This window comes from Lysinibacillus sp. FSL K6-0102, from assembly GCF_038003545.1.
GTDB classification, from domain to species: Bacteria; Bacillota; Bacilli; order Bacillales_A; family Planococcaceae; genus Lysinibacillus; species Lysinibacillus capsici.
Window position 1 is genome coordinate 2,880,702 of record NZ_JBBOPH010000001.1, and the last position, 115,343, is coordinate 2,996,044.

At 38.4% G+C, this 115,343-nt stretch carries 114 protein-coding genes, 1 pseudogene and 1 riboswitch (2 of these 116 cut by a window edge); of the genes and pseudogenes, 33 read left to right on the forward strand and 82 right to left on the reverse strand.

What is annotated here, in order from left to right; translation table 11 throughout:
* From NYE73_RS14715 to NYE73_RS14735, 5 genes are all read right to left on the reverse strand, one after another.
* A protein-coding gene (locus NYE73_RS14715) for a cation-translocating P-type ATPase (RefSeq protein ID WP_048392479.1) crosses the window boundary here: on the reverse strand, positions 1-2,355 show its 5' portion. It extends 252 nt beyond the left edge of the window; only the first 2,355 of its 2,607 coding nucleotides appear in the window; its start codon is at positions 2,353-2,355; its stop codon lies off the left edge, out of view.
* Between the two features lie 253 nt (positions 2,356-2,608).
* Complete coding sequence (locus tag NYE73_RS14720) at positions 2,609-3,799, reverse strand: MFS transporter (protein ID WP_009370354.1); 1,191 nt, start codon at positions 3,797-3,799, stop codon at positions 2,609-2,611.
* Between the two features lie 74 nt (positions 3,800-3,873).
* Positions 3,874-3,973: riboswitch (purine riboswitch) on the reverse strand.
* Positions 3,974-4,372: 399 nt separating this feature from the next.
* Positions 4,373-4,933, reverse strand: coding sequence for a signal peptidase I (gene lepB, locus NYE73_RS14725; protein ID WP_048392477.1), 561 nt, complete (start codon positions 4,931-4,933; stop codon positions 4,373-4,375).
* A 149-nt stretch (positions 4,934-5,082) separates the two neighbouring features.
* The gene (locus NYE73_RS14730) at positions 5,083-5,193 is read right to left on the reverse strand and encodes a hypothetical protein (protein ID WP_004230560.1); all 111 of its coding nucleotides are present in this window, start codon (positions 5,191-5,193) and stop codon (positions 5,083-5,085) included.
* 351 nt (positions 5,194-5,544) lie between these two features.
* A complete protein-coding gene (locus NYE73_RS14735) occupies positions 5,545-6,480 on the reverse strand; it encodes an LCP family glycopolymer transferase (RefSeq protein ID WP_054550408.1) in 936 nt (311 codons plus the stop codon).
* A 292-nt stretch (positions 6,481-6,772) separates the two neighbouring features.
* Between NYE73_RS14735 and NYE73_RS14740 the strand changes: the two genes are divergently transcribed.
* Both NYE73_RS14740 and NYE73_RS14745 read left to right on the forward strand, forming a co-directional pair.
* On the forward strand, positions 6,773-7,861 hold the full coding sequence (locus NYE73_RS14740; RefSeq protein WP_066037243.1) for a M24 family metallopeptidase: 1,089 nt from the start codon (positions 6,773-6,775) through the stop codon (positions 7,859-7,861).
* 14 nt (positions 7,862-7,875) lie between these two features.
* Positions 7,876-9,075, forward strand: coding sequence for an aminotransferase class V-fold PLP-dependent enzyme (locus NYE73_RS14745; protein ID WP_115673304.1), 1,200 nt, complete (start codon positions 7,876-7,878; stop codon positions 9,073-9,075).
* 27 nt (positions 9,076-9,102) lie between these two features.
* On the opposite strand, the gene NYE73_RS14750 is transcribed toward NYE73_RS14745, so the two are convergent.
* The 5 genes from NYE73_RS14750 to NYE73_RS14770 all read right to left on the reverse strand — a co-directional run bounded on the left by NYE73_RS14750 (position 9,103) and on the right by NYE73_RS14770 (position 13,257).
* Positions 9,103-9,876, reverse strand: coding sequence for an IclR family transcriptional regulator (locus tag NYE73_RS14750; RefSeq protein ID WP_036077236.1), 774 nt, complete (start codon positions 9,874-9,876; stop codon positions 9,103-9,105).
* A gap of 499 nt (positions 9,877-10,375) precedes the next feature.
* Positions 10,376-10,804: a MarR family winged helix-turn-helix transcriptional regulator gene (locus NYE73_RS14755; protein ID WP_004230567.1), complete on the reverse strand. Its 429-nt coding sequence runs from the start codon at positions 10,802-10,804 to the stop codon at positions 10,376-10,378.
* Positions 10,805-10,829: 25 nt separating this feature from the next.
* Entirely contained in the window at positions 10,830-11,585 is a 756-nt protein-coding gene (locus NYE73_RS14760) for an SDR family NAD(P)-dependent oxidoreductase (protein ID WP_036077242.1), read from the reverse strand.
* A 174-nt stretch (positions 11,586-11,759) separates the two neighbouring features.
* A complete protein-coding gene (locus NYE73_RS14765; protein WP_259951141.1) occupies positions 11,760-12,761 on the reverse strand; it encodes an anti-sigma factor in 1,002 nt (333 codons plus the stop codon).
* Entirely contained in the window at positions 12,754-13,257 is a 504-nt protein-coding gene (locus NYE73_RS14770) for an RNA polymerase sigma factor (protein ID WP_115673306.1), read from the reverse strand. Before NYE73_RS14770 ends, NYE73_RS14765 begins: the two co-directional genes overlap by 8 nt.
* A 195-nt stretch (positions 13,258-13,452) precedes the next feature.
* On the opposite strand from NYE73_RS14770, the gene NYE73_RS14775 reads away from it, so the two are divergent.
* On the forward strand, positions 13,453-13,821 hold the full coding sequence (locus NYE73_RS14775) for a hypothetical protein (RefSeq protein WP_048392470.1): 369 nt from the start codon (positions 13,453-13,455) through the stop codon (positions 13,819-13,821).
* 44 nt (positions 13,822-13,865) lie between these two features.
* On the opposite strand, the gene NYE73_RS14780 is transcribed toward NYE73_RS14775, so the two are convergent.
* Both NYE73_RS14780 and NYE73_RS14785 read right to left on the reverse strand, forming a co-directional pair.
* Positions 13,866-15,599: an ABC transporter ATP-binding protein gene (locus NYE73_RS14780; protein WP_259951142.1), complete on the reverse strand. Its 1,734-nt coding sequence runs from the start codon at positions 15,597-15,599 to the stop codon at positions 13,866-13,868.
* A complete protein-coding gene (locus tag NYE73_RS14785) occupies positions 15,596-17,338 on the reverse strand; it encodes an ABC transporter ATP-binding protein (protein ID WP_115673309.1) in 1,743 nt (580 codons plus the stop codon). The genes NYE73_RS14780 and NYE73_RS14785 overlap by 4 nt, the downstream gene beginning before the upstream one ends.
* 914 nt (positions 17,339-18,252) lie before the next feature.
* Between NYE73_RS14785 and crcB (NYE73_RS14790) the strand changes: the two genes are divergently transcribed.
* Genes crcB (NYE73_RS14790) through NYE73_RS14800 form a run of 3 tightly spaced genes read left to right on the forward strand, consistent with a single transcriptional unit; the run spans position 18,253 to position 19,306 of the window.
* A complete protein-coding gene (gene crcB, locus NYE73_RS14790; RefSeq protein WP_115673310.1) occupies positions 18,253-18,618 on the forward strand; it encodes a fluoride efflux transporter CrcB in 366 nt (121 codons plus the stop codon).
* Positions 18,615-18,944, forward strand: a complete 330-nt coding sequence (crcB, locus tag NYE73_RS14795; RefSeq protein ID WP_054550415.1) for a fluoride efflux transporter CrcB — start codon at positions 18,615-18,617, stop codon at positions 18,942-18,944. The genes crcB (NYE73_RS14790) and crcB (NYE73_RS14795) overlap by 4 nt, the downstream gene beginning before the upstream one ends.
* A gap of 14 nt (positions 18,945-18,958) precedes the next feature.
* Entirely contained in the window at positions 18,959-19,306 is a 348-nt protein-coding gene (locus NYE73_RS14800; RefSeq protein WP_048392463.1) for a hypothetical protein, read from the forward strand.
* Between the two features lie 30 nt (positions 19,307-19,336).
* Here the strand turns inward: NYE73_RS14800 and NYE73_RS14805 are convergent, their stop codons facing one another.
* The 3 genes from NYE73_RS14805 to NYE73_RS14815 form a co-directional block, all read right to left on the reverse strand.
* Positions 19,337-20,038, reverse strand: coding sequence for an SIR2 family NAD-dependent protein deacylase (locus NYE73_RS14805; protein ID WP_259951143.1), 702 nt, complete (start codon positions 20,036-20,038; stop codon positions 19,337-19,339).
* A 54-nt stretch (positions 20,039-20,092) separates the two neighbouring features.
* Positions 20,093-20,719, reverse strand: coding sequence for a trimeric intracellular cation channel family protein (locus tag NYE73_RS14810; RefSeq protein WP_259951155.1), 627 nt, complete (start codon positions 20,717-20,719; stop codon positions 20,093-20,095).
* Positions 20,720-20,948: 229 nt separating this feature from the next.
* Positions 20,949-21,875, reverse strand: coding sequence for a helix-turn-helix transcriptional regulator (locus NYE73_RS14815; protein WP_004230582.1), 927 nt, complete (start codon positions 21,873-21,875; stop codon positions 20,949-20,951).
* 163 nt (positions 21,876-22,038) lie between these two features.
* Here NYE73_RS14815 and modA point away from each other — a divergent pair, with 163 nt between their 5' ends.
* Both modA and modB read left to right on the forward strand, forming a co-directional pair.
* Positions 22,039-22,818 carry a molybdate ABC transporter substrate-binding protein gene (gene modA / locus NYE73_RS14820; RefSeq protein ID WP_259951144.1) on the forward strand — a complete coding sequence of 260 codons (780 nt, stop codon included), beginning with the start codon at positions 22,039-22,041 and terminating at the stop codon, positions 22,816-22,818.
* Between the two features lie 3 nt (positions 22,819-22,821).
* The gene (modB, locus tag NYE73_RS14825; RefSeq protein WP_259951145.1) at positions 22,822-23,478 is read left to right on the forward strand and encodes a molybdate ABC transporter permease subunit; all 657 of its coding nucleotides are present in this window, start codon (positions 22,822-22,824) and stop codon (positions 23,476-23,478) included.
* A gap of 37 nt (positions 23,479-23,515) precedes the next feature.
* Here modB and moaD read toward each other — a convergent pair whose 3' ends face one another.
* From moaD to NYE73_RS14850, 5 genes are read right to left on the reverse strand one after another with little or no spacing between them, the layout of a single operon-like run.
* Positions 23,516-23,749, reverse strand: a complete 234-nt coding sequence (gene moaD, locus NYE73_RS14830; protein WP_004230585.1) for a molybdopterin converting factor subunit 1 — start codon at positions 23,747-23,749, stop codon at positions 23,516-23,518.
* A complete protein-coding gene (locus NYE73_RS14835) occupies positions 23,746-24,222 on the reverse strand; it encodes a molybdenum cofactor biosynthesis protein MoaE (RefSeq protein ID WP_048392456.1) in 477 nt (158 codons plus the stop codon). The genes moaD and NYE73_RS14835 overlap by 4 nt, the downstream gene beginning before the upstream one ends.
* Entirely contained in the window at positions 24,219-24,737 is a 519-nt protein-coding gene (gene mobB / locus NYE73_RS14840) for a molybdopterin-guanine dinucleotide biosynthesis protein B (protein ID WP_103118320.1), read from the reverse strand. The genes NYE73_RS14835 and mobB overlap by 4 nt, the downstream gene beginning before the upstream one ends.
* The gene (locus NYE73_RS14845) at positions 24,707-25,996 is read right to left on the reverse strand and encodes a molybdopterin molybdotransferase MoeA (protein ID WP_259951146.1); all 1,290 of its coding nucleotides are present in this window, start codon (positions 25,994-25,996) and stop codon (positions 24,707-24,709) included. Before NYE73_RS14845 ends, mobB begins: the two co-directional genes overlap by 31 nt.
* 12 nt (positions 25,997-26,008) lie before the next feature.
* Positions 26,009-27,025 carry a thiazole biosynthesis adenylyltransferase ThiF gene (locus NYE73_RS14850; RefSeq protein ID WP_259951147.1) on the reverse strand — a complete coding sequence of 339 codons (1,017 nt, stop codon included), beginning with the start codon at positions 27,023-27,025 and terminating at the stop codon, positions 26,009-26,011.
* Positions 27,026-27,132: 107 nt separating this feature from the next.
* Between NYE73_RS14850 and NYE73_RS14855 the strand changes: the two genes are divergently transcribed.
* The 3 genes from NYE73_RS14855 to moaC are packed head-to-tail and all read left to right on the forward strand — an operon-like array spanning position 27,133 to position 28,689.
* Entirely contained in the window at positions 27,133-27,627 is a 495-nt protein-coding gene (locus tag NYE73_RS14855; protein ID WP_066037755.1) for a MogA/MoaB family molybdenum cofactor biosynthesis protein, read from the forward strand.
* Positions 27,624-28,214 (forward strand): molybdenum cofactor guanylyltransferase, encoded by a 591-nt coding sequence (mobA, locus tag NYE73_RS14860; RefSeq protein ID WP_259951149.1) that lies wholly within the window; start codon positions 27,624-27,626, stop codon positions 28,212-28,214. The genes NYE73_RS14855 and mobA overlap by 4 nt, the downstream gene beginning before the upstream one ends.
* A complete protein-coding gene (moaC, locus tag NYE73_RS14865; protein WP_048392450.1) occupies positions 28,207-28,689 on the forward strand; it encodes a cyclic pyranopterin monophosphate synthase MoaC in 483 nt (160 codons plus the stop codon). Before mobA ends, moaC begins: the two co-directional genes overlap by 8 nt.
* A gap of 50 nt (positions 28,690-28,739) precedes the next feature.
* Here the strand turns inward: moaC and moaA are convergent, their stop codons facing one another.
* Genes moaA through NYE73_RS14880 form a run of 3 tightly spaced genes read right to left on the reverse strand, consistent with a single transcriptional unit; the run spans position 28,740 to position 30,932 of the window.
* Complete coding sequence (moaA, locus tag NYE73_RS14870) at positions 28,740-29,756, reverse strand: GTP 3',8-cyclase MoaA (protein ID WP_054550427.1); 1,017 nt, start codon at positions 29,754-29,756, stop codon at positions 28,740-28,742.
* Complete coding sequence (gene fdhD / locus NYE73_RS14875; RefSeq protein WP_004230594.1) at positions 29,757-30,572, reverse strand: formate dehydrogenase accessory sulfurtransferase FdhD; 816 nt, start codon at positions 30,570-30,572, stop codon at positions 29,757-29,759.
* A gap of 12 nt (positions 30,573-30,584) precedes the next feature.
* Positions 30,585-30,932 (reverse strand): DUF2294 domain-containing protein, encoded by a 348-nt coding sequence (locus tag NYE73_RS14880; protein ID WP_004230595.1) that lies wholly within the window; start codon positions 30,930-30,932, stop codon positions 30,585-30,587.
* Between the two features lie 574 nt (positions 30,933-31,506).
* Between NYE73_RS14880 and fdhF the strand changes: the two genes are divergently transcribed.
* The 3 genes from fdhF to NYE73_RS14895 are packed head-to-tail and all read left to right on the forward strand — an operon-like array spanning position 31,507 to position 35,986.
* Positions 31,507-34,443 (forward strand): formate dehydrogenase subunit alpha, encoded by a 2,937-nt coding sequence (gene fdhF, locus NYE73_RS14885; RefSeq protein ID WP_259951150.1) that lies wholly within the window; start codon positions 31,507-31,509, stop codon positions 34,441-34,443.
* A 4-nt stretch (positions 34,444-34,447) separates the two neighbouring features.
* On the forward strand, positions 34,448-34,927 hold the full coding sequence (locus NYE73_RS14890; protein WP_048392447.1) for a DUF1641 domain-containing protein: 480 nt from the start codon (positions 34,448-34,450) through the stop codon (positions 34,925-34,927).
* A gap of 12 nt (positions 34,928-34,939) precedes the next feature.
* The gene (locus NYE73_RS14895; RefSeq protein WP_259951151.1) at positions 34,940-35,986 is read left to right on the forward strand and encodes an Mrp/NBP35 family ATP-binding protein; all 1,047 of its coding nucleotides are present in this window, start codon (positions 34,940-34,942) and stop codon (positions 35,984-35,986) included.
* A gap of 46 nt (positions 35,987-36,032) precedes the next feature.
* On the opposite strand, the gene NYE73_RS14900 is transcribed toward NYE73_RS14895, so the two are convergent.
* The 4 genes from NYE73_RS14900 to NYE73_RS14915 all read right to left on the reverse strand — a co-directional run bounded on the left by NYE73_RS14900 (position 36,033) and on the right by NYE73_RS14915 (position 38,715).
* Positions 36,033-36,323: a hypothetical protein gene (locus tag NYE73_RS14900; RefSeq protein ID WP_048392436.1), complete on the reverse strand. Its 291-nt coding sequence runs from the start codon at positions 36,321-36,323 to the stop codon at positions 36,033-36,035.
* A gap of 93 nt (positions 36,324-36,416) precedes the next feature.
* A complete protein-coding gene (locus NYE73_RS14905; RefSeq protein ID WP_259951152.1) occupies positions 36,417-37,526 on the reverse strand; it encodes a PA2928 family protein in 1,110 nt (369 codons plus the stop codon).
* A gap of 24 nt (positions 37,527-37,550) precedes the next feature.
* Positions 37,551-38,381 carry a CbrC family protein gene (locus NYE73_RS14910; protein WP_112118425.1) on the reverse strand — a complete coding sequence of 277 codons (831 nt, stop codon included), beginning with the start codon at positions 38,379-38,381 and terminating at the stop codon, positions 37,551-37,553.
* A gap of 25 nt (positions 38,382-38,406) precedes the next feature.
* Positions 38,407-38,715 carry an antibiotic biosynthesis monooxygenase family protein gene (locus tag NYE73_RS14915; protein ID WP_016991657.1) on the reverse strand — a complete coding sequence of 103 codons (309 nt, stop codon included), beginning with the start codon at positions 38,713-38,715 and terminating at the stop codon, positions 38,407-38,409.
* Positions 38,716-38,803: 88 nt separating this feature from the next.
* On the opposite strand from NYE73_RS14915, the gene NYE73_RS14920 reads away from it, so the two are divergent.
* Positions 38,804-39,490: an ArsR/SmtB family transcription factor gene (locus NYE73_RS14920; RefSeq protein ID WP_066037762.1), complete on the forward strand. Its 687-nt coding sequence runs from the start codon at positions 38,804-38,806 to the stop codon at positions 39,488-39,490.
* A 19-nt stretch (positions 39,491-39,509) separates the two neighbouring features.
* Here NYE73_RS14920 and NYE73_RS14925 read toward each other — a convergent pair whose 3' ends face one another.
* The 15 genes from NYE73_RS14925 to NYE73_RS14995 form a co-directional block, all read right to left on the reverse strand.
* A complete protein-coding gene (locus tag NYE73_RS14925) occupies positions 39,510-40,382 on the reverse strand; it encodes a DMT family transporter (protein ID WP_048392431.1) in 873 nt (290 codons plus the stop codon).
* 177 nt (positions 40,383-40,559) lie between these two features.
* Positions 40,560-41,498, reverse strand: a complete 939-nt coding sequence (locus tag NYE73_RS14930; protein WP_259951156.1) for an alpha/beta hydrolase — start codon at positions 41,496-41,498, stop codon at positions 40,560-40,562.
* 273 nt (positions 41,499-41,771) lie between these two features.
* A complete protein-coding gene (gene tnpA / locus NYE73_RS14935) occupies positions 41,772-42,248 on the reverse strand; it encodes an IS200/IS605 family transposase (protein WP_115673398.1) in 477 nt (158 codons plus the stop codon).
* 172 nt (positions 42,249-42,420) lie between these two features.
* Complete coding sequence (locus NYE73_RS14940) at positions 42,421-43,782, reverse strand: sensor histidine kinase (RefSeq protein WP_259950774.1); 1,362 nt, start codon at positions 43,780-43,782, stop codon at positions 42,421-42,423.
* The gene (locus NYE73_RS14945) at positions 43,779-44,453 is read right to left on the reverse strand and encodes a response regulator transcription factor (RefSeq protein WP_112118421.1); all 675 of its coding nucleotides are present in this window, start codon (positions 44,451-44,453) and stop codon (positions 43,779-43,781) included. Before NYE73_RS14945 ends, NYE73_RS14940 begins: the two co-directional genes overlap by 4 nt.
* 141 nt (positions 44,454-44,594) lie before the next feature.
* Positions 44,595-45,383 (reverse strand): lipid II flippase Amj family protein, encoded by a 789-nt coding sequence (locus NYE73_RS14950; protein WP_269899013.1) that lies wholly within the window; start codon positions 45,381-45,383, stop codon positions 44,595-44,597.
* 412 nt (positions 45,384-45,795) lie between these two features.
* The gene (locus NYE73_RS14955) at positions 45,796-46,287 is read right to left on the reverse strand and encodes a kinase (protein ID WP_259950776.1); all 492 of its coding nucleotides are present in this window, start codon (positions 46,285-46,287) and stop codon (positions 45,796-45,798) included.
* Positions 46,288-46,303: 16 nt separating this feature from the next.
* Positions 46,304-47,572 carry an MFS transporter gene (locus NYE73_RS14960; protein ID WP_112118420.1) on the reverse strand — a complete coding sequence of 423 codons (1,269 nt, stop codon included), beginning with the start codon at positions 47,570-47,572 and terminating at the stop codon, positions 46,304-46,306.
* Positions 47,573-47,725: 153 nt separating this feature from the next.
* A complete protein-coding gene (locus tag NYE73_RS14965) occupies positions 47,726-48,913 on the reverse strand; it encodes an MFS transporter (protein ID WP_054550446.1) in 1,188 nt (395 codons plus the stop codon).
* 220 nt (positions 48,914-49,133) lie between these two features.
* Positions 49,134-50,003 (reverse strand): metal ABC transporter permease, encoded by an 870-nt coding sequence (locus NYE73_RS14970; RefSeq protein ID WP_048392426.1) that lies wholly within the window; start codon positions 50,001-50,003, stop codon positions 49,134-49,136.
* Positions 50,000-50,872: a metal ABC transporter permease gene (locus tag NYE73_RS14975; protein ID WP_054550447.1), complete on the reverse strand. Its 873-nt coding sequence runs from the start codon at positions 50,870-50,872 to the stop codon at positions 50,000-50,002. The genes NYE73_RS14970 and NYE73_RS14975 overlap by 4 nt, the downstream gene beginning before the upstream one ends.
* A gap of 11 nt (positions 50,873-50,883) precedes the next feature.
* Positions 50,884-51,612: a metal ABC transporter ATP-binding protein gene (locus NYE73_RS14980; protein WP_048392425.1), complete on the reverse strand. Its 729-nt coding sequence runs from the start codon at positions 51,610-51,612 to the stop codon at positions 50,884-50,886.
* Positions 51,613-51,621: 9 nt separating this feature from the next.
* Positions 51,622-52,536: a metal ABC transporter solute-binding protein, Zn/Mn family gene (locus tag NYE73_RS14985; RefSeq protein WP_048392424.1), complete on the reverse strand. Its 915-nt coding sequence runs from the start codon at positions 52,534-52,536 to the stop codon at positions 51,622-51,624.
* 152 nt (positions 52,537-52,688) lie between these two features.
* Positions 52,689-52,850, reverse strand: coding sequence for a hypothetical protein (locus tag NYE73_RS14990; protein ID WP_004230657.1), 162 nt, complete (start codon positions 52,848-52,850; stop codon positions 52,689-52,691).
* Positions 52,851-53,056: 206 nt separating this feature from the next.
* On the reverse strand, positions 53,057-53,665 hold the full coding sequence (locus NYE73_RS14995; RefSeq protein WP_066037768.1) for a TetR/AcrR family transcriptional regulator: 609 nt from the start codon (positions 53,663-53,665) through the stop codon (positions 53,057-53,059).
* 160 nt (positions 53,666-53,825) lie between these two features.
* Here NYE73_RS14995 and NYE73_RS15000 point away from each other — a divergent pair, with 160 nt between their 5' ends.
* Together NYE73_RS15000 and NYE73_RS15005 are read left to right on the forward strand one after the other, a co-directional pair.
* On the forward strand, positions 53,826-54,563 hold the full coding sequence (locus NYE73_RS15000; protein WP_259950777.1) for an SDR family NAD(P)-dependent oxidoreductase: 738 nt from the start codon (positions 53,826-53,828) through the stop codon (positions 54,561-54,563).
* Between the two features lie 125 nt (positions 54,564-54,688).
* Positions 54,689-55,717, forward strand: a complete 1,029-nt coding sequence (locus NYE73_RS15005) for an S-layer homology domain-containing protein (protein ID WP_259950778.1) — start codon at positions 54,689-54,691, stop codon at positions 55,715-55,717.
* A gap of 22 nt (positions 55,718-55,739) precedes the next feature.
* Here the strand turns inward: NYE73_RS15005 and NYE73_RS15010 are convergent, their stop codons facing one another.
* From NYE73_RS15010 to NYE73_RS15025, 4 genes are all read right to left on the reverse strand, one after another.
* Positions 55,740-56,639 (reverse strand): LysR family transcriptional regulator, encoded by a 900-nt coding sequence (locus NYE73_RS15010; protein WP_259950779.1) that lies wholly within the window; start codon positions 56,637-56,639, stop codon positions 55,740-55,742.
* A gap of 261 nt (positions 56,640-56,900) precedes the next feature.
* Positions 56,901-57,440, reverse strand: a complete 540-nt coding sequence (locus NYE73_RS15015) for a flavodoxin family protein (RefSeq protein ID WP_131521476.1) — start codon at positions 57,438-57,440, stop codon at positions 56,901-56,903.
* Between the two features lie 188 nt (positions 57,441-57,628).
* On the reverse strand, positions 57,629-58,231 hold the full coding sequence (locus NYE73_RS15020; RefSeq protein ID WP_259950780.1) for a hypothetical protein: 603 nt from the start codon (positions 58,229-58,231) through the stop codon (positions 57,629-57,631).
* Positions 58,232-58,472: 241 nt separating this feature from the next.
* A complete protein-coding gene (locus NYE73_RS15025) occupies positions 58,473-59,183 on the reverse strand; it encodes a TspO/MBR family protein (protein ID WP_259950781.1) in 711 nt (236 codons plus the stop codon).
* Positions 59,184-59,534: 351 nt separating this feature from the next.
* On the opposite strand from NYE73_RS15025, the gene NYE73_RS15030 reads away from it, so the two are divergent.
* From NYE73_RS15030 to NYE73_RS15040, 3 genes are all read left to right on the forward strand, one after another.
* The gene (locus NYE73_RS15030) at positions 59,535-60,443 is read left to right on the forward strand and encodes a MerR family transcriptional regulator (RefSeq protein WP_054550455.1); all 909 of its coding nucleotides are present in this window, start codon (positions 59,535-59,537) and stop codon (positions 60,441-60,443) included.
* A 378-nt stretch (positions 60,444-60,821) separates the two neighbouring features.
* A complete protein-coding gene (locus tag NYE73_RS15035) occupies positions 60,822-62,393 on the forward strand; it encodes a phytoene desaturase family protein (protein ID WP_054550456.1) in 1,572 nt (523 codons plus the stop codon).
* Positions 62,394-62,450: 57 nt separating this feature from the next.
* Entirely contained in the window at positions 62,451-63,254 is an 804-nt protein-coding gene (locus NYE73_RS15040; RefSeq protein ID WP_004230681.1) for a methyl-accepting chemotaxis protein, read from the forward strand.
* A 115-nt stretch (positions 63,255-63,369) separates the two neighbouring features.
* On the opposite strand, the gene NYE73_RS15045 is transcribed toward NYE73_RS15040, so the two are convergent.
* The 3 genes from NYE73_RS15045 to NYE73_RS15055 all read right to left on the reverse strand — a co-directional run bounded on the left by NYE73_RS15045 (position 63,370) and on the right by NYE73_RS15055 (position 66,421).
* Positions 63,370-63,906, reverse strand: a complete 537-nt coding sequence (locus NYE73_RS15045) for a DUF6143 family protein (protein WP_004230683.1) — start codon at positions 63,904-63,906, stop codon at positions 63,370-63,372.
* A 251-nt stretch (positions 63,907-64,157) separates the two neighbouring features.
* Entirely contained in the window at positions 64,158-65,903 is a 1,746-nt protein-coding gene (gene ade, locus NYE73_RS15050) for an adenine deaminase (RefSeq protein ID WP_259950782.1), read from the reverse strand.
* 95 nt (positions 65,904-65,998) lie between these two features.
* Positions 65,999-66,421: a pyridoxamine 5'-phosphate oxidase family protein gene (locus tag NYE73_RS15055; RefSeq protein ID WP_048392416.1), complete on the reverse strand. Its 423-nt coding sequence runs from the start codon at positions 66,419-66,421 to the stop codon at positions 65,999-66,001.
* Between the two features lie 163 nt (positions 66,422-66,584).
* Here NYE73_RS15055 and NYE73_RS15060 point away from each other — a divergent pair, with 163 nt between their 5' ends.
* The 3 genes from NYE73_RS15060 to NYE73_RS15070 all read left to right on the forward strand — a co-directional run bounded on the left by NYE73_RS15060 (position 66,585) and on the right by NYE73_RS15070 (position 68,234).
* Positions 66,585-67,211: a YczE/YyaS/YitT family protein gene (locus NYE73_RS15060; RefSeq protein ID WP_004230690.1), complete on the forward strand. Its 627-nt coding sequence runs from the start codon at positions 66,585-66,587 to the stop codon at positions 67,209-67,211.
* Positions 67,212-67,354: 143 nt separating this feature from the next.
* Positions 67,355-67,642 (forward strand): PadR family transcriptional regulator, encoded by a 288-nt coding sequence (locus NYE73_RS15065; protein ID WP_259950839.1) that lies wholly within the window; start codon positions 67,355-67,357, stop codon positions 67,640-67,642.
* A complete protein-coding gene (locus NYE73_RS15070; RefSeq protein ID WP_259950783.1) occupies positions 67,629-68,234 on the forward strand; it encodes a DUF2812 domain-containing protein in 606 nt (201 codons plus the stop codon). The genes NYE73_RS15065 and NYE73_RS15070 overlap by 14 nt, the downstream gene beginning before the upstream one ends.
* Positions 68,235-68,282: 48 nt before the next feature.
* Here NYE73_RS15070 and NYE73_RS15075 read toward each other — a convergent pair whose 3' ends face one another.
* The 8 genes from NYE73_RS15075 to NYE73_RS15110 form a co-directional block, all read right to left on the reverse strand.
* Positions 68,283-68,918: a 50S ribosomal protein L25/general stress protein Ctc gene (locus NYE73_RS15075; RefSeq protein ID WP_048392414.1), complete on the reverse strand. Its 636-nt coding sequence runs from the start codon at positions 68,916-68,918 to the stop codon at positions 68,283-68,285.
* Between the two features lie 82 nt (positions 68,919-69,000).
* On the reverse strand, positions 69,001-70,197 hold the full coding sequence (cntE, locus tag NYE73_RS15080) for a staphylopine family metallophore export MFS transporter CntE (protein WP_259950784.1): 1,197 nt from the start codon (positions 70,195-70,197) through the stop codon (positions 69,001-69,003).
* Positions 70,194-71,006, reverse strand: a complete 813-nt coding sequence (locus NYE73_RS15085) for an ABC transporter ATP-binding protein (protein ID WP_259950785.1) — start codon at positions 71,004-71,006, stop codon at positions 70,194-70,196. Before NYE73_RS15085 ends, cntE begins: the two co-directional genes overlap by 4 nt.
* Positions 71,000-71,872 carry an ABC transporter ATP-binding protein gene (locus tag NYE73_RS15090; protein ID WP_259950786.1) on the reverse strand — a complete coding sequence of 291 codons (873 nt, stop codon included), beginning with the start codon at positions 71,870-71,872 and terminating at the stop codon, positions 71,000-71,002. The genes NYE73_RS15085 and NYE73_RS15090 overlap by 7 nt, the downstream gene beginning before the upstream one ends.
* A 17-nt stretch (positions 71,873-71,889) precedes the next feature.
* Positions 71,890-72,693, reverse strand: coding sequence for an ABC transporter permease (locus NYE73_RS15095; RefSeq protein ID WP_103118352.1), 804 nt, complete (start codon positions 72,691-72,693; stop codon positions 71,890-71,892).
* Positions 72,693-73,634: an ABC transporter permease gene (locus tag NYE73_RS15100; RefSeq protein WP_259950787.1), complete on the reverse strand. Its 942-nt coding sequence runs from the start codon at positions 73,632-73,634 to the stop codon at positions 72,693-72,695. Before NYE73_RS15100 ends, NYE73_RS15095 begins: the two co-directional genes overlap by 1 nt.
* Before the next feature lie 5 nt (positions 73,635-73,639).
* Positions 73,640-75,235 (reverse strand): nickel ABC transporter substrate-binding protein, encoded by a 1,596-nt coding sequence (nikA, locus tag NYE73_RS15105; protein WP_259956459.1) that lies wholly within the window; start codon positions 75,233-75,235, stop codon positions 73,640-73,642.
* Between the two features lie 173 nt (positions 75,236-75,408).
* Positions 75,409-76,113 (reverse strand): YjjG family noncanonical pyrimidine nucleotidase, encoded by a 705-nt coding sequence (locus NYE73_RS15110; protein ID WP_259950789.1) that lies wholly within the window; start codon positions 76,111-76,113, stop codon positions 75,409-75,411.
* A 109-nt stretch (positions 76,114-76,222) separates the two neighbouring features.
* Between NYE73_RS15110 and NYE73_RS15115 the strand changes: the two genes are divergently transcribed.
* Complete coding sequence (locus NYE73_RS15115; RefSeq protein WP_340815596.1) at positions 76,223-77,020, forward strand: hypothetical protein; 798 nt, start codon at positions 76,223-76,225, stop codon at positions 77,018-77,020.
* A 14-nt stretch (positions 77,021-77,034) separates the two neighbouring features.
* On the forward strand, positions 77,035-77,289 hold the full coding sequence (locus NYE73_RS15120) for a hypothetical protein (RefSeq protein ID WP_066037785.1): 255 nt from the start codon (positions 77,035-77,037) through the stop codon (positions 77,287-77,289).
* Positions 77,290-77,571: 282 nt separating this feature from the next.
* Here the strand turns inward: NYE73_RS15120 and yfkAB are convergent, their stop codons facing one another.
* The gene (yfkAB, locus tag NYE73_RS15125; RefSeq protein ID WP_066037786.1) at positions 77,572-78,675 is read right to left on the reverse strand and encodes a radical SAM/CxCxxxxC motif protein YfkAB; all 1,104 of its coding nucleotides are present in this window, start codon (positions 78,673-78,675) and stop codon (positions 77,572-77,574) included.
* Between the two features lie 222 nt (positions 78,676-78,897).
* On the opposite strand from yfkAB, the pseudogene NYE73_RS15130 reads away from it, so the two are divergent.
* Positions 78,898-79,101, forward strand: a pseudogene (locus tag NYE73_RS15130) (radical SAM/CxCxxxxC motif protein YfkAB); the annotation flags it as partial.
* A 105-nt stretch (positions 79,102-79,206) separates the two neighbouring features.
* Here the strand turns inward: NYE73_RS15130 and NYE73_RS15135 are convergent.
* From NYE73_RS15135 to NYE73_RS15160, 6 genes are all read right to left on the reverse strand, one after another.
* Positions 79,207-80,421, reverse strand: a complete 1,215-nt coding sequence (locus NYE73_RS15135) for a hypothetical protein (RefSeq protein ID WP_066037787.1) — start codon at positions 80,419-80,421, stop codon at positions 79,207-79,209.
* A 13-nt stretch (positions 80,422-80,434) separates the two neighbouring features.
* Positions 80,435-81,262 (reverse strand): hypothetical protein, encoded by an 828-nt coding sequence (locus tag NYE73_RS15140; RefSeq protein WP_048392405.1) that lies wholly within the window; start codon positions 81,260-81,262, stop codon positions 80,435-80,437.
* On the reverse strand, positions 81,259-81,948 hold the full coding sequence (locus tag NYE73_RS15145; RefSeq protein ID WP_066037788.1) for an ABC transporter ATP-binding protein: 690 nt from the start codon (positions 81,946-81,948) through the stop codon (positions 81,259-81,261). Before NYE73_RS15145 ends, NYE73_RS15140 begins: the two co-directional genes overlap by 4 nt.
* On the reverse strand, positions 81,945-82,334 hold the full coding sequence (locus NYE73_RS15150; protein ID WP_004230719.1) for a GntR family transcriptional regulator: 390 nt from the start codon (positions 82,332-82,334) through the stop codon (positions 81,945-81,947). The genes NYE73_RS15145 and NYE73_RS15150 overlap by 4 nt, the downstream gene beginning before the upstream one ends.
* A 710-nt stretch (positions 82,335-83,044) precedes the next feature.
* Positions 83,045-84,040, reverse strand: coding sequence for an LLM class flavin-dependent oxidoreductase (locus tag NYE73_RS15155; protein ID WP_016994666.1), 996 nt, complete (start codon positions 84,038-84,040; stop codon positions 83,045-83,047).
* A 74-nt stretch (positions 84,041-84,114) separates the two neighbouring features.
* Complete coding sequence (locus NYE73_RS15160; protein ID WP_259950791.1) at positions 84,115-84,540, reverse strand: hypothetical protein; 426 nt, start codon at positions 84,538-84,540, stop codon at positions 84,115-84,117.
* A 215-nt stretch (positions 84,541-84,755) separates the two neighbouring features.
* Here NYE73_RS15160 and NYE73_RS15165 point away from each other — a divergent pair, with 215 nt between their 5' ends.
* The 5 genes from NYE73_RS15165 (at position 84,756) to NYE73_RS15185 (ending at position 89,826) form a co-directional block, all read left to right on the forward strand.
* Positions 84,756-85,523 (forward strand): sulfite exporter TauE/SafE family protein, encoded by a 768-nt coding sequence (locus tag NYE73_RS15165; protein WP_066037790.1) that lies wholly within the window; start codon positions 84,756-84,758, stop codon positions 85,521-85,523.
* A 153-nt stretch (positions 85,524-85,676) separates the two neighbouring features.
* Complete coding sequence (locus tag NYE73_RS15170; RefSeq protein ID WP_004230723.1) at positions 85,677-86,195, forward strand: sigma-70 family RNA polymerase sigma factor; 519 nt, start codon at positions 85,677-85,679, stop codon at positions 86,193-86,195.
* Entirely contained in the window at positions 86,188-87,078 is an 891-nt protein-coding gene (locus NYE73_RS15175; RefSeq protein ID WP_054550465.1) for an RsiV family protein, read from the forward strand. Before NYE73_RS15170 ends, NYE73_RS15175 begins: the two co-directional genes overlap by 8 nt.
* Positions 87,079-87,226: 148 nt before the next feature.
* Positions 87,227-88,351, forward strand: a complete 1,125-nt coding sequence (locus tag NYE73_RS15180) for a GerAB/ArcD/ProY family transporter (protein WP_054550466.1) — start codon at positions 87,227-87,229, stop codon at positions 88,349-88,351.
* Positions 88,351-89,826, forward strand: a complete 1,476-nt coding sequence (locus NYE73_RS15185; RefSeq protein WP_259950792.1) for a spore germination protein — start codon at positions 88,351-88,353, stop codon at positions 89,824-89,826. Before NYE73_RS15180 ends, NYE73_RS15185 begins: the two co-directional genes overlap by 1 nt.
* A gap of 39 nt (positions 89,827-89,865) precedes the next feature.
* Here NYE73_RS15185 and NYE73_RS15190 read toward each other — a convergent pair whose 3' ends face one another.
* Positions 89,866-90,285, reverse strand: a complete 420-nt coding sequence (locus NYE73_RS15190) for an SRPBCC family protein (RefSeq protein WP_259950793.1) — start codon at positions 90,283-90,285, stop codon at positions 89,866-89,868.
* A gap of 228 nt (positions 90,286-90,513) precedes the next feature.
* On the reverse strand, positions 90,514-92,274 hold the full coding sequence (locus tag NYE73_RS15195; RefSeq protein WP_054550469.1) for an ABC transporter ATP-binding protein: 1,761 nt from the start codon (positions 92,272-92,274) through the stop codon (positions 90,514-90,516).
* A 415-nt stretch (positions 92,275-92,689) separates the two neighbouring features.
* On the opposite strand from NYE73_RS15195, the gene NYE73_RS15200 reads away from it, so the two are divergent.
* Both NYE73_RS15200 and NYE73_RS15205 read left to right on the forward strand, forming a co-directional pair.
* The gene (locus tag NYE73_RS15200; RefSeq protein ID WP_016994674.1) at positions 92,690-93,451 is read left to right on the forward strand and encodes a TerC family protein; all 762 of its coding nucleotides are present in this window, start codon (positions 92,690-92,692) and stop codon (positions 93,449-93,451) included.
* Positions 93,452-93,650: 199 nt separating this feature from the next.
* On the forward strand, positions 93,651-94,160 hold the full coding sequence (locus NYE73_RS15205) for a ferritin (RefSeq protein ID WP_048392396.1): 510 nt from the start codon (positions 93,651-93,653) through the stop codon (positions 94,158-94,160).
* A 119-nt stretch (positions 94,161-94,279) separates the two neighbouring features.
* On the opposite strand, the gene NYE73_RS15210 is transcribed toward NYE73_RS15205, so the two are convergent.
* The 16 genes from NYE73_RS15210 to NYE73_RS15285 all read right to left on the reverse strand — a co-directional run.
* Positions 94,280-95,452, reverse strand: a complete 1,173-nt coding sequence (locus NYE73_RS15210; RefSeq protein ID WP_259950795.1) for an iron-containing alcohol dehydrogenase — start codon at positions 95,450-95,452, stop codon at positions 94,280-94,282.
* A gap of 17 nt (positions 95,453-95,469) precedes the next feature.
* Positions 95,470-96,315, reverse strand: a complete 846-nt coding sequence (gene ahlS / locus NYE73_RS15215) for an AhlS family quorum-quenching N-acyl homoserine lactonase (protein WP_259950796.1) — start codon at positions 96,313-96,315, stop codon at positions 95,470-95,472.
* Positions 96,316-96,342: 27 nt separating this feature from the next.
* The gene (locus NYE73_RS15220) at positions 96,343-97,764 is read right to left on the reverse strand and encodes an aldehyde dehydrogenase family protein (RefSeq protein ID WP_112118388.1); all 1,422 of its coding nucleotides are present in this window, start codon (positions 97,762-97,764) and stop codon (positions 96,343-96,345) included.
* Positions 97,765-97,864: 100 nt separating this feature from the next.
* Complete coding sequence (locus NYE73_RS15225; RefSeq protein ID WP_231595618.1) at positions 97,865-98,866, reverse strand: LacI family DNA-binding transcriptional regulator; 1,002 nt, start codon at positions 98,864-98,866, stop codon at positions 97,865-97,867.
* A gap of 72 nt (positions 98,867-98,938) precedes the next feature.
* A complete protein-coding gene (locus NYE73_RS15230; RefSeq protein WP_237898176.1) occupies positions 98,939-100,159 on the reverse strand; it encodes an RtcB family protein in 1,221 nt (406 codons plus the stop codon).
* 104 nt (positions 100,160-100,263) lie between these two features.
* The gene (locus tag NYE73_RS15235) at positions 100,264-102,114 is read right to left on the reverse strand and encodes a dynamin family protein (protein WP_048392390.1); all 1,851 of its coding nucleotides are present in this window, start codon (positions 102,112-102,114) and stop codon (positions 100,264-100,266) included.
* A 256-nt stretch (positions 102,115-102,370) separates the two neighbouring features.
* Positions 102,371-103,255 (reverse strand): ribokinase, encoded by an 885-nt coding sequence (gene rbsK / locus NYE73_RS15240; RefSeq protein ID WP_259950797.1) that lies wholly within the window; start codon positions 103,253-103,255, stop codon positions 102,371-102,373.
* Positions 103,256-103,663: 408 nt separating this feature from the next.
* Complete coding sequence (gene leuD / locus NYE73_RS15245) at positions 103,664-104,254, reverse strand: 3-isopropylmalate dehydratase small subunit (protein WP_048392388.1); 591 nt, start codon at positions 104,252-104,254, stop codon at positions 103,664-103,666.
* Positions 104,255-104,287: 33 nt separating this feature from the next.
* Entirely contained in the window at positions 104,288-105,697 is a 1,410-nt protein-coding gene (gene leuC, locus NYE73_RS15250; protein ID WP_048392387.1) for a 3-isopropylmalate dehydratase large subunit, read from the reverse strand.
* Positions 105,698-105,714: 17 nt separating this feature from the next.
* Positions 105,715-106,815, reverse strand: a complete 1,101-nt coding sequence (gene leuB, locus NYE73_RS15255) for a 3-isopropylmalate dehydrogenase (RefSeq protein WP_259950798.1) — start codon at positions 106,813-106,815, stop codon at positions 105,715-105,717.
* A gap of 184 nt (positions 106,816-106,999) precedes the next feature.
* Positions 107,000-108,535 carry a 2-isopropylmalate synthase gene (locus tag NYE73_RS15260; RefSeq protein ID WP_048392386.1) on the reverse strand — a complete coding sequence of 512 codons (1,536 nt, stop codon included), beginning with the start codon at positions 108,533-108,535 and terminating at the stop codon, positions 107,000-107,002.
* On the reverse strand, positions 108,522-109,556 hold the full coding sequence (gene ilvC, locus NYE73_RS15265; RefSeq protein ID WP_016991908.1) for a ketol-acid reductoisomerase: 1,035 nt from the start codon (positions 109,554-109,556) through the stop codon (positions 108,522-108,524). The genes NYE73_RS15260 and ilvC overlap by 14 nt, the downstream gene beginning before the upstream one ends.
* 86 nt (positions 109,557-109,642) lie before the next feature.
* Entirely contained in the window at positions 109,643-110,158 is a 516-nt protein-coding gene (ilvN, locus tag NYE73_RS15270; protein WP_016991907.1) for an acetolactate synthase small subunit, read from the reverse strand.
* Positions 110,155-111,921, reverse strand: a complete 1,767-nt coding sequence (gene ilvB, locus NYE73_RS15275; protein ID WP_054550476.1) for a biosynthetic-type acetolactate synthase large subunit — start codon at positions 111,919-111,921, stop codon at positions 110,155-110,157. The genes ilvN and ilvB overlap by 4 nt, the downstream gene beginning before the upstream one ends.
* Before the next feature lie 485 nt (positions 111,922-112,406).
* Complete coding sequence (gene ilvD, locus NYE73_RS15280) at positions 112,407-114,077, reverse strand: dihydroxy-acid dehydratase (protein ID WP_004231412.1); 1,671 nt, start codon at positions 114,075-114,077, stop codon at positions 112,407-112,409.
* 370 nt (positions 114,078-114,447) lie between these two features.
* Positions 114,448-115,343: the 3' portion of a D-arabinono-1,4-lactone oxidase gene (locus NYE73_RS15285; RefSeq protein ID WP_259950799.1), read on the reverse strand. It continues 427 nt past the right edge of the window; only the last 896 of its 1,323 coding nucleotides appear in the window; its start codon lies off the right edge, out of view — the gene reads right to left on this strand; it ends in the stop codon at positions 114,448-114,450.

A 115,343-nucleotide genomic window follows, 5' to 3' on the forward strand; every position in this document is an offset into this window, starting at 1 on the left:
CCTTGACAGGCATAGTGTTGTAAAGGCCATCGTGCTTGCTGTTAACGTATCGCCTGTCGATAAACCGATTTGAAACGCAATAATGGTGGAGATGGCGATTAATATCCCTTCAAGCACAACTTGTGTGGTAAATTTTTTATTTAATAAAGGAGTATGAATGTTTCTAGGCTTGTCCTTCATTGTTTTCTTATTATTTGGCTCTAAACCGATGGCAATAGCAGGCAGACTATCTGTTAATAAGTTGATGAATAGAAGATGGACAGGTGCAAAAGGAACAGGTAAGCCCAGAACCGTTGCATATAACACGACAAAAATAGCGCCTGCATTTCCAGATAATAAGAACAGAATGGCATTTTTAATATTTGTATAGATGCTACGGCCATTGGCGATTGCTTTAACAATTGTTGAAAAATTGTCATCCGTTAAAATCATGGATGAGGCATCTTTTGCAACCTCTGTGCCTGTTACGCCCATAGCCACCCCAATATCTGCTTGCTTCAAAGCAGGTCCATCATTGACACCGTCTCCTGTCATGGCAACCACATGTCCTTTATCCTGCCATGCTTTAACAATTCGAATTTTTTGGGCTGGTGTCACACGGGCATAAACAGAATAATCCTGTACTTTCTCTTGCAGCTCTTGATCAGTTAAGCCTTCGAGCGCATGTCCCTCTATAGCTTCAGCTGGATTTTGCAAAATACCAATTTGTTCGGCAATCGCGGTTGCTGTAATTTTATGGTCTCCTGTAATCATGACGGGTTTAATACCTGCCTTTATACAGCTTTCCACAGCCTCTTTCGACTCTTTTCTTGGAGGGTCCATCATCGCTACTAAGCCGACAAAGATTAAATCTCGTTCCGCTCGTGGATCGACTTTTTGTAGAGGCAATACCTCCTTATAAGCAATGGCTAACACCCTTAAACCATTCATAGAAAAATCACGATTCACCGCCTCGATTTTCTGGCGATGCTGCGGGGTTATCTCAAAAATACCTGTTGATGTTTTGATTCGTGTCACTTTTGGTAAGAGTACATCCAGAGCCCCTTTGGTAATCATGATGGGCTGCTTGTCCATCTGATTGACAGTGCTCATAAGCTTCCTCGTCGAATCAAATGGAATTTCAGCCAATCGTGGATATTGCTCACGTATCTTCAATTCATCTAACCCATACTGTTTCCCCAATTTCACGAGCGCAATTTCTGTAGGATCACCAATTTCTTTGTGGTCACGCTCGACAGCGTCACTACATAAAAGCGCTTTTACCATTAGTTCTTTTTCCACTGGATTTATTGGATTGAGCCAATCATGAGGAATTTTCTTCTGGTCCACAAAAACTTCCTGTACCACCATTTTATTTTCTGTTAAAGTACCTGTTTTATCAGAACAGATGACCGATACACTCCCCAAGCTTTCCACAGCATAAAGCTTGCGGATGATCGCATTTTCCTTTGCCATCTTTTGGGTGCCAAAAGCTAATACGATGGTCACGATAGAACTTAAAGCCTCAGGGATAGCCGCCACAGCAAGAGATACAGCAAACATAAAGGATTCTACTAAGGCTCGTCCTCGGATAAGATCAATCGTAAAGATTGCTAAACAAATCAGCGTAATCCCTAAGGCTAATTTTTCACCGAATTGATCGAGACTAATTTGTAATGGCGTTTTCTTTTCCTTTGCTGTATCGAGTAAATTCGCAATTTTTCCGATTTCCGTCTGCATCCCAATTGCCGTAACCATCACGATGCCACGTCCATTGGTCACAAAGCTTCCTGAGTACACCATATTTTTCTTATCCGCAATGGTGATATTCTGCTTCCGAATAGGGTCTGTACTTTTTGCCACAGCAATTGATTCGCCTGTAAGAGAGCTTTCGTTGATGTGTAAATTATGGCTTTCTAGTAGTCTTCCATCCGCATTAATATAATCTCCCGCCTCCAACATCAGAAGGTCCCCTACTACAATTTCTTCAGAAGGAATTTCTACTAGTTGATTATGACGCATGACCTTGGCAATGGGAGAGGTCAATGCTTTTAGATTATCTAATGATTGTTCAGCCTTCACATGCTGCACTGTACCTAAAATGGCATTTAAAATAACCACGATCATGATCACAATGGTGCTTTCTACTTCTCCTAGTAGAAAGGAAACGAAGGCAGCAACGAGTAAAATGATGACCAATAAATCTTTGAATTGGCCCATAAAAACAGCCAACGTACTTGTCTTTTTCCCTTCCTCTAATACATTATAGCCATAGACTTGTTGCCTCTTTTGGACGTCATCATCAGTCAAACCTTGCGTGGTGACGTTCAATATCTTCATGACTTCAGCAGTTGATTGTTGATGATATTCAGTCATTGAGTTCTCCTTCCATTTACAAGATTTGAAAGTCTCCTACTATTTTTCTTAAAAATAATATTCGCTCTTAAAATCTCAAACTCCTCAAATCTGTAAATTCATTAACTACAACAATCTATTCCATAGGTAATTAGAGTATGCTAAGAAACCATAGAGAATTTAATTTTAGGAAGTGTACGAAAATAGATTCATGCAAACCAATTAAAAAGGTATTGGGATGGCTTTCCCAATACCTTTCAGGGCTATCGTTCGATTATGAATGATGATGTGCTGACTGATAATCTACGTGCTGCTCCTGTCCAAGAGGTGCCCTTTTAATAGAAAAGATCGCGCAGCCTAATGCACAAAGAACTAGAATCGTACCAAAGCTAGCTAGGTGCATAACAGAACCTGTCCAAGCAAACATTGCGCCACCAACTGCTGATCCGATAGAAATACCAATTTGCAGGGCAGCTGTATTTAAGCTTTGCTGAATATCCGATGATTGAGGATCCGCCTGAATTAAGTAATTTTGTAATGGCGGTGTCAGTGCCCAGCTCAACGCACCCCATAAAACCGTAAATACTAAAAACAGTGGAAGGGCAATAATTGTATAAGGAATACTAAATAAGACAATGGCAAAAGCTGAGACAATTAAAATAATGGCTTTACTTGTGCCAATTTTATCACTCACCCATCCACCTACAGCATTTCCACTAACAGAGGCAATACCAAAAATTAAGTAACAAATACTAATCCATGAAGCATTCATATCAAATGCCTCTACTAAAAATGGTGTTAAATAGGCGTAGAGCATGTAATGGCCCGCTAGCATAAATAGGGTAGTTAACTGTGCTGTCAGGATTTTTAAATTCGCCAGCGATTTAATTTGCGCCTTGAGTGGCACTACTTCTCCAATTGGCATTTTTTCAAGTAATAAAGCAATTAATATCATTGAAATCGTTGATAGGATACTAATACCTAAAAATACAGCTCGCCAGCCAAACGCTTCTGTAATAAAAATACCCATTGGCACACCGATCACCAGCGCAGAACTTACCCCCATAAAAACAAGCCCCAGTGCTTTAGCACGATGGCGAGGCTCTACGATTTTAGTTGTAATCGTTAATGATAAAACAATCACTAACGCTGTACTCATAGCTGTGAAAATACGTGCGATTAGCACAATGATAAACGTTGTACTAAAGAAGGTCATTAGATTTCCTAACGTAAAAATAAATAAAGAAATAAGGAATAAGCGCTTGCGTTCCACCTTGGCTGTCAAGGATAGTAGGACAGGCGCAGAAATCGCATAAACAAGTGCAAAAATAGTAATTAATTGTCCCGCTGTCGCTAAAGACACATCTAAATCCTCTGCAATATTTGGCAGGATTCCACCAACAATTAATTCAACTAACCCTACTGCAAAGGTAGTCACAGCAAGAATATAAACTCTCCAATTCATCGTAATCTCCCCTTCGATACACGTTCATTTTTGTAGGAGATTGTTTTAAAACAAACTAAAAAAATCCTGACTACAAAAATGAAGCAAAGTTTTGTAGTCAGGATTTTATGGTTCCTGGTAGAGACCCTCAATCCATATTATTGAGGTTATACAGATCAAATATTTACTTTAGCTATAGTAGCACATCAAAATTTCATTGACAATAGCTTTTTTCATAGAATTCATTGCCTCTAAAAATCTTTTGGGCAAGAGAAAATTTCGATTTTCTGCTTATATTTCGACGAATTTGACCATATATATAAACATACAATAACTATTTTACGAGGTGATTGTTTGCGTATAGTAGGATTTGTCTGCTATTTTTTAATACTATTTTATGGCGTAGAATTAGTAGAAGAAGCGTTCACAAATGAAGAACCAGCAATGCAATCTCCCATGAAAAGTAAGCCATCGCCCATCAAGGAAACCGTTGAAAATTCAAGGATTTGTGTCTATTATCCCACTTATAAAAGCTGTACCGATTTACCCCAACAATAAAAAAGAGGCTACTCAATGGAGTGACCTCTTTTTTCATCATTTTGAGCCAATATGAAAATGACTAAATGGATATAGTATTAATTTCGATTCACCATATACAGCATCCTCTGAAATTAAACCATAATGGCGACTGTCACTACTTTTTAGGCGATTGTCACCAAGCACAAAATACATGCCCTCTGGCACTTCTTTTTCATTCACTAATTGTTCCAATGTAAAGTTTTCCGTAATGCGTAATTGATTAGGATCATCCGTTTGACGGTTCACATAATCTTCTTTATATGCTTTGCCATTGACGTACAATACATCATCTTTCATTTCCACTTTATCCCCTGGAAGACCGATGACACGTTTAATATATAACTCATCTTCGACAGGAGATTGGAAAACAATTTGATCAAAACGCTCGATTTTACTTGTTTTGCTTACAATAATAATATCCTTATCGTGATAAGTTGGATACATAGATGCTCCCTGTACTTTAATCGGCGCAAATAAGAATTGCTTACAGCCAAAAACAACAACAGCTGTAATGACAATAATTTTGATGTAGGATAATATTTCTTTTTTAAGATTGGATGTTTTTTCCGCTTGCATGCTCATTCCCCGATACTGTTTTTTTAATAGTATAACATTTTCTCACTATTATTGACGAATGAATCACACAAATTGTTTCCTATTCATAGAAAAATAGACAAGGCTACAAAGTAACATTGTCTAGAAATTGATATTTTACTGTTTCAACGTTATGAATGGTTAGTTTGTGTAGCAGAGTGATGCTGCTCGTTTAATAAATCTACTGCTAATACGATACCCACTGGTAATGCAAATGCTAATAAAATTGTGCCTACAATCATCACAATCACTCCTTTAACCATTTCTAATGTCAGTATACACTTAATTTTCTGATATTTCAAGAAATATCGAAAAATGATGAATAACAGCAAAAAAATCATTCAACTAGGCATGCACCCTACCTGAATGATTTTTTATCCCTTACATAAATAATTTTAAACATAATACTTGTAGGCCTCTTATTGCTGATTGGACTGGATTTTTTCGCACTTTACGTTTAGGTACATAGCTTTGCATGCAATGATTCAGCGCTGTATACCTCAGCACCTGGGTCCTCCCATTCACTCATCTCCCTCCCTTCGTGGCCAAAAAGTTTACAACTAGTATGCGACATTTGTAAGCAACTTGCTTACTTACTTTTGTAAATGGTTTTTTAAATCTGTTTGTATTTTTTGAAGCTCTGCCTCATTCGGAATATAGTACCAAATGCGGTTAATCCTTTCACCGTCTCCCTGTTCGAACGATAACTGCTCAATATCCTTATCCATTTTTTTATAAATACTTTGCAGCTGAATAAGGTCCTTCACCGAAAAGTTCATGCGAACATTGTCGCCTAGTACATTCAACATATCAGTTGCTTTTAATAATGTTGATGGTGTGGAGGCTTTTTTCATCACCGCTTCAATGATTTGACGTTGTCGAATTTGGCGTCCAAAATCACCTCGAGGATCTTCATAACGAATACGAGAAAAAATAAGGGCCTCATTACCATCTAATGTGATTTCTCCCTTTGGATAATGGTATTCGTCAAAGGTTAAATCCATATCATTATCGATTGTTACGCCACCCAGCGTATCAATAATTTGTAAAAAGCCCTCCATATTAATAAATACATAATAATCAATGGGTATATCTAAAAAATTTTCGACCGTATCCACAGCCATAGGGACGCCTCCAAAGGCATAGGCATGATTAATCTTATCTACCGTATCATGACCAACGATTTCTGTTCGAGTATCACGGGGTATACTAAGCATTTTCATCGTCTGCTTTTCAGGATTTACAGTGATTACAATCATGGTATCGGAACGTCCACTATCATCTTTACGTTCATCGACCCCAAGCATTAGAACCGAAAAGGGATCTTTTTTAATCACTGTTTTTTCTTCTGGTTGTGCTGCATCTGTTGTTTGAATAAGTGGTGTATTTATTTTATTCATAGTTTTTTGGATGGTAAAGTAGGCAGTACCTATAAAAATTAAAAAAATTGCTAATAGGCTACCAACAATCCACAGCCATAATTTTTTCTTGCTCTTTTTCTCTTTTGAGCGTTTCATGTTTTTTTCCATACATAAGTCCTTTCTTGCTTAACAATTTTGCCCCTCTTTTTGACGTATTAAGTTGGAAAAAAGTTTATCTAGTCTACTTATATGCATAATGAACGAAAAAAAGACGTACACTAGTATTTACTAAATTTACAACATACTATTCCCTCATTTGTCAATTATCTTCCTTTTACATTCATTGCCCTCTATCAAAATGGTGCTATCTTAATTTATTGAAAATTCATTATTGTTGATATATACTATTTTTCAGATACAACGTCTCTATAATAGAAACGTTTTTAGGAGGAATCACTCAATGTTTCAAAAAAGAAGAGAGCAGCTCGTTTCCCGTATGCAGCAACAGTCAATTGATGTAGCAGTGCTAGTGCCAGGGTCAAACATGTATTATTTTACAGGTCTTCAGTTAAAGCAAAGTGAACGCCTAACAGTAGTCGCTATTACTGCTCATCATCAATTATACTTTCTCGTTCCACAAGTAGAATTAACAAAAGTTGACTTGGGTAATGGAGGGACAATCCTATCCTATTCGGATGAGGAAGGACCGTCACAGGCCATCCAGCAACTAAAAAAAGAGCTAGGAACAGCGCAGACACTTGCCGTTGAGTTTGACACCATGCGCGTGAAGGAACAGAAAGCTATCGAAAACCTTACATATGACACTTTATGTAATATCGGTGAAACCATTCGTGATATACGTATGGAAAAAGATGAACACGAAATAGCCCTCATGCGTCAGGCTGTACAGATCGTCGAAGAAAGTCTTGCAGCCACATTACCGATTATTCAAGCTGGTATTTCAGAGATGGAAGTCGCAGCCCAATTAGAATATGAAATGAGACGACGTGGATCAGAGGGAACACCTTTTGGAACCATTGTTGCTTCTGGTTATCGAGGTGCACTTCCTCATGGTAGAGCGAGCACAAAGAAAATAGAGACAGGTGAATTAATCGTCATAGATTTTGGCGCGATTTATAAGGGCTATGTGGCGGATATGACTAGAACAGTTGCTTTAGGAGAAGTTTCTCCAACGCTCAAAACAATTTATAGCATTGTGAAGCAAGCAAATGAAACAGCCATAGCAGCCATAAAACCAGGTATGACAGCTCATGCCATTGATGATCTAGCCAGAGACATTATTCGCGATGCCGGCTATGGCAATTCTTTCACACACCGACTTGGCCATGGCATTGGTTTAAGTGCACATGAAGAGCCTTATATGATGCAGCGTAATCAGCTAGTGTTAAAGCCAGGCATGGCCTTTACCGTGGAGCCAGGTATCTATGTGCAAGATGTTGGTGGTGTTCGTATCGAGGATAATTTAATCGTCACAGAAAATGGTTACGAAAATTTAATGACCTATTCGAAAGAATTAATCATTTTATAAGGTTGGTGTGTACAATGATCGATATGAGGAAAATACAACAGGATATGCCGCTACTTGAACACTATATTTATCTAAACACAGCTGCTGCATCTGCCATGCCACAGCCAGTAGTGGATGAAATGACTAGCTATCTCCAAAAACAAGCAAGTATTGGTCCCTACTTGCCCTCTTTTCGTCAAGAAACGTATGCGCAAGTAGAGCGTATTCGAGAAAAAGCAGCATTGTTCATCGGCGCAACAAAAGAGGAGATTGCCTTTGTGCCAAACGGTTCAGTGGCGATTAATTATGTCGCAGGTGGCTTGCAATGGAAACAGGGAGATGAGGTCATAGTGCTCGACACAGAAATGTTGAGTAACTATGTGCCTTGGCTTGCCCTTCAGCAACAAGGGGTTCAGCTGAAAGTGTTAAAAACCAATGATGAATATATGGTAGATTTATATGCACTTGAACAACTCATCACACCACAAACAAAATTAATTGCCTTTGCCCATATGTCTAACGCTGCTGGGGCACTCCAGCCTGCCAAAGAAATATGTCAGCTAGCCCAGCAACACCATGTACTAACATTGATGAATGCCAATCAAACACTTGGTTTAACACCCATTAATGTTGCCGAACTTGGCTGTGACTTTCTAGTTGCTAGTGGGCGGAAATGGCTACGCGGCCCTGAAGGATCAGGTATTTTATATGTACGAGAAGCACTCATTCCAACATTGACGCCTATTATGATTGGCTGGGGCAGCACCCAGTGGGATTATCAGAACAATGCCTATTCTTTTTTAGAAACAGCTAAACGTTTTGAGCCAGGTTGTCCGATCATTCCAAGTATTTTCGGCTTAGGGGCAGCTATTGATTATGCGAACAATATCGGTATCCATCACATATATGATCGTGTAAAGCAGCTAACAAACTATTTAATTGAACAGCTTGCAACCATTCCAGGCATTGTCTTATATGGTCCTCAAAATAGTGCTCATCGATTATCGATTACGCCGTTTAACATTGAAGGGCTGTCACCAGATGAGCTAACCAATGCTTTAGCAGAACATGGGGTCATCATTGAAGCTGGCACATTTATGGCGAATACCATTATGGAACGCAATCAAATTTCTAAAATGGCCCGTTTTTCACCACACTATTTTAATACGTTTGAAGAAATTGACAAGGCCGTATCCATCATGAAAAAAATCCAAGCAAAGGCTCAAGATAGTTAATGTCTATCTTGAGCCTCTTTTTAATGCTTATTCATGATATAATTTAAAGCTGTATTGATCGAAATACCGTTGAATATTCATCGCTCCATATTGAAGAACATTCACCATATCAGGTAACTTCTCCTCTGTTGGCTTACGATAAATAGGGCCAGCAATTGTTAAAGAGGCAATGACTTCTTTTTTACTATTAAAAAGAGGTACACCTAGCCCAAATACTGAATGAGAGTACTCTCCTGTTGAAAAGCACCAGCCTTGCTGTTGTATTTTTTCTAAATCGGCTAACATTTCATCAGGGTCAGTAATGGTTTCAGGAGTTAATCTTTTCATCCCATGTTCCATGATCTCCTTTTTTCTCTCTTCAGGTAGATACGCCATGATGACTTTACAAGATGCCCCGATATGTAGTGGTGTCCGCGTGCCAATCGACACTGAAAACTTAATGGTTTGAGAGCTCTCAGCTATTTCTACTGTGACACCATCTGTTCCATCCAACCATGTTAAAAATACGGATTCTTTGATGGTATCTGCAAGGTTGATCATAATTGGTAAAACAAAGTCAGAAAGATTTAATTTATCTTTAACCATCTGGCCATATTCTAGAAAGCGAAGCCCTAATTCATATTTTTTTGTCTCAGGATTTTGAATAAGAAAGCCTTGTTTTTCGAAGGTTGCTAAAATCCGATAAATAATGGAGTGACTAATATCCATCTCTTTTGCTAGCTCACGAACACCCCATGTAGGATTTTCCTTATTAAAATATTTCAGTACCTCCAATGAGTTATCTAATGTTTTTAATGTCATTTCACACCTCAAATGTCTCTATAATAGAACCGTATTTTGATTATAAAATGAAGACGGACAATTTTCAATAAATTCAACTATTTTACAATTAGATTTTAAATGAACTATTTCATTTCAAGCAGTTCATATGGACATTCGGATTGTGCTGAGCATGGCTATCACCTAAAAAAGGAAAGCTATCCGCTGGAATCCTCTTTTTATCCGTCACATTTTGAGTTTTATCCGCCAGTTTGGACATTCTATCCACTTAGAGCCATTCTATCACCCAAAAAAAGAAGGCTATCCGCTAGATTCCTCTTTTTATCCGTCACATTTCGAATTTTATCCGCCAGTTTGGACATTCTATCCACTTAGAGCCATTCTATCATGCAAAAAAAGAAGGCTATCCGCCAGAATCCTCTTTTTATCCGTCACATTTTGAATTTTATCCGCCAGTTATCCGCCTAAACAAAGAAAAATCAACCCACCTCTTAAAAGGTAGGTTGATCTTTTTACATGGTTATTTCTGCTGGATACCCTGTACTAATTTTTCTTGAATCCGCAAGTATTGGGCAATTTCCTCATCATCTAATACTTCAAAAAGCTGTACAAAGACCTCTTTTCCGATAGATTGAGCCTTTGCTAAAGCACTTTGACCCTCATCTGTAATTTGTAAGCGAATGGTGCGGCGGTCGGATGGATCATATAGTCTTTCTGCTAATCCAAGCTTGACCAGCTTTTCAGCAATGCTCGTCATAGCACCTTTTGTATAGCCGATTGTCTCAGCTAATTCGGCTTGTTTTTGAGGGCCTTTGACATGTAGCTCATTTAAAACTAAAATTGGTGAAATTCCTAAAGGATATGGGAACGCTTTTGTAAAACGTATAATATTCGCATTGTTCACCTGTTCAATCATATGAATCAGTTTAAAAATATTTGTCTGTTTCAAAAAAATCCTCCTCAAACGCTGAGAATTAATGAAGCATTAGTGAGCCTCCATCCACCATAATCGTTTGACCTGTAATGTATTGAGAATCGTCAGAAGCTAAGAAAACAGCTACTCGACCAATATCTTGCTCAATATCACCAAAACGGCCTAACGGGATTTTACTTCTCACCGCTTCATAATACTCTGGCTGTGCTTTTGCCCATGCTTGTACACCTGGTGAATCAGCAAGCGGACTAATGATATTGACATTAATACCAAAACGTCCCCATTCATTTGCGGCAACACGGGAAATACCACGAATGGCTTCCTTGGCAGCGGCATAAGCAGCCTGTGTTTCATGACCTTGAATGCCTGCTCCAGATGCAAAGTTAATAATATTACCCTTAGTTTCTTTTAAATGCGGTAGGGCTGCTTGCATTAAATAAAAGGTTGGATAAAAACCTGTTCCAAATGACAAATCAAGATCTGCTTGTGTAGTTTCTTCTATTGTAACTTGTTTAGCAGCATGAGCGTTATTAACTAGCACATCTAGTTTACCGTATTTTTCTACGACTGTATCAATAATTTTTGGTAATTGGTCGCGTTCCATTAGATTAGCCTGTAAAAACATAGACTTCGGAGACATTTCTTGTAATTCTTTTGCCATTGCCTCGCCTGCTTCTGCATTTAAGTCAACAATTGTAACAATCGCCCCTTCCTTTACCATAGCTTTTGCCATTCCACTACCAATACCACCTGCACCACCAGTAATGATGACCACTTTGTTTTGTAGTTTACCCATTGCAACAACATCTCCTTCTTGTTTATCTGTTAATAGTTTAACATTAAACTATTTAATTTTAAACTAAATTGTTTCAGATAAAAAAGCCTATTCTGGAGAAGGGTTCATCCAAAATAAGCTTTTTCTAAAATTGATCTTTCCTACATGATTGTGCCGATTCTCTTTTCCAGCGCTCTATTTCTGATTTGATATTACCCCAAATATAGACCCTTTAATGTAGGTTTGTCCTTGTAAAGACTGCAATTGCTCTGGAGTACCAGTTACTACAGCCCCACTTATTTTCACATCACTTTTCTCCAGGGTGCCATTTCCCCCTACTAAAGCTTGATAAACCTGGTTTGTTTCCCACTCAAAGTTCTTGCTTTTACGCAGAAGCTCAATGTTTCGAATAAAGGTCGCAACCTCATCGATTGAAGAGCGTCGAGGTTTTGGTTTGGATTGCTCTGATTGAAAGCCATAAATGTATGGATCATTGGCTGAAATAGTATTCTGTCCTTGCTTAAAAAAATCTAGTGTATCATCTGTATAGGCATCCACCCACCACCAATCTACTTGTACTTCAGAAGGTAGCTTGCTTTTAATTTCACCAAAATCATAGGCATCATCAAAAGAAATAGCTATTTCTACTAAAGTATTTTTCTCCAATTGATGCAGTTCACTAATATTATCTTGATAATGGTCGTAGGAAATCCTTGGATGATAAAAAAACATTTCTCGGTCACCTGTGTAGTCATTAAACCGTTCGAATTGAGATGTTTCCGCCAGTGATTCTGAACCTTCTATTTGGATGGGGCTAGAAATGGCCGTTCGTGTAAGCGTTCCAAATAAATTATAATCGCTTTTGATAGGCTGCCAAATATATGGCCGATGCTGATCTCCAAGCACCTTATAGGTTGTTGTTGTTATTTTCCCTCCCAGCAAATGATCGTCATAAACCTGATTACTAATTTGGACATTGGGCGCACTTATTTCGTTAAATAAATGAATATCATCCATTACTTTTTGCGCACTATTTAACGATAAAGCCCTCAGCCCATACCATAATGCTATTAGCACAATTGGGGTAACGACCAATGTAATCCCAATCATTTTGACTGTTGACCAAAACCTTGCCTTTCTCATTATTTTTTTCGTATGTCTATCATCAAACAAAAATTCATTTTCTTCTTTATTCATCATGAGCATCCTCCTTAAATCGTTCAGTAAATTCTTCCCTAGCACGTCTGACATGCGTTTTTAGTGTGTTTTCATTCTTATTCATCAAGGCTGAAATTTCCTTATACGATAATCCCAGCTCATATTTCAGGATTAATAATTCCTGATGCAAAATGGATAGCGTTTCGAGTGTGTTCTGTATGTCCTTTAATTTTTCTTTCTTTAGCATCTGGATCTCAGGAATATGAATGAATGAAGTCAATTGAACTTCCTCTAATTCTGTTGTTGGATGACGTGTTTCTTTTCTCTTGAGATCATAAAATTGATTGGTTGCTACACGATATAACCAACTCATTACTTTGTCTGACTGAATTCCATTTTTATGTAATAAAAATTTATAACATGTATCTTGGACGATATCTTCTGCATCCTCATGGGCTAATCCACGTTTTCTCAAATAACGATATAGCAGCGTTCCTGCTTGCTGTAGAAACGCATTCATTGATTGCTTTACCATGTCCACCCCCCTTCTGCCTATACAACGCAGAACTCCATGAAAAGTTTACATATTACAAAAAGTTCTCATTAAATATTTTAGTTTAGTGAAAACCAACAACATTTATTTTCAAATACATACAAGCATCTTTTTAATTTGACAAGAATATACTGTAGCAGCTAGCTAAAATCACTTTCAAGAAAGGAGTTGTGGATAATGGGTGCTAAATGGATAAAGGTTTCAGTCTTTTATTTATTAATTGTTTTTGCTTTTGGCCTGTTTATGCATTATACGGTTCAACTTCAATGGAAAGCGACACATGCTCATATTGGTGTGGTAGGTTGGCTGACTACTGGATTCATTGGTTTAATTTATTCGACTTATAAAAATGCTGCGGAGACAGGTCTCGCCAAAGCACAGTTCTGGCTTTACAATCTCGGTTTACCCTTCCTTTTTGTTGGCATGATGATGGTGTATTGGGATGTACCACGCTGGTTATTTGAGCTTTTCGTGTCTGGTGGTGGAATTGCTGTAGCGCTGTCTGTCCTGTTATTCTTTATCAATGTCTTCAAATATGTAAGATAAATAGAAAAGCCCCGCTTCACAGTTGAAGTGGGGCTTTTAAGCTATTATTGTAAGGAGTTCGCCTGCATTTGATACATCTTGTCATAAATTCCGCCAAGCGCTAGCAGTTCATCATGTGTGCCGTTTTCTACAATTTTTCCTCGATCAAGTACAAGAATACGATCTGCATTTTTAATGGTAGAAAGTCGATGGGCAATAATAAACGTTGTTCGTCCTTTTTTCAGGACATCCATCGCATGCTGAATAATTTCTTCCGTTTCCGTATCAATATTCGATGTCGCTTCATCCAATATTAAAATGGCTGGATCAAACGCCAGGGCGCGTGCAAACGAAATCAACTGACGTTGTCCTGAAGATAATGTGCTGCCCTTCTCAATAACTGGCTCCTCATAGCCATTTGGTAAATTAGCTAAAACACGTTCTCCCCCGACAGCATTTAAGGAAGCTACTATTTTCTCGTGAGAGATGCGCGGGTTGTTTAAGCTAACATTGGATGCAATCGTACCTGTAAATAAGTAAGGGTCCTGTAGCACAATACCCATATGTTCACGCATCGTTTGACGTGGAACAGAGGTAATATCAATGCCATCAATGGTAATTTTGCCTTTTGACGGGTCGTAGAAGCGGAACAGTAAGTTCATAATGGAACTTTTCCCTGAACCTGTATGACCAACTAAGGCAATTGTTTCACCTTGATGTGCTTCAAATGACAGGTTTTTCAGCACATATTCATTATCTTTATAGGCAAAGGAAACATCTTCGAAAACCACATTTCCTTTATATCGTGGGATGCTCTTTTCAGAAACAGGCTCACCATTCGTATCTAACACCTCAAAGACACGTTTACCTGCAATGAGTGAACGCTCAAGCTGTGAAAACTGGTTCACAATATTCGTGATCGGATTAAATAGCTTTGTTAAGTAATCAACAAATGCATACAATGTCCCTGCTGTAATCACTTCAGTTGATGTGAATGAGCGTGTACCAAAGTAGAAAATAAAGACCGTAAACATGATAAGTCTTAGCGTATTCACAAGGTTAAAGGATGTAGCTGAATCAAGCACCAGCAGCTTACGTTCATACGCATAATGCTCATTATTCATGTCATCAAATTCCTTCGTCATTTGCTGCTCACGACGGAACGCCTGAATAATTGTCATGCCCTGAATGGATTCATTAATCATGGCATTAATATCTGCAATTTTTGTACGAATGACATCGTTGTATTTAGAGGCAAATTTTCGATATAAAATCATCCATACATAAACAATTGGAATCATGGTTAAAGCAAGCATTGCCATTTTCCAATTTAAAATAAAGAGCGCTATATACACCCCAAAAATAGAAATGAAGCTCGTTACAAAATTCGATAGTACCTGTACATATAAATTCCGAACTGCCTCTGTATCGTTTGTTACACGCGCAACAATTTTACCCGCTGGTAAATTGTCGAAGTATTGGATCGGTAAAGTTTGAATATGTTCAAAGACATCTTTACGTAATTTTTGGATGACACGGTTTGCCCCAATTTGCAAATAAATATACATAAAATAACGTAATATGGCTGTTGCAATGGCTAAAAGTAAATACACAATGAGCAACCATGTAATCGGTTTGATTTCTATATGACCGATTGTCATGTAATTATCAATAATATGTTTCGCAATAAACGGTCCAACAAGCTCCGTGAATACGGCAATTGTTAGGAAGAATAAGCCTAATAGTATCGGCTTTTTAAAATACATCGCATAGCGCATTAAACGTTGACTCGTACTCATGAGGCACCTCCTTCTAGCTGCTGACGGTCAAATTGCTCTTTATACCATCCTTGTTGCGCAAGAAGTTCCTCATGTGTTCCCTGCTCTACAATTTGCCCATCATCCAGTACGATGATGACATCGGCATGCTGAATACCAGACAAGCGATGTGTCGTAATAATCGTCGTTTTACCTTGACGTTCACGCTGAATATTTTCAATAATTCTTGCCTCTGTCTTCGCGTCGACAGCGGAGAGTGAATCATCCAGCATTAAAATTTCAGGATCTTTAATTAAAGCACGAGCAATAGATACACGTTGTTTTTGACCGCCTGAAAGAGAGACACCCTTTTCTCCAACAAGTGTTTCAAGGCCCATTGGTAGATTGTCTAAATCCTTTTCAAAATACGCGGCACGTATCGCCTGCTGCAACTCTGCTTGTGTTGCATCTTCTTTCCCAAATAATATATTTTCACGAATAGTTCGTGAGAATAACACATGATCTTGTGGCACATAACCAATCCAATCGAGGATCTGCTCCTTCGTTTGAGCGGTAATATCGATACCGTCAATGGAAAGCTGTCCCTGACCGATTGGGTATTCTCGCAATAATTGGCGTAGGAAGGTTGTTTTACCTGCTCCCGTTTTACCAACAATGCCAAGCGTTTGGCCTTTTTTCAAGGAAAGTGAAATCTGCTGTAGGTTTTTCACCTGACTCATCGGATATTGGAATGTTAAGGCATCAAAGCCAATCGCATTTGGTGTCGCAATCATTTGTGGATTCGGAATATTTTGAACATCCGCCTCGTAGTTCAAGGTTTCCTGCACGCGATCTAGTGAGGCATTCCCCTGCTGCATAACATTGATGAGCTCACCAATCGCAAATATCGGCCAAACAGCCAAACCTAAATAAACATTAAACGTGACCAGTTGCCCAACCGTCATCGCCTCAGTTGCCACTAAATGAGCCCCGTAACCAAGTGCTACAACATAGCTAATGCCCGTTCCGACTTTTGTAATTGGACCAAATAAAGCATTGATTTTCGCTGTATGAATATTTTTCGCATACACAACTTCACTCATATCTGCAAAATTAGCCTCATCCTTTTTTTCCTGCACATAGGCACGCACCACTCGCACTCCTGCTACAGATTCTAGCACACTATCATTTAGTTCCCCAAAAGCATCTTGTGCCTTCATATATCGCTCATGAACAATTTTCCCTAAATATTGAATGAGGATCGCCATAATAGGAACTGGTAACATAGCAAAAAATGTAAGCTTCCACGAAATCATATAGCCCATCGCAAAAATGATAAAACCCATATAAATCGTTGAATCAATCAACGTCATAATGCCAAAACCTGCTGTCGTGGATACGGCATTCAAGTCATTTGTTGCACGCGCCATCAGGTCACCGGTACGGTTTTTTTCATAAAATGTTGGGGTCATACGTAAAAAATGCTGCATTAAATTACGACGTAAAATTTTCTCAAGGTTGATAGCTCCTTCAAATAGTCGGAATTGCCACACAAAATTTAATAAATAGCCCCCAATAATAATCCCAATAAAAATCAAGACATATTTTGTTAAAATAGCTGGGGTCATTTCTCCGGCTGTCAATAGATCTATAATAGAACCGAGTAAATAGGGAGGGACAACCTCTAATCCACTGGCAACCATTAGTAGAACAATGGCCACCGTATATTGCTTCCAGTATTTTTTAAAGAACCAGCCTAATTTACTTAACACATCAAACATACATCATAACCTTCTTTCCTCCGTGCTGTTGTGGATGACTACCCACTTTCTAGAAATTCCTTTTTGAAAATCATTCTTCTAACTGTTTTTGTCATATACATACACTCCTTTTTTGTTTGCACTACAACCTTTTTTGCACAAAAAAAGACACATACCCTAAAAGAGTAAGTGTCTCTTATAAAAGGCAGGATAATTCCATACCTAGTTCTGCAATAGTAAATAAAGCGTTAGGCACGGACAATGTATGTAACTGTGATTGAATTTGATACTGATAAAATTAACATTGTCATGCCCTCCTTTAGTTTATTTGTTATAGTGTTCTTGAAGATTATCACACTATAGAAATATTTGTCAACTATCACCCTGTTATTTTTTATCATTTTCAGGAAATAGTTAGCGCTTTAAAGCATTGAAATGCTCTAAGGAATCAAAGGGAGAACATGCTTAAAATTACAGTGTTGTCTATAACCTTACAATAATTCTACGGCACAAACATTAACCTAAAGACTGAAATACACGACTAGTGATTTTGATACCCAGTAGTAGACACTAGAATATTCTTTTTGCGTCTGTTGCACTCCTTCCATATGCTTATCTCATCATCTTTATTTAGTTAATTATTATTTAGTTATTTATTATTTAGTAGTGTCTGGATTTCCGTTTATGGATTAGCCGTCACCGGGTTTTCCGTCAACGGCTTCACATAAGAGGGACAAAGAATTGTCCTTATAATAAAAGATATTTCATTTTCCACATATAATATTTCGAAATATTATTTCATGCGCATCTATAACTTTCTATACACTATATACATTTCAACAATCGATTTTGGGACATAACTCGAATTGAAATATTTCTAAAATTTTTGTCTCATGATACACTTTCATTATAGTCATTTTCAGTAAGGGGTTTTTATGTTGAGGTCATTTCTAGCCGTGGGAATTGGTGGAATTCTTGGTGCCATCTGTCGATATAGTCTGAGTCTCGCCGTTCCCAATACAGAAATATTTCCATTCACAACACTGTTTATTAATTTACTGGGCTGCTTTTGCTTAGCATGGTTTTTTACTTCATTTATAAAACGCACACCTATTGTACTAGGAGTAGGTACAGGGTTTTGTGGAGCTTTTACTACCTTTTCGACATTTTCCTTAGAGACACTATTACTCCTAGAAAATAGCGAGTGGCTACAGGCTGTACTCTATGTTACAGTAAGTGTTTTAGGTGGATTAGCTTGCACATGGCTGGGAATACGACTTGCTAGGGGGCGTATTGCATGATTTTAGTCGGAATTGGTGGATTTTTTGGCGCTCTTTCTAGATTTTATTTAGGAAAATTACTTGTACATCCCTATCCATGGGCGACTTTTATTATTAATTGTACAGGCTCCTTTGCGCTTGGTTTCTTATTTGCCCTACATCTTAGTGATTGGTTATGGCAATTAATGGGCATAGGTTTTTTAGGAGCCTACACAACTTTTTCTACTTTTGGATTTGAATGTCTACAGCTTATAGAACAACAAAAATGGAGACAAGCCATAAGCTATATTGCCAGTACCTTGCTAATTGGCGTACTTTGTGCAGCTATTGGTTATCTAGTCGTATAAAAGAGGGTGAACTAGTGACACAGCCGTCAAAAGAGTTATTGGAGGAATTAGAAGTTGAAATAGAGCAAACGCTCTATGCATTGATTGACCTAGAATTAGAGGAAAATTACGCTACCATGAATACACAATTTGCGCAATTACTTGCCAAGGTTCAGACAGCCCAGTTAATTAATTACAAGCTGGATGTTCTCGTTGAACCTCAAGCTTTTGCAACTGAAACTTGTATTCTTTTACAGAGCCTCATAGAAGCAAAGGCGAGACCAAATAAAAGGCATAAACTGTTAACACATCGCATGATTTTGAAGATATGGTTAAGAAAAAATCAACGATTCATGAGGGAATTTCTACCTCAAATGTTTTAGGCGCCACTTGAAATTGCAAGGGCGCCTTTTTTAAATTTGAAGTTTTTGCAACACTTCTTTTATTTTTCCCCTCACTGTCAGATCAAATGGGGTTGTCTGCTGTGACATATCCATATTAATATACACGGTTTTTCCTGTTGTCATCATAGGTAGTTGGTTGACGGGATATACCTCAAGACTCGTTCCAATGACAAGGACAAGTTCAGCTGTTTTAATTGCCTCCATTGAACAGTGCCAGCTTGCTTGTGGTAGGCTTTCTCCGAAGAGCACAACATTTGGACGAAGTTTCCCACCACAATGGGCGCAACTAGCCTTATTCAAGAAGCTTGCCATGACAGCCGCCTGCTGGCAACGATGACAACGAATAGACCGGATCGAACCATGTAACTCCTCGACGGATTGACTTCCTGCCAATTGGTGAAAACCATCCACATTTTGAGTAGCGATTAGAGACACTAAACCTCTTCGTTCCCAATCAGCTAATATATGATGTCCCTCATGGGGAGCCACCTTTTCTAGGTTTTCGATACGTGTTTTATAAAATTCATGAAATAATGAGTAATGATCTGTTAATGCTTCCGTTGTCGCGACAGTTCTTGGATCCATTTGTTTCCACCAACCAGATGCTGAACGGAAATCAGGAACTCCACTTTCCGTTGACATGCCCGCTCCTGTTAGAATCACTGTATTATTTGAGGATAGTAACCACTCACGTAAATGTTCTATTGCCATTTTCCCCCTCCTTTTTTCGAATTAAAACTACCTTCACCTATTTCGACAATCAACCTATTTTTCCTCTGCATTCTTATAGGAATGTTTAAAAGGAGGCTTCCATTTTAATTTATTATTCACAGATAACATGCGAATCACTACTATAAAAATAACAATGACTGACAATTCAAGCGGGCTGTCCCACCCTAACCATATACAAAGGGCACATACAAATGTTAGGACAGCATGGATTTCTTTTCTTAATGCAAGCGGTGTTCTACCAGCTAACAAATCTCGAACCATCCCTCCACCAACACCAGTAAACATCGACGCTATAATAATGATACCTAGGTCGTGATGTAAGCTTTTTGCTAACAATCCGCCTTGTATTGCGAAAGAAGCTAGGCCAATTGAATCAAAGAAATAGCCCCAGCGGTTCCAATGATGAATCCAGTTCCTTTTGACAAATAAAATGGTCGTCAGCGTGACTAAAACGACTAATAAGGATTGCCGTTCCCATATATCTGACACAGGGATATCCAGTACAACATTGCGGATAATGGAACCACCATAAGACGTTGTCAGACCAAGCACAAATATGCCAATAAAAGAATAGTTGGCCTGTAACGCAACAAATGCTCCACTAATGGCGTAGGCAATAATGCCAATGATATGTAATACTGACCATGTCACATCATCCATCTCCTTTTTACTATACAAAAAAGCCCACCATAAAATAGTTGCGCATTGAGTACGCAAGCTATTTTATGGTGGGCTAATATCCTAGCAGTAGTACCTACTAATTTATCCATCTCACCATGTATCATAAAAGAATATAGCTGCTGTGCCATACTAATTGACACAACGACCATAAAATTTCCTAGTTAGAATTGTAATTGATTTTTTTATTAAACTCAATATGAATTTTTGATTATAGCGTTTCATACATGACTTGGCCCATTAAAGAGATGTCATAATCTCCTAATGCAGCTACTTCAGATTGGAAATCAGGTGTATTTAAAATCTCCTTCACCATATCGATGAGCGGTTGATTTTCTGGTGTTTTTAATAACACAATATCGTAACGTTCAGTGACCATTGGTATAAAATCGACCTGAATAAGCTTGGCAATTTTTTCAATGCCAATCCCAACATCTGCACGTCCATTGGCAACTGCAGAGGCGACATCGAGGTGGCTCATTTCTTCATGGGTATAGCCTGCAATCGTGGATGGAGCGATACCGTGAATGCGCAATTGCTCATCTAACAGAGTACGAGCACCTGAGCCTTTCTCACGGTTGATGAATGTGAATGTCTTTGTTTGGAAATCTTCAAATGTGCGTATCTCCAGCGGATTCCCCTTTTGAACATAGAAACCTGCTTTACGTGATACAACATTGATGAGAACAAAGGCATGGCTGACAAAGATTTTTTTTACATAAGGAGTATTATAATCTCCTGTATCCCCATCAAACATATGTAAACTCGCAATATCACAGTCTCCGTGATACAACGCCATTACACCATTAAAACTACCTTCATGTGAGCGTAATACTTTCGTAGATCGTCGTTTCTCGATATATTTTGCTAAAATATCTAATACTAAATCTTGCCCACTCACTATAATTTTCGCATGATTTTTAGTCGGAGTGGCTATGGAAGCCTGTGCCACAGCTGGCATACTACCTGTTTTTCGTTTTTGTATATAGGTTTGCAAGTCAGCACGATCTACCCGCATTTGCCGTCCTACGCGGAAAACTGGCAAATCACCCTTTTTCACTAAATCATAAATTGTTAATTTTGAAACCTTTAATAATTGTGCAACCTCTTCAATCGTATAGGATTGTTCTTGTGACATGTAAAAGTTCTCCTCCTATAAGCCTCTATTTTACATGGTAACGTATTTATAGCCTTATGAACATCTTGACATTTTCTACCCTTACTAACTTTCTTTTTTATTTATATCTGATTATAATTAGTTATGTCTTGTTATAACGAGTTATAAAAGGAGTATACTCATCGTGAAAAAATATTATCGTTTATTTGCGACAATGTTAGTACTAGTCGGACTATTAGCAGCCTGTGGTAACCAAGAGGCGGCAACAAACGAACCAGTTGAACTAACAATTTCTGCGGCAGCTAGTCTACAGGATGCCTTAGAAGAACTGAAAACAACTTATGAACAACAACACGATACAATCAAAATCCTCTATAACTTTGGAGGTTCAGGTGCTTTACAGCAACAAATTTTACAAGGGGCTCCTGCAGACCTTTTCTTTTCAGCAGCAAAGGATAAATTTGATGCGCTTGTAGAGAAAGAAATGATCGATCAAAAGCTAGGAACGGATCTTTTAGCCAATGATTTAGTATTAATCGTGCCTAAAAGCAATGAAAAGCAAATTCAATCCTTTGAAGATTTACAACAAGCAGGAAAAATTGCACTCGGTACGCCCGAAACGGTTCCTGCTGGGCAGTATGGTGTGGACACATTAAAAAATATGCAACTGTGGGATTCACTCGAATCAAAAGTAGTGTATACAAAAGATGTACGTCAAGTACTTACTTATACAGAAACAGAAAATGTGGATGCGGGTATGGTCTATAAAACAGATGCCCTTGTCTCTGATAAGGTCAATGTCGTGGCAACTGCCGATGATGCTATGCACGCACCGATTATTTATCCTGTAGGTGTTCTAAAAGCTAGTAAACATGCACAAGAGGCGGAGGATTTTTATCACTTCTTACAAAGTGATGAAGCTATGGATGTCTTTGAAAAGTATGGATTTAAAGGGGCTCAATAAAAGATGAGTACCGATTTTTGGTCTCCACTTAGGCTTTCGATCGAAATTGCTTTTGTTGCAGGGATCATCGCTATTATAGCAGGTATTTTAATGGGTAAATGGATGGCAACCCATGATTTCAAAGGTAAACTAGTGCTAGAAACGGTATTGCTATTACCATTGGTATTACCTCCTACAGTAGTCGGTTTCCTACTTATCGTCATTTTCGGGAAAAATAGTATGTTAGGAAATTTCATTATCTGGCTATTCGATCAACCTATCATGTTCACATGGTGGGCGGCCGTCATCGCTTCTACAATCGTTGCCTTTCCATTAATGTATCAATCAGCTAAAACTGGCTTTGCCTCTGTCGATCGAGATATTGAAAATGCAGCACGTGTGGATGGAGCGAATGAATGGCAGGTCTTTCTTTACGTGTCCATTCCCCTTGCATTAAAGGCACTTGTTTCTGGTGGGATTCTAAGCTTCACACGAGCTTTGGGTGAGTTTGGAGCGACACTTATGTTTGCGGGAAATATTCCAGGGAAAACACAAACAACACCGCTAGCAATATATATGGCCATCGATTCTGGAAACATGACCCTTGCCTGGACATGGGTTCTGTGTATGATCGCCATTTCCTTCCTTTTACTTCTTAGTATCCATATCCTGAAAGTATAAAAGAGGTAGTTGGCTCAAGCCAACTACCTCTTTTTGCTTATCCCCCACTGATCGGTGGAATAAAGGCGATTGTGTCGCCAGATTTGACAATCGTCGTATCCGTTGCAAATTCTTCATTAACCGCTGTCATGATCTGTTGTAATGAAAGCTGAGGGTAGCGCTTTTCCATCCACTCTTTTAACTGCGCAACTGTCACATCTGACAGCTCTACTGATAGCTTTGATTCACCTAGTGCTTCCTGTAGGTGGGCAAATAATAAAATGTTAATCACAGGTTTTCCTCCTCCTGAATGGCTGGTTTCCCTTGCGGATAGGGAACATTTTCTAATTGATCACCAATCCACTCTGTCCCGTCCTCCCAATGTTCTTTTTTCCATATGGGCACGATTTGTTTTATGCGATCAATTGCATATTCATTCGCCATGTAAGCTATTTTACGATGCGGTGATGACACAGCAATCACTACGGCAATATCGGAAATAGCTAAATGACCGACACGATGGGTGATGGCCACTTTTGCTTCTGGCCACTCTTCTTGTATTTCCTTTGCAATCTGTTCAAACATTTTAATCGCCATCGCTGGATAGGCTTGATATTCCAAATGCATCGTTTTTTTACCATTTGTCATTTCACGCACTGTACCGATGAATAATGTGATGGCTCCAGCATTTCGACTAAGGACTTTTTGTCTTACTTCCTCCACATCTATTGGTTGATCGATAACTTCAAATAACGCTGTCGTCATAGTTTTCCCCTCATTTCTGTCAACAAAAATTCCATATATTGTGATTCTTCATAAATCGAAAAAGCAGGGATTGCAAGGGATAGATCAAGCGGACAGCTTGGCCAATAAATCACACAGAGGATATTGGTTACTTGCTGTAGTAGTACTTGATCCTGTGCAGTGCGCAGCAGCACAACCTTCGGATAATGTTCATTTTTATACCCTTCAATTAGCATGATATCCAGTGGAAGGGACTCATAAATCGCTAGTATATCAGCCAATTGCCAGCTATTTTGGTGGATACTCATACGTAAAGTACCCGCCCCCTCCACTGCTGTAACAACCGCACCTGCTTGCTCATGCCGACTACTATCCTTGGAAGTTTCGATCGTCGGTACTCCACCATGTCCATGATGCTTAATGGTTCCTACCCTTAGCCCTTCCATTGTAGCCTGCTTGATCAATTGCTCCATCAATGTTGTTTTCCCACTATTTTGATAGCCAACTATCTGTAAGATTTTTCGATATTGTCCCAAGGCCACTCACTTCCTTGCAGATCTTCTAGCAAAAGGACATCCACTTGCATACCCTTTTCATAGCCTCTAGAGCCACCTGGTAAAACAATGAACGCATTAGCTGTCGCTAAAGATGAAACTGCACTCGATTTATCGAACCCAGATGGGACAGTTACGAGCTTCCCTTTTTCATATTCGATACGAGCTCGTACAAAGCGTGTAAAGGGATTTGGCTTTGTAAAATCAGCCCCTAAAATCGCTTGCTCTCTGCGTAAATGTGGTTGAGTATGCCCATATGCAGAACGTATAATCGGACGTACAAATAGCTCAAAGCCAACATAGCAGGCTGAAGGATTACCAGAAAGACCAAATAATAATTTGTCGTTGCGAGCAGCAACCGTTGTCACACTACCTGGACGCATCGCTATTTTATTAAACAATACCTTTGCATCAATCGCCTCATAAATAGCTGGTAAATAATCATAATCACCTACAGAAACGCCACCCGTTGTAATTAAAATATCTACTTCCTGTAGGGCCTTTTCAACACAATCAATACATAACGCAAGATCATCACTCAACTTGCCGAAATATTTCACTTCTGCGCCAGCACGCTCAATTTGCGCCATCATCATATAGGCATTACTATTGCGAATCTTACCTGGCTGTAAAGCTTCACCTGGCTCTAGTAATTCGCTACCAGTGGCAAGCACACCAATAACTGTTTTACGATAAACAGGTACTTGCTCATAGCCAAAAGTAGCAAGTAAGGCCATCACACCCGGGTTAATATATTGGCCTTGTTCAATGAGGACTGCGCCTTGCTGCACATCTTCCCCTTTATAGGAAATATTAGTACCTGCTTCAAAAGGTCGTTTAATGGACATATACTTTTGATGATTTTCTTCGAATGTATGGGTTAATTCTAGCATAACCACTGCATCACACCCTTGAGGTATTGGCGCCCCGGTCATAATGCGGACTGCTTGATGATCGCCAACTACGTCTTCATAGACATAGCCCGCGCCAATTTCTCCAACAACTTGAAAGCGGACTGGTTGCTGTGATGAGGCTTCCTTACTATCGACGGAACGAATGGCATAGCCATCATACGGCGAACGATCGAAAGCAGGTACATCATGATCGGCTCTAATAGCTTGTGCTAGAAAACGTCCATGTGCTTGCGTTAATGGCACATGCTCCTTTTTTGCTTGAAAGGCATAGTCCATAACACGATGAACGGCTTCTGCCACAGGAATTGGTTGTCTTTTTTCTACCATTTGGTACACTCCCTAACCTAATAAACGATAATAAATGCTTTTGGCTTTCTGTATATCTTGTATACCATGTATCACAACTCGCCCATCTTGGAAAATAACGATTCGGTAATCGTCCGCTTGGCAAGATAGCAAATAAGGATTCACCTGGACTTCACCGTGGGAACGGAGCTGATTTGCCAGCTGATCAAGCGAATAGTAAATGGGCTTTGGTGGTCGAATTTGTACCGCGTCTCGACCACAAAGGATCTGTAATTTCGTTTGATTTTCATAGGAGAGATAAGGATAGGTTGGCTGATCACCACAAGATGGACAATCAGACTGCCTTATTTTCTCCACATTGATTTCATAGTGTTGATTTTGCCAAACATCAAACGTTAAGTAGCTTTTTCGTAAGGCCTTGTCATCTCCAACAAGCAGTTTAAGGACCTCTGCCACTTGATAAGCTGCAACAATTTGAACTGCTGGACTAATAATGCCAACGGTATCACAAGTCATCCCTGTATGGGGCATCACTTTTAATAAGCAATGCAAACAGGGCGTTTTGCCTGGCACAACCGTGTAGGTCGCACCATAACTACCAACACAAGAGCCATATACCCAAGGAATACGATACTTTTGCGCAAGGTCATTCATGACAAAGCGAACATCAAAATTATCGGTCGCATCGACCATCACATCAACATCTTCAACTAATGGTAGCAAGGTCTCTGTGCAAGCATCCATAATGCCGACGTGAATTTCTACCTCTGTGTTTATTTGTTGGAGACGCTTTTTAGCTGCGATAACTTTGGGCATTTTTTCTTGTGCATCTAGCTCTGTATATAATTGCTGTCTTTGTAAATTACTCCACTCTACATAATCACGGTCAATGAGTGTCAGCCTGCCAATACCTGCTCGCACAAGCGCTTCTGCACTAGCACTCCCCAATGCCCCCGCACCTATGATAAGGACGTGTTTTTGCTGAAGGGATTGTTGCCCAGTTTGTCCGATAGGGTGAAATAATTGTTGTCTAGAATATCTATTTTGCATACGTATGTGGCCTTTCTTTCTATGAATTTTCGTTTGACCTTTTCATTTATAGCATTATAATAAAAGCAATGTTTTTTAGCAAAAACGCATTTGAAGGAGGTCTTACTGTGCATCCCACACATCAGCAGCAACCAATTCAAGTTGCCATTTTAACGGTCAGCGATACACGCACAAAGGCAGATGATCATGCTGGTCAGCGTATTCAGTCCTTACTACAGGAAGCTGCATTTGAAGTTGTAGACTACCAACTAACAAAGGATGAACCGCTCGATATCGCTCGTCATGTTAAAAATTGGTGCAGCGATCCAACAATTAATACCATTATCGTTACGGGTGGAACAGGATTTACACCAAGAGACCAAACCTATGACACCATTCTGCCTCTGTTTGAAAAAGAAATGATGGGGTTTGGTGAATTATTTCGAATGCTCAGCTATGAAGAAATTGGCCCAAAGGCGATGTTTAGTCGTGCCACCGCTGGAAGCCTTCAGCAAACAGCCATTTATGTTTTACCCGGCTCCACAAATGCAGTGACTTTGGCTATGTCGAAGCTCATAGTACCTACAGTCCAACATTTTGTCGGAGAGCTGAAGCGCTTATGAAAATTGCTGGTATTGTGTTAGCTGGTGGTCAATCCTCTCGCTATGGTCAGCCAAAAATGTTTGAGATGTTTGCTGGACAGCCATTATATAAACATAGTCTCATAGCCCTGCAAAAAAATCAGCTGGATCCTCTTATTATCGCTACAAATGCGCACTTACAATATCAGTTTGGACAGGAAAATGTCCAATGGGTTATTGAAAAGCAGCCACATCAAGGCCCTCTTTTTGCTTTGCATCATATCATGACAGCCTATCCTGATGTGGAATGGTTTTTTGTCGTAGCAAGCGATATGCCTTATATGAATGCAGAATTTATCCAAAAAATGGTAGGTTTGATTAATGACACTTATGATGCCATTGTTCCGACGCAAGCACTACGCGATCAGCCATTAGCTGCATTATATCGACGTACTGCTTTACCAAAGGCGACACAGCTAACAGCACAAAATAAACGGAGTATGAAAGTGCTTTTAGAGCAACTTCGTGTCTGTTATGTCCCTTTTGATGACAATAGCTCAACATTTATCAATATCAACGCACAAAAAGACTGGTCACAAACAAGTAAAAAGGAGTTTAATAATGAATAATTTTACACACTGGAACGAAGAAGGTCGTCCTAAAATGGTCGATATCTCCGCAAAAGAAATCACAACACGTACAGCCATTGCGCGCAGTACGATTCTTTTATCTGATGCGGTCTATGAAGCCATCCAACAAGGTGGCATTAAAAAAGGTGATCCGACGCAAGTTGCGCAAATTGCAGGGATTATGGGAGCTAAAAAAACAGCTGATATCATTCCCATGTGCCATCCCATCATGCTACAGGGTACGGATTTCCAGTTTGACTATGAAAAAGCAGAGAATGGCTATGAGCTCCATATTCAAGCCACTGTTAAATGCAGTGGAAAAACGGGTGTTGAAATGGAAGCTCTCACTGCTGTGTCTGTCGCAGCACTAACTTTTTATGATATGTGCAAAGCCGTTGATAAGACGATGGTCATCAAAGAAACTTACCTTGTTGAAAAAACAGGTGGGAAAAGTGGCACTTTTGTGCATAAATAAACAGAAAAAATTCGGCATTATTGTGCCGATTTTTTTCTGTTTTTTACACGCTACCCCCCAATATGAGACATTTCAATTTTTGACGTTTTCCTTTTTGCCATCGTTTGTTCATTGCGTTCATCTGAATAACGATCATTTCTTGTTTCCCAAACGTTCGTTATGCACTTGATGATGGCAGCATCATCTTGCCCTGAACGTAACAATTCCCTTAAATCCGTGCCTTCTGTTGCAAATAAACAAGTGTATAATGAACCTTCTGCGGAGAGACGAGCACGTGAGCAATTGGAGCAAAATGAATCCGTTACAGATGAAATTACACCAATCTCACCTTGAGCATCTTGATACTGATAACGCGTTGCCACCTCTCCTTTATAATTGGGCGCTACTGGTTGTAACGGCGTAAACCGATGGATTTGCTCAATAATCTCTTTTTTGGACACCACATCATCCAAACGCCAGCCGTTCGAATTCCCTACATCCATATATTCAATAAAGCGTAGAATATGCTGTTTTTCTTTAAAAAACTGCGCCATGGTAACAATATCTTGTTCGTTTTTCCCTTTTTGAACAACCATATTAATTTTTACTTGTAAGCCCGCTTCTGCAGCCTTTTCAATTCCCTCTAACACTGGCAATACCTTGCCTCTATGACCATTCATCTCGAAAAAACGCTCATCATCAAGCGAGTCTAAACTAACAGAAACTCGGGCTAAGCCTGCCTGTGCCAATGAGTGTGCGTATTTTTTTAATAACGAGCCATTGGTTGTTAAAGCAATATCTTCTACACCTTTTATGCGGTGAATACGGGCAATTAATTCGGGCAAATCACGACGTAGTAAGGGTTCCCCACCTGTAATCCGTATTTTTTTCACGCCCAATGAAACAAAGATTTTTACTAATCGTTCAATTTCATCAAAACTTAATATTTTATCAGACGGTAAAAATGCGTAATCTGGACCAAATACTTCTGCTGGCATACAATAGCGACAGCGAAAATTACAACGATCTGTCACGGATATTCTTAAATCTCTTAACGGTCTGTGTAATTGGTCTTGTAGATTCGTCATCTAATCTCCTTCTTTCAATTCATTAGCTGGTAATAGGATGCGTTGTGGGTGTGTATAAATATTCAATGTCTGTTGCCGAATAAAGCCAACCGTCGTAATACCAAGCTGCTCTGCTAATTGCAATGCTAATTCTGTGGGTGCTGATTTAGACAGCACGATGGCACAGCCTATTTTGGAAACCTTTAGTAAAATCTCCGATGATATTCGTCCGCTAAAGACGATAATTTTATCTTCCATACGGATGTTGTTGCGTAGGCAATAGCCGTAAATTTTATCCAAAGCATTATGACGTCCAATATCCATGCGACTTAGGACGATGCCATTTACATCACATAGTGCAGCATTATGCACGCCACCCGTTTTCTTAAAAATATCGGCACTATCCTGCATCGCATGCATTAAACGGAAGCAATCTTCGGTCGTTATTTGCACATGGACTTGATCCATTTTTTTTGCTACTAATGCATCGTTCGTAAACACAAAGCCTTGTCGACTCATCCCACAGCAGGACGTAATATAGCGCTTGTTTTGCGTCTGTTGGTAATAAGGATTAATATGCTTTGTTTTAATATGCACAAAACCCTCTTTCTCTTGGTGCCAAATTTCCTCAATATCCTCAAAACTACGAATCACTCGTTCAGAAGCTAAGTAGCCAATAACCATATCTTCTACATACTCGGGTGTACAGACCATCGTGACAAATTCCTGCTGATTAATTTTTACGGTAACAGCGTATTCTGAAACAATTAAATCAACCATTTCTGTCACTCGTTGTCCTTCAACACGCACAATTTTTCTTGTCATTGCTCGATCCATAAGGCATCCCCTTTATTCACTGATATGCTTTTCAAAAACAAAGACGGAAATCGCAAAATCCTCTTCAATTTTAATATCTGAAAATAAGTGAAGTAATTTGCTGCCCATCAATTCTTCCATACCCTCTGGTGGCGATTGTCTATATAAATCTTGAATCATACTCGTCCTTGCAGCATGCACCATTTTCAGCCCTTCTGGTGTACTGGCAATAAATTTTTCTGTCGGAGTGATATTTCCGTATAAGGTAGATACAGCCATATTCTCGACAAAAACGGTATGAATACGTTCAGGACCTTTACCAAATACTTCCTTTCTTAACTTTCGAATCATGTCATTAAATTCGTGGATTTTTTTAGACATAGCAACGATTCTCCCATCATAATTAAACTTTTTTAGGCAAATGGTTATGTAGGCCACCCTTACAGTTTGTTAATGATATAGCAACTTTTAAAAAAATAAAAGAGAAAATACTTTTTGATAATAATTCTCATTTAATAAATTTTATGATAAATATTGTTCATTTTGAAGGAAAGGGCTATAATATTCATATCACAAATGGAATTAATTTATTTTGAACCCTATGTTACGATGTTGCATAGTGTTTTTAATAGTTGAATTCTATTGTAATTAAAAAATAAAAGTAGATTGAGTTTTTAGCAAGACCTGCTAAGAATTTTATCCACCATGAATTATTAGCATGTCTCGGACATGTAATTTCATGGTGGATTTTTTTATTTTTTCAAAACCGAGACTTGGATAACATGTTATGATCTAGCAATTTACCTATTTTGAGGTAGCTTCAAGAACCATTGGGAATTACAATGATAACAAGACAATCTTTTCAACAATCACCAACTCGATTTGTTATTCCCTTTTGTCTTAAGCTGTACCATGTTATCCGATTCGTCTCAAAGTGCAAAAGGAGGAAGTTACCTTGACTCAAATTAATATTAATGGCGTACCGTATGAAGTAAAAGAAGGAGCTACAATCCTTGATACCATTAATCAACATGACATTCCGCATCCACAGATTTGTCATGTGCCCGCTGTTGACCCCATTGAAACATGTGATACATGTATCGTAGAAGTGAATGGCCAATTAGTTCGTTCCTGCTCTACAAAGGCAGTAGACGGCATGAATGTATTCCTAACTTCTGACAAAGCAAAAGCGGCACAAACAGAAGCGATGGACCGTCTACTCGAAAATCATTTACTGTATTGTACAGTTTGTGATAACAACAATGGCAATTGTGCTTTACACAACACTGCCGAAATGATGGAAATCGAGCATCAAAAATATCCCTACCAGCCAAAAGTGGAACCTCATGAAGTAGACATGTCACATCCGTTTTATCGATACGATCCTAACCAATGTATCGCTTGTGGTCAGTGCGTAGAGGTTTGTCAGAATCTACAGGTAAATGAAACATTATCCCTTGATTGGGAAGCAGAAAGACCACGTGTCATTTGGGATACGGGCGTTGCTATCAATGATTCTTCCTGTGTAAGTTGTGGTCAATGCGTAACCGTATGTCCATGTAATGCCTTAATGGAAAAATCCATGCTTGGAGAGGCTGGATTTATGACTGGCCTCAAACAGGATATGTTAGATCCGATGATCAGTTTGATTAAGGAAGTTGAACCAGGCTATAGCGGTATTTTTGCCGTTTCTGAAGTGGAAGCAGCCATGCGTAGTAAGCGCACCAAAAAAACAAAAACAGTATGTACTTTCTGTGGTGTAGGCTGCTCGTTCGAAGTTTGGACAAAGGGTCGTAAAATTTTAAAAGTACAGCCTTCCGATGGTCCAGTAAATGCGATTTCTACATGTGTCAAAGGGAAATTCGGCTGGGATTTTATCAATTCTGAGGAACGTATTACAAAACCACTCATTCGTAAAAATAATGAGTTTGTGGAATCATCGTGGGATGAAGCACTTGATTTAATTGCAACAAAACTAGGTGGCATTCAACAACAATATGGTCCAGGTTCTGTTGGCTTTATCTCCTCTTCTAAAATTACAAATGAAGAGAATTACTTAATTCAAAAAATGGCCCGTCAATTATTTGGCACAAACGATGTCGATAATTGTTCTCGTTATTGCCAATCTCCTGCAACTGATGGTTTATTACGTACAGTTGGCATGGGAGGAGATGCTGGTACGATCAAAGATATTGCTAAGGCTGGACTTGTCATTATTGTTGGGGCTAATCCAGCTGAGGGACATCCTGTTTTAGCAACACGTGTGAAACGTGCACATAAATTACATGGTCAGAAATTAATTGTTGCTGATATTCGTAAGCATGAAATGGCAGAGCGTTCCGACATATTTATGCGTCCAAAGCAAGGTACTGATCAAGTTTGGTTAATGGCTGTTACCAAATATATCATTGATCAAGGTTGGCATGATGAAGCGTTTATTCAAGAAAACGTCCTTCATTATGATGATTTTAAACAAGTACTTGCAACCTATACACTTAATTATGCACAAGAAATGACTGGTATTAGTAAGGAAACATTGATCGAAGTAGCTGAAATGATTCGTGATGCAGATGGTACATGTGTTCTTTGGGGCATGGGTGTAACACAAAATACTGGTGGCTCCTATACATCCGCAGCGATTTCAAATTTACTTTTGGCAACTGGAAACTATCGTCGTCCAGGTGCTGGTGCCTACCCACTCCGCGGCCATAACAATGTGCAAGGTGCCTGCGATATGGGGACACTTCCAAATCTATTGCCAGGCTATCAAAGAGTCACAGATGACGAGGCACGTGCAAAATTCGAAAAAGCCTATGGTGTCCCTATTCAACCACAGCCTGGTCGAAATAATATGCAAATGTTAGATGCGATTATGGAAGGGAAAATGAAAGCGATGTATTTAGTGGGCGAAGATATGGCACTTGTTGACTGTAATGCCAACCATGTAGATGAGGTGCTTTCACAGCTTGACTTTTTCGTTGTCCAAGATTGTTTCCTATCACGCACAGCACAATATGCAGATGTGATTTTACCTGCTGCGCCTTCGCTTGAAAAGGAAGGTACATTTACGAATACGGAACGTCGTGTTCAACGCCTGTATCAAGTATTACCAACACTTGGTGAGTCGAAAGCAGATTGGGAAATATTGCAAGCGGTTGCTCATCGTTTAGGTGCAGATTGGCATTATGATCACCCAAGCGACATCTTTGATGAAATGGCGAGCCTGTCTCCCCTCTTCTCACAAGCCAACTATGATGTTCTTGAAGGCTGGGGAAGCTTCTGTTGGGGTAGCCATGATGGTAAAGATACACCATTATTATATGAAGATGGCTTTAACTTCCCTGATAAGAAAGCTCGTTTTGCTTTAAATGATTGGGTGCAGCCTGTTGAGTTTGAAGCACAATACGATTGTCATATTAATAATGGCCGTATGCTTGAACACTTCCATGAAGGAAATCTAACAAATAAATCGAAAGGTATTCAATCGAAAGTACCTGAAATTTTCGTTGAAGTATCACCAGAATTGGCGAAAGAACGAGGCATTGCAGATGGAGCCCTACTTCGTTTAGTGTCTCCATATGGTGCCTTGAAGCTAAATGCTCTTGTTACAGATCGCGTACAAGGAAACGAATTATTCTTACCAATGAACTCTGTTAGCAAAGATTCAGCCATCAACTTCCTAACTGGCCCTGCAGCAGATGTGAATACGTCAACACCAGCTTATAAACAAACAAAAGTACGAGTAGAAGTGCTAAAAGCAAAAGGTAAATCACCACTTCCTCGCACAAACCCACGCTATAAAAAGCGTCATCCTCAAAATGGTGTTGAGGTACAACGAAAATGGAATCGTCCTGGCTACGTTCACTTAACAACCATAAACGAAAGAGAGTGAGAGCATGGCTGTACCCATTACAGGCATTAAAAAACAACAATTAACAGAAGAACAACTAAAAGAACAAAAATTAGATAATCTAAAAGAACTGCTTTCTGAAAATGAAGAAGCCGTCAATCAGGTGTTTAGTATTATGGCTGAATTAAATGATATCGGTGCACTAGAAGCAGCAATGAAGCTACTTGAAGCCAAAGAGGAAGTGGCACATATTGCACTTGGACAATTAACACGTAAGCCTGTAACTAATATCATTAACAATTTAATGGGTGTTGCGGGAGCATTGACGGAGCTCAATCCTGAAACAACGACTAAGCTGATTGAAGGCTTAAATACAGGCGTAGATGAAGCAAGCAAAGCACTTGAATCGAATGAAAAGGTCAGTGCCTTTAAGCTCATGAAAATGATAAACGATCCAGATGTCAATCGTGCGCTCAATTTTGGGGTTCATTTCTTAAAGGGACTCGGCAAAGGCTTAAAAGAATAAGGTGGTTCCTAAATGTTAACAAAAGAAAATGTTGTAAACGCATTGAAACAGGTAAATGATCCTGAGCTACATCAGAGTATTGTAGATTTGAATATGGTGCGAAACATTCAAATACATGACAACCATATAGCGCTGGATATTATTTTGACCATACCAGGATGTCCGTTAAAGGCGAAAATACAGCAAGATGTGGAGGAGGCCTTACAAGCGCTTGGTGCCTCCACTGTTACCATTAGCTTTGGTGCTATGACAGATCAGGAGCGTCGCACTTTAACAGCCTCTCTACAGGCAAAAAATGTAACTGAACAAGGAATGCCAAACATGCTACTGCCTAATTCTGGTGTTCAATTCATTGCCATTACAAGTGGTAAAGGCGGTGTTGGAAAGTCTACAGTGACCATTAATTTAGCGGTTGCACTTGCTCGTCTTGGCAAACGTGTAGGTATTTTAGATGCTGATATCTATGGTTTCAGTATCCCTGCCATGATGAAGATTGATCAAAAGCCTACCATGCTTGATCAAACGGCGATTCCAGTAGAACGTAACGGCGTAAAAATAATGTCGATGGGCTTTTTTACAAATGACAACCAGCCTGTTATGTGGCGTGGTCCTATGCTCAATAAGTGGATTCGCAATTTCCTTGTCAACACGCTATGGGGAGATTTAGATTACCTCCTCATCGATTTACCACCTGGTACAGGAGATGTTGCAATTGATATGGCTGCGATGATTCCACAAGCCCAAGAAATCATCGTGACAACACCGCATCTTGCCGCTTCTCATGTTGCATCTCGTGCAGGCTTGATGGCGCAACATACGAAACACAGGATTCTTGGTGTTGTTGAAAACATGGCCTATTTTGAAGGTGCTGACGGTCAAAAAAACTATCTATTTGGACAAGGCGGAGCCGAACAATTAGCAGATTTATTACAGACAGATGTAATCGCTCAAATTCCTTTTGCTCAACCTGAGGAAAATACAGGTTCCTCGGTCTATGATGAAGTGTCGATAATCGGTGAAGTGTTTACTCATTTAGCAGAAGATCTACTCTATAAATAATTTAAAACCCTTGATTTGTTTTTACGCAAATCAAGGGTTTTTTCTATTACTTATAACCAGCCTTTTGTAATACCTGCATGAAATAAAAACGATACGTATTTTTTACAAATGTCTCTAGAGGTAGTCCTACATTCACTTGATATTTTGTAAATATAAAATAAAATCGTTTATCCCACTTTAGGCGTAATAACTCGCCTGCTTCTTCGCCATACTTCATCGTAAATTCTTCCATCAAAGGTTCGATCATCTCATAACAATAATCTTTTAAATGGGCCAGTGCTTCAATATCCTTATCCCTTTGAAAGCGTATAATCCAATCTACTAATTGTTCATTCATATTTGCACGCCGTCCTTTTAATAAGAGTTTCTTCCTATTAAATTATACTCCTTTTTTGGCGAATCAAAAAAAGAACGATTTTTCCAATAGATTTCACTCATCAATAGGACGATTCCAACGTAGATGATAGTGAACAGACCTCTTATTCATTTTTTTGTCCAATACCAGTAATCTATCACCAGCTTGAATGACGTAGCTATTCTCTAATGTCCGAACAGTGGGCTGTTGTTGTTGGGAATTAATGATGCCAATATTGCGTTCCCACAATACCTGATGTTTGTTCATATCATAGAGCAATAACATGTGTTCAGCACTTTCTCGCTGTGTTTGCCTATATGAAACAAGAGCCGTTTTTTCTATGATATCTACATCCACCACTTTTGGTTGTAAATTTTCATAGGCTTGAATGGCTGGCTCGGTTAGGACAGCTTGACTAAAATCGCGGATGGTCTGATAATCCTCTACAGGCTGTGGATGTGTAGCAAAATAGCCCGGCAACTCTGTCTCGATGAAAAAACGGGCAGATAGGTAATCTTGAGCCTTCGCATCCTCACTTAATGTTTTACCATCAAAGCGATAGAATTTGCCATCGACCCCTTCCAAATATAAATGGTTCTCTAGGACAGCCATTTGATGTGCATTATTGCTCAATATCGCTATTAATGACGGATGTTGCGTTCGAAAATCTTTTTTAGAAAGTAGTTCTTTGCCTGTTTCCATATCTACCAAGGATAATTGACCAAACTCATCATCACGATGATGGACAAGAACACCCCCCATAAATTCCCCAAGCAGTGTTTCTTTATAGGAAGCTGATTTTGTCCATTGCTTTTCACCTGTTTGTAAATTCACAGCTACTAGGAGATGGTGTGCGATTAAATGCGTAATTCCATTCGATGTCCCATTATTTTCTGAGCCTTGCACCATTTGAACAGCAATGCTTTGTGAATCATCTGTATAAATCGGCGAATCGGATTTGATGGGAAAACCTCTCCCTGCTAAGCCAAAAACAATCATTAATAGATTACTGACCAATAAAAAAGCAATGAGCAAAATGCTAGAAGTAACGAGGCGTTTACGTTTCAAGACGATAAACATTAACAGTAAAAATCCTATGCCCAGCACGATGCAGAAAAAAATATCATGGATAAGCCAACCATTTAAACGCCATGAATAGATATATCGTTGTAGAAATTGTTCCACTTCTCTACCCCCCTCAAACAACGACTAACTAAAATCTGAATAAAGGACATAACGGTCACATTCCAAGCATTGAAATAAATAGCCTTGATGATGACCATTGTTCATTAAGGATGCAGAAAGTTCTTCTTTTGAAAAGCCGGTATAATTATCAAATTGATCCTCAATTCCTAGCTCTACTAAATCACGCCAACCAACATAGCCGATAAACGCACAATAGTCAGAGCAATGTGCCACCCAATTATTGCCCTGCCAGCTTACATAGCCAGGCGTCCGAAAGAGTACTTCCTCAGCAAACTTGGGGTTCGTAACCTGTTCATCATCCATTAAGTCTTGCTGGAAAGAACCATCATATTTTTGAGCTGCTTCCCCACTATGGATGCAGGAAGGACAAAGATAATCTACTTCCTCAATTGCATAAATACCACCAGTATAATAGACATCCACTTCTTGCTCACAACAATCACATACAACGATTTCATCTGTTTCAAAAATTTCAGCCTCTAGAGGGTTTGGTAGATATTTAAACGTTGGAATTTTCGTTTTAAGCTGCTGATGGTCTCTAATTTTTCTTGGCAGCAGAGGATTCACCGAATTTGGTTTATCTATGTAGGTCTGGAGAACGCCATACTTTTTTCGATCCTTTTTATCGTCTTTATTCATAATGACAGTAAATAACTGATATGCCTCAGGATACATCCTAAGTAAACAGTAGACCTCTACTAATATCCTTAATGTTTCTTCTGTTTGTTGAACCTGCTTTAATTGATCTTTAAAAATATGCATTTGATTAATGGTTATCGGATTGGAAGGATTAAATTTTTGTCTTAGTTCGTGCCATTCTTCCACAATCGTCATAAAAAATAAGCCTCCTTCTTACTTGCTATTTGGCAAATGAATAATCTTTTATCATTTGGCAGATTTCCACTTTATAGTTTGTGTACCATTTGTCTTTACCCAATTGTTGTGCTGTTAAATGCTTGGCATTGTCTTTCCATGCTTGGATAGCCTCTAGCGATTCCCAATAAGACACCGTTATGCCCTTTCCTTCCTCATTTCTAACACTTTCAACACGAATGAAACCAGGCTGTTGCTGTGCTAAGGCATCGATTAGGTCAGCCATCTTGCCATAGCCATCCCCATCTTGCTCAGTTCTTTGCGATGTAAAAATCACTGCATAATATGTTTCCATTTATTTCTCCTCCTCTATTACTTTTATTGTAAACCATAATGACTTTGACTAAAATCTAAATATAGGACACTGAAAGGATTGTGACAGAATGGGAATTAATCCAAACATGGCAGAAATAGCGGCACTTCTTGGTGAAACGTCAAGGGCAACCATACTTGCTAGTATGATGGACGGTCGTTTTCATACGGCTAGTGAACTAGCATATATGGCTGCCATCAAACCACAAACTGCTAGCTTTCATCTTGCTAAATTAGTAGAAGGAAAGCTGATAAAAGTTGAAAAGCAGGGACGTCATCGTTATTTTCAATTGGCTGGTGAGGACATTGCTCAATTTTTAGAGTCATTCCTAGCCATCTCTCCACCACCTGAAGTACGTTCATTAAAGCAATCGAGCCAAATCAAGTTATTACAGGATGCTAGAACTTGCTATGATCACCTTGCTGGTAAATTGGGTGTCCAATTAACGGAATCGATGCTCAAGGCAGGCTATCTTACATTGGAGGGTAAACAATTTGTCCTGACAGATGAGGGCATATTATTTTTTACGACATTCGGAATCGATTTAACTGCTTTAAAGAGAAAACGACGATCCTTTTCTCATGCCTGTTTAGATTGGAGTGAACGGCGTTATCATTTAGCTGGTGCACTAGGCTGTGAGCTATTAAATCAATTTTTCAACCTTGGTTGGCTTTTACGAGTTCCCTCTATTCGCGCCATTAAAGTGACGGAGAAAGGGAAAATAGGCTTTAAAGAGGTCTTTCATTTAGATTTGTAAATTAGGAAAGGGCACGGAGTTATCTCCTAGCCCTTTCTCCACTAAAAGTTCGGTTTACTAAATAAATGCCCATGATGATGAATAAGCCGCCAACCATTAGTGATGGTTTTAACGGTTCTTCCAATAACACCCAGCCTGTTAATACGCCAAAAAAAGGAGCTAAAAATAAATAGGCACTTGTTTTTCCTGGATCACTATTTTGCAGAAGATAATACCACCCTGCAAATTGTATGATCGAGGAAAAAATACTAAGCCACAACAGAATCAATAACGATTGTGGATTCACAATAAAAAATGGCTGTTCTAACAATGCGCTTCCTAGTAATAAGAGTAAGCCTCCAAATAGCATCTGATAAGCAGATAAAACCCACGTATCAAATAACACGCCCCATTTTTTCACTAACAAGGTGGCAGTAGCCCAAAAAACAGCTGATAGCAAGCCAAAAAGGATGCCTACTTTCAATTCAACTTGTGCCCCCATCGTAATCATCACCCCGATTAAGCCAAACAAAACCCCGATCCATTGATAGAAACGGTAGGACACTTTCATGAAAATGGTGGCAAAAATTACAACTAGTAATGGGTTTGTAAATGTTAAAATAGAAGACTCACTTGCCGTAATGGTGCGGAGACTTAAAAAAATACACCCCATCACACCTGCTGTTTGAAAGCTCCCGATCATGCATAATTTGAACCACTCCCTCCTTGTAATAGGATGAGGTCTCTTCAAGATGATAACAACGATAGCCATGATTATACCAGCCAATATAAAGCGAAGTGCAGCTAATAATAAAGGCGAGGCATACGGTAAGCCTAATTTAACAATGGCAAATGATGAACCCATTAAAAAGGTCGTTACTACTAATAAAGCAATAAATTGATAATTTTTCATCCAATAGCTCCTTACCTGATAGAATAATTGTTCTACGTACATTATAATCAGGAAGTATTTCAATGCTCATCGAAGTATGGATTACAACTCAATTGAAAGATTTTATAAGATTTCGTAAGGAAGAGGATAGTATTAAAAAATCTTACCTCCAAAAGCAAAGAGGTAAGAAACTATGGATTATTTATTTTGCATAAACGATCTGATGTTGTCTGCGATTTCCTCCGATTTTGTATGGTGTAAGTAATGATCCCCATCCAGTGTGATTACTTTGCCGTATACGGAATGTTTGACTTGTTCTTCATGCAGCGGTATCCAGTTCTTTTCAACTCCACCACTTTTCGCTTGGACAAATAAGAGAAGAGGTAAATCTTTAGGGAATGTAAGAGTTTTGGCTGCCGTGAAATTTTTGCTAATATGCTCTAATTCATTTGAAGTGCTTGTATTATAAAAGTTTTTGAGTGTAATCATCCTAATTTGCTCTTTTGTGTCGTCATCATACGGAAGACCTGCATAGGGATCATCTGAAAATTTTATAAGAATTCTTGCAATCCCTGATTTTTTTAGCAGTTGTAACGACTTAATTGGAAACTTCGTGTCCATACCACCCTGTGTAGGGACACTGCTATCAATCCCGACAAATCCAGTTACCTCATTCGGATATTTATTAACATAATCGAGTCCATAGATGCCTGCTATCGAATGTCCCATTAGCATATACCGATCAATCTTTAACTCCTGTAAAGCTTCATGGATTTCACTAACAATATTCTCTGTGCTTCGTTCTTTAGCTGTATCCTCACTTAAGCCATAGCCAAAGGGCTCTATTGAAACGATTTTATAATAGGGAGCTAGTTCATCTATCAATGGCTTAAAGTCGAGCGTTGGTGCTGCAGTACCGAAGCCTGGTAGTAATACGATGGTTTCAGCACCCTTACCTTGAATGGTGACATTCATTTTTTCCCCATTCACGGAGACGAGCTGACCATAAGGTTCTATTTTTCCTTGCTCTATTTTGTTGCAAATAATGTTTATTGTAAAAACAATGACAAGTAGCCCCACAATGGATATACCTAGGACTGCCATTGATTTCAGTAAAACACGCATAAATTTTTTCATGTTTAATGCACGAGAGGGATTCACCTTTACTCGTGCCTCCTCCTTTACTACGATTATTCCAGCTTCTTTTGAGCTGTTAGTGCAACTATAAAGGAGAGAGATGTCTTCCGAATGACGACAATATGAACACAAGATGAACAACAATCAGAACCACCAGTCTAACTGGTGGTTTGCTCTACGCGTGAAACGCTGGGGTACTGGCCCATGTCTAAAGACACACTGAAAGGTCCGCCAACCGCACTCCGTTTTCACGCTACCACTAAAGTGGTTTTATTATTTTCGCTTTTTTGCTTGTATTTCTTCTCCTGTAAATGGATCAATGAATTCTTTCATGGTCATTTGATCCTCAAGAATATCCTCTTGCAATTGATTTTTTATATATTCCTGTATGATTTTTCTGTTTCGTCCTACTGTATCTACATAATATCCGCGACACCAAAACTTCCTATTTCCATATTTGTATTTCAGGTTCGCATGCCGATCGAATATCATTAAACTACTCTTCCCTTTCAAATAACCCACAAACGATGAAACACTTATTTTTGGTGGAATACTCACCAACATATGAATGTGATCAGGACAGGCTGTGGCTTCAATGATTTCTACTCCTTTTCTTTCACATAACTGGCGAAGAATTCTACCTATATCTGCTTTGATTTGTCCATAAATAATCTGCCTTCTATATTTTGGCGCAAAGACGATGTGATACTTACAATTCCATGTCGTGTGTGCTAAACTTTTATTATCCATTTGGAGCCCCTTTCGTACGAAGTCGGTTGACCAGACCTGATTTCATTGTACGGCTGGGGTTTTTTTCTTGTCCATAGCTAGAAGCTCTTTGGAACCCCTCGCATAGCAAGGGGTTTTCAAAATATACAAAAAAATGTTACGACATCTGTATAGGAGTCGTAACATGCTCTCTTTAATTTAAGGTAATAGGTAATTTGACAATCATTGTCGTTCCATGCCCAAGCTCACTCTCGACTTCAATTTCTCCTCGATGTAGTAAAACGATTTGCTTCACGATAGCAAGCCCCATTCCACTGCCTTCATACTTGTGACTATGGGAACGATCGGCCTTGAAAAACCGTTCGAATATACGTTGCTGATCCTCTAAAGAAATCCCAATGCCTCTATCCGTTATTCGGACTATCACATGATTTGCACTTTGCTTCATGCTGATCTCAATCGTATCATTAGGACTTGAAAATTTAATACTATTCGTAAGAATATTTGTCCATACCTGATGTAATTGATCGTAATCAGCCATGAGGCGAACAGCCTTCAACTGGAGCTCAAAATCAATATTGCGAGAGGACCATTGAGGCTGGAGGGAGACAATGACACGTCTAATTTGTTCATCTAGACTGAACGTATCGAGATGCATTGGCTGTGTCTTTGATTCTAGTAAGCTCAGCTTTAAAAGGCTATCACTCATCTTAGACATTCGATTGGCCTCCGAAATGATGATATCAAGATAACGGTTTTTCTCGTCATCCGTTACATCAACTTGTTTCAGTGCTAATGCGTAACCAGAAATGGAGGTAAGTGGAGACTGCACCTCATGGGACACATTCGATACAAAATCTCTCCTCATTTGCTCTAGCTGCTGTAACTCCTCCGCCATATCTTCAAAGCTTTTAGCCAACGTACCTAACTCCCCTGATTGCTTAATATTTAATTCGACATTGAAATCACCACCAGCAATATGTTTAGTGGCTTGTGTTAGTTTTTTGATTGGCTTGACTAAAAACATCGCTGCAACTAAAAACACAACGCTTCCAATAACAAGGGCATAAGTAGCAAAATTCAGAATCAACTTGATGGAAAAAGAGGTTGAAGGTAAAGCAATCGTTTGGATAAACATCGCTCTCGTTCCCATTTCAGTTGTTAGAGGTATACCGACAAGTATGGATGAAATACCACTTGGAATTACTTGAATAACCTCTCCATCCAGTACAGCTTGTACTTGTTCCATTGTTACAGGGGCTAACTGATTGCCATGAAGCTTTCCGTAAGCCGTAAACTGCCCTGTTTCTTCATAAATGCGAACATGATAGGATTCAAGCTGATGCATATCACGTATAAAACGATCGGCTTCATGATATGGCAATGTGTCAAAAATTTGTACCATGTCTTGTCCAAAATTTAATAAGGGAATTTGTAAGTTTTCATTTAATTTATCTTTAAATACCCATGTTGCCATGAAAAAAGAGATAACCGTTCCCCCAATGACAGCAACTAGAAAGATTAAAACGACGCGAGTATATAAAGATTTAATCATTCCTCAACCTCAAGCCTATAGCCCAGACCCCTTATTGTGTCGATATGAAAATCAGTGATGGTGTTGAAGCGCTCACGCAGGCGCTTAATATGTACATCGATGGTTCGATTATCTCCCGCATAATCAATCCCCCAAATTTGATCGATCAGTTGTTCTCTTGTATAGACTTGTCCAGGTGTTTCGGCAAGCTTATATAATAATTCAAATTCCTTGAGCGGTAGTGAAATAACATCTTTTCCTCTCATAATTTTATAGGTCTGACGGTCCAGCGTGACTTGACCAAGTTGAATGGTCTGCGAATGGCCAATCCTGTAGCGCTTCAAAAGTGCCTTTACACGTACAGTTAGCTCTAACGGATCAAATGGCTTTGTTAAATAATCATCCGTTCCAAGCTCAAAGCCCTTCACTTTTTCCCATGTTTCCCCTCTTGCAGTCAGCATCAGGAGAGGAAGATCCGTATTCGTTTTGCGGAGCTCCTTACATAGTGTCCAGCCATCCATCGTTGGCATCATAATATCTAGTACAACAAGATCAATAGGTGTTGAGCCGTAGATGGCTAATGCTTCTTTACCATCTCCTGCCTCCATTGTAGTGAACCCGTCTTTGCGCAGAAAAAGGCAAACAAGTTCACGAATGTTCGCATCATCATCCGCAACAAGTATCGTCGGCATACATTCGTTCCCCTCTTTTCGAATCTATTATTCACACACATTATACTATATAATTTCTTTACTTCTCCCCTACCACACCTCACGATTAATTGCTGTGGCCTAAAAAACCACTTCCTAAAAACATAAAGGAAGTGGTTCTAATCAAGCAATTAACTTTGCAAACCATGCAACGTAATGAGCACCTGGAATCAATAGTAACTGTGCCACAATGGTTCCTAAAAATCTGGAGAACATCATCATAACAGACATTCTTTTCAGGTCTAGATAGCTTCCTCTCTTATTGATCACATCATCTGCTAGAATGGATATTTTCGGGTCAATGAATAGGATTAATAGTATTGTTGCAATGCCATTAATTAATCCAGATGCCATAACAGCAGTAGTCTTTAATTCTGGTACTAATAATGTGGCATACAATGCAGATAAAACGCCAATCGTATAAATAGCTGTAATAACAATATTGATAACAAATAATTTAATCGGTATATCCTGTAGACGAATGCCTTTTAAATAACTAAAATTTGGTGTATGAATATGCTTAATTCCCCGTCTTACATAGTCAAATGTAAAGCCCTTTTTCAATAAAGCCGGGATTGAGCCTCTTTCCTCAGCCAAATGAACGATAGCTCTTGAAAAAATGGCTACAAAGGTGGGAATAAGTAAGATTCCTACTATTGTTCCAAGCGAAGCCGCTCCAATAATTAGTCGAAATTGATGTTCTACAAATGTCATGGCATTCTCCGTAGGTGCTGTATCAACAAGGCTCCCTGTGAATGGTTGTTGCATCATATTGGCTAACCTCGACACCATGACCATTACATTAAAAAGAGATAAAGCCGAAGCTAGTAATTTGACACGTGCTCCTGATAAACGAACTGCATATGCAAGCGTTTCAATCGCATGAATGATTAAAATAAATAAAGCAATCATGATTAATTTTTCTGTTATTAAATCCACATATGTACCTACTCTTTGCTTTCTAACGATTTAATATTGTAACGCTTATTCAATAAAATAGTTCCAATTGAAAAAATGTGCTGTCCACGCCATAAAAGGTAATTATAAAAGGCGAGAGGTTGATTATTTCCAATGTGGAGAAGTGATGAGTGACTACCCTCGCCATAAAGAGTAGTGAACACCTTTGTTTTATTTGAAAATTTTTTCTAAAAAAGAAACATTTTAATGGGTTGGAGTGGAAGGCTACTTGAATCTTCTTGAATAGCGATACAGGTAACCTCTAAACGGAGCTGTGTTCGCCCAGAGGAAAGCATGTAACCTGCACGGAAATTTTTCAACACTATGAAAAAACTTACCCTAAGAAAGGGTAAGTTTTTTGTTACTTCTACAGTTGCTTTACCATTAATTTTAATAAATCATCCTGTGACATCTCTTCCGTCAGCAGCGTTTCACCATCCACCCCAAGATAATCATGCGGATTCCACCAAGCACGTAAAGAATCTTCCCCGAAGTCATTTTTTTTGGAGCTAGAATGATGACGAATAACGGTTTCCTCAAAAGATAAATCAAAATAATAAGTATTGGCCTTCTGATCAAAGAAGTGGATTAAATCCTTTAACATAGCTCCATAACGACTGGCATATAATATTCCTTCTACAATGACAACTTCACAACGACCTTTACCATACTCTGCGATTTGACGAATTAATTCAATAGAAAGATTGCCTTCTCGATCATGCACCTTTAACATATCACGTCGGACAACATCTTGCGCAATCAAAAGTGTACCATGTCCAAGATGATGCTGAAGTTTCTTTGCAATTGTCGTTTTCCCACTACCTGAATTTCCTCGAATAATAATTAGCTTAGAGTCCAATTTCCCCTTCTCCTTTTTAAGCTGCTCTCCTAGACCAAATGACAACAGGAATCAATACTAACGACAATAGCCCTCCTGCTAAGGACAACACTGCATAGCTTGAATTCGCCACTACCATACCTGATAGCGCACCACCTGATGCACCTGCCAATGCCACAAAAACATCCATCTTCCCCTGTGTTTTTGCACGGGTAGAAGGCTCCGTCGCATCAACAATTTGAGCAGTTCCACTAATTAAGCCAAAGTTCCAACCTAATCCCAGTAAAGAAAGTGCCACAATGAGTAACACCATTGAATCGCTTGGTGCAAATGCAGCCACTACGCCAGCGAGTAGCAACGTAATACCTGAAGCTATACTCATTGCCGTACGTCCGATTTTATCAACAAGAATACCTGTGACAAGTGATGGCAGATACATAGCACCTACATGAAACCCTATCACAATACCAACCTCGGCTAATCCATGTCCATGATGTTTCATATGTACAGGTGTCATTGTCATGATGGCCACCATGACAATTTGTGTCAGGACCATAACTGTTGCTCCTACCGCTAGGCCTCTTTTATTGCTAGATATAGGCATGGATGGTGTTTGATTTTCTTTGTTCATTTTTTGCTTATGTGCCTCTATGGCTTTCGCTATTTCTAGCGGGTCAGGACGCAACATAGTAAACAATACAAGCCCCGCCATAATAAAGGCCAAAGCAGATAATAGAAATGGACCCGCTAGAGCTGGAATACCGATAGACAGCGCCACTTTTCCCATCCATTCTACTAAATTCGGACCTAAAACAGCACCAAACGTGGTCATAAGCATGGTTGTACTAATCGCCGTAGCACGTTGCTTATTATTGGCTAAATCTGTCCCAGCGTAACGTGCCTGTAAATTAGTTGCCGTACCAGCTCCATAGATTAATAGAGAGGCAAACAATAACACAATACTATTCATTAAAGTAGCAAGGACTACACCTATTGCACCAAGTCCACCCACTATAAAACCTGTTGATAAGCCTATGCGGCGACCATAACGTTGAGATAGTTTTCCTACAATGAAAGCCGCACCCGCAGAGCCTAACGTAAATAATGCAGAGGGTACACCCGCATAGGCATCCGTTCCAAGCATTTGTTGTGCCAGTAGAGCGCCTACCGTTATACCCGCCGCAAGTCCAGCTCCCCCAAAAATTTGGGATAAGCTAACAACTATCAGTACACGCCTATATAGGTTTTTTAGTTTTTCTGGTGACTCAATGTAGGACGCAATTGACTCTTGAGATTTTTCAACCATTTTTCAACCTTCTTTCTCTATGTATATCAAACAAGATTACTTGAATTAATGAAGAAGGAACCGTCTCCATCTAGACAGTTCCTTTCCTATGCTACCATCTTTTTATACCTCTATCGTATGCCCCAATTGGTGTCATGCATAAAGGACATGATATTAATGTGCATGCATAACGACATTCTTTTTCTTTGCGTAAAATAAGAAAGTAGTGGTTAAACTTAAGCTTATGATTCCGAAAACAAGTCCCATACCACTTAAACCAATTAAATCTAGCATCATACCTGTCGATAAAAGCACGATTTGAAAGACGACGGAATCAATCATGTTGCGGAATGAGAAAAAGCGTCCATGAAACTGTTTGGGTACTTGTTTTTGGAAAATTACCATTGTCGTTGGGAAAAAACAGCCAACTGAAAAGCCAAAAACGCCAAATGCCACTAAAGCGAAAAATGGAGTCTCTGCAAGTAATAATAGGAGCTCCATTGAGCCTATAATAAAGGCTAATGAAAAAAGCAGTGTACCCATTTGTACACGGTCAGCAATCATTTTCAAACCAGCTGCACCAAGCATAAATCCGATACCTTCCACCGTATACAATAATCCTGAAATTGTGGTAGATTGATGAATTTCAGATATTTTCATAATCACTAAATTAAAAGAGCCTAAAAATAATGTAGGAATTAACATTAAGACAAGCGTCATCAAGACGACTGGATGCTCTTTGATCATCGGTAACACTTCTTTAAAATTCCCTTTTTCTTTGTTTGTCATCGTTTCAGTAGATGCTTCATCCAATTGCAATAAACTAGTAATGACAAACATGCCTAAATAGACAATAAATGAAATAATATATAACCATTTTAACTCAAAAAAACTGAGCATAAACCCGGCAGCGGCTGTACCGATGATCCTTGAAATGGTTCTCGCATTCATTTGCCAAGCATTTAATGTAATTAAATCCTGTTCCTTCGCAATCATGGGAATAATAGATTGCAAGGCAGGCATATAAAATGCTGCTGCTATTTGCAGCGTGATTAAAAATAGAATCATCCAAATGACCGAATTAGTATAAAGTGCGATAAACATAAATAAAACACTGATGATGCGTCCGATACTCGCCATCTGGACAACCGTTTTTTTCTTCGATTGGTCAATGATACGTCCTGCCATTGGACCAACAACTAAGCCTGCTAAAATACCACAAGAAATAATTAATGATTTGTGAAAGTCAGAAGGTACTACCTCTTGCATAAAGGCTAAATTGCCAATAATGCCAGCCCATAAGCCGAGACCTACGACAAATTCACCTAATAAAATAATCCATACGTTTCGATTTCTCCACATGCTGTTCTCCTTGTTGCTATCATAAAATTTATCGTAACAAAATTTTAAATATTCGTACATAAAAATATAGAAAAATTTGCTAGATGCTATTATTCTTTCTCTTTCTAGTTTATCTTAACGAGTATACTATTTTTCCTAGAAGTAGTACTCATTCAAAAGTTTGAACTTGTCCTTAAAAGAAAAAACATCGTTTGATGGGCGTATCAAACGACGTTTTTCATTAAGAAGTTTCTAGTTTATGAACAAGTACTTTTTTTCTACGCTCAACGATTTTTTGACAGATGAACGTCACGATAAAAATGAAGCCGACTGTTGTTGCCATCATACCTGCTATAGAGGTATCCCAAAATTTCGCTAAATAATAGCCAATGACGGAAGCAGCAGCTCCAAAGAGCATACTATAGACGAACATTTGCTTAATCGTCTTGCTGATTAAATAGGAGGTAGCAGCTGGCCCAATCAACATGGCAACCACTAAAATGGCCCCTACACTATCAAAAGCTGCCACTGTTGTAAACGAAATCGATGTCATAAAGCCATAATGAAGAAAGACAACGGGAATGCCAATGGTTGCTGCATACACAGGGTCAAACGTTGCAAGCTTCATTTCTTTAAAGAATAGGAGTAGGAACGCAATATTAATGACGAGGACGAGTAAGAGCATCCATACTGCCTTAGGCATTGCCAGCCCAAGCAATGTCCATTTATCCCAAGGAACAAAAGCAATTTCTCCCATTAAAACATGCTCAACATCTAAGTGCACATTGCCTGCAAATAAGGTGATGAGGAGAACACCTGCTGCAAACAGAGATGTAAACACTACGCCTATCGCTGCGTCTTCTTGAATACCAGAAGAATGTAATAATTGCACAAGATAGGCTGTTAAAATCCCTGCAAACGCAGCACCTACCAACATCCAAAAACCATTCAACGTTTGGGTAATAAGGTAAGCCATTACAATGCCAAAGAGCACTGTATGACTGATCGCATCTGCAATCATGGACATTCTACGCAAGATGAGGAAGACACCTGCAATTCCACAAGTTACCCCAACTAACAGTCCCGTGAATACAACCCAAAATTCGATCATCCTACATCACCCTGCTTTCGAAATTGCATTTTCCTACGATATTTACTAATTTGACCAGTTGGACTTATAAAATACGATAGAAAGAATATACCTGCTGCCACTAAGACAATTATCGGACCTGTCGATAACCCTGTTCGAATCGCACTAATAAAGGTTCCTGTTATGCCAGCGATACCTCCAATCGCAGCACTTAAAATGAGCATTGTGCTCAATTTTTTTGTCCATAACTTGGCACTGGCAGCAGGAATAATTAATAAAGCTGACATTAAAATAACGCCAACAGCTTGTATACCTGTAACAATTGTCATGACAATTAAAACCGTTAATGTTGCCTTTAAAGCCTCTATTGGTAAGCCAATCCCTTTTGCATAAACAGGATCAAAGATCAGTAGCTTCCATTCCTTATAAAGCAAGAGACTAACCACAATAATGATGGTTGCACTAATAAAGAGCCACATTAAATCTGCCTTGGTCATCGTCGCTGCTTTACCGAAAATAAAATTATTCAGACCACTCTGATTCCCCAGTGGGCTACGGTTAACCACTGTTAAAAATACAACACCAACACCAAAAAATACGGTGAGGACTAATCCAATGGCAGCGTCAGCCTTCATTTTTGAAAATGACACAATCCATTGAATACAATACACAGATAATGCAGATGTAATGCCTGCTCCTAGCATTAAAATTGGCAATTCCTTTTGACCTGTTAGCAGGAACGCAAGGGCAATACCTGGTAATGCTGCATGCGCAGCAGCATCCCCAACTAGACTTTGTTTCTGTAAGAAGGAGAACGTGCCTGTGATGCCTGCTGCAATGCCAAGTAACATCGTTCCACTCAGTACCCACAATAAGTTACCGCTTAACATTATGTCCCTCCTTACACATGCTGCATCATGAAAAGTTTACCACCATATGTTTTTTGTAATTGCTCTGGTGTAAAAACATCTTCCGTTGCGCCTGATGCTAAAATTGTTTTGTTTAATAGAATTGTATAGTCAAAGTATTCTTTGACGGTTTGAAGATCGTGATGCACAACAAAAATACTTTTTCCCTGTGCCTTTAAATCCTTTAAAATATCAATAATCGTTTTTTCTGTCGCAGCATCTACTCCTGCAAATGGTTCATCTAAAAAATATATATCTGCATTTTGTGCAAGGGCTCTAGCTAGGAATACACGTTGTTGCTGGCCTCCTGAAAGCTGCCCGATGGAACGCTCTGCAAAATCCTGCATCCCAACACTTGCTAAAGCTTGTCGAGCAACAATTTTATCCTGCTTAGACGGTCTTTTAAATAAGCCTGTATGGCCATAACGCCCCATGAGCACCACATCCAACGCATTTGTTGGGAAATCCCAATCCACCGCATTACGCTGAGGCACATAGCCTACGACTAAACTCTTTGGCTCAAACACCTTCCCTAAAATTTCTACCTTTCCCACTTTATTAGGAAGCTGATTTAAAATGGCCTTTAAAAATGTGGATTTCCCTGCACCATTTGGGCCAATAATGGCAGCTAGATGACCTGTAGGCACTGTTACACAGGCATTTTCTAATACTGTTTTTTTATCATACGCCACTGATAGATTTTCCACTGTTAATGCATACATATTCTTCACCTACTTTAATGCATCGACGATCGTGTCGATGTTATGTTGATACATACCTATATACGTACCTTCTGTTGTTCCTTCAGCTCCCATAGCATCTGAGAATAATTCCCCACCGATGACAATGTCGTGGCCTTTCTCCTTAGCCCCTTCAATGACAGCTTTCATCGCCTTATCGGACACACTGGATTCTATAAAAAGAGCCTTAATCTTATTTTCTACTAAGAAATCAACCATCTCCTGAACATCCTTCACACCATACTCTGAATCAGTACTCAGCCCTTGCAAGCCACGTACTTCAAATCCCTGACTTCTGCCAAAGTAATTGAATGCATCATGAGCCGTTACTAATATTCTTTGTTGCTGTGGTATTTCATTCACACGTTTTTCTGCGTAGCTTTGTAAATCATCCAGCTTTTTCAAGTAAGCTGCTTCATTTGTTTGAAAATCTTCTTTAAATTCAGGGTATTCTTCCTGAAGCTGCGTACTGATTGCCTTGACAACACCTTTCCAAAGCTCAACATCAAACCAAATATGTGGATCATGGAGCATGGCATCCGTATCACTGGCAAGCAGTTGCTTTTCATCTAATGTCTCGCCCACTGCCAAGACCGTTTTATCCTTCGCCATTTGTTCAAAGATATCGAGCATTTGTCCTTCTAAATGTAAGCCATTATAAAAAATGACTTCTGCTTTATCCAATTTCGATAAATCACTTTGAGTCGCCTTGTAGAGATGGGGATCTACGCCTGGACCCATCAATGCTGATACCTGTAAATGATCACCACTGATTTCTTTAATCGCATCTGCAATTTGTCCTGTGGTTGCAACCACAATGCCTTCTTTTTCACCCTCTGTTTCTGCTGAACAGCCAAATAATAGAAATGAGAGTGATAATACCACCACACCTAACCATTGTTTCATTTTCCTACCTCAACTTTCTCTTTATTAAGCAATTGTTTGAAAAAAGTGCCTAAACTACGAAGTAACCAATTGGCGGACAAGCCGTAAATTGGTTGTCATGCCCGCCCTAGTCGTATTCAACGCCAATATCCTAACTTTTTCCACACAATACCTTAATTTATATTCATTTTCCTGATAAGCTGGCGCCAGCTCATCCAGAAAAGGATTAACATCATACCTGCGCCTACTGAATCGGTCAGTTTCCATACGATTGCTAAAATAATTAAAATGGCCATTGGAAGAATCGTCAGCTTGAAATCACCTAAATCTTTCATTCACGCACTCTTCTTTCTTTGGAGATATTTTGTTTCCCTTAGGAAAAATATATGCTTAATACAAAGAAAATTCAACTACTTTATGAAAATTTCTTTAAAAAATTTTTTTTCTTACACAAAAATTAGTTTAGCCCAAACAAAAAAATCCCTAATGCAGACATTAGAGATTCTTTTATAAAAATACATAGATTTATGTTAATATACTTTTATTCTTCTTTTTCTAGCGGCTTTCCTATAAATTCAAATGCATAAATATGTGTTTTTGTTAATTCAATAATATCCTTGATTAAAGCTTCTTCTGATTTTTCATAGCCGCTTGCAATCCATTGCATCATCAATCCATAAAAGCCGTAGGAAGTATAATGCTTGAACATGTTCATGTTGACAGGCTGCTGATTGATCGTCTCAAATTTAAATTGCTCTTGATAAATTTTTGTGATCGTTAAGGGCATACGGGTGTGCAACCCAGGAATCGTATCTTCCACATTCAGCAGCTCGAAAAACAAACGGTGCTTATAAATGTAATGAATAATATTAAAGGATGGTGCTTTCAATTTTGTCGTGTATACCTTTTCTCCATATAGGTAGGGTTCACCTACTGCCACTTCCAGACCATTCAGCATTTGTTCTAGTAAATTCTCTGCTAGTTCAAATTTATCTTGAAAATGCACATAAAAGGTACTACGGTTATAGCCCGCTCGTTCTACAATATCCTTCACTGTAATGGCTTGAAAACCATGTTGTTTCATTAAATCGACAAACGCTTCATAAAAATGACGGCGGGTTCTTTCTTGTCTTTGTGTCCATTTTGGCAATTTTACTTCCCCCTTTTAGACATTCCAGGCACATATGTCTACTAGTTAGATATTTACTACGACATTAATGATTGTTTCCGTTTTCAGGCGTTTTACAATAAAAGTACACCGTGATTTACACAGTGTGCAAGAAAAAAGTTTGTTTAAGGGAGTGTCATGTATGGGGAAATTACAAGATAAAGTCGCAATTATTACAGGTGGTGCTTCTGGTATCGGTGCTGCAACAGCCAAATTATTTGTAGCAGAGGGAGCAAAAGTGGTGCTTGTGGACCTAAACGAGGAAAAAGGCCAAGCATTTGCAGCTGAACTACAGGCAACAGGAGCAAAAGCCATGTTTATCAAAGCAAACGTAACGGATGAACAGGAAGTAGCAGCTATTTATCAAACAACTATTGAGGCATTTGGCAAAGTCGATGTCCTTTTTAATAATGCAGGGATTGGTCGTGTTACGCCAACTGAGGAGCTTCCTTATGCGGAATGGCGTCAAACTGTAAATGTAGACTTAGATGGTGTATTTTTAATGGCGCAGGCTGCCATCAAAGAAATGCTAAAAGCGAATGGTGGTACAATCGTTAATACAGCTTCGATGTATGGCTGGGTTGGCTCGCCAGGATCAGCTGCTTATAATGCAGCAAAAGGAGGCGTGATTAATTTAACACGTTCATTAGCATTAGAATTTGCTACGCGAGGGATTCGTGTCAATGCCCTATGTCCAGGCTTTATTGATACACCAATTATCCCAGAAGAAAGTAAGGAGCCATTACGTCAGATCACACCTATGCAACGACTAGGACAACCAGAGGAAATGGCGAAAGCTGTTTTATTTATGGCATGTGACGATTCAACGTTTATGACAGGGAACACATTAACAGTAGATGGTGGCTACACAGCCCAATAACGACGTTTAAAATAATCGCTACCCGACAAAGGGCAGCGATTATTTTTTCACTAGAAAAATTTGCAGTTTTTATCCATTTCCTGCAAACTATTACTAAAGCGAGCAAGAAAGGATGAAGACAACAAATGAAAAAATTAATAGGTACATTATTATTTTCTATTCTGATTATAGCTAGTGCAGGCAATGTACAAGCTGCTGGCTTTCGGGACGTATCAAAGGATCATTATGCATATGAAGCTATTTTATGGGCAGAAGAATATGATATTGTTAATGGCTTTACAGACGGTACATTTAAACCGAATGCTACCATTACTGAACAGCAATTAGGAAAATTATTAGCCAATTTTTATGAGCTCGAAACGCCCATCGACGAATTAAAAAAGCAAACTCCTTCGGCAAACTGGTCGGATGATTTCTATAACCAGCTCGCAAGCTATGGGGTGCCTTTAAATGGCTATTTCGACAACCGAATCCGAGCGGCTACTGTGAAGCGTGGTGTAGTGGCACAGGCTATTGCTCATTTAGCTAGCGGTAAGAAGGGCTTAGATCAATCTATTCAATTTTTACTTGATACCTATATTTCTTCCGGGCTAAATCCACAGTATGAAGAGCGTAATTTACAAAAGTTTTATGGCGTGACAAGCAACATGACTCGTGCGCAAGTTGTTACGATGCTCTATCGTATGGACGAACGAAATTATTATGAAATTTCAGCGGATGCACAAGCAATTCATGAGAATGCCAACAACGTATCCTTAAATAATAGGGCAAAAAATGCTCAAAATCAGCTCGACAAATCATTACAGCAGGCTACTCCTAGTAAAAGCGCATGGGAAGGTGTGTATACTTATTACTACAAATGGGGTAAGGGTACAAATGAGTTTAACCGCCGTGATGCTATAATCTCCAATGCCACAAACAAGAGCTTTTCTATTGCTTTAACGGCGAATGATGGCTCCGCTTCAGGTAGTGTAAATGGCACAGCCACAATTACAAGCAATACGAAAGCCCTTATGAATACATCCTCGAATGGCAATCGTTGTGTTGTCGAGTTTGAACGTTTATCCAATAATGCCCTAAAGGTGACCGAGATTGATTGTCGTGCTGAACGTAATGAAGGCACCAATTTTTCGGGTACCCTCAAGCAGCAATAATTTGTAACAGAGTCTGAATCATTCAGGCTCTTTTTTCATCCTTAAAAGCTTCATAGCTATGTTTGGCGATGGCAATAAAATCTTCGAGACAGGGATGCATATGCTTATCTTTATGCCATGCAATATCTGTATAAATTGGCGCTAAATCAATTGTGGACGATACTTCCATTAATTGACCACTTTCCAGCTCCTTCTCTACAACCATTTTAGGTAAAAATGTAATACCTAACCCTGCCATCACACATTGCTTGATTGCTTCAATACTGGCGAATTCAATCATTTGTAAGGGATTGACACCCTCTTGCTGTAGCTGTGCTTCTAAATGATTACGATAGGAGCACCCTGTTTCTGTTAACAACATCGTTTCAGTTGAAATTTGTTGAGCCGATAGAGGCTGACTAATTTCTTTGGGGGCACTCACAAAAACAAGCTGTTCCTGAATCAATCGCTCTCGCTTGAGCATGGCTGTTTCCTGATAAGTGTCCGTTATCAATGCAATATCAAGTTTACCAGCTTGTAATAAATCCTTTGCAATAGCTGTTGTATGCACAGGCTTGAAAATGATTTTCACTTGCGGGTGTGCTTGTTGAAATTGCTGTAAAATACTTGGTAGTCGATAGACACACTGACTTTCCTGTGCCCCTACCTTCAATAGGACTTGCTCCTGCTCGTTGGATATAGCTTTTTTCATTTCACGGTCTAGCTCAAGCATTTTTTTTGCATAATGCTGTAGACGCTTGCCCTCTTCTGTGAGAATAATGCGCTTGCCAAGCCGCTCAAAAAGAGGAACACCTAACTCTTGTTCTAATGTTTTTATCTGAGCTGTAATACTCGATTGAGCGTAGTCAAGAAGCTGGGCTGTCTGTGTAAAGCTTAATGTTTCAGCTGCTGTAAAAAACGTTTGAAGCTGCTTAATATCCATCACGTGAACCCCTTCATCTATTTCTTCGATAGTTTTTGTTGAAACATTCATCCTTTTCGATAATAAAATCCAATATACACTAGTTTGTAGTTGAAAGAAAGAGATGGCTGCATTTACCAATAGCGCAAGCAAATTTCTAACATCAAAAGAACCTTTCATCATATAAAGAGAAACGAATTTGGAGACTTCTTCCCTCCAAATTCGTTTCATTGTATTGTGCTATAAAAATAGTAAATATCATCTAAAGCCAATAAGGTCGACTTATTGTAATTCTTTTCTAAGATGATCAGCTGCAGACAATGCTTTTAGATCTTGAAGGATCTCGCCTGGCTTGTTTCCTTCTCCTAGAATATATCCCTCAAAGGTTATCCCAACAAAATCAAAAATATGTTGAAATTGCTGAATCATTGGTAACCCCTTTATATAAGGCTCATCTCCACCAACTGCAATGACATATGCTTTTTTAGAAGACATTAATGCTTTAAAATCTGGATAATTCGGGTCTCTTAGGGTTTGTGACCATCGATCTATAAAGTTCTTCATCGCTCCTGTCATACTATACCAATAAATAGGCGTAGAAAATATAAGAATATCATGCGGAAGAATACGGTCAATGACGGCGTTATAATCATCGCTGACATCTGTGAACCCTTCCGCAGCATGACGCTTATCGATTATTGGCTGAATAACACAGTCCTTTAGATAAATTTCTTCAATCATTAGGCCTTGAGTGGCTAATTTTGTTAAAGTCTCTACATTCCCATTCGGCCGATTGCCACCGTAAATAACTGCTATTGACATTTAGAATATCCCCGTTTCCTTGAAGTTTTTACTATTGTTCCCGTATACCTGTATCTTATTATGAATTTACAATTCGATAAAGATGATTATTTCGATAAAATCAATCGAAAAAAGTGATTACAATTAGCATGCATACTTTTAAAAATATGTTCAATTAAACTAGGATACAAAATGAAATCAATAGTTAGTTATAACCCCTCTAAATTATCCAACAAACTATACCCATATTTAGCAAATTGTTGTTTGACTTGGTTAATGCAATATTTAATTCGTTTCTTTTTTTCTTCTTCGGAATATCCTATTGGGTTTTTTACACACGCACCCAAATCAATCCATTTCAAAGTGCTATTTTCCGTATCCCAGTATATATGTTCAAATTTAAAATCAAAATCGTATCTGTCTACATTCATCATATCTTTTTTTGCTTCAATCATTTTCAAAACAATTTCTTTTAATTCGTTGTTAGTTATGCCTTCTTTTAAAACCTGTGATAAAGTTTTACCATTCACTTTTTCTACAAATAAAAACTCTCTTTTTTTATATGCATAAATTTTAGGAAAATAAGGACTACTGTTTAACTCCAACAATGCGTATATATCGTTATCCCCTTTTCCTTCAGATAAAAATTTTTTCAATATAATTCCTTTGTTTTTCATTTCATAAACAATTGACCGTTTTCGATGTAATTGAATGATTTCAACTTCTTTACTCAATATAAGATTATATTCATATAAATAAATAGATTCTTTAGTCTCTTCTGGTAGATCATAAAAATAATTTGTGACAAGCAAAACTTGATTACTCCTTTCATCATAAGAAGATTCGACAAAAAGAGCTTATTCCCTTTATATTTCCATTATTTCTACATTCAAAAAAGTGAATACATTTTAATCATTGGATAAGAAGAATTGGATGAAAGGTCACCTATCTTTACAAAAAACCCAAACTACACAGAAGCTCATAACACTTCATTAGTTTGGGTTTCTTTATAAATAAATTTTCTTTTCTTATCAAATATTATAGATACTTTAACTATAATCTTTTAGGCCTTCCAATGAAAATCCAAATTACCAGGAACAAACTATATATAAATGGCATATAGAAAATACTCCCTGCATCTTCTCCATTCTTGATAGCGATTCCTATAAAAGCCCAGATAATTACTAATGGAAAAAATACATCTTGCTTATAAACACGTATAAAAGCAGCTAGCACAGTCGCAAGAATAAGTAATAACTGTGCCCATATTTCCTCCGAGAGCCCAAACCCATCCCACTCATAATATTTAAGCACAAAGCTAATATTAGCCATCAACGCCACACTAATCCACCCTAAATATACAGAAAATGGAAGTCTCCCTGAAAAACGATTATTCTCTTTCGGGTAACTTACATACAGAAAAATTATATGAACCAATAAGCCGACCATAATAACAATGGACGTTATAAACAATTCATAATGCCAGCTCAACAACCATGCGATATTTAAAAATGCAGTGATTACAAAGAGACCCAGATTGCTATTTATACGATTAGTAGTTGAAGACCGAAATTGTTGTACAAGCCAAATGAATAATAAAAAATAAATCAAGCCCCAAATACTAAAAACATAGCCTGCTGGAATAAACAATACATCTACCTGATTAGAAATTTCACCTGTCTTTTTCCCATTAATCCCCACCGTACTAGCTAGTCCATTAATAATAACCATGGCGAAATAACTTATGAGTGCAAGCCATTTCATGTTCTTTCCCCCTCATATACATCATCTAATTCAATATATTCATTACCCATTCCAACTTATAATTACTCCGCTTACATAACATTAATAAATTATTTAAAGCCATTAGCTTATCTATAAAATCGTATAGCCTACTCATTATGGTATGGAAGAAAAAAACAACAAATTGTCTCATTAAATTCCCCACCCCTATTTCCCTGTTATTCAATATTCAACCACTATAGTTATACAATTGTTGTACAACTTTTAAATATCTATATTATAATATGAAAAGTTGTAAGGTTTCGGAAAGCACTACGGCACACAAATACTCACAATCATGAATGTTACTAGCTATAGAAAGGCAGGGAAATAATGACACCAACAGATTGGCAATATAATATTACGCAGGTATCTGAAATCACAGGACTATCCAAACAAGTGATACGTAAATGGGAAGAGCGCTACCAACTTGTTCACCCCAAAAGATTAGAAAATGGACACCGTGTTTATAGTGAAAAGGATGTGCAGCTATATTTAAAAGTACTTAGCCTTTCGAACCAAGGCTATTCTATAAAACAAGCAGTGACAATTGTACTTAGCAATCAAAATGTTTTAGAGGCAGTTACCCCCACAGTGTTGACCAAAAGCGACAATGTAGATCATTTCTGTAATCTTTTATTGGAAGAAGGAAGACTTTGCAATGAAGTAGAACTTAATCGACTCCTGCAACAAGCAAATCATTCATTAGGATTAGCAAAATTTCTATCTCATGTGATTATTCCTTTCTTACAAGAGGTAGGAAGATTATGGGAAAAACAGGTATGGACCGAGTATCAAGAATCTGTTACTACAATGATTGTTAGAGATTATTTAGTACAATTAAGAAGGAATTACCACTCTAAAGAGGATGCACCACTTATAATGGGAGCATGCTTACCAGGGGAGCATCATGAAGTTCAACTTCATATTTTATTGTTGCAAGCAATGATGGCTGGTTGGCGATCATTCCTTGTTGGCAGTTCTCCAGCTGTTGGGGCAATTGAATCTTTAATCATACATTTTAAACCAAAGGTGGTTCTATTATCTGCTATGACTACAAGGCCATTTGAGTTATACCCTACTAGCATTCAGCAATTAGATGACTTCGCTGCAAAACATCCTGCTATTCGATTTTATATGGGGGGTGCTGGCTCTGAAGAGTATTTAAAAACACATTCCTTACATTCAATTGCTATTGCCAGTACTATTGATGAAGTTATAAATAACTCTCACTCTAAATAACATTTATTTTTAGTAGGAGTTTAACGTTTTGGTTAGAACTAGTACTATAAGCAAAAGTTAAAAAGTTTATTAATACTGCTATCCCTGTTTAAATAAGGCATTGTTCTTACAATCTATTTTATTGAGAAGTTCAACGAGAATATCATGGATGAAAGCATTGGTTACACATGCTTTTGTCTATGATTTTTTTTTGCACGCAATAGCCATAAAATAATTTTTTAAATTTCAAGAATATATAGTTTGCACATTTTTGTACACTAATTGTATAATCACTGTATAACTTTTGTACAACAAATAAATATTTTTATCTATTTATAAATCATGACTCAATACAGGTAGTGTTATAAGACTAAATAGCAGATACGGAGGTTTTTCACAATGAAAAAGGAGATTATTGTTATAGGAGCTGGTCCAGGTGGTTTAGCGTCGGCAATGCTGCTTAGCGCTAAAGGATTTAATGTCAAAGTTTACGAGAAACAACCCTATATTGGTGGTAGAACAAGTGAAATAAAGCTAGGAGAATATAAATTTGATATGGGCCCCACATTTTTAAATATGTTTTATATTATTGAAGAAATATTCGAGCTTGCCGGTAAAAATATACATAATTATATAGATCTAGTAAACCTAGATCCAATGTATGAATTAATTTTTCACGATAAGCGCATTAAAATGACTCGTGATCGTGAGGAAATGATTCGTCAAATAAATGAACTATTTCCAGGCAATGAGGGCTCTTTTGAAAAATATATGAAGGAAACTAATCACAAATTAGAAGCGTTAGTACCTGTATTGCAAGCAAGCATGAACCGTTATACAGATTTACTACACCCAAAAGTTTTAAAGGCATTGGGTGAGCTTGAAATCGGTAGATCTTTAATCGATACGCTTTCACGATTTTACAAGCAAGAGGAATTACAACTTGCCTTTACTTTCCAAGCAAAATACTTAGGCATGTCTCCGTGGGAAAGTCCTGGTGCATTTTCCATTCTATCTTTTATTGAGCATGCTTATGGTGTTTACCACATTACAGGTGGCATTAATAAGTTAACACAGGCAATGGCAAAGGTTGTACGAGAAAATGGTGGAGAGATCTACACGAACTGTGGCGTTTCAAAGCTCTGGTTGGATGATCGAAAGGTAAAGGGTGTCATTTTAGATAATGGCGAAAAAATAGCATCTAATGAAGTAATAATAAATAGTGATTTTGGTCATGCGATGACTCACTTAGTCGAGCCTGGTGTTCTAAAAAAATACACTAAAGAAAAGTTAGAGAAGAAAAAATACTCTTGCTCTACTTTTATGCTTTATCTAGGTGTCAATAAAAAATTTGATTTGCCCCATCATACGATCTGGTTTGCAAAAAATTACCGAAAAAATGTTGAAGAAATTACTAACCATAAATTGTTGTCGGATGATCCATCTATCTACATTCAAAATGCAGTTGTAACAGATCCGACAGTTGCCCCACAAGGGAAATCTACGCTATATGTATTAGCACCAGTACCTAATAATTTCAGTCATATTGAGTGGGATACCTGTGAACAAGATTATCGTAACATGCTAATTGGGTTAATTGAGGACAAACTTGGCATTGAAAATCTAGAGCAATACATTGAAGAAGAACACATAATTTCACCGAAAAATTGGGAAGAGAATTTAGGTGTATATAAAGGAGCAACTTTTAACCTAGGTCATCAGCTTACACAGATGCTGACATTCCGCCCTCACAATAAATTTGAAGAATTAAAAAATAGCTGGTTAGTTGGAGGTGGTACACATCCAGGAAGTGGTTTACCGATTATCTTGGAGTCTGCACGTATTACTTCTAATGGAATTCTACAAAAGCATGGTCTAGCACAATTAGCAGTGAAACCTTTACCTAAAATAGATCTCTTTAATACGGAACTCAATAACAAACCTAGTGAAAAAGTAATGTTGCATATCTAATAATCATTAAGTATGAATTAAATTTAGCTTAGCTACCTAATATAAGGATTTGAAAATATGAATATTCAGACAAAACATATGAATGAAAATGCAATTGTAGATTCAATGAAAAAAAATTTAGCCCTTGTAGAGTTTAACTTGAATAGAAAAGTGATTTGGGCTAATAAAAAATTTGCAGAGGTTCTAGGATATCAGGTGGATGAAGTTATTGGGATGGGTCATGAAAAGTTTTGTAAACCGGATTTTATACAAAGCCCAGACTATCATCTCCTATGGCAAGGTTTATTAAATGGAGAAAAATATGAAGGAAAAATTGAAAGAATAAGTAAAATGAACGATTCTATATGGCTTGAAGCAACTTACCTCCCCATTTTCAATGACAATAATAAGGTAAGTTCCATATTAAAAATTTCAACAGATATTACAAATCGAGAATTCAATACTTTAGAGATTATTGCTAAACTAAAAAGTATGCCTCAGGAGTTAGTAGAAATTGTTGTATCCAATTCAGAAGAAAACATAAAAGCCGTAGCATCACTTGCCAAAGAAGTTGACGCAATTAGAGATACTGTAAAAGTGATTCATACTATCGCTAAACAAACAAATGTCCTAGCACTGAATGCCGCAATAGAGGCTGCACGTGTTGGTGAAAAAGGTCGCGGATTTAAAGTCGTAGCAGAAGAGGTACGAAAATTAGCACTGAATGTTGATAATGCACTTCGAAATATCGAATATAATGTAATGACTATAGAAAGTGATACGGAAAAGGTCGATAATATTACACATGATTTGAAGAAAGTTGTAACAGAAACGCACAATGAATTTAATAAAGCCATTGATAGATTCGAAAAAATGCTTTAACTAGTCAATAATACAGCAGCTAAAGTTCTCAATAGATATTTGAGAGCTTTAGCTTCTTTTTTCTAACTAATTAATATCACTATAAATTATATTCTACTAACAATATCCTTATTATTTAATGGTATTTTTTCATTTTTTCAAACCACCCAAATGCTATCTCAGCCTCTATACATTCATTGTCCTGTGTAACTAAAAAAATTACAAATGATTCACCAGATGGAAAAATAAATTTTCCATCTTCATCGCTTACTAAAGTACTTTGTGGTGGAACAATTCGTTTAAACGCATTTACTCCTTTATAGGGGTGCCCTTCAACAAGTTCAGCAAATTCAATTTTAACGTCTGGATTTGGTGGTGGATAAATGGCTGTATTAGTAGGCGTTACATTTTTAGAAATCATTGAATCCCCAGGAGGTATTGCATTAAACCAAATTTCAGCCAGAATAGGTTGTTTAGAATAATTAGTAATGGTAAACGCATTTACAAACAAATCCACATTAGAATATTTAGGATTACTTAAGCTTCCCCACGCATTTCTTCCTTTTTTTAAGGTAATTAATTCGGTTTGCCCAACAAAATATTGACCTAATAATGATTCATATAAAGGAGTAGGAATACTAACTATTTTCATAAATCGATCATTATTTTTCATTGTCAATCTCACCCCCTTTTATATATTAATGTATGTATTTTTAGTAGGGATGTTTAGACGAAAATATCTTACAAATAAGAGGTTGAAATAATCAACACGCAATCCTTAATTTTACGACTAATTCCATATTACAATGACTTGTAAGCATGTTTATAGTTCGTAAATGATGGTGAATGAGAGCTAGCACTAAATAAGCAATATAAGAAAACGACCTAAAAGCTTAATGAAGGCTAGTTAGGTCGTTTTTTCATCTATGCTTCTACCGTGATATGCTGGAAGGTTGTCACATCAAATAATCCTGTATCTGTTAGCTTTAAAGTAGGAATAACTGGTAATGCCACAAAAGAAAACGTTAGTAAAAAATGGAAATCTAATGTTGGATTAAGCGTCTTTAATGCCCTGTGCAAGCCTGCTAGCTGCTCCTTTGCCTGTTGAGCTGGTACATCTGTCATCAAGCCACCAATTGTTAATGGCATCTCTGCTAGAATTTGGCCATCCGCAACGATCACAAAGCCCCCTTGGATTTCCTGAATGCGTGTAAGCGCCAGGACCATATCCTCATCATTTGTTCCTACAACAAGGGCATTATGGGAATCATGAGCTACCGTTGTGGCTACTGCTCCTTTTTGTAAGCCAAAGCCTTTAACAATTCCTAAACCTGTCTTGTGTAGCTGATGATGACGTTCGATGACGGCTAGTTTCAGTAGATCTTGTTCTACAGAAGGGACGAAAAAACCATCCTTTACAGGTACATCCATTATTACATGATTGGTAATTAGCTGATTCGGCACAATCTCCATTACATTCGCCTTTGTACCCTTTGTGAATGCTAGTTGTAGCCTATCCTTTGTAATGGTTGGTAAATGGACAGATTGATGGATATGAGCCGGCACAACTGGCTCTTGACGATTTGTCAGCATTTTACCATTTTCAGCCACTTTCTGCCCATTTTTCCATACGGCCTTTGCCTGCATTGTTGACAAATTCTCTACTAACACAAAATCTGCCTTATAGCCTGGTGCAAGTACACCTCGATCTAATAAACGATAGCATTCTGCGGTGTTAACGGTTGCTAACTGGATTGCTTGCAATGGTTGCATCCCTTCAGCTATTGCCATGGCGATATCATAATTGATGCTGCCTTCGTCGATTAACTCATCCACATATTTATCATCTGTACAAAATCCAAAGCGACGAGCATTATGTGACTGGACAGCTGGCAATAAGTCACGTAAGTTTTTCGCGGCTGAGCCCTCTCGGATTAGCACATACATCCCCTGCTCTACACGGTCAATGGCTTCCTCAGCCGTTACACATTCATGATCTGTGTGAATACCCGCAGCTCGATAGCCTGTAATTTGTTCGCTTTGTAAGCCTGCACAATGCCCATCAATGACTAAATTTGCTTCCTGCGATAATAAAATTTTCTGAAGCATGTCCTCTTGCCCATTTAATACCGCTGGGAAATCCATCACCTCCGCTAATCCACGAACCTGTTCATGTTGTAGAAATGGTGCCAAATCCTTAGCTGTTAGTGTAGCGCCTGCATTTTCAAACTGTGTACCTGGCACACTTGATGGCAGCATCACAAAAATATCCATATCTGCCTTTTGTGCATCATCTAGCATAAATTGAATGCCTTCTGCTCCTGCGACATTGGCGATCTCATGAGGATCAGTTATCACCGTTGTAATCCCATGAGGAAGTAAAACACGACTAAATTCCCCTGGTGTCAACATAGAAGACTCAATATGTATATGACCATCAATTAAACCAGGAATGACATAGCCTCCTGCCGCATCCTCTTCCTGTTTAGCGTGAAACTTATTCGTGCGATCTAGAGCCACAATCATCCCATTCTTCACGACGATATCTGCTTTTTGCCATGTTAACGAAAAAACATCCGCAATTTGCGCATTTCTCAGTATAAAATCTGCCTCTAATTTTCCTTGAGATGATAATACATTTTGTGTTAGCTGCTGTAATTTTATCGACATAACTTATACTCCTTTTTCTTTTAAGAACTATCATGCCAAAAAGATGCTAGCCATTGCAACTATTTATCGCTACATCAGTAAAAAACGACCATTGATCAATGGTCGTTCGAAAATTCTAGCTCTTTAGGTGGTTGCCCTTTTTTATTCATCAAGCGCATACGAATAGGCTCAATCTTTAATGTCACCATTTCATCCTGATTGCCAATAAAGATACTTGTAAAAAATTCGGCTAGTTTATTTTTTATCCCTTCTTCATGTACTTCAGTAAGTTTGCCTTCTATTTCCACATACGTATCACCAAAGCCACCATTTTCGTAGCCATATAAAATATGGGTATATGGGTTTTTGCGCAGCTCTTCCATTTTTTCTGAATGCTTATTCGTCACTGTATACAATACAAAATCTTCATGCTGGAATGTCATGTATCGTGAGTAAGGTTTGCCATTTTCTACAGTCGCCATTGTGCCAATCTTTTCTCGATTTAACACTTCTAGAATTTCATCACGTACAGAAGTCATAATATCCCATCCTTTCATCTATATATCTATTTTGCCCTCTCCCAAGAAAGCTAAACGGTCTTTTTTTGAAAAATGTGAAATGACAATCTTCGGGCATATTGAAAATCTATTGTTATAATAACTGGATGGACAACAGGAATTTTCGAATGAATGAGGGTTAAAAATGAAACAAGCTTTTTTTACGCGCTGTTTGTTTTTCATAACAGGCATTATCGTACTTTCTTTTGGTATCACATTAACAATTAAAGGCCAACTCTTTGGAGTGGGCTCATGGGATGTACTACATATTGGCTTAACAAAAACAGTAGGCCTATCAATCGGTTCATGGTCCATTATTTTGGGACTTGCTATTTTAGCGTTTGATATGCTGATTACGAAAAAGTTCCCTTTACCTGGAACGTTTATCGATATGTTTTTGGCAGGCATTTTTATTGATATTTTCAACTATTGGTTACCTGATATTGATGGTTTTTGGATGCAACTTATTTCTTACCTTACAGGGTTAGTGTTACTAGGCTGGGGCTGTGGAATGTATATGGTAGCAAATTTAGGTATTGGACCGCGTGATACACTCATGCTGATGATGGTTCATAAGCTTGGCTGGAGTGTGACTCGCTCTCGTACAACAATGGAAGTAACAGTTGCAATCATTGGCTTCCTACTTGGCGGTCCTATAGGCATCGGTACGGTATTTATGGCATTTGGACTTGGACCAATCGTACAATTTGCCTTATCCTATAACGAAAAATTATTTATGCGATGGACAGGCGTGAAAAGCGCTGTTGTCTAAACTTTAAAGACAATGCATTTTTGCATTGTCTTTTTTACAGTTGAAATATACAGTTTAACTATATATAATCAAACTATATAGTCCAACTGTATATTTGAGGTGAAGATGTGAAAAAACATAAATTATTACCTTTATCCGAAACCATGCATTATATTCTACTTGCCTTACGTGAACCGCTACATGGCTATGCCATGATGCAAAAAATCGAGGAAATGAGCGCAGGTAGTGTAAGGATTGCTGCTGGCACTATGTATGGAGCCATTGAAAATTTATTAAAATATCATTGGATCACGCCTGTTGAGACCCAGGATACAAGACGCAAGGTTTATCAAACCACAGAAGAGGGTCTAGAAATATTAGCGGCAGAGCAACAAAGATTGCAGCGCATTTTATCTTTATACGAGGGAGCTGGCGAACATGATAAAGTTTAAAATCTTTTTTGATATCGAAAAGGAAGAGCGTTGGTTAAACGAAATGTTAGCCAAGGGTTGGCTATGCTCTCACATAAACTCAGCAGGTATTTATACATTTCAGCCTACTGAAAATCTTGAACAAGTTATTCGGATTGATTGTCAGCAGGAGCTTCGGAAAGAAAAGAAAGCAACCTATAAGCAATTACATGAAGATTTTGGCTGGCGTATAGTAAAAGAAAAATCATATGATGGCACTTTTTATTGGACAAAAAGTAAAGATGGTAATGATGAATTATTTTCAGATCATGATTCCCACATTGCGAAATATAAACGTTTAATGAAACATGCAAGCAATTGGGCAATACTCTCACTTATCTTCTTAATGATTTTTAATGGCAACGATAACGTCGCTCCCTTTTTCAGTATAAAAAGCGCATATTATACCCCAGGTTTATGGGATAAAGAAGGTTCTGCCTTCCTTTTTGCTTTTTTATTTGAAACACCCTTTGCCATCATGCGCTTTCTTCCACCATGGCTATTTTTAGCAACTTGTAGTATTTACATCACACTCTATTATCGTTATCGTAAATCCATACAGCAATTTTTATAGCAAATAATAAGGAGCCCCTTACGTAGTGTAAGGAGGCTCCTCTTTCCTTTATGCTTCTGGTTCAGCAGTATTTTGTCCTGTTGCTTCCATCACTTCTGGTGTATCGTCCACTGTATCATCTTCCTGTACGTTTTCAGCAGCCGGTGGTGTAATCGTCACAAGTGTGTAGTCATCCTCTTGTAAAATTTCAAACGAGAACTGTTGACGAATATCTCCGACGTATAGAGAAGTCCCAATTGCAACATTTGTAACATCTATTTCAATGGTTTCTGGAATGTCAGTTGGCTTCACTTTAATACGCACTTCACGATTAGGCTGGAGCAGGAATCCGCCATCAGCAACTCCAACTGCATCCCCAATTACAGTCACTGGAATATCCACTTCTAGCTCCTCTGACATATTGATGGATTTAAAATCCACATGCTTAACATTCCCTTTTAATGCACAACGTTGTACCTCTGTTAAAACTGCATTAATGCGTTTTCCTTCAACATCTAATTGGAAAACACTTTTCGTACCGTGTGTAGCTAACATTTTTGCAAAGGCTCTCGCATCTAACATAATTGCCGTTGATTCCATTTGAAAGCCGTAAACTACACCTGGAATGCCCCCATTTTGTCGAAGCTGTGTTAAAGAAGATTGTTGTCCCTTTTGACGTTTACTGGCAGTTAAAACCATATTCATCGAATATTTCCCCTTTCATGGAAACTAGTCTCATAAAAGGTTTTGCCTTTTCTATTGTATTTTATACATAGCAAGCACGCGATTATTTGGTCAGTATGGTAGTGGTAATTTGCCTCTCGGGATTACCGTTACGCAATACAACACAGAGTGCGATAATCGCTAAAACCGTACAAACCATAAACATGACCATATAGGATGTAAATTGCACAATAAAGCCCATCAAAAACCCACCCAACCCAAAGCCTAAATCATAGGTAGCTAAAAATAAACCTAGCAAAACATTTCTCGATTCTTGTGGTACAACAAACGACATATATGTAGTAATTGTCGGATATAGCATCGCTGAGGCAAGGCCATTGAAAACAGCGGAAATATAGACAAAAGATCCTATTTCAGGTAAAACAGCAAGCAACGTTGTGCCCAATATGGAGCTGAAAAGCACACATGCAATAAATTTCGGATGCCATTGTCCATCTGAAGGAATAGAGCGTCGCAATACAAAGCGACTACCCACCACGACCAATGCCTGTAACGTTAAATAAATAGCTGGATTCCCCACCCCCTCGGTCAGCATAAACAATGGTAAAAAGGTGGTGATGGCGCCAAAAATAGCAGCACCAAGAACCATAACGATTGCTGATATGACTAGCCCCTTGTGTTGTTTTACCCCCTTCATAGCGGCTAACAGCTCTCTTGTTGTCACAACTTCTGTGTCTTCCTTTGCTTTTGGTAAAGGGGAGCCAATAAAAAACAGTAGTGGCAGAAGAGCCAACATAACCATAAAGATTAATAAATCCTGACTATCCAATTGCGTCCACAAGAGTAGCGCTACTGCAGGTCCATATAAACCAGGTACAACACTGGATAAGGAATACATCGACATGCCTTGCCCCCGATCATGGTCGTGTAAGACAACTGTAATACCTAGCTGCATCGCCATAGAAAAGAAAGCGGTGATGATACCCTGTAGGACTCGTACTAAAAAGACACTATCAATACCAAATATTACATAGATAAGCAGTGCAAGTGCATGGCCTACTAACAGCCATTGCATAATCGTATAAGGACTATGCTTGGCGACCATTTGGCCAGCAAAAGGTCTTAATAGCATACAAACAAGCATATACATGGCCATCATGACTCCAATTTCCCCCTCCAAGTACCCCCCATCCGCTGCTTCTAATGGAAAAATAACTGTCAACACGGCATTGGCGGTAAAAAAAATAACCGCAAGTCCATATAATTGCATCATGCGAAGGGATAAAGGCTGAAGTTTCATGAGACTTGCTCCCCTTGCAACGAAGAAATTTCTTGACGATTTATAGGTAATCTAGAGGCTAATAAGCGTTGGCTTATCGGATGGGTCATACATGGAATTTGAGACACATCATGAAGAAATTCCACCACTTCACCCTGGTCTACAACAGCTACTTCATCTGCAAACAAACTAACTGCGTGTAAATCGTGAGTAATAAATAAATAACTGAAGCCTCTCTCCTGTTGCAATTGTTTCAGAAGTTTTAGGATACTGATTTGTACCAATATATCTAAACTATTAATGGATTCATCCAAGATAATGAGCTTAGGGTCTGTTGCTATCGCCCTTGCGATGGTCACTCGCTGTAACTGACCACCACTTAATTGATGAGGGTATTTTTGAGCATCTCTCTCAGATAGTCCCACCTGTACTAAAAGCTCCTTTATTTTTTCTAGCTGCTGTTGTTTCGTCAACTGTAAATGACAATTCATTGGCTCTGCAATGATGTCTCGAATCTTCATTTTCGGATTAACAGCACTATGGCAATCTTGAAAAACGATTTGAATATTTTTTTGTAATTGCTTCTTCTCTTCTTTGCATGTCGTTGCTAGGTTTATATGATCGAATTTTATGATTCCGCTATCTGGCTTTTCCATACCTATTATCAGCTTTCCTAGTGTGGTTTTGCCACTACCACTCTCCCCGACAATGGCTAAGCAAACCCCTTGCTTCAAGGTGAATGACATATTTTTCACAGCTTCTATTGTTTCATGTTCCCCAAACAATCTCTTTTTTCGATAGGTTTTAGATACTTGTTGGATTTCTAACATCGGATTTCCTCCTGTCTTACCCAATAGTTCGTGTCTAGTTCATATAGAATTCCGTTTGTATCACCTGACCAGCTATCCACAAGTTTTTCAAGTTGATCATCCTTCCTTTTCGCTGCGACTAATGCTTTGGTATAGGAATGAACAGGGTTTTGTAATATCCGTTCGGCTGGACCATATTCCATAATTTTCCCCCTTCGCATAACAACAATTTGATCTGCCATTCGGGCGATGACGCCAAGATCATGTGACACAATCAGCATCGTTGTCTGATATTGTTGCTGACAATGAGACAATTCCTCTAAAACCTTGAGCTGTGTCATCGTATCAAGGGCTGTTGTTGGCTCATCTGCAAGCAAAAGCTTTGGACGAAGACTCATAGCCATGGCAATCATGACACGTTGAAGCATGCCACCGCTTAACTCGTGAGGATATTTTTTTAACAGTCTTGAATCGGTCAATTGAAAAAAAGCAAGTTGCTCAGTTGCTATGTGCAATGCTTGTTTTTTACTGAGCGATCGGTGTGCCTGTACTGTTTCAATCATATGCTCTCCTATTGTTATAATAGGATTAAACATAGCCAGAGGATTCTGCAATATACATGCCACGTCATTGCCCCGAAGGCCTCGCAACTGCTGTTCATCCATTTCCATTAAGGAACGCCCTTCCAATAAAATGTCTCCCTCATAGTTTCGAGACTCCCGAAACAGTTGCAAGATGGCATAACATAGCATCGTTTTACCGCTACCGCTTTCCCCGACAATACCAAGCGTTGTACCAGTTGGAATCTGGAAATCAACATGCTGCACAACTTTTTTAGGTCCCTGTGCTGTTTGAAGCGTAATTGACAAATCCCTTATCTCTAACATATTGTCACCTCTTCTTCTTATACTTTGGCGTCCATAGCCGTACGAAGGGCATCCCCAAACCAATTAAAAATAAGAACGGTTAATGAGATCATGATACCTGGTATAAACATAAGCGTTGGTTCACTCATTAAATAGGTTTTACTATCATTAATCATCATGCCCCATTCTGCCATCGGTGCCGTAACACCTAGCCCTAAAAACGACAGCTCCGAAATTAAAAGTATTGTGGAGCCAAGCCCGATTAGTTTTAACAAAAATATTTGTGGAAAGACAAACGGCAATATATGCCTCCTTATAATTTTTCGTTTCGGTACACCTGTCAGCCGTGCATATTGTACATAAGTGCTTTCTTTTAAAGAACGCACCATATTGCGAATAATACGCGCAAAACCTACCCACGACACAAAACAAATTGCCACAAACATATTTTTAACGCCACCACCTAACGCACCTACAATGACCAGGGCAAAAATAAAATCAGGAATGGAGAGCAGAACATCACAAATACGCATTAATACTAGATCAACCAGCCCACCGATGTACCCTGCCAGACACCCTACGATGATGCTAATGATTAAGGTAATGAATAGTACGCCAGAGGCTAGTAGCAGAGAGGTGCGCGTACCAAATAATAAACGGGAGAGCACACAGCGCCCTAGGTGATCTGTACCTAAGGGGTAATGCATAGAAAATCCCTGTAATTTATTGGCTATATCTGTTGTATAAGGATCATGAGGCGCTAACCAAGGAGCAAATAGAGCCATTACCACCAGCATGAGTACGAGCAAGCTACTGATGATGAGTGGCAAATTTTTTTTCACTATAGAGCGCCTCCTTTCAGCCTGACACGTGGATCAACAACCGCACATAGTATATCTGCTATAAAATTGATTGTGATATACAATCCCCCAATGATGACGATAAAAGCTTGTAGTACAGCGTAGTCTCTTGCTAACATGGCCTCCACAATAAAGTGTCCCACGCCAGAAATGGCAAAAACATTCTCAATAATTGCTGCACCCCCTAATAGGCCTCCACAGGTCATGGCAAGGGATGTGATAAGTTGTGGTAAAATGCTTTTGAAAATATGTGTACGCAAAATAACCGTTTCTTTTACACCTCTTGCACGGGCAAATAGAACATGCGGTTTCTTCATTTCTTCTCTCATGCTTGAGCGGATGAGCCTAATGTAATAAGGGATAAATCCTAAAGCCAGTGTTATCGATGGTAAAATGACATGAGCAAAACTTCCCCACCCCATGAGAGGTAGTACGCCCCATTTCAAGGCCACTGTATAAATGAAGAGAAAGGCCAGCCAAAAACTTGGCATAGAGGCAATTGTAAAGATAGCTGTACGTGTAAACCAATCGAGCCATCCACCGTTTTTTCTTGCAGACCAAATGCCAATAGAAAAGCTAATGACAATAATTATGACCAATGCTGTTACGGCTAAAAATAATGTTGTCTCAAAGCGTTGAAATAGTTCTGTTGCCACGGCCTTTTTCGATACAAAGGATGTTCCAAAATCTAATTGCAATGCATGGCTGAGCCAAGCAATATATTGCATCCACAAAGGTTGATCTAGCCCCATTTCTTCACGCATACTTGTCATGGCCTCTTCAGTAGCAGGAATTTGATTGATTGTAAAATAAGCTTCAACAGGATCAACAGGAATAAAGCGAATTAATCCAAAGGCGATGATGGTAATACCAAACAATGCCAGTAACATACTCACTAGTCGTTTAACAAAGAATGCAAACATCTTGATTATTTCACCTCATATTGATTGAGTGGCACTTCAAATTGCTGCATAGAAAACGATAAATTGGCTAGACGTTGATTGGCCACCAAATAATTTGTCCGATAAGATAATGGCATGAAAATCGCCTCTTCATGAATGGTTTGTAAAATGGCTTCATACAGGCTCTGTCTCTCTGATTCATCAGTTGAGCGAATCACTTTCGCAATATTTGCTGCTAATTGTTCTGAATGTGCTGTGCCTTTTAACGCATAATGGCCAATTTGCTTTTCCCCCGTCATCATTCGTAAATACATATGGGGATCATAAGGTGCCCCCCACGTATTATTCATAATGACATTGAACTCACCTGTTTTACTTCGCGTTCGGAAAAGTTGATCTTCTTCTCCAATCAATTTGACATCTACGCCTAATTCACGCCATGCTCCCTGTAAATATTCAAATATAGATTTATGCACTTGGTCATTACTGTTATATGGAATTGTGATGGTCAGTGCTTGACCGTCTTTGGATCGAAACGGAGCCCCTTCTTCAAAGATCCAGCCTGCTTTATCCAATAGTTGCTGGGCTTTTTCTAAATCATAGCTGTAAGACTCAAATGGAATATCACTATACGGAAATCCTGGAGCAAATAAAGACTTGGCCTCTTGTTCAATGCCATTTAATACATGTTCAATAATTGTTTGTCGATCAAAAGCATACTGCAAAGCAAGTCTGACATCTTTATCTTGCGTCACGCCATAGTCTGAATTGAAAGATAGTATTCTAGTAGAGGAAGGTTCAGAAATTAGCGTTTGATATTGGGGATTTTTCTCCAAAGCTCGGAGTTCCTCAGGTGCTAATTGACCACTTCCGAAAATTAAATCAATATCTCCTTTTTCAAGTGCCATCATACGTGCTTGTGAATCAGGAATAATTTTGACGATGACTTTTTCTAGCTTAGGCTTCTCTCCCCAATAATGCTCATTACGTGAAAACTCAGCAAAATTGTCTTGCTTGTAATCAGTTAAAATCCAAGGACCTGTTCCAACCGCTTTTTCAATGCCATCTTTGGTTGTCCCACTTGCTGGGAAGCCACTATCCCCTAACATACGTAATGGACGAATCAACGTTAACTCCTGTAAAAATGGATAGTAAGGCTCTTTTAAATGAATCTGTAATTTCAGCTTATCTAAGACTTCTACCCGATCAATGACTGCCACCACTTCTAGCCAACTATGCGGTGCAATATTCTCCACCACAGTTTCGATATTACGTTTAACATTGTCTGCCGTAAGCTGAGAGCCGTCTGAATACAAGACATTGTCTCGTAATGTAAATATGTAGCTCTTACCGTCTTGAGACATTTCCCATGCTGTTGCTAATCCTGGCTCTATTTGCCCATCATTTCCATAGCGTACAAGCGGATCGTATAACATTGCCTGAGCAAACATTTCATTTGGTGCATACAGGTGTGGATTTACTTCTCCAATATCCTTTGGCCAAGAAATGGTTAAAACATGTTTATTTTCACCTTTTGCCTTGTCTTTTTTTGTCTTGTCATCTGAATTTCCGCAGGCCACAAGCATACTTCCACTCACAATCAATAGAACTAGTAAACTCATTATTTTTTTCAATATACTTTCCCCTTCACTTAAATAGTAATGATTACTATTATCATTCAAAATCGAATTTTAAATGATTCATGACTTTTTGTAAAGTAGATATTCAAAAATAAATCTTAAAGACATAAAAAAACACCTCCTCTGTCCACGGAACAAAGGAAGTGCCTTCTGTCTTAATATAGTGCTATTTTTGTATGCAATAGCTCATGTAACTCATGCAATTTTTTAATTTCATAATGTGGTTCAATATCACTCGTATTTTCAACATTGCGGATGTTAAACCAACATGTATCAATGCCTGACAGCAATCCGCCTTTAATGTCTGATGTCAAAGAATCGCCGATTATAAGCGTTTTAGCTTTATCAAAATGCTCAATCCGCTCAAATACATAATCAAAAAAGGCAGGCATTGGTTTTTGATAGCCCGTTTGCTCGGAGATAAAGATGCCTTTAAAATATTGTGCTAAATCGGCATCCACTAGTCGTTTATTCTGTGTCAACGTTACGCCATTTGAGACGACATACAAATGATAGTGATTGGCTAGTTGAGCGATGACTTCATAAGCTCCCTCTACATAATGATGTGCTTCCTGTAAGTATTTTTGGAATAGCGATTCAAAGTAGGCGCCATCGACCTCCATCCCAAATTCCTTTAAAGCAACCGCAAATCTTGTATTATGTAGTGTATTTTTTGTCACTTCCCCACGCTCAAAAGCTCGCCACATCGATTCATTAATTTCTTTGTAGCGCGCTATCATCTCGGGCGTAGTGGCTATCTTTTCCTCTCTGAACATGCGGTCAAGTGCTGCATTTTCAGCTAAATCAAAATCTAGTAATGTATCATCTACGTCAAACAATAATATCTCATATTTCGTCATGTTCATTCCCACTTTCTTCGATGCATTGTGACTATTTACTCTATATCATGATAACGTTTTTTATGAAAAATAACAGTAAAATGTCCTATGACAGAATATTAGAACATGTATGCGCTTTATACACATGCTTATCCGTCCACACAAAAAAATACTTACAGGTAACATAGTCGTAGCATTACTTTTAGCTGGTCCATTATCATTGGCTGGTACACAAAATACGTTTGCAGCTTCTAATGAGAATGAGTTTTCTAATATAGAGAACTTAAATTTTACCGAATCTGGCCAAACATTCACATTAGTTTATGATGAAGGTGAAACAGATTTTAACATTGAATATAGTGGTGATAAAATGTTGTTAACTACTACAACTGGTAACAAAATTCATACATTTGAATATAATGAAGGTGATTCTTTTGCTATAATGGACGGAGAAAAAGTGGAATTATCTTTTGAAGAGTTTGTTGACCCTACTAAAGTCAATGATGATTCCCAACCTATATTTAGTGCTTATAAAGCAGATGATTATACACCTGTCTATATGTCAACTGCAAAAATCAATTTCGACAAAATGGTCACAGATGTATCTGATATTGTGACAGTAATTGGTGGTGTTATTGCAATTGGAGGAATTATCGGAGCTGCAATTACTAAAAAACAAATTGCATCAGTAATAGGAAATTGGGCTGGGGCTGTAGGGTTCGCCACACTTATAGTATCTAAGACATTTTCTGGGAAAATCACATATGATCAGTACAGAACTAAGGGTCTAGTTGATACAGGATATGGAACAAAATACCATGCAATTAGAAACGATAACGTTAGAGTAATTGCTTCCGTTGCAGGTTTTAGTATGAATGAACAATTAAGAGGTACTGGTGATTGGTATTTTAATACAAAGCCATATTAAGGAGGTTTATAGGTTTGCAAAAGTCTAGCATATTTAATAGAATTGCGTTAGTAGTGCTGTCTATTATGGTTATCGGGGTTCTTTATTCTTTCATTTGGCATAAAGAGAGTTTTGATAGACCAATTTGGATACAAGTTGTTATGACTTTTTGCTTTTTAATGTTGAGTATAAATAACTTTAGACTAAGGAAGTACGCTATGGGTTGGATTTTTGCTGGAGTAGTAGTAGCTTTTGGAATCAGTATATTTTGGGGTACTACTGCTGTTTAATCAATCAACACCATGTCAGTAAACTAAGATCAGCCAACAATTTCTTGTTACATTTTATGACAAAACTTCAAATTCAGATAAAGAGTAAAACGACTGTTTAAAAAGAATGGTCTTACAAAGACACAAAGCCTGTGATAACAGGCTGTAGGCCTTTGTCTTTGTGTATTAAGGTACAAGTAAATTGTGTTTTGAAAAACTTTTAAATTTAAATTGAGTAGAAAAATTATATAGTATATCCCTAAGAAACCTCCAATGGTTATTCCAATGGAGGTCTTCATTTCATTATTTAACTGAGCCACTAATAAATGTTTTATCAGGATAATACATATTCTTTACAATTACATTTGGTCCTAAACATTTGACTGCTGGACAGTGGCAATTAATTGATTTAGAAATATTGGAATCTAACCACCGTTCGTAAATTTGAGGTAATGATTCATTTTTTATATTTCCGAAAGCCGAACCGTCATCTGAGAAATCCGTAACCGATATATCCCCAGTGAAAATATTTAAATTCATTCTTGATCGTCCATCAACATCATTTCTGATTGTTATATTATGTTCACTATTGATTCGCTTGATTAACGCTAAATCTCGCTCATCTTGACTACAAGGGTAAAATGGCAATGTACCAAACAATACCCATATGTCTTTATTTCTATAATCAAGAATTTCATTCACAACTTTTCTGTATTCCTCCAAACTAATAACTTCTAAATTTTCAGCGAAGTCACTAGCATACATAGGATGAATTTCGTGTCGCTTACATAACATTTCGTTAGCCACTTCATTATGAATTTTCTCCATATAGGGGACAGTATTACGATTTAACATTGTTTCTGCTGATACAAACATCCCTCCTTTGGAAAGTTCCCTTGCATTGTCGAAAATATTACGATATAAATTGCCTCTATATTCAATTGAAGGTTGCTTATCCATCATAGCGAAGCCTGTTTCAACAAATTCTTTTTCATCACACCAGTTATGCGATATGTGCATAACATCTAGATAAGGAGCAATTAATTCGTAATGAGACATAGGCAAAGTTAAATTCGAATTAATTTGCGTCTTAATTCCCCTACCCTTAGCGTATTTCAAAAGTGGTAACAAATTTTCCTTTATTCCCTTTTTAGTCATTAAAGGTTCTCCACCTGTAAAACTCATTGTACGTAAAGTTTCCACCTCATCTAACTTGTGGATAATTTCTTCTGTAGGTAATGCTGGTAATTCTTTGGTTAATAATGTGTAGCCAACTGCACAATGCGAACATCTCATATTACATAAATGTGTTGTAGTAAATTCAATATTTGATAAAGTTAATTTCCCATACCTATCAATGTCATGGTAACTTTCCCATTCATCATGAGTTTTCTGTACTGTAAACATATAAAAAACTTCCTTTCCATGCTTATAATTTTCGCACAGATAAAATAATTTTTAAAGTGCATTTATTTATAAATTATCTCGGAATCGAACTTAATCTTTATTATAACTTTTTTATTATTTTGTTTACATCTGCTCTATTTCTGACAACTCTATCTTCGTATCCTCTTTTATCTTCTATACAATTAATTTTTCTTGCGCCACTTTGTAATTACAAGGAGTTAAATTACCGACTTTGGTGACACACCAGCCCTCGGCAATATTGTACATGACGAACTACCATTGATTTTTGATAAATGGATGGCAACCGACTTGGCAAAATCGCTTAACTGCCATTGTCCAGCAGTCAAATGCTTAGGGCCAAATGTACTTGTAAAAAATATGTATTATCCTGATGCCGCGTTTGTGAGTGGCTCTGCTCGTGTATAAGTTCATCGATAACGAGAGAAACTCCATGTTGAACAAAGACTGATCAACATGGAGTTTCTTTTACATATGGCGTTATAAATTGTAGGTTGTCCTTATGCCTGCTCTTTAATGCATCGTATATAATTGTTCGATCCTAAGAGAGGAATCCGCCTCTTGATTTTTTTTGTCTTCGGAAATGATTTTCCCTTCATAAATCAATCCACCTGTACGTAAATCAACGATAGACAACCACTGTCCATCAGAAACACGATATACTAAATAAAATTTTCCCTCTGCTATACGTAAATATGGAGCATCATTCTCATTCGCAATGCTTGAATATTGAAGGGTTAAGGGTTCTTCCCACTGCTTCTTTTCAATATGATAACGATTCAATGTTAGTCCATTGGCTGAATAAACAGGAATGTATATCGTTTCTTTATGAATCAGCATTGACTTCCGATAGGGTTTTAATTCTTCTGGCATAGTCCATTCCTCTGCTTCATTCTTGGCATTATTATAGAGATATATTTGACTAGAGATAACTTCTAGCTCAGTATCTTCTTTTCGATCACTGTATTTTTCTACCATATATAAATAATAATTTTCGTTTTGAGTAGTAGTATTGTATTCATTAAAAATACGGATACTGGAAGTGCCTCTTTCTTCTGACACTAATTCTGCAAGGATGGCATCCTTTACTAATTCCTTCTTGTTCTCATCAATCGAATAGACATGCAACTCTTCCCTACCTTTTATAAGATAATTGGCTGATAAATAGTTGGTTGTTAATATATTTATTTTTCCATTTCCCACGTAAACGTCATTCACATTAATCCAATCATAGCTTGCTTTAACTGGTATATCGATTTTAAAGGAAGAACTGTCATTTGTATTTTTATCAAGTATATCAATTTGAAGCGTTACGACATTGCTAGCTTCTTTTCCACCATCATCTAAAAACGTTGTGTAAATCAAACGTGATTTGTCTTCATAATATTTTCTTGGATCAAATTCTTTCCCGCGCATAAAATTACGGTGTTCCTCAATATATTTTCGAAGAATCATAGGTTCATTCGGTGCCATCAAATCTCTAAAAAAAGACTGATTATTGGGATTCGTGGAACCATCCTTTGATATGTACAACATATGATAAAGATCATTACTCTGATAACTTGTTTGAAGAATAAGATTTTCGATTTCTTCCTTATTTCCGCTGATCGTTTCAATTTTATAGGATCTATCATTTTTAGAAGCCATTGCTGTTTTTTGGATATAGTAAGAACTGATAAACACCACGATGAAGAAACAAATACTGATTGTTTTCCAATATTTTTTCATTGTTATACCTCCTCTAGACCCTGATTTTATATTTTAATAAATGATTCGCAATCCAAATGGCACTGCCTAAAACGATCATGCTCGTTACCAGTACCATTAAGAAAATTTCAAGTGGGTAAAAGTAATTTGTATAAACATTAACTAATAGGATTGGAGCAAAAAATACCCCAAGTGACAGTAAGCCATAAAAAATAGCGTAAAAAATCCCTTTTAAACCATAACTTCGCTCAATTAAAATCGCGGTAAATATTACTGCCACGAAAAGTAACCCAAGTGCATATACCAGGATAAACTCTGTAAAGCTAGTCGGATACAGCCACCTCCACATATTTAAAGTAGAACTAGCATAAATTGAGAAATTTGATTGGAGGTCTATTGGTATAATCTTATTCACTATTTGTTTTTCCATCAAAATTAGCAAGATTTGCAAAGCAATCAAGCCAAGAACTAAAAGCATAATCGTCGTTAATTTCGCAAAATAAATGGCGATTCTTTCAGTTGGTAACATGAATAATCTGTAAATAAATGTATTTTTACCAAACCAATCTCGATACCAAATAAAGAAAACATAAATCATCAACATGGCGATACAAAAAAAGATTGGCAGCAGAAACCATTCTGAATCAGTGAATCGATCGAAAGAAAAAGTCCCGTATTGCTCCACATACTGGTTCATGGATAACTGGTTTTCTGCCATCAACTGTTTAGCATTTTTCATATAGGTTTGTGAGATAATTCCCGCTCCTATAAGCTGGCTGAGCATGGTCAAGCCTATTAAAATCAAATACAATTTAAAAAATCGATTTACTTCAAAATTAACAAGTTTTAAATAGTTTTTCATGCTCGATATACCTCCCTCATCACATCAACCACTGATTTCCCTTCATTTTCACGTACTTCCTCCACGCTAAATTCCCTCAATACTGCACCGTCATCAATAAGGACTGCTTTATCAATCAAATGCTCAATATCACTAATTTCATGCGTTGTTATAATGACACCACGTTCTTCAATTAAATGGCTTGTAAACACCTCTGCAATCTGCTCACGAGAGAAAATATCAATGCCAGAGAATGGTTCATCCATCAGTAAATAATCGACATCAAGTGACAATCCCAGTAGCATATTCACTTTTGCTGTATTTCCTTTCGATAAGTTAGCAATACGTTCATTCGGATCAAGTTTAAAAAATTGTAGTAATTCTTCTGCCCTCTGAGGATTCCAGCTTTTATAAAAATCTGCCATGAACGCAAAAGCTTCATTGATTTTCATTTGTGGCAACATCGTTATTGTGTCTGGGATGAAGGTTATTTTTTCAAAACTTTCTTTTGTGATTTTTTCTCCATCCATTAAAATTTCACCACTATTAATTGGTGTGAGCGCCATAATAGCTTTCATAATGGTCGTCTTACCTACACCATTTATTCCTATTAAACAAGTAATCTCTCCTTTTTCTGCAGTAAAAGAAATGTCTTTTAAAACCTGTTTCCTGCCGTATTTCTTGTTAACATTTTTTACTTCTATCATTTCGACTCCTCCGCTTCTCCGCTTTCGGCATCATGTTTTTTCTTTACAAGTTCCAATACTTCGGCTAAAGGCACATCGATAGATTTAATAGAGCCTAAAAATAAGTCAACCGCTTCGATAATTAATTCCTCACGGACATTTTTAAGGACTGCTTCATCTTTCGTAATGCAGCTAGGCATATTCCCCTCTGTAAAAATCAATCCTTGTTCCTCCATTTCCTTATAAGCTCGTTGCGCAGTATTTGGGTTAATCTTTAACTGATTGGCTAATTCCCTTCTGGATGGAATCTCCTGACCTGGCTCATAAAATCCCTTGGCAATTTGTTCTTTCAAATGCCGAATCACTTGGACATACACCGGGTCCCGATTGTTAAAATTTATAGTCAAATAACTCAACTCCTCAAAAATTAATTCCGCGTATTAAACACTTAATACACAGTATGTAGAATGATGGGTTGCACCTATCAACATGAACATATTTTTTCTCTCGTTAACACCTCAGCGTATTAAGTGCTTAATACACAGACAATAAAAAAATGTATTAAACAGTTAATACACTTCTTGAAATGTATTATATGCTTAATACACATTTTAAGTCAACCACATTTATGGAAATATCTATCAATAATTAAAATCACAGCCAGTTGTACAAGTAGCATACATCATGGATGCAAATATACTTTTCTTCAAACAGGCGAGTGTTTTTATCTTCATTGTTAACTGGTAATGACTGTATGTTTTCTTGTAATTATTTTTTAGCACATAAAATATTTTATGTTCACAAGAGGTATAAGAAATAGAAGTTGAGCTATACTATTAAAGATTTCACTTCAAATCCAATGACTAGGAGGGTTAACCCGATGAGTGCGATTGATCGATAACTCAGAAGGACCATCAAAACTGAATAAGCTAAAGTACAGATTTCTTAGGAATATCTTAAGATCCTATGCGGAAGCGAGGCAGTGTGTCATGGAGCAGAAAATGTAAGTGGTAATCAGACCCGGAAATTTATTTCCGGGTTTTTCTAATTGTAAAGCCGTTATTCTAATTCAGCTAAATACATAAAAGCCATATTCAGATGAATATGGCTTTTTCTCTTATCTAATTAATTCCTTTGCAAGGAATCTATAGGTATTTAAACGACTTTCTAATTCATATTGATTGCAATTTAGCATCACTTCATCAAAGCCATAGCGTTCTTGCTCAGCGCTTAAAAAAGCAGCAATGTCTTGGGGTGTCCCGACAAGATTCGCCTTGCGATTATTGTCAATCGTCAATTTATCCATTTCAGTTAATGGATAATCTTTCGCCTCTTCGGGTGACATCGTTTGAATGATTTGCCCTTTCATTAATTGAAGACGAGAAATATCAATCGGTTTAGCTAAATATTCCGCTTCTTCTAGGGTTGGGGCAACTGTTGCTGCATATGTCACAATGATTTGTGGTTTATCCATATAATAAGAAGGCGTAAAATAGGCTTTATAGGCATCAAAGATATCCTTTGACATATTGCCCGTGAAAAATTGTGCATACGAATAGCCTACTCCCAGCTGGCCAGCCTGCATTGCGCTCTGACCACTAGAACCTAGTAACCAAGCCTCTGGTAATGAAATATGAGCAGGAGCTGCAACGACTTGATCATAGACATGTTCACCTGTTTTTTGATTATTCATTAGCTTTAATATGATTTCTAGCTTATCATACTGTTCTGTGAAGCGTTGTCGTCTTCCCTCTGCCAAGGCATAGATAGCGGCATGATCACCACCAGGAGCTCTCCCCACACCAAAATCAATACGATTGGGTGCCAGCCCCGATAATGTTTTAAAGACCTCTGCTAGCTTATAGGGTGAATAATGCATCATCATGACACCACCCGTACCAATGCGAAGCCGCTGTGTTTTAGCAGCTAAAAAAGCAGCAGTTACTTCAGGAGCTGAACTCGCTAATGACTGGCTATTATGGTGTTCAGCAAGCCACATACGGTGATAGCCAAGCTCTTCACCTAGCAATGCCAGCTGTTCTGTACGTTGGAAGGCCTCTTCTGCAGAATGACCTTTTGGAATCGGCATTTGATCTAAAATACTTAATCTCATGTAAAACATCCTCTCTGTCTCTAGCTCCCCCTTTTACTGTAATACAGTTTGGATGATTTACAAAATAAAAAACCTTACTCATAAGCTAGTTGTTTCTTTTCCCAAGTGTGATAGACCATGCCAACAAGCTTTTGTTTTTGTTGCTGGTTTAATACGACTTCTTTAAATTTCATTGCCTCTAGGGAAAATTGCTGCGTTTGTTCGTTCACGACAAATTGGAGAATAGCATGTCCTTTTTCATCTTGAAACGTGATATCACCTGACAATTCTACAACTTGCTCCCCAGTTTTTGCTTCATAATAGCGCCAGTAAGGTTCAAAAAAAGCGTAATTAAACGCATTTCGAACTGTGACATCTGAAAAATTCTCCAAATAGCCTTCCTTTACGGTATCAATATACTCATGATCTGTTATATCTTTTTTTGCATTAAAGACATACCCTACAAGTACTCCCATAAACACAACACAGAGAAATACACGTATATGATTTCCTAAACTCATGTCATCACGTCCCCTTTACGTAAAAACACCATTATCTACATAATACATCAAAATAATGACTCCAAGTAGAATTTTTTTGTGTTATGTAGAAATTATCGTCACTTCCTATTGGATCACTTCATTTATTTCTATTAAAAAATAGCAGCTAGAGTATTTACAGCCTATCCTCAGTTCGCTACTATCAGATTATTATGATAGAAAAGAGATGACCTTTTGTGCCTTTTGATTTAGATGTAAATATTTTATTAATTTTAATCCTCTTCGGTTTTTTAGCAGCCTTTATTGATTCAGTGGTTGGAGGAGGTGGGCTTATCTCATTACCAGCTCTTATGTTCGTTGGTCTTCCTCCCTCTGCCGCAGTAGCAACCAATAAATTGGCAGGTACAATGGGTTCCCTTACTAGCACAGTGACATTTTATCGCTCTGGTAAACTAGATATAAAAGCCGTCTATAAGCTATTCCCTTTCGTATTTTTTGGCTCTATGCTGGGTGCTTGGATTGTCCACTTAATGGACCCAAGTGTACTGAAGCCATTAATGCTGATTATGCTTGCAGTCGTTGCCATTTATACCATCTTTAAAAAAGACTGGGGCAGTATGACCACCTTTAAACAATTAACCCCTAAGCGTTCTATTATTTTTGTTTTCGTGATTACACTTATTGGCTTTTATGATGGCTTTTTAGGTCCTGGGACAGGCTCGTTTCTACTCTTTGCTTTTCTCATAGTTGGCTATGATTTTTTACAATCAGCAGGAAACGCCAAATTTTTAAATTTCGGCAGTAATGTAGCTGCCCTCCTTATGTTTATATACTTAGGACAAATAAATTATGCCTATGGACTACCAATGGGTCTTGCGCAAATTGCAGGAGCTATTGTTGGTTCAAAATTTGCCATTAAACGCGGCAGTGGCTATGTACGTAAATTATTTATCGTTGTGACCATTCTATTACTCTTGAAAAATACATATGACTATTTTTCATGATTAGCCGTTATACTAACGTATGCCAATACTATAGAAGGATCAAACTTATCTCAATTGGGGTAAGTTTTTTTCATGGTATCAACTTTTTCCCTCTCCTCGTACGTCTAGTAAATGTATACAATTTGACAATGTTAAAAAGGAGCTTCTTTGGACATGAGAACAAGAAATGCATTTCAACATGAAGAGGTGTTTGTCCAATTCATTCGAGAACAAAAAGAGCGTTTTTATTTGCTCGCGTATAGCTATACAAAAAATGAACAGGACGCACTAGATGTTGTACAAGACAGTATCCAAAAAGCCATGCTTTCATTAGATCGACTTGAGAATGTGACCTATATGAAAAGCTGGTTTTATAAAATAGTTGTCCGTACAGCCATAGATTTTTTACGTAAGCATAAACGCTTACAAGTGACAGATGATGATACATTACAATATTTAACACCTGCTCAAGAGGATGTTTATGAGAATGTTGACTTGGAGCATGCGTTGGATGAACTCCCGCAAATGTATCGAGAGGTTGTCATTCTCCATTATTTCGAGGATTTAAAACTCGCTGACGTGGCGAACATCCTCGACATTAAATTGAGTACAGCCAAATCGCGTCTTTATAAAGCATTAAAACTATTGAAAATCCAATTGGAAGATGTGAAGGGAGAAACTGCACATGGATAAAAAATTACAGGAGTTAGAAAAACAATATATGAAAGTCCCGATTCCAAAAGAGCTAGACTTCGTGGTTGAAAAAGCACTTAAGCAAGGTCGAAAAAAGAAAAAAAATCGTACACCTCAATGGGTCCTTGGATCTGCCGCTGCAGCCATGCTATTTACAGCTGGTTTAAATGTAAGTCCTGCAATGGCACGCACACTCTCAGAAATCCCCGTGGTTGGTAGTGTGATAAAAGTATTGACTTGGACAGAATATGAAGTGGCTGAAGATAATTATGATGCCAACATTAAAGTACCTTCTATTGAAAACTTAGAAAATCAAGATCTGGCGAATACATTAAATGAAAAATATCGTGCAGAAGGTAAGACACTTTACGATGAATTTATGGCAGAAGTGGGCGATTTAAAATTAAATGGCGGTGGTCATTTAGGTATTGATAGTGGCTACGAAATCAAAACTGATAACGAACAAATTTTGTCGATTGGCCGCTATGTAGTGAATACCGTTGCTTCTTCTTCAACGGTGATGGAATACGATACGATCGATAAAGAAAACGAAATTTTAATTACCTTACCAATGCTCTTTAAAGATCAACACTATATTGAAACAATTAGTGAAAATATTAAAGAACAAATGCGTACACAAATAGCTGAATCGAATCAAGATAAAGTTTATTGGGTAAAGGGTGCTGGCCTTGCCGATGAAGAGTTAATGGAGGAATTTACAACTATTAAACCTGATCAGCAATTCTACATTTCTGATAAAGGCAAGCTTGTGATTTCCTTTGATAAATATGAAGTGGCACCTGGCTATATGGGCGTTGTAGAGTTTGAAATCCCAACAGATGTCTTAAAAGAAGATCTTGTAAGCACAAAATATATTCATTAATTTAGCTTACTTTTCCTATGACGAGGTATTGGATGATGGTGTCATCCAATACCTCGTTTTTTCATGAAACCATACCATTTTCTGCTTATAAAGCCGACTTTTTTTGTCAAAGCTAATATGTATCAATCAATGTTAGAGGGTTTTCAACATGAAAAGTGTAGGATCAATCAGTATTTTACATGTCATCTTCCTATCAATGACTGTTATTGGCTTAAAAAATCATGTAACCATTATTCCTCCGCTACTAGATGTGGCCAAAAGAGATGGCTGGCTATCCGTATTGTTTGCTGGAGGAATTATTTTCTTTTGGCTATTTTTATTAGTATATATTCAATCAAAATCTAATCAAGAGCCCATCCGAGATTGGCTCGATTCAAAAATCGGGAAAATTGGCTCTACTATTGTTATTTATACAGTTGCTATTTTTTTAATGATTATCGCAGCTTTTACAATGGTTGAAACACTGCAATGGATTAATACTACATTTTTACCGCAAACCCCTGTAATTATCTTACTATTTATCTACGTCATTCTGTGTATTCTTCTTGTGACGACTAGCTTACAGACGCTCGTCATTTTAAACGTTTTCGTATTATTCGGAGTAGTTATCTTTGGCTTTTTCGTGGCCTTTACGAACATGCAGGTAAAAGATTATGAATTATTACGTCCATTTTTTGAACATGGACTCCAGCCTGTCTTGCGAGGCATGATTTTTCCTGCATCAGGGTTTATTGAGCTTTTAATGTTGCTATTTTTACAGCATCAATTTAAGGAACGTATTCGCTGGTACCACTTTGCTATTATGCTGGCTATTTTAGTAGGACTGACATTAGGACCTTTAATTGGAGCCATTACAGAATTTGGACCGAATGAAGCGGCTAAGCAACGCTATCCCGCCTACGAAGAATGGGGATTAGTGACAATCGGTCGCTATATCGAGCATCTTGACTTTTTCTCCATTTATCAATGGCTGACAGGAACCTTTATTCGTGTTAGCTTCCTTTTGTACATTGTGGCAGATTTATTGAAGATGACAGGAGATCCCAAGCGTATATGGCAAATGCTTGCTCCTCCCTTCTTTATTCTTTGTTTACCATTAATCATGCTAAATGAAAGCCTATTTTTAAAAGTAAAAGGAAATTATATTCTGGCAGCCACTTTTATTTTTTTCTTTTTACTGTCAATATTTTTCGTAGTCGTAGCTTTCTTGTCGGATAAATCTTCTAAAAAGGGGAAAACTGAAAAACAAGATAAGAAAAGTGGTGAATCATAATGCCTCAGCAAGAACAAGCGCTAGATCTTAGTACGCTCAGAAAATTATTTCAAAAATCAGCAGATATTCAATTTCAGGAATATATGTTTAATCAGCAGAAAGTACACTTTATTACGTGTGATGCTATGATTGATCAACAAATGCTTAATGAAGTGATTATTCAACGTATTCAATATTTATATGATCATTTGGATGAGGTTCCCTTTGAAGAGAATATCGCAAGGCATCTTCATGTTCCAAGTATTCAAAAAGTACAAGACAAGGAACAGCTGATAACTTTTGTCTATAGTGGCTTCTTGTTGTTGTATTTTGACGAAGACAATCTTTTATATGCAAGCAATATTGCCCAAAAGCCGAATCGCCAGCCTGAAGAAACGCGCATGGAGGTTCTTGTTAAAGGGCCCAGAGATAATTTCATTGAAGATATTCGCGTCAATATCGCACTCATAAGAAAACGCTTGCCGACCAATTCATTTTGTGTGGAAAAAGTGGAGCTTGGGAAACGATCAAAAACTACGATAGCCATTCTTTATTTTGATGATATTGTGGATATGGATATTTTACATGGCATCAAAAAGCAGCTTGCTGCTGTGGATACAGATATTGTTTTTAGTGGCGATTTATTGATGGAACGGGTGAATAAAAATTCCAAGCTTTTTCCGAAGTTTGATTATACTGGACGACCTGATTATGCGGTTCAGGCCTTAGCGAGAGGACGTTTTATTATTTTTGTAGATGGCGTCGCCTATGCTATCGTTACCCCTGTCAATTTGTTTCTCTTACTGAAATCAGCTGAGGATAATGAATATCCTATTATTTTCAGTTCACTCGAACGATTATTAAGAATATTTGGTATTTTAATCGGCTTACTACTTCCTGCATTCTGGCTTGCCTTGACAACCTATCACCAAAACCAATTGCCGCTTCAACTACTCGCAACCGTCGTGCAAGCGAAGGCTGGCTTACCGCTCCCCTCTTCACTTGAAATGTTGCTGATGCTGCTGATGTTTGAATTATTTCGTGAAGCAGGCTTGCGTCTCCCTTCCGTTATTGGTGGGACCATCAGTGTTGTAGGTGGATTAATTATTGGGGATGCAGCCATTCGAGCAGGTGTAACGAGTCCTGAAATGATCGTTGTCATCGCTATTTCTACCATTGCTTCCTTTACATTAGTGAATCAGTCACTTGTTACTTCAGTTAGCATATTACGCGTTGCCTTTATCTTTGCTAGTGCCTTTTTCGGGTTATTTGGCTTCTTTGTTTCTTTATACCTGACACTGCTTTATTTAAGTAATATTCGAATTTACGGCTACTCTTACATGAACCTAGCAACAGATCTAAATTGGGCAACCATTAAAAAATCCATCTTTCGATTATCACCTAAGGGCTATACAGAACGTAACAAAGCACTTGCTCCACAGGATTATACACGAACATCAAAGGGACATGAAAACAAGGATTCCCAAAATAAATAGCATCCCTTTCAGTTTTGAAGGGATGCTATTTTTATCCGTTCAAATATTTTGTGCCCTTTCTTTAATAACATTCAGTACACTTTCCCAATGACCTTTCATTGCTTCTCGTACTGTCTGATCAGAAAGATGCTCTTGATGAAAGCTAATGGTTGTTTTATTACGCTCTTTGGGTAAAATACGGATTTGTACGGTAGATGGTTTTGACCACTCTTCCTTTTGCCAAGTTAATCGAAGCTGCTCTAACGGTTTAACAATCCTGATTTCGCCTGACCCTGTCTTTGAATGGTATTTGTGCCCAGGCTCAAATATAACTGAAGTGCCTTCCCCCAGCCATGTACGTACCCCTTCTGTTGTCGTGAGCAATGCCCATGCTTGCTCCTGCGAAATTGGAAACGTCCTTCTAACCCCGATTTGAAAACCCACACTTTTCGTTTGACCGATAATTTTTTCGTTATCCATTGCTTCACCTCTATTTTATGACCTTTATTGTGAACTGTAGTTCTATTCGATAAACTTGCTAAACATTCCTTCTATGTATTCATAAATGAATGCTCCATTTTCCATCAGCGATTTGACCTAGTACCCTTTGCATTGTGTGCTTTGGCTACAACATGAGCAGTACAAGTAACTAAGGGAAGCAACCAAAAAAGGGAAATTGTTTTAAAAAACAATCTCCCCCTCCTTCATTTACGTCAATTCCACAAACTCTTTCTGAACGCTTTGTTCTGTTTGTCCCTTGCGAAATTGAATATGATGAAGCTTTGCAAAAATCCCATTTTGAGCCACTAGCTCATCATAGGTACCATCCTCTTCAATGCCCTTCGGTGTCACAACTAATACACGATCAGCATTGCGAATAGTTGCCAGTCGATGGGCAATAACTAGTGTTGTACGATTTTCAGCAAGCTCTGTTAACGATTGCTGAATAATCATTTCTGTTTCTGTATCTAAGGCAGAGGTTGCCTCGTCTAAAATTAAGATAGGCGGGTTCTTTAGGAACATACGAGCAATCGCTAGTCGTTGCTTTTGTCCTCCTGATAATTTTAAGCCACGTTCACCTATTTGTGTATCATAGCCATCGGGCAGCTCTGCAATAAATGCCTCTAGATGTGCTTTTTTCGCTGCCTCTCGAATTTCCGCTTCACTTGCATCTAATTTACCATAGGCAATGTTTTCACGAATCGTACCTGTAAATAAAAAGACGTCCTGCTGTACGATACCAATTTGAGCACGTAATGACGCTTGTGTCATATTACGTATATCGATACCATCAATCGTAATAGCGCCTTTTGTCACCTCATAAAATCGAGGAATCAATGAGCAGATTGTAGTTTTACCTGCACCCGAAGGCCCTACAAAGGCAATAGTTTGGCCAGCTTTTACATCAAATGATATATCATGTAAAACCTGTTTGGATGCATCATAATTAAAATGAACGTGATTGAAGGCAATATTTCCATCTAAATGTTTAATAACCTTTGCATCCTCACGATCTTGAATTTCTGGCTCCTGTTCAATTAATTCACGGAAGCGCTTAAAGCCAGCCATTCCTTTCGGATAAAGCTCTAATAAAGCACTAATTTTATCAATTGGTTTAATCAGGACATTCGTATATAAAACAAAGCTCACTAGCTCCCCATAAGATAATTTCCCATTAAAGCTTAGCCAAGCGCCGACCACTAACACCATTAATGTAAGGAGGCGCGTCATCATGTAAATACTGGAGTGTGTCCCTGCCATAATTTTATAGGCATATAATTTAGCCGTACGGAAAAATCCATTTTGCTCCTTAAAGCGTTTAATTTCAAAATCTTCATTTGTAAAGGATTTCACAACACGGACACCAGATACACTATCCTCTACACGTCCGTTCACATCAGCAATTTTGCCATACATCGTTTTCCAAGCATTGTTCATTTTTATATTACTAAATGTCACAAGCCATGTTAAAAATGGCACCATAATCGCTGCAATCAAAGCGAGTGTTGGATTGACATTAAACATAATGGCAAAGGCCCCAACAAAGGTCATGATTGCAATGAAGAGATCCTCTGGTCCATGATGGGCAAACTCACCTATATCAAACAAATCATTGGTAATGCGACTCATAATATGACCTGTTTTCGTATTATCAAAGAATCGGAAAGATTGCCTTTGTACATGCGTAAATAATTCCTGACGCATATCCGTTTCGATATTTATGCCTAGTTTATGCCCTAAATAGTTAACGATAAAGTTCAATAATGTACTAATGGCATAAACAAGCAGTAATAGGACACTTATTTTCACGATCATGCCCCAATCCCCTGTTGGCAATAACTCATCGATAAACCATTGAACAGCCAATGGAAACGCAAGCTCTAAGATTGCTACAATAATGGCACTCGAAAAATCGATGACAAACAATCGTTTATGTGGCTTGTAGTAGGAAAAAAATTTTCTATACATGTTTGTCTCCTCTCTAAGTTGTAAAAATTTTGCCTATCTTTTAATAGTACCATTTGTGCAAACGTAACGGAAAAGTATTTTTTCTCCATAGCAGTATATTTTTATTTACTTTTAAAATGTTGCATGTTACTATGTTAGTAAGAATTGAATAGCTTTTGACTTTATTGTCAAAGGGGAGTAGCTAGCAGATGCGATCGAAGCATCTGATTCACATTCGTCATTACATGGTATATTACCATCGGGTGTGATGGCATTTCTTGTCACACAGAATACTTTCTGTGCAACGAACAGTTAATTGCTTAGCAAGACCTTTGCCTATTTTTTAGGCAGGGGTCTTTTTCTTTTGCTTAAAATAGGGAAAGAATAAGTTAGCAAGCCATTCATTTCTGTTCAACAATTAAAGGAGGCAATAAATTTGGAGGCAATATTTTTAGAATACGCATGGGTACTTGTCGTATTAATTGTACTAGAAGGTTTGTTAGCAGCAGACAACGCCGTCGTAATGGCTGTTATGGTTAAGCATTTACCAAAGGCACAACAACAAAAAGCTTTATTGTATGGATTGGTGGGGGCGTTTGTTTTCCGTTTTGCCGCATTATTCCTTATTACAACGCTCGTTAATTTCTGGCAGATTCAAGCAATAGGTGCAGCTTATCTACTGTTTATGTCTATTAAGCATATTTATGATTCGCGGAAAGCATCTCAAAACTCCGAAGAAATTCAAGAGCCGAAAAAACAATCTGGCTTCTGGATGACGGTTGTAAAAGTAGAACTTGCTGATATCGCATTTGCTGTGGATTCTATTCTTGCGGCGGTTGCCATTGCTGTCACACTTCCACATATCGGTGATTTTGATATTGGCGGTATTAACGCAGGTCAGTTCGCAGTAATGTTCTTAGGTGGTATTATTGGTGTCATCATGATGCGTTTCGCAGCTCGTTGGTTTGTAAAGGTTCTCGACAAATTCCCATCACTTGAAACAGCTGCTTTCCTAATTGTCGGCTGGGTTGGTGTAAAATTAGCTGTATTAACATTAGCACATGAAAAATTGGGTGTGATTCCACACGAATTCCCCCACTCCACTCTTTGGAAAGCTATTTTCTGGATTGTCTTAATTGCTATCGCATTAGGTGGCTACCTAATCGGTGTCAAAAATCAAAAGAAACAAGAACAATAATAATGAAAAATCGCTTCGATTACGATCGGGGCGATTTTTTTATTTTCTTAAAAATATAAAAGAAGGTATTTTCTAATTGAGAACGAATATCAATTATTTTTTGCATGAATTGCTTTAAAAATTAAATTTTTTGTATGTTACTGCCTCTAAGCTGTATACTAGTAAAGAAGTCATTTACTGCAAAAGGAGGAAAACTTTTATGTTATCTGAAAAACTACACACAGCTCTTAATGAACAAATGAATTTTGAATTCTACTCTGCGCATGCCTATATGGCAATGGCAGCCTATTGCACAGATCAAGATTATGATGGCTTCGCTAACTTCTTTTTAGTACAAGCAGAAGAAGAACGCTTCCATGCCATGAAATTTTATAATTTCTTAAGTGATATGGGCTACCGCGCAACAATTCAAGGTTTTGAAAGCCCAGGCAATCATTTCGAATCCATTTTAGATGCCTTTAAAACGGCTCTATCACACGAAAAAGAAGTAACACGCCGTATTTACAATTTATCAGACATTGCTTTAGATGAACGTGAGCATGCGACAATGGCCTTCTTAAAATGGTTTATCGACGAGCAAGTAGAAGAAGAATCTACATTTGATACATTAATTCGTAAAATCGAGCGTATCGAAACTGACTCAAACGCAATCTTTATGCTAGATGCAGAATTGGCTACACGTACATTTACACCAGATACAGAAGCATAATATTTCTTATAAAAAATCTGCCATTAAGGCAGATTTTTTTAGGTATCTATCTTGCTTGTGGGATTTTCAAAAGATGCAATAAAAGAGAAACGTTGAAAAATCAACGTTTCTCAGGTTCTTTATGGTTCCCTTACCACTCCATCAAAGGCAGCTTGATAGATTTGATAGATATCTTCACGCTCTAATGGCATTGGACTTCGCGCTAAAATACGCGTTTGTTTTGTAGCATCCTCTGTTAGCTGTTCAAGTGCTGATGAAGGGATATTGAATCCTTGTAATGTTGAGGGAATTTTCACATCTTGAACGAGTTGTTGTAAGGCATCAACACATTTATAGGAAGCCTCTTCTTGCGATAAATAGGATGATGATATTCCCATGGCATCTAAAATATCTTTCATTCGTTTTTCACAGCTTTGACGAATATACCCCATGACATATGGTAATAGTACTGCATTGGAATCACCATGAGCTATATGGAACTGACCTCCCAGGGGATAGGCTAAAGCATGGACGCCTGCTACACCGGCATTGAAAAAGGCTAATCCTGCTAAATAGCTGCCATAACTCATATCTGTGCGCGCTTGCTTGTCTTGTCCATTATGGACAGCTGTTCGGATTGACTGGCTAATTAATCGGATAGCTTGTAGTGCAAGTGCATCCGTTACTGCATTCGCATTTACTGATACGTAGGCTTCTATCGCATGAGTTAACGCGTCTACCCCAGTCGCCGCTGTCACCTTCGATGGTAAGGAAATCGTTAAGGCAGGATCTACAATCGCTACATCCGCTAATAAATAATCATGTGTCACAACATCCTTGGTTGTATCCAGTGATAGCACAGAAATATTTGTTACCTCCGAGCCTGTCCCAGAAGTGGTAGGAATTAAGATTTTAGGTAACCCTTTATTATCTAATGTTTTCGTTCCTGTTAGGTTTAAATAATCTGCAACTTTTCCATCATGTTTTGCTAATACGGCGGCAAGCTTTGCTAAATCCAGTGCACTGCCCCCACCTACACCAATCACCAAATCAAATGGATGCTTTCTCGTAAAATCAACCAGTTTTTCGCCAATTGCAAGCGGAGGCTCTGGTGCAATATCCGTATAAATGGTTGTTGTATAGCCTTTCTCAATCAAAGGCTTTTCAACATTGTCCGTTAGACCTATTTCTTTTAATAATGGATCTGTCACGATCAAAATATTGTGAGCGTTAAACTTCTTTACCTCTAGCAGAAGCTGACTCAAACAGCCCCAGCCAGTATAGCTAGCAGGCGTAAAGGTTAATTTATGCATGGCTTCTCTACTCCTATCTATTCATAATAGCCTTCCGTTGATTTTCTAAATGATTTAAATTGAATAGGATCATGGCCAAACCATACCTGTGAATTTGTTTCATTTGCTAGTCTTCGAATCCGTTCCACTGTTGTATTATAACCTACAGAATCGTAGATAATGCCTGGTGGCTTGACAGGAGGCCCAAAGCTTTCTGCCGTATAAATGGCATCTGAAGCTAAAATAATACCACCTGTGTCAGGCATTTGAATATGCAAACCTAGCATTCCCCAAGCATGACCACTACCAAAATTTAATACTTGTATCCCTTCAGCTAGTTTTACCTGATCCTCGCCACGTTTGATTAAGCGCCATTGTAGATTGTTTTTAATCCACATATCAATGTCACCCCAAACATAGGCACCGTCTTTCACGTTTCTAGCATATGTTTGTAATGTGCCATTAAACTCATCTTCCTGTACAATAATTGTGGCATTTGTAAAGAGTTCTAAGCACCCTGCATGGTCGAGATGCAAATGGGAAGCAACAACATATTTGATATCCTCTGGACGAACATTTAATTCTTCTAGACGATGATGTAAATAGCATTCTTCTGGCATATTAATAGGAAATGCTTTTTGCGTAAATTCACCCCATCGCCCTTCTGGACCCATCGAGTTTGGATTGCATGCAGTATCAAATAGAATTTTGCCTTCTGGATGATCAATCAATACTGTATAAACAGGGAATTCAACAAATTCATTTGGCTGATTTGGATGATCGATGGTTGCGGGATTGTGCATCGCAATCATATAATTTTTATCCATTCGCATCGTACCATTGTCCATCACATACAATTTTGGATGTTGTTTAATCATTTTCATTTTCCCATCTCCATTCGTGATTATTAGTTATTGGTTATTCCAAATTACTAGCTTCATTTCCGTCATTTCTTCTAACGCATATTTAATGCCTTCACGGCCTGTGCCGCTTTCCTTTACACCACCATATGGCATGTGATCTACTCGATAAGTAGGTACATCATTAATGATGACTCCACCAACGTGCAATGCTTTTGTAGCCTGAAAAGCTGTCTGAATAGAAGGAGTGAAGATGCCTGCCTGTAGGCCATAGTGAGAATCATTGATAGCCGCTATCCCTTCATCAATGGTGGATACCGTATTAACGATAACAACAGGTGCAAAAATTTCTTCACAGGATACACGACTCTGTGGCTGAACATTATATAAAACAGTGGGCAATAAAATATGATTGTCAATGTGACCACCTGTAATTACTTGTGCCCCTTCAGCTACTGCCTCTTCAATCCATTGATAAGCACGCTGTTGTTCAGCTTGTGAAATCATCATAGCAAGATCTGTTTGATTATCCATTGGATCACCAATTGTAAGCTGCTCTATTTTTTCCTTCAGCCGTATTAAAAATTCCTCCACCATACTTTCCATGACATAGATACGTTGTAAAGAAATACAGACTTGACCTTGGTTGGAAAAGGCCCCCATCACAATGCGATCCATAATACGCTCTAGCTGTACCCCTTCATCGATAATTACGCCTGCATTGGAACCTAATTCTAAAGTTACTTTCTTCAAGCCTGCACGATTGCGTAGAGAAATCCCTACCGCTGGACTTCCTGTAAACGTTATCATCTTAACATTTGGATGTGCTAAAAATGCATCGCCTACTAATTTACCTTGTCCAGTTACAAGATTAAAGGCACCTGCTGGTAAATTTGTTTGCGCCAATAATTTTGCCAAAAAATGGGCGGATAATGCTGTTTGTGTGGCAGGTTTCAATACAATCGTATTGCCTGCAGCTAATGCTGGCCCAACTTTGTGTGCTACTAGATTTTGCGGAAAGTTAAATGGTGTAATCGCAGCCACAACACCGATTGGCTCTCTTAATGTATAAGCAAAGCGCCCCTCTCCATTTTTTGATGCATCCATTGGAACCATTTCACCAGTAAGTCGCTTTGCTTCTTCTGCCGCAAATTTATAGGTTTCAACTGTGCGATCAATTTCAGCGTAAGCATACTTTAACGGTTTGGCTGATTCCATTGCTATGATACTTGCTGCTTCATCTCTATTTTCTGCAAAAAGGGTGGATAACTGCTCTAATATCTCTGCTCGTTGAAAAGCAGTTAATGCAGCCATTTGAGGAGCTGCAGCATGCGCACTTTCAATGGCCTCCTGTACATCTTTTTCAGTGGCCATCGCAAAGTGTGCCAATACCTCTTGTGAATAGGGAGCATGGATCTCCATCCATTCAGCAGTCATCTTCCATTCTCCATTAATCCATAAGCCCTTTTTCAATCGTAATTCACTCCTTTCTTTTTATGGTTACGTATTCATTTCAGAAAATAAAGAAATGAATACGTAACCATTTTGGTGTAAAAAATAAACTGATGGTCTATCAGTTTATTTTACACGTTGTATTTCTTGGGAAAATCTTAACAGACTCTGTTTGTCTAATGCAAGTACTTTTTTTCTCCATTACCTCAAATAATTTTTCGATAGCAATAAAACCTAAGTTCTCTTCTGATGTTAAACCTACTGTTGTTAAGGCAATAGAGTGATGTTTACTAAGCTCTACATTATCAATACCAATGATATTAAAATCTCTCGGAACCTGAAAACCTCTCTCTAAACAAAGATTCAATATTTCAATGGCAATGGCATCCGTAGCAGCACAAATAGCTGTTGGTCTTTTTTCGAGTTGTAAAAGCTCTGCAAACGCACGTTCAATATCCATTTTATTGGTGTTCGTTAAAAAAGTAGGCACTAATTTTGCATCTAGCCCATAATCCTGTAAAGCTTGTTCAAATCCCAGATAGCGTCCATAGAAGGTACTCATTTGATGTGGACCCCCTATCCAACATAAAGAGTCATGCCCTAATGATAGGACATGCTTGGTCGCAAGGTAACCTGCTTGAACATTATCAATTTCTACAAAATGTCTATTCTCTTTATGCTTACGGTTAAACATAATAAATGGAATAGCTAGTTTTTCTAGTTTATAAAATAAATCATCTTGATACAACATAGAAGACAATATAATTGCGTCTGCTTTCGTTTCTAAAACGGCATTGTAGATTGAATTAAGATTATCCTCTGTGCCAAAATAGACATTAACTTTATAGCCACGTGCATTAACATAATTCACGATGGCTGTAGTTGTATCAACAAAAAAAGGGTTGTGTAAGGGCCCCGAAATCAATGTAATAATGCCTGTTTTTTTCTGAACAAGCGATCTTGCTATATCATTTGGCACATAGTTTAGTTCCTCTATCGCCTGCATTACTTTTTCAATTGTTTTTGGCTTTACAAGCTCTGGTGTATTCAATACTCTCGATACAGTTGTTTGTGAGACACCAGCATGCTTCGCCACATCTTTTGAAGATACCAAAAAAACCACCCATTTCATCATTGTGAAGCTATATTATATCATCTATAGAATAATGATTATAGTGATGATTCCTTCTCTACCTTAACGCTTTCGCTCATATGGCTTTGCAGCTTCACTCGCTTTAAAGTTATAAACAGGTTTAATAACTTTGACAATATCTACAGTTTCCCCAATCGCAGAAGTAATTTCTGTCATCGGCTTATAGGCCATTGGTGCCTCATCCAATGTTTCTTCATTGACTGATGTTGTCCAAATCCCCTGCATCGTATCTTTAAAATCGGCCATATTCAAAGCTTTTTTCGCTGCGCGTCGTGAAAACATGCGTCCTGCTCCATGGGGGGCTGAATAATTCCATTCCGCATTCCCTTTCCCTATACAAATCAGAGATCCATCCCGCATATTCATTGGAATAACTAGCTTTTCATCTTTATTTGCACGAACAGCCCCTTTGCGAAGCGTCATCGTTTCTGTATCGATATAGTTATGAATCGTATCAAACGTATCTGTAAAATGCCAATCCATCTGTTTAGCAATGGTTTCTGCAATGGTCCAACGATTCATCCGTGCAAATTGCTGTGCAATCTTCATATCATGGATATAATCATGGAAAGCTTCACCCTCTAAATATGACAAGTCTTTCGGAACGAACGGTGTTTGTTCTTTATAGGCTTGTATCATGGATTGAATCTCTTGTTGTCGTCCTTGCTGTTTCATTGCTTCTATTTTTTCTGTCAAATCTTCTCGACGTAAATTTTCATAAGCTCTTTTTTGATGCCAATTAGCAACCTTTGCCCCTACATAGCGTGACCCCGTATGGATGAGCAAATAGTGCTGATCATCTTCATCTTTGGCAAGTTCAATAAAATGGTTGCCTCCCCCAAGTGTACCTAATGACAAGTTCGTATAGTCGTCTTTCAAGCCGCTTGCTCGAAATTGTTTACCTTCAAACTCTACAAAATGTCGGCTTGGCGATACTTCTTTATGAATATCCTGCCCACTTGGTACATATGTGCGAATGATGGCATCGAGTTGAGCAAAATCAACTGTTGTTACGTCAAGTTGTGCTACAAATACACCACACCCCACATCAATGCCGACAAGATTGGGTACAACACGGTCTTGCAATTGGATGGTCGTGCCAATGACACATCCTTTACCCGCATGATAATCTGGCATAATACGTACTTTAGTGCCTGCCATAAAAGCCTGGTCTGTTAATTCTTGAATCTGATCCACAGCTGTTTGTAATGCTGTTTGCGCAAAGATTTTTGCATTCGTGAAGCGTCCATTTATTTCAATCAAGTGTATCCCTCCTTACTACTTATACGTAAAACTGGAATGATTTGTTTCATATCATAAAGAAAACGTTCTAAAAGCATGCTACTTTTAGAACGTTTGGTGAAAACCTAATCTTCATATTGTACAACTAATTTTTTAGGTATTTCGGGTATATCATTTGATTTTACATCTTCTTCCCTTAAGTCAAGCATTTGCAGGGGATATTTTTCTTGCACCTCAAAAGGTATTGCAATACTTTCCATTTTATTATTCATTTGACTTCTTGCAAGTAAGCCATTGTTTGATAAATCAATGGCTAAAATAGCCTGCACAGTTTCCTCAAGCATGGCAATATCCTTCGATTTCAACGGCATTTGCTCATTCATTAAAAATGGTTGAAGATGCTCTTTTATATAACCCTGTGCTTCGATTAAGCAAGAAAATTCATTTAATTTTTCAGCATAGCGCTTTAACTGACGCTTATCTTTTGCACGCTGTTGATTTAGTTTCTGTACCTTTTGTTCAATACGGCTCATGCGTACTTTCACTAAATCAATCAAAAAAGGCTGTGTATCTCGAATCGCCTGTAGCATTGAAACCTCTGCTTGTTGTACCTTGGCATATTGGGCGACACAAACCTCTTGCTGCTCATTGAGTTTTTGAACGCGCTCTTTGAAAAATTCATTTTGCGTATGTTGGCCAAAGAAAGCTTTCATAAGACCTTTACCATGAATTTTTTTATGTTGTGCATCTAAACGCTCATATTCGCGTAAATACTCACTGTGCATGTTGCGGTATTCACGCAACATTTGTTGATAGTGCACAGCAATTTCAGTAAATTCTTCCACCTTGGAATCGTGTAAATAATCATGTTGCGCTATCGTTTGTAATAGCTGATACAGTGTTTGAACCTGTTTAAACGTGTTCGCTACCTGTTCATATTCTTGCTCATATTCTTTGACAATTGCTAAGTCACGTTGATAGCGAGAATATTCATATTGGGTATCGCCTGCGTATTTTTCAATATTCTCTACAGCAGATTGAAATGGATCTCGTTGTGGAATTACAGTTAATTCGAAGCGGAATCGTTCAAGCCATTGTAAGAAGCGAATTAGGATGGCATATGTTTTTTTATCACTATTTTCAGCCACACGATGAATGTGAGCAATTAATTGATCATACTGACTTTTTTGCCAAAGCTCATGACTGTCTGTTTGTTTGGCTACTAGTGCATTAATTGCTGAAATCCCTATAAAATCACTCATCAAATGACCAATACGTTGTTGTTCAGAGTCCATAAATGCTGTGGCATGTTCCTCATCATCGATGCCGTTGATGACACATAAAGGTTCAACACCTTTATTCTTTAACGTTTCAATCAAGAGAAGTTCAGCATCCATTGCCATTGAACCAGCGCGTAACACCCAGAAAATTTCATCAACACGGTTCATAAGCGCCTCTGAAAAATAAGCCATTTCTCCTCCGCCTGCTTCTAATGACACAGAATCAATTATTGTCACGGATTTTAATAAATCATTTTTCAAATAGACTTCTAGATAATCTAAGTGTTCACGTAAAATCTGGGAAGCAAACGTATCGCCAGTTGTTAGTAGCTCTAATTTACTGAGATCAAATACAGCGACAACACCATCTAAAAAATAAGCTTTAATCTCTTCTTGCTCGCCGTAGCGTATAAACGTATTTACACTTGTTGGATGCTGATCATCTACCGATAATATTTCGCGTCCTAGAAGTCCATTCACAAGTGTTGTTTTGCCCACCCGCTCTTTTCCAACTATTAAAATCATCGTCTGGTTATTGGCATCTTGAATGATTCGATTTAAATGTTTTGCTGTATCTTTCACATATGTATTTTGGACGATGATGCCATACAAGTGTCGTAGTTGGTCAACAAATTGCGGCAAAATATTATTCGCTGAGGTTGTATTTTCGATTGGCGTATTGTCAATGTTCGTCATCCTCAAAACCTCTTTTCGTATGTATCTATAAGACCATTATAAATGAAACTATGGCTTTTCTAATACATGGATTGATGAAAAGAGGACAATATACTTATACGTTTATACGACAAATAGGAATTCATCCTTACACCTATTTCCTGTCTGCTTCATATATGATTGCTACACAGACTAAAGGGAATAGTCCCAGCTATGAGTTTAGAAGTATTAGGCTTGGAGATTTCTCTCTAAGGTTGCTGAATAGCTGACCTTTGTCCTATCCCTCCAAACCAGCCATACGTGCATAAACAGCTCCAAGTAATGGCATTCCACCTTGGGCACCTAGTTTCTCTACAGATAAGGAAGCAGCGATATTAGCAAAATATACAGCCTCATCCAACGATTGCCCTTCTACTAAAGCATAGGCTAAAGCACCATTAAAGGTATCACCTGCGCCCGTTGTATCCACGACTGTTGTCATATAACCTGGAACATGAATTGGATAGGAGCCATCGAAATAACGTGCACCATCACTTCCTAGCGTCACGATTAATTTATTAGGATATTTTTCTAAAACTTGTTCCACTGGCTCGTTAAAAATTTCAGCACATTCTGTCTCGTTAGGTGTTAAATAGGTAATATCGTCCATCCACTGCACATCAAAATTGGCTGCTGGAGCAGGGTTTAACAGTATCGGAACATCCGCTTCTTTACATAAATGAATGGCATGGGCTGTCGTCTCTTTAGGGATTTCAAGCTGTATAATTACCAAGTGACTTTTTTGTATCAACTCTTTTGAAGCTTCAAGATGGGATATGCTTAGATCATAATTAGCTCCAGGTACGACAACAATTCGATTATCGTTATTGTAAATAAGTATATTAGCAATGCCTGTAGGAGCAGTGGTGCTTTTTACAATGGCGTTTGTCTGAATCTGCTCTTGCTGTAAAGCAGCATGTAATGTCTCACCAAAATGATCATTCCCTAAACAGCCAACCATCGCCACCTCACTGCCAAGACGAGCTGCGGCAACTGCTTGATTAGCCCCTTTTCCTCCTGGAACTGTTTGAAACGAGTTACCTAGAATGGTTTCCCCCTGCTTTGGAAAAGCATTCATTTGTACAACTAAATCCATATTTAAACTTCCTATAACTGTAATCATAGAATTCCACCTTTCATCTTTTGATCAAACAAAAAACAACTGAAATGAGTAGTATCATTTCAGTAGCTTAACAATATAAAAATTCGTATAAACTAAAAACCTATCGACTGTTTTAGGGATGCCCTAAATTCTTTCACTTACTGTAAATCGATACGAGCTTCTTTTACTCGTTAAATGAAAACGATCTAGTCACTCAGGCTATCTTCCTGTTATGCGAAGCAATGCTTGAGATGACGATTTCAAAAACTGGCTGGATTTGTCCTTTAATATACAAATATTTTTATAATGATAACATAGTGCCACCTTCGCATTTGATGTTTCCTTAATTATAAATAATTTCATATAGGAAATGCACTACAAACACAAAAAAACTGAAGACAACATAAAACTTGTCTTCAGTCATATCAATTAATAGGCTACTCGCTTCGCCTCATATGCGGCAATGTGGTCCTCATATTTAAAGGTTAAGGCGATTTCATCCCAGCCATTCAGTAACGTTTCTTTATAGTATGGGTCAATTGTAAAATGATAGACTGTACCATCTTCCCCTGTTACAGTTTGCTCTGCAAGATTTACTTCCATACTATAGGGCTTTGCTAAGCCTTTTGCTAAAATAGCATCACATTCCGATTCTGTTAGCTTAATCGGTAAGATACCGTTTTTGAAGCAGTTATTATGGAAAATATCTGCAAAAGAAGGTGCAATCACAACGTTAAAACCGTAATCTAAAATTGCCCATGGTGCATGTTCACGAGAGGAGCCACAGCCGAAATTATCTTGCGCCACTAGAATTTTAGATTCTTTAAATTCAGGTTTATTTAATACAAAGTCAGCTATTTCATTCCCTTGTGCATCGAAACGCCAATGGTAAAATAAAAACTGTCCAAAACCTGTGCGCTCAATACGTTTTAGAAATTCTTTTGAAATAATTTGATCGGTATCAACATTTTTTCGATCAAGTGGTGTGATGACACTATTTACGATATTAATTGGTTCCATTTTTCAATCATCCCTTCCCGAGTAAAGCAAGACTTACACTGTTTCCTTCACAAATTCACGTACATCGACGAAGTGACCTGCAATCGCAGCGGCTGCTGCCATTGGTGGTGACACTAAATGTGTACGAGCTCCAGCGCCCTGACGTCCTTCAAAGTTGCGGTTTGAGGTAGAGGCACAGCGTTCTCCAGCTGGTACGACGTCATCATTCATCGCAAGACACATCGAGCAACCAGATTCTCGCCATTCAAAGCCTGCATCCATAAATATTTTATCTAAACCTTCTGCCTCTGCTTGTTTTTTCGTTGTATGTGAGCCTGGGACAACGATGGCTGTGACCTTGTCATGCACCTTACGCCCTTTGATGACATCAGCAGCTGCACGCAAATCACTAATGCGTGAGTTTGTACAGGAGCCAATGAAGACATGCTGGATGTCAATGGATGTTAATGGCTGGCCTTCCTCTAAGCCCATATAGGCAAGTGCTTTTTGAAGTGCCGCCTTGTCTGATTCATCCTCATAATCTGCTTGTGTTGGAACATGCCCAGAAACACCAGTACCCATCGATGGGTTTGTTCCCCACGTAATGATTGGTTCAATTTCTTCAGCTTTTATAATACGAACCGTATCGTACGTTGCATCTTCGTCTGAAGCAAGACTTAACCAGTAAGCGGCTGCTTCTTCCAATTTTTCTCCCTGCGGTGCATATTTGCGTCCACGAATATAATCGACTGTTGTTTGGTCAGGTGAGATAAGCCCTGCTTTTGCGCCTGCCTCAATTGACATATTACAAATCGTCATGCGTTCTTCCATAGATAGTTTGTGGATAGCCTCTCCAGTGAATTCCACAATATGTCCTGTACCAACACCAATTCCGAACTTGGCAATGATGGCTAGAATAATATCCTTTGCCGCTACCCCAACTGGTAGCTCCCCTTCAACACGAATCTCCATCGTTTTCGGCTTATTTTGCCATAATGTTTGCGTCGATAATACATGCTCCACCTCAGATGTCCCAATACCAAATGCAATGGCCCCGAAGGCACCGTGAGTCGATGTATGAGAATCACCACAAACAATGGTTTTACCAGGCTGTGTTAATCCAAGCTCTGGCCCAATCACATGGACAATCCCTTGGTCAGGGTGACCCATGCCTGCTAACTCAACGCCAAATTCCTCAGCATTTTTAGCTAATGTTTCGATTTGATTGCGTGCAATGGGATCATGGATAGTTGGTAAATTTTTTGTTGGTACGTTATGATCCATTGTCGCAAAGCTTAAATCAGGACGACGCACTTTACGTCCGTTCATGCGTAACCCTTCAAAAGCTTGCGGAGATGTTACTTCATGAATTAAATGAAGATCAATATATAACAGGTCCGGTTTGCCCTCTTCCTGATAAACAACATGTTTATCCCAAATCTTTTCAATTATATTTTTACCCATTGTCTTCACCTATTTCTTTAAATATATGTTGTCATAATACTTTGTGATACAAAGCTAGTATCAATTTCGTTAATTACCTTATCTGTCCATTCATTAGTTGATAAAATACGACTGCCGTCACGAGCAAGATCTGCTGTAAAGTAGCCATCATCAAATACTGCACTTACCGCGCGTTCAATTTCTGCTGCTTCTTCTTTTAAGCCAAATGAATATTGCAGCATCATCGCTACGGATAAAATGGTTGCAGCAGGATTTGCTACACCTTGCCCTGCAATTTCTGGTGCGGAGCCATGTACTGGTTCATATAAGCCAAAATTATCACCACGAATGGATGCGGATGGTAAAACACCTAGAGAACCAGTAATAACAGATGCTTCATCACTTAAAATATCACCAAACATATTTTCAGTAACGACTACATCATATTGTCCAGGATTTGTAATAAGTTTCATTGCGACAGAGTCTACTAGGTTATGTTCTACGATTACATCTGGATACTCTTTTTTCTTTGCTTCTACAACTTCACGCCATAAGCGACTTGTTTCAAGCACATTCGCCTTGTCAACAGAGCATAATTTGCCACCACGTAAACGTGCTAGTTCAAAGGCATTTTCAACGATACGCTCTACCTCTGCTTTAGAGTAAACCGTTGTATCAATTGCGCCATTTTCAGTACGCATACGTGGTTCCCCGAAGTATACGCCGCCTGTTAGTTCACGTACAATCATTAAATCAACGTTCTCAGCCACTTCACGCTTTAATGGTGAAGCATCTAGTAAACTCGGGAACGCCTTTACTGGACGTAGATTGGCAAATAAATCGAAGTGTTTCCGAATTCGCAGTAACCCTTTTTCTGGGCGCAATTCAGGAGGGTTTTGATCCCACTTTGGACCACCTACAGCTCCTAATAAAATCGCATCACTATTTTCACACATCTCGATTGTTTCATCAGGTAATGGATTATTGTGCTGGTCAATCGCAGCACCACCAATTGTTGCATATCCTAAATGAAATGTATGATTAAATCGTTTACCAATCACCTGTAATACACGTACAGCAGAAGCAACAACCTCTGGCCCAATTCCATCACCGGGAAGTACTGTAATTTTTCTCTCCATCGTCAAAACACCTTTCTTTGTATAGCGTATTCGCTAATTTAGTAAAGACGCTCACCTACCTTTTATCGAGGTGAGCGTAGTCATTACGTCTAAGCGTAATTTTTGGTTAATTGATACAATACGCCATGACATCATTGCATCCGACTTGTGAATGGTACTTCATACAATTCACTACCTCAGAAACCTATACAGGATGTGCGCGAAGGCTTGCTTGAATTAAATGACGGTTAATAGCATTTAAATAAGCTTTTGCCGATGCTTCTAAAACATCTTGAGAGGAATTACGGCCTGTAGTCGAAACCTCATCATAGCGAATATTAATAACCGCTTCACCCAGTGCATCTCGTCCTTTGCCAACCGATGTCACACGGTAATCAATGACATGTACAGCTCCAGGTACAAGTTGCTCCAGTGTATTAAAAATCGCTTCTACTGAACCAGAGCCAGTAGCTACAACGGTTTTTTCTAGTCCCTCAGGTGTAAGCACAATGGCTGTAGCTGTAGGAATATTTTCAGTACCATATTGCACCTGCACCATTTTCAACTCAAAGAGTGGTACATCTTCTACTTGAACTTGTTGCTCAGTAAGAAGAGTAAGTAAATCTTCCTCTGTAATTTCTTTTTTACGATCAGCCAATTTTTTAAATTCTACAAATGCTTTGTTCAACTTTTCATCAGAAAGATGGAAGCCCATTGTTTCCGCACGATCACGGAAGGCTGCACGACCAGAATGTTTCCCGAGAACTAATGGAATCTCACCTTCGCCGATTAAAGCAGGTGAAATAATTTCATAGGTTTCTGGATTTTTTAAGACACCGTCTTGATGGATGCCCGATTCGTGTGCAAAAGCATTTCTTCCTACAATCGCTTTATTTGGCTGAATCACAACATTTGTCAATTTACTGACTAATTGAGACGTACGTTTAATTTCTTGCAACTGAATGCCTGTTTGCACCTGATAAATATCCTTGCGAATATGAAGTGCTACAGCAATTTCCTCGAGTGCCACATTACCTGCGCGTTCGCCGATACCATTGATTGTTCCTTCGACTTGTGCAGCACCATTTTCTATTGCGGCAATCGTGTTAGCTGTTGCCATCCCTAAATCATCATGACAATGGGCAGAGAATTTCACTTTGTCAGCACCTTTGACATTTTCCAGTAGGAACTTAAATAATGCACCATATTCTTGCGGGGATGCATACCCTACAGTGTCTGGAACATTAATCGTTGTTGCACCAGCAGCAACCACTTCGTTCATAATTCGCACTAAAAATTCACGATCAGAGCGGAATGCATCCTCGGCAGACCATTGTACAAGTGGGAAGTACTTTTTAGCGTATTTAACAGCCTCTACCGCTTGCTCCACCACTTGCTCAGGGGATTTTTTTAATTTGTATTCCATATGAATAGGTGATGTGGCTAGAAAAATGTGAATATGTGGCTGTTGTGCTACTTTTATCGCTTCCCATGTAGCATCAATATCCTTTTGGATACAGCGAGCTAGCCCCGTCACAATGGAATTTTTTACTGTACCTGCAATGCGATGGACTGCATCAAAGTCACCGGGTGACGAAGCAGGAAATCCTGCTTCTATAATTGTCACACCAAGGCGCTCTAATTGTTTGGCAATTTCAATCTTCTCGGCTGTGTTTAAGTTGATCCCAGCAGATTGTTCACCATCGCGAAGCGTAGTATCGAAAATATCAATTTTTCGCACTTGTCGCCACTTCTCTCACAACTTTTTCTTTACCTTCGTTGATGAATGGCATCATAGCACGTAGTTTTGCGCCTACTTCTTCGATTTGATGGTTCGCACCAGCTTCTTTGAATTTTGTATATTCTGGACGACCATTTTCATTTTCTTGAATCCAACGACGAGCAAATGTACCATCTTGGATATCTGTTAATACGTCTTTCATACGAGCTTTTACAGACTCATCGATAATGCGTGGTCCTGCAACATAATCTCCCCACTCTGCTGTATCTGAAACTGAGTAGCGCATTGTTGCCATACCGCCCTCAAACATTAGGTCAACAATTAATTTAAGCTCATGTAGTGTTTCAAAGTAGGCTAATTCTGGTTGATAACCAGCTTCTACTAATGTTTCGAATCCTGCTCTTACTAGTTGTGTTGCACCACCACAAAGTACCGCTTGTTCACCGAATAAGTCTGTCTCTGTTTCTTCTTTGAATGTTGTTTCAAGAAGCCCACCACGTGCAGCACCGATTCCTTTACCATACGCAAGTGCTAAATCTTTTGCTTGGCCTGTAGCATCTTGGTGAATAGCGAATAGTCCTGGTACCCCAGCACCTTCTTGGAATTGACGACGAACTAGATGTCCTGGTCCTTTTGGTGCTACTAAAAATACGTCAACGTCTGCTGGTGGTGTAATTTGACCGAAATGGATATTGAAGCCGTGTGCAAACATCAATGCTTTACCAGCTTGTAAATGTGGCGCAATTTCCGCTTCATAAACTGCTTTTTGGCGCTCATCTGGTAGTAGAATTTGAATAACATCTGCTTCTTGTGCTGCTTCAGCCACTGTTTTCACGTCAATACCATCTGCTTTTGCCGCATCGAAGGATCCACCTGGACGAACCCCTACTACCACGTCAAAACCTGATTCTTTAAGGTTTAAAGCATGTGCATGACCTTGTGAACCGTAACCGATAATTGCGATTTTCTTTCCTTTTAATACGTCCTCGTTGATATTTTGCTCATAGTACATTGTAGCCATTGTTAATTTCCTCCTAGAATATGTTTTGTTTTTTATAGCTTTAGATACTTGCTCTGTCTATAAAGCTATTCATTTTTATATGCAAACTATTTTAAAATAGAGAGCTGCGGGTTTGAGACTTTTTGTGTTTCACGAACGGAGGCAGTTGCCCCTGTACGTGTAAGTTCTTTAATGCCATATGGTCGAATGAGTTCGATAAAGGCATCAATCTTCTCTGGATGCCCTACTACTTGATACGTCACAACGTTTTTGGCTGTATCAATAATTTGGGCGCGGAACGGTTCAACAATTGAATTCATTTCCAAACGTAAATTTGGTGGGGAAATCACCTTTACTAGTGCTAGCTCTCGCAGAACAATCGATTTATCGGTAATGTCATTGACCTTTAACACATCAATTTGCTTGGATAACTGTTTCACTAGCTGCTCAATTTTGCGTTCGTCCTCTATGTTGACAACGAAGGTCATCTTTGAAAAATTCGGTTGCTCTGTATGACCTACTGTAATCGATTCAATATTGAACTGACGCTTCATCAATAAACCTGTCAAACGGTTTAATACACCACTTTGATTAATCACAGTTACGGTAATTACTCGCTTCAATTTTTTTTCACCCCAATCATTTCATGTAAGCCTGTGCCAGGTGCTACCATTGGGTAAACACATTCAAGCTGTTTCACTCGACAGTCAATTAATACTGGCTCATCAGACAACAGTGCCTCACGGAAAATAGACTCTGCTTCATCGATTGTGTTAATACGATAACCTTTAATGTTATAAGCATCAGCTAACTTAACAAAATCTGGTTGGATCGGCATAAGTGATGATGAATAGCGCTCTTCATAGAATGTTTGTTGCCATTGACGTACCATGCCAAGACAGCTATTATTCAAAATCACTATTTTTACTGGTAAGTTAAATTCCTGTAGGATGGATAGCTCCTGTGCCGTCATTTGGAATCCTGCATCTCCTACAATCGAAATAACTTTTTTGTCTGGCTTCGCAAATTGGGCGCCAATTGCGGCCGGGAAGCCGAAGCCCATCGTACCAAGTCCACCAGACGTTACCCATGAATGATCATTATTTAAATGATAATATTGCGCTGCCCACATTTGATGCTGCCCAACATCTGTCGTCACAATGGCATTACCTTCAGTTACCTTGTGCACTAATTGCAATGCCTCTTGTGGTAGGATTTCTTGCGTATTTGTATCCTTGCAATACCATAATGGATATTCCATCGCATGATTCCTTAAATAAGCTAACCAATCGGCTGTATCAGGACCTTGGAAATCCTTTTTCAATAGTGCTTTTAAAGCCTCCTTGGCATCAGCAACTATTGGAATATCTGTCGGTACATTTTTGCCAATTTCAGCAGGATCAATATCGATATGGATAATCGTTGCATTTGGTGCAAATGTAGCTAGATTACCTGTTAGACGATCATCAAATCGTGCCCCAATATTGAGTAATAAATCGGATTTTGTGATCGCTGTATTTGCTGTAGCTGTACCATGCATCCCAGCCATCCCAAGGAATAAGTCATGTTCACCATGGATGGAGCCCAATCCTAGCAATGTGTTCGTTACTGGAATACGATATTTTTCTGCGAAAGTCGTTAATTCCTCACGTGCATCCGCAAAAAGAACACCTGCACCCGCTAAGATGATTGGGTTTTTTGCCAATGAAATGGCTTGAATCGCCTTTTGGACTTGTAAATAATTTGGTTTATATGTTGGCTGATAGCCTGGTAAATAAATTTCATCAGGTGCTTGCGGTGGATTCTCTACATCAAACAACATTTGGGAAACGTTTTTTGGGAAATCCACGACAACTGGTCCCTTACGACCTGTGCTAGCGATATGGAAAGCTTCCTTCACAATACGGGGAATATCATTGACATCCTGCACCTGATAGTTGTGCTTTGTAATCGGTGTTGTAATCCCCATAATATCGGCTTCTTGGAAAGCATCTGTTCCGATCACAGATGTCGCAACCTGTCCTGTAAAAACAACCAATGGAATAGAGTCGATCATGGCATCCGCAATACCTGTTACAAGGTTTGTTGCACCAGGTCCACTTGTGGCAATAACAACGCCCGTTTTACCTGAAACACGAGCATAGCCTTCCGCCGCATGAATAGCACCCTGTTCATGTCTTGTTAAAATATGGCGAATTGGGTTTTTATACATCGCATCATAAATTTGTAATACGGCTCCTCCTGGATAGCCAAAGACAATTTCAACCCCTTGATCGTGCAATGCCTGCACTAATACATCTGCACCGTCCTTCGCTTGATAGGTTTGTTCAGCTGTTGCTGTTGTAGCTAATTGTTCTTGTTCATTGATTGAAACATTCGCACTCATCAAATTATGCCTCCTTCATTTCTTTCAAACTCACACATCAGTGTTGTAGATTAGTGAAGTGTCAATAGCTGGATTGACTATTCCTCTCATCCTTTTCGTTGAGAGGCTGTTCAATTGCATCGTGAAAATAATAAAAAGCCTTTTTCTCCACACGCAAAGAACTACCTTACGTAGGGATGAAAAAGACTTTCCATGGTACCACCCTTTTTTATAGCAAATAATTGCTACCTCGCGAATAAATGACAGCATTTATGCACCAATGCGAAAGACATCGCATCCAATATAGTGCCATAAAACATTTATTCATTAATAACGAGCACTTTCGACTATGCCCGGAGCTATCTAATGGTGTAAACACGTTTAATAGCCCACTCCGAGGGGATGTCGGATCTAGTTGTATCGCCGGCTTCCAGCACGACCGGCTCTCTGGTAAATACAAGGCTCTAGAACCTTTAACCTCATCAACGTTTTTATTTATCTAGTTGTTAAATTTTCATTACGCCTCCAGTGGAAGCGCTCGTCACTAATTTTGAATATCTTGCTAACCAACCACGTTTGATTTTTGGCTCAAAGACTGGTAATTTTGCACGACGTTCAGCTAAAACTTCATCTGAAACTTGTAAATTAATCGTACGATTTGGTAGATCAATTTCGATAATATCTCCGTTTTCTACTAAAGCGATTGGACCGCCTTCAGCAGCTTCTGGTGAAATATGGCCAATTGAAATACCACGAGATGCACCTGAGAAACGACCATCTGTAATTAATGCAACCTTTGTACCAAGGCCTCGACCTTGAATGGCAGATGTTGGTGCAAGCATTTCTGGCATCCCTGGGCCACCCTTAGGTCCTTCATAGCGAATGACGACTACATGGCCCTCTTTCACCGTTCCATTATCAATGTTTTCTTGTGCTGCTTCTTGTGAATCAAAGACAATTGCCTCGCCCTTGAATACTTTGATAGAAGGATCAACGGCCCCTACTTTAATAACAGAGCCATCTGGTGCGATGTTACCGAATAAAACGGATAATCCACCTACAGCACTATACGGATTGTCTTTTGTTCGAATGACTTGATCATTCGTGATGTGATAATCTTTGACAAGCTCACCCATTGTAACGCCTGCTACGGTTGGACGGTCTGGATGAATAGCACCTGGAATAGATGTTAATTCATTAATAATGGCACTTACTCCACCCGCTTTATTAATATCATCCATTGAAATATCTGAAGCAGGCATGATTTTTGCTAAATAAGGCACTCTTTCCGCTACTTTATTAATATCTTCAATGTTGTAATCTATTTCGGCTTCATTGGCAATTGCTAATGTATGAAGAACTGTATTTGTGGAGCCCCCCATTGCCATATCAAGAGCAAAAGCATCATCAATTGCCTCTTTTGTAATAATATCGCGAGGTTTAACGTCTTCCTTGACCATGCGAATTAATTGCTTAGCTGCTTCTTTAATCAGCTTGTGACGCTCTTCAGAAGTGGCAACGATTGTACCATTTCCAGGTAAAGCAACACCAAGCATTTCCATTAAGCAGTTCATGGAATTTGCTGTAAACATGCCTGAGCATGAACCACACGTCGGACAAGCATTATTCTCAATATCCAACAGCTCTTCCGCAGACATTTTTCCTGATTTGTGTGCTCCTACACCTTCAAACACAGATGTTAAGGAAAGCTGTTTCCCTGCTGCAGAAGTGCCTGCCTCCATTGGACCACCTGAAACAAAGATAGATGGTACATTCGTACGAACTGCTGCCATAAGCATTCCTGGTGTAATTTTGTCACAGTTTGGAATATAAAATACGCCATCAAACCAATGTGCATTAATAACTGTTTCAGCAGAGTCTGCTATAATTTCACGACTTGGTAAGGAATAACGCATACCAATATGCCCCATTGCAATACCATCATCGACACCAATTGTATTAAATTCGAATGGAATACCACCCGCTTCAATAATAGCTTCTTTCACTACATCAGCGAACGTACGTAAATGAACGTGACCTGGTATTATGTCGATATAAGAGTTACAAACCCCAATAAATGGTTTGCCTAGATCTTTTGCTTTTACTTTGCCTGTTGCATATAAAAGACTTCGATGTGGCGCTCGATCTACGCCTACTTTAATCATGTCACTTCTCATTTTAAACGCCCCTCATTGCTATCCATACTATGTTCGTTGCTATAGACAAAATGTTCTGTCTTTTTAATTTTTGTTTATAGAGTAATAGCCTCTTAGACGACTACTGCTGTAACGAACGTGTTAAATTGTTGTTATCATAGTACGAAAAAAAGGTCTCGTCAACACTATTTTTTGAATTGTTTAAACAATTCAAAAAATCTGTCAAAATTGAAATCGTTTACATGCTGATTAAGCATCAGTTTTATCTCGCTTTGATAAAAATTTTGACATTTCGTTCAAATTTTAATTTTTTAATAATAAACAAAAATGGATAAATAAAAAATTTCCATATATTTGAATAAGTTAAGTTATCCAATCCTAGAGATAACGCTTACAATAGAAACAACTTTTTTAAGTATCCTGTAAAAAATATTTGTTCAGGATCATATTGGTGTCGAATGCTTAAAAACTTTTCAATCTCTGGATACAACGCATAGACCGTTTGCGCTGTTAAATGATGTTGTTTTCCCCAGTGAGGACGACCTTCATATTTTTGCATCAATGTATGCACCCATTTAAAATAAGGCTCTTCTGCCATTCCCTTATACATATGAAAGGCTATAAAAGCCGACTCACGCCCTTGTGTTGGACTTAAAAAACCTGCTTCGCCTGCAGTTGTTCGACACTCTAAAGGAAAATGAACATTAAAAGTCCCTTTTTTAAAGGTTGCATGGATTTCCTCCAAACAAGCTTCAAACTGTGATAAAGGGATGGCATATTCACTCTCTTGAAACTTCACGCTACGAGGTGAGGGATAAATTTCATAGCTTATCCCTACTTTTTCACTTTCTACCACATTGGCAGCCGCTATCTTGCTCATGGCACCACTTAAACCTGGTTTCCACTTACAAAGCTCTGACATCGCAAAGAAAGCCCCGTTTTCTACTATTTGTAGCTTTAACGTTTCTATTTTTTTATTCCATTCACTTTGAAAAACAGGCGCGACCGCATTCATCCGTTTTACTTGAATTGTTTCACTACCAGGGAAATAAAACCACTCCACATGACGATGTTGACGAATATCCTCCGCAAATAACGAGAGACCATTTGTCAATGTTTCTCTTGCCCCCACATAATGCAAACCATATAGTGGTATGACCTTAATCGTTACTTTGACCAGAACACCTAGCATCCCAAGAGATACATGCAGCGCTTCAGATAAAACATCCATACCTCTCCTATGTTCCTGATAAGTACCAGTACCGTCTACAAATCCCCATGCCTGGA

Coding starts and splice junctions, on each gene's coding strand:
- NYE73_RS14720 (WP_009370354.1), bottom strand. CDS start 3,799: ATGAATTGGAGAGTTTATATTCTTGCTGTGACTACCTTTGCAGTAGGG.
- lepB (WP_048392477.1), bottom strand. CDS start 4,933: ATGCAAGCGGAAAAAACATCCAATCTTAAAAAAGAAATATTATCCTAC.
- NYE73_RS14730 (WP_004230560.1), bottom strand. CDS start 5,193: ATGATTGTAGGCACAATTTTATTAGCATTTGCATTACCAGTGGGTATC.
- NYE73_RS14735 (WP_054550408.1), bottom strand. CDS start 6,480: ATGGAAAAAAACATGAAACGCTCAAAAGAGAAAAAGAGCAAGAAAAAA.
- NYE73_RS14740 (WP_066037243.1), top strand. CDS start 6,773: ATGTTTCAAAAAAGAAGAGAGCAGCTCGTTTCCCGTATGCAGCAACAG.
- NYE73_RS14745 (WP_115673304.1), top strand. CDS start 7,876: ATGATCGATATGAGGAAAATACAACAGGATATGCCGCTACTTGAACAC.
- NYE73_RS14750 (WP_036077236.1), bottom strand. CDS start 9,876: ATGACATTAAAAACATTAGATAACTCATTGGAGGTACTGAAATATTTT.
- NYE73_RS14760 (WP_036077242.1), bottom strand. CDS start 11,585: ATGGGTAAACTACAAAACAAAGTGGTCATCATTACTGGTGGTGCAGGT.
- NYE73_RS14765 (WP_259951141.1), bottom strand. CDS start 12,761: ATGAATAAAGAAGAAAATGAATTTTTGTTTGATGATAGACATACGAAA.
- NYE73_RS14770 (WP_115673306.1), bottom strand. CDS start 13,257: ATGGTAAAGCAATCAATGAATGCGTTTCTACAGCAAGCAGGAACGCTG.
- NYE73_RS14775 (WP_048392470.1), top strand. CDS start 13,453: ATGGGTGCTAAATGGATAAAGGTTTCAGTCTTTTATTTATTAATTGTT.
- NYE73_RS14780 (WP_259951142.1), bottom strand. CDS start 15,599: ATGAGTACGAGTCAACGTTTAATGCGCTATGCGATGTATTTTAAAAAG.
- NYE73_RS14785 (WP_115673309.1), bottom strand. CDS start 17,338: ATGTTTGATGTGTTAAGTAAATTAGGCTGGTTCTTTAAAAAATACTGG.
- crcB (WP_115673310.1), top strand. CDS start 18,253: ATGTTGAGGTCATTTCTAGCCGTGGGAATTGGTGGAATTCTTGGTGCC.
- crcB (WP_054550415.1), top strand. CDS start 18,615: ATGATTTTAGTCGGAATTGGTGGATTTTTTGGCGCTCTTTCTAGATTT.
- NYE73_RS14805 (WP_259951143.1), bottom strand. CDS start 20,038: ATGGCAATAGAACATTTACGTGAGTGGTTACTATCCTCAAATAATACA.
- NYE73_RS14810 (WP_259951155.1), bottom strand. CDS start 20,719: ATGGATGATGTGACATGGTCAGTATTACATATCATTGGCATTATTGCC.
- NYE73_RS14815 (WP_004230582.1), bottom strand. CDS start 21,875: ATGTCACAAGAACAATCCTATACGATTGAAGAGGTTGCACAATTATTA.
- modB (WP_259951145.1), top strand. CDS start 22,822: ATGAGTACCGATTTTTGGTCTCCACTTAGGCTTTCGATCGAAATTGCT.
- NYE73_RS14835 (WP_048392456.1), bottom strand. CDS start 24,222: ATGACGACAGCGTTATTTGAAGTTATCGATCAACCAATAGATGTGGAG.
- NYE73_RS14845 (WP_259951146.1), bottom strand. CDS start 25,996: ATGGTAGAAAAAAGACAACCAATTCCTGTGGCAGAAGCCGTTCATCGT.
- NYE73_RS14850 (WP_259951147.1), bottom strand. CDS start 27,025: ATGCAAAATAGATATTCTAGACAACAATTATTTCACCCTATCGGACAA.
- mobA (WP_259951149.1), top strand. CDS start 27,624: ATGAAAATTGCTGGTATTGTGTTAGCTGGTGGTCAATCCTCTCGCTAT.
- moaC (WP_048392450.1), top strand. CDS start 28,207: ATGAATAATTTTACACACTGGAACGAAGAAGGTCGTCCTAAAATGGTC.
- moaA (WP_054550427.1), bottom strand. CDS start 29,756: ATGACGAATCTACAAGACCAATTACACAGACCGTTAAGAGATTTAAGA.
- fdhD (WP_004230594.1), bottom strand. CDS start 30,572: ATGGATCGAGCAATGACAAGAAAAATTGTGCGTGTTGAAGGACAACGA.
- NYE73_RS14880 (WP_004230595.1), bottom strand. CDS start 30,932: ATGTCTAAAAAAATCCACGAATTTAATGACATGATTCGAAAGTTAAGA.
- NYE73_RS14890 (WP_048392447.1), top strand. CDS start 34,448: ATGGCTGTACCCATTACAGGCATTAAAAAACAACAATTAACAGAAGAA.
- NYE73_RS14895 (WP_259951151.1), top strand. CDS start 34,940: ATGTTAACAAAAGAAAATGTTGTAAACGCATTGAAACAGGTAAATGAT.
- NYE73_RS14900 (WP_048392436.1), bottom strand. CDS start 36,323: ATGAATGAACAATTAGTAGATTGGATTATACGCTTTCAAAGGGATAAG.
- NYE73_RS14910 (WP_112118425.1), bottom strand. CDS start 38,381: ATGACGATTGTGGAAGAATGGCACGAACTAAGACAAAAATTTAATCCT.
- NYE73_RS14915 (WP_016991657.1), bottom strand. CDS start 38,715: ATGGAAACATATTATGCAGTGATTTTTACATCGCAAAGAACTGAGCAA.
- NYE73_RS14920 (WP_066037762.1), top strand. CDS start 38,804: ATGGGAATTAATCCAAACATGGCAGAAATAGCGGCACTTCTTGGTGAA.
- NYE73_RS14925 (WP_048392431.1), bottom strand. CDS start 40,382: ATGAAAAATTATCAATTTATTGCTTTATTAGTAGTAACGACCTTTTTA.
- NYE73_RS14930 (WP_259951156.1), bottom strand. CDS start 41,498: ATGAAAAAATTTATGCGTGTTTTACTGAAATCAATGGCAGTCCTAGGT.
- tnpA (WP_115673398.1), bottom strand. CDS start 42,248: ATGGATAATAAAAGTTTAGCACACACGACATGGAATTGTAAGTATCAC.
- NYE73_RS14940 (WP_259950774.1), bottom strand. CDS start 43,782: ATGATTAAATCTTTATATACTCGCGTCGTTTTAATCTTTCTAGTTGCT.
- NYE73_RS14945 (WP_112118421.1), bottom strand. CDS start 44,453: ATGCCGACGATACTTGTTGCGGATGATGATGCGAACATTCGTGAACTT.
- NYE73_RS14950 (WP_269899013.1), bottom strand. CDS start 45,383: ATGATTGCTTTATTTATTTTAATCATTCATGCGATTGAAACGCTTGCA.
- NYE73_RS14960 (WP_112118420.1), bottom strand. CDS start 47,572: ATGGTTGAAAAATCTCAAGAGTCAATTGCGTCCTACATTGAGTCACCA.
- NYE73_RS14965 (WP_054550446.1), bottom strand. CDS start 48,913: ATGTGGAGAAATCGAAACGTATGGATTATTTTATTAGGTGAATTTGTC.
- NYE73_RS14970 (WP_048392426.1), bottom strand. CDS start 50,003: ATGATCGAATTTTGGGTTGTATTCACGGGACTGTTAGTTGGGGTAACT.
- NYE73_RS14975 (WP_054550447.1), bottom strand. CDS start 50,872: ATGTTAAGCGGTAACTTATTGTGGGTACTGAGTGGAACGATGTTACTT.
- NYE73_RS14980 (WP_048392425.1), bottom strand. CDS start 51,612: ATGTATGCATTAACAGTGGAAAATCTATCAGTGGCGTATGATAAAAAA.
- NYE73_RS14985 (WP_048392424.1), bottom strand. CDS start 52,536: ATGAAACAATGGTTAGGTGTGGTGGTATTATCACTCTCATTTCTATTA.
- NYE73_RS14990 (WP_004230657.1), bottom strand. CDS start 52,850: ATGAAAGATTTAGGTGATTTCAAGCTGACGATTCTTCCAATGGCCATT.
- NYE73_RS15000 (WP_259950777.1), top strand. CDS start 53,826: ATGGGGAAATTACAAGATAAAGTCGCAATTATTACAGGTGGTGCTTCT.
- NYE73_RS15005 (WP_259950778.1), top strand. CDS start 54,689: ATGAAAAAATTAATAGGTACATTATTATTTTCTATTCTGATTATAGCT.
- NYE73_RS15010 (WP_259950779.1), bottom strand. CDS start 56,639: ATGGATATTAAGCAGCTTCAAACGTTTTTTACAGCAGCTGAAACATTA.
- NYE73_RS15015 (WP_131521476.1), bottom strand. CDS start 57,440: ATGTCAATAGCAGTTATTTACGGTGGCAATCGGCCGAATGGGAATGTA.
- NYE73_RS15025 (WP_259950781.1), bottom strand. CDS start 59,183: ATGAAATGGCTTGCACTCATAAGTTATTTCGCCATGGTTATTATTAAT.
- NYE73_RS15030 (WP_054550455.1), top strand. CDS start 59,535: ATGACACCAACAGATTGGCAATATAATATTACGCAGGTATCTGAAATC.
- NYE73_RS15035 (WP_054550456.1), top strand. CDS start 60,822: ATGAAAAAGGAGATTATTGTTATAGGAGCTGGTCCAGGTGGTTTAGCG.
- NYE73_RS15040 (WP_004230681.1), top strand. CDS start 62,451: ATGAATATTCAGACAAAACATATGAATGAAAATGCAATTGTAGATTCA.
- NYE73_RS15045 (WP_004230683.1), bottom strand. CDS start 63,906: ATGAAAAATAATGATCGATTTATGAAAATAGTTAGTATTCCTACTCCT.
- ade (WP_259950782.1), bottom strand. CDS start 65,903: ATGTCGATAAAATTACAGCAGCTAACACAAAATGTATTATCATCTCAA.
- NYE73_RS15055 (WP_048392416.1), bottom strand. CDS start 66,421: ATGACTTCTGTACGTGATGAAATTCTAGAAGTGTTAAATCGAGAAAAG.
- NYE73_RS15060 (WP_004230690.1), top strand. CDS start 66,585: ATGAAACAAGCTTTTTTTACGCGCTGTTTGTTTTTCATAACAGGCATT.
- NYE73_RS15065 (WP_259950839.1), top strand. CDS start 67,355: ATGCATTATATTCTACTTGCCTTACGTGAACCGCTACATGGCTATGCC.
- NYE73_RS15070 (WP_259950783.1), top strand. CDS start 67,629: ATGATAAAGTTTAAAATCTTTTTTGATATCGAAAAGGAAGAGCGTTGG.
- NYE73_RS15075 (WP_048392414.1), bottom strand. CDS start 68,918: ATGAATATGGTTTTAACTGCCAGTAAACGTCAAAAGGGACAACAATCT.
- cntE (WP_259950784.1), bottom strand. CDS start 70,197: ATGAAACTTCAGCCTTTATCCCTTCGCATGATGCAATTATATGGACTT.
- NYE73_RS15085 (WP_259950785.1), bottom strand. CDS start 71,006: ATGTTAGAAATCCAACAAGTATCTAAAACCTATCGAAAAAAGAGATTG.
- NYE73_RS15090 (WP_259950786.1), bottom strand. CDS start 71,872: ATGTTAGAGATAAGGGATTTGTCAATTACGCTTCAAACAGCACAGGGA.
- NYE73_RS15100 (WP_259950787.1), bottom strand. CDS start 73,634: ATGTTTGCATTCTTTGTTAAACGACTAGTGAGTATGTTACTGGCATTG.
- nikA (WP_259956459.1), bottom strand. CDS start 75,235: ATGAGTTTACTAGTTCTATTGATTGTGAGTGGAAGTATGCTTGTGGCC.
- NYE73_RS15110 (WP_259950789.1), bottom strand. CDS start 76,113: ATGACGAAATATGAGATATTATTGTTTGACGTAGATGATACATTACTA.
- NYE73_RS15115 (WP_340815596.1), top strand. CDS start 76,223: ATGCGCTTTATACACATGCTTATCCGTCCACACAAAAAAATACTTACA.
- yfkAB (WP_066037786.1), bottom strand. CDS start 78,675: ATGTTTACAGTACAGAAAACTCATGATGAATGGGAAAGTTACCATGAC.
- NYE73_RS15135 (WP_066037787.1), bottom strand. CDS start 80,421: ATGAAAAAATATTGGAAAACAATCAGTATTTGTTTCTTCATCGTGGTG.
- NYE73_RS15140 (WP_048392405.1), bottom strand. CDS start 81,262: ATGAAAAACTATTTAAAACTTGTTAATTTTGAAGTAAATCGATTTTTT.
- NYE73_RS15145 (WP_066037788.1), bottom strand. CDS start 81,948: ATGATAGAAGTAAAAAATGTTAACAAGAAATACGGCAGGAAACAGGTT.
- NYE73_RS15155 (WP_016994666.1), bottom strand. CDS start 84,040: ATGAGATTAAGTATTTTAGATCAAATGCCGATTCCAAAAGGTCATTCT.
- NYE73_RS15160 (WP_259950791.1), bottom strand. CDS start 84,540: ATGAGTTTAGGAAATCATATACGTGTATTTCTCTGTGTTGTGTTTATG.
- NYE73_RS15170 (WP_004230723.1), top strand. CDS start 85,677: ATGAGAACAAGAAATGCATTTCAACATGAAGAGGTGTTTGTCCAATTC.
- NYE73_RS15175 (WP_054550465.1), top strand. CDS start 86,188: ATGGATAAAAAATTACAGGAGTTAGAAAAACAATATATGAAAGTCCCG.
- NYE73_RS15180 (WP_054550466.1), top strand. CDS start 87,227: ATGAAAAGTGTAGGATCAATCAGTATTTTACATGTCATCTTCCTATCA.
- NYE73_RS15185 (WP_259950792.1), top strand. CDS start 88,351: ATGCCTCAGCAAGAACAAGCGCTAGATCTTAGTACGCTCAGAAAATTA.
- NYE73_RS15190 (WP_259950793.1), bottom strand. CDS start 90,285: ATGGATAACGAAAAAATTATCGGTCAAACGAAAAGTGTGGGTTTTCAA.
- NYE73_RS15195 (WP_054550469.1), bottom strand. CDS start 92,274: ATGTATAGAAAATTTTTTTCCTACTACAAGCCACATAAACGATTGTTT.
- NYE73_RS15205 (WP_048392396.1), top strand. CDS start 93,651: ATGTTATCTGAAAAACTACACACAGCTCTTAATGAACAAATGAATTTT.
- NYE73_RS15210 (WP_259950795.1), bottom strand. CDS start 95,452: ATGCATAAATTAACCTTTACGCCTGCTAGCTATACTGGCTGGGGCTGT.
- ahlS (WP_259950796.1), bottom strand. CDS start 96,315: ATGAAAATGATTAAACAACATCCAAAATTGTATGTGATGGACAATGGT.
- NYE73_RS15235 (WP_048392390.1), bottom strand. CDS start 102,114: ATGACGAACATTGACAATACGCCAATCGAAAATACAACCTCAGCGAAT.
- rbsK (WP_259950797.1), bottom strand. CDS start 103,255: ATGATTACAGTTATAGGAAGTTTAAATATGGATTTAGTTGTACAAATG.
- leuD (WP_048392388.1), bottom strand. CDS start 104,254: ATGGAACCAATTAATATCGTAAATAGTGTCATCACACCACTTGATCGA.
- leuC (WP_048392387.1), bottom strand. CDS start 105,697: ATGGGTAAAAATATAATTGAAAAGATTTGGGATAAACATGTTGTTTAT.
- leuB (WP_259950798.1), bottom strand. CDS start 106,815: ATGGAGAGAAAAATTACAGTACTTCCCGGTGATGGAATTGGGCCAGAG.
- ilvC (WP_016991908.1), bottom strand. CDS start 109,556: ATGGCTACAATGTACTATGAGCAAAATATCAACGAGGACGTATTAAAA.
- ilvB (WP_054550476.1), bottom strand. CDS start 111,921: ATGAGTGCGAATGTTTCAATCAATGAACAAGAACAATTAGCTACAACA.
- ilvD (WP_004231412.1), bottom strand. CDS start 114,077: ATGAGAAGTGACATGATTAAAGTAGGCGTAGATCGAGCGCCACATCGA.